The organism is Microvirga sp. CF3016 (assembly GCF_036314085.1).
GTDB lineage: Bacteria > Pseudomonadota > Alphaproteobacteria > Rhizobiales > Beijerinckiaceae > Microvirga.
Genome location: NZ_JAYGGM010000004.1, coordinates 280,171 through 387,458 on the forward strand (window position 1 = coordinate 280,171; position 107,288 = coordinate 387,458).

Consider the following 107,288-nt stretch of genomic DNA (forward strand, 5'->3'; position numbering starts at 1 on the left):
AGCGAACGATGGCGAAGGTTGCATTCCTCGGACTCGGCGTGATGGGCTATCCCATGGCGCGTCACCTCAGGGCGAAGGGTCACGAGGTGACGGTCTACAACCGCACGGCGGCCAAGGCCGAGCAGTGGGTGTCCGAGAACGGCGGCCGCGCCGCCAAGACGCCCCGCGAGGGCGCCGAGGGCCAGGAGATCGTGTTCGCCTGCGTCGGCAACGACGACGATCTGCGCCAGGTGACGCTCGGCCCCGACGGCGCCTTCCACGGCATGGGCAAAGGCACGATTTTCGTCGACCACACCACCGCATCGGCGGAAGTGGCGCGCGAGCTCTATGCCGCCGCCAAGGACAAGGGCTTTTCCTTCATCGACGCTCCCGTGTCGGGCGGTCAGGCGGGCGCGGAGAACGGCGTCCTCACGGTCATGTGCGGCGGCGATGCGGAGGTTTACGCCAAGGCCGAGCCGGTGATCATGAGCTTTGCCCGCGCCTGCCGCCTGTTGGGCGAAGCCGGGGCCGGCCAGCTCACCAAGATGATCAACCAGATCTGCATCGCGGGCCTCGTCCAGGGTCTCGCCGAGGGCATCCATTTCGGCAAGAAGGCCGGCCTCGACATCGAGGCGGTGCTCGACGTCATCTCGAAGGGCGCCGCCGGCTCCTGGCAGATGGAGAACCGGGGCAAGACCATGAACCAGGGCAAGTTCGATTTCGGCTTCGCGGTCGACTGGATGCGCAAGGACCTGTCGATCGTGCTGGGCGAGGCGCGCAAGAACGGCGCGAGCCTGCCGGTGACGGCCCTGGTCGACCAGTTCTATGCCGACGTCCAGAAGATGGGCGGCAAGCGCTGGGACACGTCGAGCCTGATCGCCCGGCTGGACAAGTAGGGATTCAGATCTTCATCGACGGCGAAGCGCCGGAGCCTCTCGGTTCCGGCGCTTTTGTTTCAACGGACTTCTTCCGCGCAGGGCCGCCCGGGCCGGCAACGCTCCGCATTGCCGCCACCCTGGCGCCCACCGGAGGGACCGGGAGCAGGACGCATCTGCGGCATCCGCTCCATGTCGCGGCCGGGACGAGGCTGAACCGAGGGGCGCGGCGGCTCGCGGAAGACGCGCTCCTCCCGCGGCAGATCCATGCGAGGGACAGGCCTCGGCTGGAAGACCGGCGTCTCCGGACGGTCGATCCGCGGCGCCATCCGTGGCGAGGGACGCTCACGGTCCGGCCGCTCCACCGCGGCGGGACGCTCGCGCTCGAGCCGGAAGCGCGGGCCATCATCGTCCCGGCGGGGACGGCGCTCTTCCGGTTGCGGCAGCACGACCGGCGGACGACCGGCAACAGGGGCTCCCCGCTCGGGCCTGATGCGCGGCTCCGGGCGATCGAAGTCGCTCCGTCCGGGCCGCTCGCGCTCGATCTCGATCCGGGGCCTCTCGGGCCGGGGCTGCCGCAGAAGGATCTCGTCCCTGTCGAGGCGCGGATCTCTCGGGCGGGCCGCATCGCGCACGGGAGCCTGTGGACGGATCGTCCGGGGATCCGGGCCGCGCTCGGCAGGACGCAGGCCGCGCGGCGGCTCCGGACGCAAAGCCGGCTCGCCGATATCGGACCGGCCCGGACGCGGGCGCTCCTGTGGCAGGTCCACGAGCGGGATCGGGCGCGGGGGAATGCGGACCGGACGGGCGCGCGGCGGTTCGCCCGGACGGGCTCCCCTGTCTTCGCGGGGCCCTCTCGGATCGACCGATACGGGAATCGGCCGGATCGGCGCCGCGAGCCCGGGCTGACGCGGAACGACCGGCTGCTCGGGGCGCAGGCCGCGGCGTGGGCGGGGTCCGCGTTCGTCACCCATGAGCGCGCCGAAGACGGGCGGGGCTGCAACCGGAATGGCCATCGGACCGCGCGGCGTGATCGGCGCGATGGGCTGGTAGAAGGAACGCGGCGGCCGGGCGCGCACCGGCACCGGGATGGCCATCGGGATCGGCAGCACCCCGGCCATGACGGGCGGCGGCGGCGGCTCGCGGACGATCGTGACGAACTCCTCGTCCTCCTCCCATCGCGGAAGGAGATAGGCCGGCGTCCGGGGCGGCGGCACGTCGCGGATGATGGTCACGACCTCCACCACCTCGACCCGCTCCACCTCCGGCAGGGGCGGCGGCAGATCCTCGTAGACCACCTCCTCGAAGGCGGCCGGCGGAGCATAGGGGGCCGACAGGCGCGCCAGCCGGCGCTGGCTGTCCGCCGCATGAGGCCCGTTAGGGTAGCGGCGCAGATAGGTCCAGTAGGCCTCCCGCGTGTTGCTCGCGAGGGTCCGGCGCCAGACGATGGCTTCGCGACGGGCAGCGAGCAGCGCCGTCACCCGACGGGCGAGGCGATGGTCGGGATAGCGGCGCAGGAAGGCCTGGTAATCCTGGATCGTGTCGCGTTCGACCGCGATGGCATAGGCCTCCTCGGCCGGCACCTCTTCGATCCGGCGCACCTCGCGCACCAGGGGCGCCGCGGCGGCCTCCGCCTGCTCGAAGAACGCGAAGGAGGCCTGGCCCAGATTGGCCGAATGCCAGGGGATCTGGAGGCCGTTGGTGGCCTCATGGGTCCGCAGACGCGCGCGGGCGAAGACCTCGTCGAGGGGCATTCCCGGCTGGCGGATCATCTCGGCGAGCGCCGTCGCATAGGCGCCGTAAGGACCTTGCCCGTCGGGCGCGGTGATGTTGGGAGCCGACGAGAAGGCCATCAGGAATCCCGCGGGCGGCTCCATGAGGGCGAGCCCTTTGGCCACGGGTTCGCCCGTGGAGCCCAGGGGATAATCCCGCGCCATGTCGGCGACGACCACCCGCACCTGCGCCGGACTGCGCTCGAGGGAGCGGACGAGATCGGACAGGCGGAAGCCCTCGATCGGCACGTCCACGTCGCGCTCGATGCGGGCATCGACCGGCAGCAGATAGTTCTCGCCCTCCAGCTGGATACCGTGACCGGCCAGATAGACCATCACGGCAGAGCCGGGCTCCAGATCCTGGGCCTTGTCGAGAAAGTCGCGGACGAGGCTGCGCAGATCGTGGGCGCCGAGATCCCGCCCCTGGATCACCTCGAACCCGGCGCTGGTCAGGGTCTGGGCGATCAGGCCGGCATCGTTGACGGTGGTCGGAAGTGGCCGCCCCTGATAGGCGCCCTGCCCGACCACGAGGGCGAGGCGGTCCTGGGCTGAGGCCAGAGAGGCCGGGCCGGCGACGGCAGCAACGGCGAGGCCGAGAAAAACGATAGCACGTTTCAGACGAGACACGGTTCAGGCACCCTTTCACCCGCTTTCTTACGGGTCTTGCGCACAGGAAAGGTCATAGCATTTGAATGGGCCGTGAACAAAGCGGGACAGCATGATCGAACCAAGCTCTCCCTAGGCCCTCATCCTGAGGAGCGAAGCGTCTCGAAGGGCGAGGGCGGATTCAGTGCACTCTGGACCCTCCTTCGAGACGCAGACTGCGTCTGCTCCTCAGGATGAGGCCGAGATCAATCGATCAGAAGAGTTGGGCGCCCAAGCGCTCACCGCCGCGTCATCGTCAGATAGACCACGAAGGCGCCGATCGCGATGGCGAGGCCCATGATTGCCATCTGGCGCGTCTCGCCCGTCAGGGCAGCGTCCCGGTACATCTGATTGAGCCGCTCGGCCCGTTCGGGATCGCGCGACATGAAGAGCCCGATCACGATGCTTAAGGTAGCCAGGCCGAGAATCCAGTAGGTGGGGCGCATCCGTTTGATCTCCTTACCGTCCCTCGAACCGGGGAGCGCGCTTCTCGCGGAAGGCCGCGACGCCCTCCATGAAATCCTCGCTCGATCCGGCCTCGCTCTGGAGCCTGGCTTCGAGGTTGAGCTGCGCCTCGAGGTCGTTGGTGAGGCTCTGGGCCACCGCCTGCTTGGTGAGGCGATAGGCCAGACCCGGCCCTTCGGCGAGTCTTGCGGCGAAAGCCGCCACGTCGACCGCGAAGGACGCGTCGTCGAACACCTTGTAGACGAGACCCATGCGCTGGGCCTCCTCGGCCGGAACGGCCTCGGCGCTGAGCATGAGGGCGAGAGCCTGCTTGGGACCGACGAGGCGCGGCAGGATCCAGGTGCCGCCGGCATCCGGGATCAGGCCGATCTTGGAGAACGCCTCCTGCAGATAGGCGGAGCGGGCCGCCACGACGATATCGCAGGCGAGCGCGATGTTCATGGAGGCGCCGACCGCCGGGCCGTTCAGGGCCGCGATGGTGGGCTTCGCGTAATTGGCGAGCCTGAGAACGAGCGGGTTGTAATCGCGGGCGAGCGCAGGCCCGAGGTCGATCCGGCCCTGCTCGTCGCGTTTCAGGTCCACCGTCAGATCCTGGCCCGAAGAGAAGGCCCGCCCCTCCCCGGTGAGCACCACCACGCGCACCGCCTCGTCCCGCTCGCATCGGTCGAGCGCCTCGCGCAGGTCCGCGTGCATGGCGGCGTTGAATGCGTTCATCCTCTCGGGCCGCGCGAGCGTGATGGTCGCGACCGATCCGTCGACGGTGCAGCGCAGGGTCGTCGGGCTCATGGTTCAAGCTCCTTATCGTCGAGCTCGAACATAGTACGGATCTGGGAGCGGAGAACCCGGAAAAGTCGGGCTCAGACTAAGGAAGGAGGCTGGCGCTGGCGGCCGACGCCTTGAACGGTTCGGGACCTCTTTTGAGATTCCCCATCAAAGATAGGTCGGCTGGACGATTTCGAAACGGGCGTTCAGCTCGCTCTCCAGAGCCGGGATGCGCGGCTTCTGCGGTCAGATCAGGATCATCGTGAAAACGCCGAAGCAGAAAATGACTGCAAGCCCTGCGAGGATCAGGGAAGTCCGCGCGTTCGCTGTCAGCGGGAGGCCGCGCTTGATCATGACTGCTGGTGGCTGAACGGGTAAGCCTGCTCGTTCTTGTGCTGGGCCCTGCGCGGCAGGCTCAGCCAGGGAACGAGGTTGAGATTGGCAGCCTCACCCGTGCCGGTGCCATCAAGGAATTCCGAAACATCCACATCGCGGAAGGCGCTCATCGGTGACGCATCCCGACTGAGTTCATCTTCGCCGGCCACGCAATCGTAGGGCCGGGAGGCGGATCGTATCTGATACTGCGGCTCGGGGCGTCCCGAATCGAGGCAGCCGACGATCGTGTAGGGCTGCTTACGGACGAGATGAGGGAAACGGTGCTCCGTATAAAGCACGTGTTCTCCAACAGCGAAATGGTGAGTTCTCATGGGGGCGTCTCCTTCATAATGTCCATGCAGACCGCCATGCATGAACGGACGTTCGCCCCTGCGGTCAGTGGTCCCGCGGCGCCGATCAGAAGCGCCGGCCGAAATTCCAGATTTCCACATCCTGGGCCGCCACCTCGTGGGGCAAACCATACTGCTCCTGCACTCTCTCAATCAGCTGCGCCTTCGTTTTGATCTGTACGAGATCGGACATCGACAGGCGATCCCATTTGGCCTGGACCTCCCGCATGTGGCGCCCGGCGAAAATATAGTGACCTTGATTTGCAGGAATATGAGACATGAAAATCCCTATTGATACTTCGACAACGGTCCACAAGGGTCATCGTTCCAAAATATTTCCTGGTTCTAATATTTACTTTCTGAGCTGAATATTATTAAAATGGGAAACTATATTTTATGATTATTATCTTTCCTTGAGGATGAAGCGAACTTCGGACTGGAGCACCGGCAACAGCTCGGCCTCGAACCAAGGATTCTTGCGGAGCCAGCCGTTGTTGCGCCAGGACGGATGCGGCAGCGGTAGGATGCGAGGCTTCTGAGGATTCTCGAGGATCTCCCGCCAGCGCCGGACCGTCGCGGTCAGGCCGTCCGTGAAGCCGTCGCCGAGATGCCAAGCCTGGGCGTACTGGCCGATCAGCAGGACGAGATCCAGGTTGGGGAGCGCCGCGAAGAGCGGCCTGCGCCAGGCCTCGGCGCATTCCCGGCGCGGACCGAGGTCGCCGCCCTTCGCATCCTGACCCGGAAAGCAGGAGCCCATGGGCACGATGGCGACCTTGGCGGCGGCGTAGAAGGTCGCCTTGTCGATGCCGAGCCATTCGCGCAGCCGCGTGCCCGACCGGTCGTTGAACGGGATGCCGCTCGCGTGCGCCCGGGTACCCGGCGCCTGGCTGGCGATGCACAGGCGCGCCGTCATGCTGCCCTGAATGATCGGCCGCGGCTCATGCGGCAGGGCGGCTCCGTAGCGTGGAGCGTCGCGGCAGATGCGGCAGGCTTTCAGTTGGGCGGCGAGGTCGTCGAAGCTGGGAGAGGGATTCATCCCTATCAGATGGCGGTTCGAAAGGGCATAATCGAGAGAGCCGCCTTTGGGCGAAACGTCTCAGCGGAGTCCCGAATTGCGGCTCCCGCTGCAGCCTCGGACGGAGATCACATGAAACCGCGAATTTCAGTGCTGACGCTTGGCGTGGACGATCTGGAAAGAGCCGTCGCGTTCTACCGCGACGGATTGGGGCTTTCGACCGAAGGCATCATCGGCAAGGAGCTCGAGCATGGCGCCGTCGCGTTCTTCGATCTGCAGTCCAATTTGAAGCTGGCGGTCTGGGCGCAGGACGACATCGCCCACGACACGGGCCTCGCGAAGACGGCACGCTGCCCGACGGGGTTCACGATCGGCCACAACGTCTCGAGCAAAGCCGAGGTCGATGAAGTCATGGAGCAGGCCCGCCGGGCCGGCGCCAGCGTTTTCAAGGAAGCCCAGGACACGTTCTACGGAGGCTATGCCGGCTATTTCCAGGATCCCGACGGGCATGTCTGGGAGATCGTCTGGAATCCAGCTTTTCTCCCCGCCGATTGACCAGGAGGCTTTCGTCGGCCTCAGCCGGCCTACATGTTCTCCCGCCGCCAGTCCTGCGGACGCTCGAAGTCGCCCTCCCACAGGCCGGCCGAGCGGCTGCGGGCGCGGGATTCCTCCGGGTCGTAATCGCGTCCGTAGGAGACGGCCCAACCGTCCTCCACCATGCGGGCGCCGATATCGCGGCCGTTCACGGTGCAGCGGGCGAGGATGCGCTGGTATCGGTCGCGGCCGGTGGCGCGGCAGCGGACCGTCTCGCCGGCAACGAGATCGATCAGAACCCGGCGGGAGGTCTCGCCGCAGGCATAGGAACGGCCGGCGCGGGAGCATCGCTGCTCCATCTCGGGAGCGTCGATGCCCTTGAGACGGATGCGCGTCTCGCCGATGCGGATCGTGTCCCCGTCGGTGACCTGGGCCCGGCCTTCGAGCGAGCGTCCGCTCGGTTTCAGCACGAACCCGGCCCCGCCGGCGAGCGCGAGCGCAACGATCAGAGATGTGAGTCCGCTCGACCCGGAGCGACGCCTACGGAATCTCACGACAGGCGCTCGGAAACTCCCGCCTGGCCGAAGGTGGCCATGTCGCGATGGACGGCCGCCGCCGCCTTCACCAGGCCGGCGGCCAGCGCCGCGCCCGATCCTTCGCCGAGCCGCATGCCGAGCGCCAGGAGCGGGACCTTGCCGAGGCGCGTGAGCACATCCTGATGCGCCCCCTCGGCGCTGAGATGGCCGGCGATGCAGTGGTCGATGGTGGAGGGATGGACGGCGTGGAGGATGGCGGCGGCGGACGTCGCCACATAGCCGTCGAGGATGACCGGGATGCGCTGCAGCCGCGCGGCGAGAATTGCCCCCGCCATGGCGGCGATCTCGCGCCCGCCGAGGCGGCGCAGCACGTCGAGCGGATCCTTCAGGTTCTCGCCGTGATGGGCGATGGCCGCCTCGACCGCCGCGACCTTGCGCCTGAGGCCCTCGTCGTCCACGCCCGTGCCGCGGCCGACCCAATGCTCGGCCGGTCCGCCATAGAGCGCCGTGTAGATCGCGGCCGCGACGGTGGTGTTGCCGATGCCCATCTCGCCGACGGCGAGAAGATCCGTGCCGCCGGCAATCGCCTCCATGCCGAACGCCATGGTGGCGACGCAAGCCTTCTCGTCCATGGCATCGGCTTCGGTGATGTCGCCGGTCGGCATGTCGATGGCGAGATCGAACACCTTGAAGCCCAGGCCGTAGGCCGCGCAGATCTGGTTGATCGCCGCCCCGCCCGCCGCGAAGTTCTCCAGCATCTGCCGGTTCACCTCGGAGGGAAAGGCCGACACGCCCTTGGCGGTCACCCCGTGGCTCGCCGCGAAGACGCAGACGAGCGGACGGTCGACGCTGGGATTGGGCTTGGCCTGCCAGGCGGCGAGCCACTCGGCGATCCGCTCCAGGCGCCCGAGGCTCCCGGCCGGCTTGGTGAGCTGCCGGTCGCGCTGCCGCACGGCCTCGACGGCCGCCTCGTCCGGACCCGGCATGGTCGTGATCAGGCGGCGGATATCGTCGAAAGGTGAGGACACGGCATCAGACATGGAGGGCTCCGGCCCGGGGGGCATTGCAGAACGCGAAGAGGCGTGACCTATAACGATCCATGCACGCGGGGTGAAGCATGTCGGAGCAATTTGAACAGGGTGAGGCCGCGCCGATCGGCGGCTGGCAGGCGGTCACGGCCGACCTGGCCCATTGCGTGCGCTTCTATTCCCGCCTTCCGGTGCCGGCCCTGCCCTGGGAGCAGGACGCCCATGCGCTTCCGAGCTTCCCGCGCCTGGTGCGGATGATCCCACTGGCGGGCCTGTTGATCGGGCTTCTGCCCGCGGCTTTGCTGGGTTTGGCCCTGCTGCTCGATCTCGGCCCCTGGCTCGCCGCCATCCTGGCGGTGGCCGCCATGGTGATGGCGACGGGAGCTCTCCACGAGGACGGGCTTGCGGACCTTGCCGACAGCTACGGCGGCCCGACCCGGGAGAAGCGCCTGGAGATCATGCGGGACAGCCGGATCGGCTCCTTCGGGGCTTCGGCCCTGTTCCTCTCCCTGGCGGTCCGAATCGCCGCCCTCGCCACCCTCGCCTCCCGCCTCGATGGCGCCGGCGTCATGGCGGCTTTTCTCGTCGCCGCGTCCCTGTCCCGCACGGCCGGCCTGATGCCCCTCGTCTTCCTCCCGCCGGCGCGCCAGGACGGCGTGTCCCGGGCGGTCGGGCAGCCGGCCCGGGACACCTTCTGGCTGGCAGCGGGCATCGCAGGCGCCATCGCGGTCGCCTTGGGCGCGATCGCCGGCCTGCCTCCTTTCGGCATCGCCCTGATGCTGGCGCTCTCCGGCCTCTCGGGCCTTGCCCTCACGGGCTTCGCGTCCCGGCATCTCGGCGGGCAAACGGGGGATGTTGCGGGCGCGGCCCAGCAGATGGCTGAGATCGCCGCGCTGGTCGGCCTCTTGACCGCCATCGGGCCGTAACGACATGAAGATGCAATGACCCGCGTTTCCAGCCCCTGCATCCGTGTCTGCACCCTCGATTCTGAGACGGGGCTCTGCGAAGGCTGCGGCCGCACGCGGGACGAAATCGCCAGCTGGTACCGCATCCCGGAGGAGGAGCGCCAGCGCATCATGGCCGAACTGCCGGAGCGGATGCGCGAGGCCTTTGCCCTCGAATCGCCCTTCGCGCCCGAACCGGACAAGGCAAAGTGATGCCAGGGATTCGCGGCGCGGGCCTCCTCCTTCTCCTGGCCGCCCTCCTGGTGGGGCTCTTCGCCGATGATCCCGTCGGCGAGTTCTCGGCCCTCGAAGCCGCGAGCCTGCTCGGTCTCGGCGGGCTTTCCTTCCTTATGGCCGGTTCCATCGTCGAGGGGTTTTCCCGCCACTGGACCTATGGCGTGCAGTCCATTGCCATCAGCGGCGGCATCCTGATCGCCCTCATCGTCACCTACGCCTCGCGCGGCGAACTGCAGACCGTGATCGATCGCGCCATCGGCGACATCTCCGTCGGCCGTACCGTCGTTACGGCGGAGGGCGAGGTGGTCGCGGCGCGCCGGACCGACGGCAGCTTCATGGTGCAGGGCGAGGTCAACGGCCACGAGACCCGCTTCATCTTCGATACCGGCGCCAGCACCGTGGTCCTGCGGGCGGAGAACGCCGCCGCTCTCGGCTTCAAGCCGGACAGCCTCGATTATTCCATTCCCGTCGCGACCGCCAACGGGGGCGCCCTCGCGGCTCCGGTGGTCATCGACCGCCTGACGGTCGGCTCGATCACCGAGCGCAACGTCCGCGCGCTGATCGCCCGCTCTGGCGTGCTGCACGCCAACCTGCTCGGCATGACGTTCCTGGAACGCCTCGGCTCCTACGAGGTGCGCGGCAACAGGCTGATCCTGCGGGCGAAGGACCAGGTCGGCGAGCCGGACTGACCTTCGCGGCTCCTCCTCACTTGGCGGGAGAATCGATCACGGCCGATTGGTTGAAGATGAGCGCGCGGGGATCCACCCGCATGGCGCTTTCGGTGCAGGCATCCGGTCCCAGGCGGCCCTTCAGGCGCGGGTAGCGCTCGGCCAACTGGTCGAGGGTGACGGTGTCGGTGATGCGTGGATGAGCGACGCAAACGGCCCCTTCCGGACCCCAGGCCGCCTCGAATGTCATGCCGGCCGCCTGACCGGGATCCTGGATCCCGAACCGATCGTAGAGATTGATCAGCGTGCCGTTTCTCGTGCTCGGGCGGTCATCCCCTCCGTAATCGGCCCGAAGCAGGTGGATGCAGGCTTGATGGAGGTCGCGCATCGGCATGCCCTCCGTGGCCTCCCAGGGGCGATATCCGAACAGGATGCACTTGCCCTCCGCGCCGCTGGTGCAGGTCAGGGAGAAACCTCCGGCGCCGTTCGGATAGGCGAAGGCCATGCGCTCGCCATCCGGGTCGGGCTGGCAGAGATCCTTGGAGGAGCCGTCGCGATCCTTGACCGACATGCGGAAGAAGGTGGCGGGACGCCCGCTAATTTCTTCCTCGTGGGCAACGCCGTCGATGCGGATCTCCGTGTCGCCGGTCGGCGTGCCGAGAATAAGGGTCATGCCGGTGAGAGTCTGCCCCCTGAAGACGCGCCCGTCGTCGAGCCTGAGAGCGAGATCCAGGCCGTCGACCTGGAACCGACCCTCCAGGGCGGCAGCGGGCTTGGGCAGCGTGGCAATGAACGACAGGAAGAGAGCAGCGAGCAGAAGGAGCCGCATGGAACCGTGCCCCCTCGCCTCGAGCGAGGGGGCCTTCATCGCTCGTGATCGCATCACTTCACGACGACGCGTGCGCCGTCGGGCAGAACGACGGCCTTTGGCGCGCCAACCTCGGACGCATCCCGGGTTGCAGGCAGCGTCTGGTCCGCCCGGCCCGTCACGCTGGAACCGTTCAGCCCGTTCGGCGGCGGCCGGTCGGCACTTCCTCTGAAAAGTGCGTTGGCCTGCGTGGCGTGGAGTGCTGGTCCGGCAAGCGCCAGGGCCAGGATGATCTTGCGAATGGTCATTGCTTCTCTCCTTCAAGAGATGTGCGACGATGCCTGCGGACAGGCACCAGGAGAGAGTAGATTCTGTAACGTTATAGTAAAGCAATCTGCGATTGATATGACGCCTTGTTGTGCGACTGCGCACGAAGAATAGCGCTGTCGAACTCGTTCCCTGAAGCCGTTGAGAGGAAGAATGGAAGGATGCGCCACCGTGCAGGAAGGCTGCTCGGCAAGAGCGTTTCCCCGCTTCCGGAGCGAAGCTCATCGCGAACCGACCCGGACGGCACTCGCAGAACCTGCAAGGTCATGCGGCGTTCCGGGCCTTCGATGATAGGCGCAACGTCGTGCTCAATGACGAGCACAATGTCAGCGTGAACGACGCAGAGGCTCGCGTGCGCCACATCAACAGGAGAACGCAACCCCCGCCTCCGCGGGAGTTGTGTTAGCCGTTAGCGGAGGTCGATCGTCGAGCCGTCCTGCAGGATCACGGCCCTAAGCCGGATCGTGGAGAGGGAGGCAACATGATGGCCGCCTTGGACATCTTTGCCGTTGATGGTGAGGCCGTTGATCGTGAGACCGTTGATCGTAAGACCGTTGATCGTAAGACCATTCGTGGCGAGGCCGTTTGCGATCTGGGCCGCCTGTGTGGCCGATGCCGCCATGGCTCCGGCAGTGACAGCCAGCACGACAGCGCAAGTACGAAGAAACATGGAGTTTTCCCTCTTGGTCGATGAGCGGGCGCCGCAGCCTGCCCGCCGGAGGGATGATAGAGTGAACATTGTTACAGTAAAGCGATCCGGCAGGTTTTTCCCCACAGCTCTAGAAGATCTCGTGCGAATTCGCACAAGAGATGAATGGATTTGACCATCGCAGCGACTAACGGTTGTACAGAGTTAAACTAAAAGATGCTGAATTTAGCTTCAGCAACTTCTGATGAGGACATTTTCCAAAGCCCTGATCCTGGAGAAGGACGTGAGGGGCGCCTTCTCCAGGATCAGGGCTTTGCTCCGCACCCTGGTGGCGGCACGCCAGGATGCAGAGCCGGCACGACCATGCTTTTCGTATTCAGGCCCTTCGCTCGGCTCGTCGGCATTCTCACAGTTCGGACCCGGCACCCACACTCGAACCGCTGCGGCTGTGACGGCTCAAGCACGGAGTCAGAAAGGCTGATTTGTTGCTTTACTTGATGAGCAGGATCTGTCCGTCCTGCAAAACAATCGCCCTCAATCCGGGTTCAGCGGATTGTTCAGTTCCGTTCACACTGAGACCGTTCACACTGAGACCGTTCACGCTCAAGCCGTTCACGCTAAGACCATTCACGCTCAAGCCATTGGCCGCGTCGAGGGCGCTTGCCCCTGTTGCGATCAAAAGTCCAAATGCGGCCGCAAGAACCGAAATATAGGTTCGATCAAACATGCTCTTTCCTCTCAATTAAGATTTTTGCGAACGGAATGGGCTGGCAGCCCGCAAGACACCTCGAACGGGATGACCCGCCACACCTCGCGAGGGCGTATCGGCAGGGAAAACAGCGCTGACGGTTGGAAGAACGATATAAAGAGGAGCTTCTCTCGAGCGAGAGAAGCTCCCTGCTCCGGTTAGTCATCCATAGATGACCGGAGCTTGATCATCACGCATGATGATCGTGTCTAGAGTAATTTAACGGGGAAGTTGTTCCGGGTAACGAGCGGAAGGATAGACGGAAGTAGGATAAATCTGCACCAGCATAATATTCCCCTTTGTCATTGCTTTACGAGAGCTTCCCTAGAGACCATCTCCAGAGTGTTTCAACTCTCGTAGAGGAGAATAAATGTGATAACGTTTTTGTAAAGCTGGAAAGTGGATTTCATATCATTTTGCAATCGTGGGTTAAGCGATGCAGCTTCGACTAAACATCAGGTTCAAGGAACTACAAACTGCCTGTTGAGTCATGCCGCGATTCCAACTTCAGATATGCCAGGCGAATCCAAAGCATTATTTAGGTAACATTATTACAAATATCGTTGGCTTTCGCCGATATCTTATATTTTTCAGGGGCTTATTGTTTATGCCTCTAGGGAATCACCGATTGCAGACACCAAACGTGTCCGAAGCGCAGGATCGGCCTCGCCGGGGGCTCAGGCTTTCGCTGGTGCAGGCCTTCAGCGTGCCCGCACGAGGCTCTCGGAATTCGCTTCGAGACCTGGGCCCTCACATCGCCGAAGCGAGCTGGACGGTTCGACCGAACGGTCAGGCCGCGTCCGCCGATGAGGCCATAGGCTCTGAAGCCCGCGAGACATGCCCCACTGCCTCGCGAAGCGTAGCGAGACCGGCTCCCGGCTTGACCGCTTCCGTCGCGAGATGACGGCGATAGGCGCGCGCGCCCGGCCGCCCCGTGAAGAGGCCCAGCATGTGTCGGGTCATGCTGCTCAGGCGCTCGCCCTTCTCGAGCTGGGCTGCGATGTAGGGCTCGTAAGCGTCCACGGCTTCAAAGCCGTCCGCCACCGGCGGCTCCTCGCCAGAGAGTTCGCGGTCGACGCCGAGCAGGATCTCGGGCTCGTGATAGGCCACGCGACCCAGCATGACGCCGTCCACGTGCTTCAGGTGCTCGTGGATCTCGGCCCAGGTCTTGATGCCGCCGTTGATGGCGACAGGCAGATCGGGCCGGGCGGCCTTGAGGCGATAGACCCTGGGATAATCCAGCGGCGGGATGTCCCGGTTCTCCTTCGGAGAAAGGCCCTTGAGCCAGGCCTTGCGGGCATGGACCGTAAGCTCGTCGCAGCCCGCCGCCACCACGCAGTCGGTGAGGCGGTTCAAGGCCTCTTCCGTATCCTGATCGTCGACGCCGATCCGGCACTTCACCGTCACGGGCAGGGACACGGCAGCCTTCATGGCGGCCACGCACTCCCCCACCAGCACCGGCTCCTGCATCAGGCAGGCGCCGAAGCGGCCGTTCTGCACCCGGTCGGACGGGCAGCCCACATTGAGGTTGATCTCGTCATAGCCGAAATCGGCGCAGATCCTGGCCGCCCGAGCCAGCTCCGCCGGGTTCGACCCGCCGAGCTGCACCGCCACCGGGTGCTCCGAGGGGTCGAAGCCCAGGAGCCGCTCCCGCGGCCCGTGGATAACCGCCCCCGTGGTGACCATCTCCGTATAGAGCCGCGCCCGGCGCGACAGGACGCGATGGAACGCCCGGCAATGCCGGTCAGTCCAGTCCATCATCGGCGCGACAGTGAGAAATTTATCGGTCATCTTCAGCAAAACTGGCGGTCGGGTCTCGGGAGAAGGCCCTTTCATATGGGGATGGCGCGCGCAAGGCAAATAGGCGCGAGCCGATGCCATATCGGTAATACGCTCCGACTTCGTCGGGTATTCATGAAGATGAACGAACGTTCATGGCTGTATTTTCGACCATAGATTATGCACGGAACATAATCATCAAGTATTCGTTCTTCCCGTCCAAGCCATACCTTCTGAAAAGGAGCATAACCGTGAAGAAGACACTTGGATTGTCCTGTGCCGCTGCTTTGTTCGTTGCCCTTCCGCTGGCCAGCTATGCGCAATCTTCGAACACCAACCCGAATTCGAACGGCGCCTCGCAATATGCTCCCGGCCAGCAGGACCGCAGCACAATGACGGGTCCCGGCGCTTCGAGCGCTGCGCCCGGCCAGAAGATGCAGAACGACACCACCGGCTCGGTGAGCGGCCAGGGCGCTTCCAGCTATGCTCCAGGCCAGCAGAAGAAGCTGCCGACGGATTCCACCGGCACGACGACGCAGCGCAAGTAAGCTGTTCCATGCGGAGAGGCCTCGCCTCTCCGCATCACAGGTTGATCCGAACGTCAGATCACCCCGGCCACCTTGGCATCCAGCACGGACGCCGCCGCGCGCGGATCGAGTTTCACCTGCAGGCCGCGCTGGCCGCCGTTGATGAACACCTGGGCATGTCCGAAAGCCGACTGCTCCAGCACGGTCGGGACGCGCTTCTTCTGGCCGAATGGGCTGATGCCGCCGACGTGGTAGCCCGTGATGCGCTCCGCATCCGCGGGCTTCATCATCTGGGCCGCCTTGCCGCCGAGAGCGGCCGCGAGCTTCTTCAGGTTCACTTCCTGGTCCGACGGCAGGATCACGCAGGCCGGCCTGTTGTCCACCAGCACCATCAGGGTCTTGAGCACGCTCGACGGGTCGGCCCCCATGGCCTCGGCCGCCTGCAGGCCGATGCGCTCCGCATTCGGATCGTACTCGTAAGAGTGAACCGTGAAGGCGATGCCGGCCTGCTGCAGCGCCTGGGTCGCGCGGGTGGTCCTGGACATGGTCGTGACGAGTGAGCGTCAGGCCCGATCAGTGATCGTGCTTGTGACCGTGGTGGTGACCGCAGCCGCAGCCGGGGCCATGCTCATGGTGATGGGCATGATCGTGGTGATGGTCGTGATCGTGCTCGTGCTCATGCGCATGATCGTGCCCATGGTCATGATGATCATGACTGTGCGCATGGGCGTGGCTATGGCTCTCGGCGTGGCTATGGCCGTGGCCATGATGGTGATGGCCATGATCGTGATCGCAGACATGGGCGCTGCGCTCCGGCCGGAAAGGTCGCTCCACCGGGGTCGCCGTGCAGCCCTGCCCGCGCACGAGTTCCGCCACGGCCGGATTGTTCTCCACGTAGAGAGCATCCGCCGTGACCTCGACCAGGCCATGGCTGCTGCCGAGATGCCAGGCGAGGCGCGTGAGGCGCAGGGGGTTCTCGGCCTTCACCTCCAAGAGCGGCTCCGCCGCCGCCCTGACCTGGACGAGGCGACCGTCCTCGAGCCGCAGGGCGTCGCCGTCGTTGACCGTCGTCTCCATGTCGAGATCGAGCAGGATCTCGGTCCCGCGCTCTCCCTTGAGCATCCCCTGGCGGCGGTTGCGGGCCTCGTGGTCGAGGGTGATCGTGTCGACGACGCGGTCGGCCTTCACGGCGGGCTTGCGGACGATGGTGGTGACGCGGGGCATGGGCTTGTCTCGGTGAATGTCGGTGAGGCTCAGATAGGAAGCGTGGCTGGATATTAATAGGCGATCTTGTCGTCCTTGTCCGCCCATGCGTCGAATACCGCCTTCGCCTCCAGGCTCGGCAGATGGTCCATGGGGAGGATGCGCTCGGCGATGGGCTTGGGGATCTCGTCGTAGATCAGGCTGTCGTCGAAGCCGATATCGGCGGCATCCTGCCGGGTGTTCGCGAACACGATCCGGCTCACCCTGGCCCAATAGGCCGAGGCGAGGCACATGGGGCACGGCTCGCAGCTCGTATAGAGCGTGGCGCCCTCGAGCGAGTAGTCGCCGATCGCCTCGCAGGCGCGGCGGATCGCCGTGACCTCCGCATGGGCCGTCGGGTCGTTGGCGGAGGTCACCTGGTTCCAGCCTTCGGCCAGAACCTGCCCGTCGCGCACGATCACGGCGCCGAACGGACCTCCGGCTCCCCGATCCATATGCTCGCGGGACAATTCGATGGCGCGCGCCAGATGGCGCTGGTCGTCCGTCTTCATGGTGCTCATGGAGGCTTATGTATCGTTTGAGGCGGCGGGAGGCGAGAGGTTTCGCGCAAACCCTCCCCCTTCGCGAACCTGCAGCAGCTGCGCCGTCACGGAGGCGGCGATGACCGCCGGATCCTTGTCGGCGATGCCCGCAAGCCCGATCGGGCAGACGAGCGAACGGATCTTCTCCTCCGGCAGGCCCAGCTCCCGGAACCGTTTCTCGAAGCGGGCGCGCTTCGTGGCGCTGCCGATCAGCCCCACATAGGGGAAGTCCCGCTTCAGGGCAGCCGCCGTGATCGCCATGTCGAGGGGGTGGTCGTGGGTCATGACGAGGACGAGGGATTGAGGATCAGCCTCGGCAACCTCGGCCTCGGGATCCTGCAGGCGCACCGCCTGGGCGTTCGCCGGAAGGTGAGCAGGAAAGGCGTCGTCGCGATCGTCGAGCCAGCGGACGGCAAAAGGCAGAGGCGCGAGCGACAGGACGAGGGCACGGCCCACATGACCGGAACCGAAAATGAGAACGGGCGTGCGGACCTCGCCATGGGTCTCGCGCCAGCCGGTCCAATGGTCGTCGCCAACAGCGGACGAGAATTCCCGCGTCACGCGCCCCTCCTCCATCCGGCACTCGACCTCGAACGGCCCGCCGGATCCCTCGGCCTTCACGAGGGGCGCAAGATCCTCCAGATCCCGTTTGTCGAAGGTTTCGATCAGGATCTTCACCCGCCCGCCGCAGCACTGGCCGAGATCGGGCCCGAGGGCCTGGTCGACGATCCTCGCCGCCCCACGGCCGGCCGCCAGCATCTCGCGGGCGATGTCGAGCATGCGGAATTCGAGCTGCCCGCCGCCGATGGTGCCGTGGAACGCGCCGTCGGGCCGCACGACCATATGGGCACCGGTCTCCCGTGGCGCGGAGCCTTTCACGTCATGCACGGTGATCAGGGCGGCCGATCCGTGCCGCATCACGAAATCAGTGAGCTGGCGCCAGACCCTCACCCCATCGGCCTCCCCCGGAGCGCTTCGCAGGCGCGCAGGATCGCCTCGGGCGTGGCGGGTGCGTTGAGCGGGACGGGTTGCGAGGGATCAAGCGCATGGATGGCGTCGGCCAGCGCGCAGAACACGCTGTTCGCCAGCATGATCGGCGGCTCGCCCACGGCCTTGGAGCGGTAGATCGTCTCCTCGCGATTCTCGTTGGGATAGAGCGCTACGTTGAAGTCGGCCGGCACGTCGGAGGCGACCGGGATCTTGTAGGTGGACGGCGCGTGGGTGAGCAGATGCCCTTCCCGGCTGAAGACCAGCTCCTCTGTGGTGAGCCAGCCCATGCCCTGCACGAAGCCGCCCTCGATCTGGCCGATATCGATGGCCGGATTGAGAGAGCGCCCGACGTCGTGGAGGATGTCCGCGCGCAACAGGCGGTTCTCCCCGGTGAGCGTGTCGACGATCACTTCCGAGCAGGCAGCCCCATAGGCGAAGTAGAAGAAGGGCCGTCCCGTGCCCTTCTCGCGGTTCCAGGTGATCTTCGGCGTCTTGTAATGCCCGGCTTCCGAGAGCTGCACGCGGGCCGCGATGCACTTCTTCGCCAGCTCGTCGAAGGACAGGCTCTGGTTGCCGACGAACACGCGGTCGTCGCGGAAATCGATCTGCTCCTCGGGAACGCCGTAGGCCTCCGACGCATAGGCCGTCATCCGCTTCTTGATCGCCCCTGCCGCGATGCGCGCCGCCATGCCGTTGAGATCGGACCCGGAGGAGGCCGCCGTCGGCGAGGTGTTCGGCACCTTCGCGGTGGTCGTCGCGGTGATGCGCACCCGCTCCATGGCGATGCCGAATTCCTCGGCCACCACCTGGGCCACCTTGATGTAGAGCCCCTGCCCCATCTCGGTGCCGCCGTGGTTCAGATGCACCGAGCCGTCCTGGTACACATGCACCAGGGCGCCGGCTTGGTTCATGTGGGTGAGCGTGAAGCTGATGCCGAATTTCACGGGCGTCAGCGCCAGCCCGCGCTTCATGATCGGCGAGGAGGCGTTGAAGGCCGCGATCTCCTCGCGGCGCACGCGGTAGTTCGCGGTCTGCTCGAGGGTGCGCACGAGGTTGAGGAGCGTATCCGTTTCCTCCACCTCCATGCCGTAGGGCGTAAGGTTTTCACCGGGCCGGTAGAAATTGGCGTAGCGCACGTCGAGCGGATCGCGATCCGTCGCCCAGGCGATCCGGTCCATCACATGCTCGATGGCGAGCATGCCCTGCGGGCCGCCGAAGCCGCGGAAGGCGGTGTTCGAGACCGTGTTGGTCTTCAGCCGTTTCGACGCGATGCGGACGGCGGGCATCCAATAGGCGTTGTCCGCATGGAACATGGCCCGATCGACGACGCCGCTGGACAGATCCGCCGAGTAGCCGCATCGGGCCAGCAGATCGACCGCATAGCCCTGGATACGACCCTCCTCGTCGAAGCCCACGGTCCAATCACAGCGGAAATCATGGCGCTTGCCGGTGAGGATGAAATCGTCGTCGCGATCGAGACGCAGCTTGCACGGCCGCCCCGTCACGCGGGCCGCGAGGGCCGCGGTGACGGCCCATTGCGTGGCCTGGCTTTCCTTGCCGCCGAAGCCGCCGCCCATGCGGCGCGTTTCGCAGGTCACATAGGCATCGGGAACGTCGAGCACGCGGGCGACCACGTGCTGCACCTCGGTCGGGTGCTGGGTCGAGGAATAGACATGGATGTCGCCGTCCTCGCCAGGAATCGCCAGAGCGATCTGCCCTTCGAGATAGAAATGCTCCTGCCCGCCGACGCGGAACTGGCCCTCCAGTTTCTTCGGCGCCCGGGCAATCGCCGCAGCGGGATCGCCGCGGCCATAGGCATAATCCGGCAGCACGGTCTCGCCGCGTTCCAGCGCGTCCTCGACGGTGATGCTGGGCGCCTCGGCGTCGATCTCCATCACGGCTTTCTTGACGGCACGGCGCGCCACGTCGCGGTTCGTCGCCACGACGGCGAACAGGGCCTGGCCCAGAAAGCTGATGTCCTCGTCGGCGAAGAGCGGATCGTCGCCGAAAGCGGGCGACACGTCGTTCTTGCCCGGAATGTCGGCGGCGGTGAGAACCGCCACGACGCCGGGCACGGACCGCAAGGCGGAGACGTCGAGGGAGATCAACCGGCCGCGGGCTTTCGGCGATTGTCCGATAGCGACATGCAAAGTGCCCTCGGGTTCGCGGATGTCGTCGATATATTGCGCGACGCCCTGTACGTGCTTGATGCCAGAATCGTGCGGGAGCGGCCGGCGGACATGGCGGAGCAACTCGACCTGCTCTCCTCCCCCTTGTGGGGAGGAGGTGGAGGTGAGGGTGTGAGCGTCTCTGTTGGACAGACCGGCGCTCACACCCCCCTCCTTGCCCTCCCTCACATGGGGGGAGGGAAATGGCGTGCGCATGTTTGGACGCTCGTTCATGGCGCTACTCCGCCGCCTGGAGCGCTTCGCGCCGGCCCGCGATGCGCGTCGCCCTCGTCTCGCCCGACGCCGTTTCGCTCAACGCCTTGAAGACGAGATTGCGGGCGACCGTCGAGCGGTACGCCGATGACGCCCGGTGATCGTCGAGGGGCTGATAATCGCGCGCGATGGCCGCCATGGCCTCGCCCCAGGACGCGGGCTCGTCCAGCGACACACCGACGAGCGCCCGCTCCGTTTCGAGGGCCCGCTTCGGCGTGCCGGCCATGCCGCCGAAAGCGATGCGGGCCGCGGCGATGCGCCGTCCATCGAGGGTGAACTTGAAGGCGCCGAGCGCCGAGGAGATGTCCTCGTCGAACCGCTTCGAGATCTTGTAGGCGCGAAAGGCCTCATCGCCTTTGAGCTTCGGCACGCTCACCCGGCGCACGAACTCGCCCGGCATCCGGTCCTGGCGGCGATAGGCGATGAAGAAGTTTTCGAGCGGCAGGTTGCGGACGGCATCGCCGTGGCGCAGCTCCAGTTCGGCGCCGAGCGCAATGAAGACCGGCGCGAGATCGCCGATGGGCGAACCGTTGGCGATGCTGCCGCCGACGGTTCCCGAGGCGCGCACCTGCACGGATCCGAAGCGGCGCATGATCTCGCCGAGATCGGGATCGATCCGCGCCAGCGACGGATGGATCTCCGCATGAGTCACGGTCGCGCCGATGCCGAGGGCATCGGAGGATTCCTCGATCGCATCGAGGCCGGCCACGCGCCCGAGCCAAATGATCTTCTCGATCTCCATCATGGCCTTGGTGATCCAGAGCCCGACATCCGTGCACCCGGCAACCAGCGTCGCATCCGGGTGCTGCGCATAGAGCGCCGCCAGGGATGCTTCGCTCGCCGGTGCGGCGAAGAAGCGGCTCTCGTTTCCGACGAAGACGTCGCGTCCATCGGCAAGGCGCATGAGACCCTGCGTGGTTCGTTCTCCGTTGGCGGAGAAACTGTCGTCGGCTTGGCCGCTGCAGGCTTCAAGAGCCGCATCCACGATCGGACGGTAGCCGGTGCAGCGGCAGAGATTGCCGGCCAGCGCATCGTTGACGTTGTCGCGGCTCAAGGGCCGCTCACCCTCGTGATAGAGCGTGAAGAGGCTCATCACGATCCCGGGGGTGCAGAAGCCGCATTGCGAGCCGTGATGCGCCACCATGGCGGACTGGACCGGGTGCAACTCGCCGCTTGCGGCCAGATCCTCGACCGTGACGAGTTCCGCGCCGTCGACTTGGCCGAGCAGCAGGATGCAGGCATTGATGGGCTCGTAATGGACACGCCCGCCCCTGATCCGCCCCAAGGCCACGGTGCAGGCGCCGCAATCGCCCTCCGCGCACCCCTCCTTGGTGCCGACGCGACGTTCCTGAAGCCTCAAGTAGTCCAGAAGCGTGGTGCGCGGGTGAAAACCTGAAACCTCGACTGCCTGTCCGTTCCGCCAGAAGCGGATTGTGTCTCGTACCACGATAATCCTCCGCCGGTTGCACCCGGCTTTGTTATGGTGAGCCGGGTAGAATGACGGAGCAAGGCCTTTTCGCCAAGGGGACGCGCGACCTGTTTTCTCGGAGGCTGGGCAGGGACACGGGTTGGGTGATCCCCTCCTGGTCATGGCCGGGCTTGTGCCGGTCATCCCGATGCGGAAAAGCGCGCCGCCTCAATCGAGCGGGATCACCGGCACAAGGCCGGTGATGACGTGAAAGTGGATGTTCGGACGGACACGCGGAACGAGATCTCGGACAATTAGGAGCCTGCTCCTGGTGGAGCGGACGTGTCCTCCCGCTCGCGTCGTCCGTCTTACCATGTCCCGGTATTGGGCATGGACGCCCAAGGCTCCTGCAAGGGCTTGGGCTCGCCGCGCTGGAGCAGCTCGATCGAGATGTTGTCGGGGGACTTGATGAAAGCCATGTAGCCGTCGCGGGGCGGACGGTTGATGGTCACGCCCGCCTCCATCAGCTTGCGGCAGGTCTCGTAGATATCGTCGACCCGATAGGCGAGATGGCCGAAGTTGCGGCCTCCGGCATATTCGTGCTCGTCCCAGTTGTAGGTGAGCTCCAGCAGCGGAGCCTTCGTGTCCCTGGACTTCTCCACATCGCCGGGAGCTGCCAGAAAGACGAGGGTGTAGCGACCCTTCTCGTTGTCCGTCCGGCGCACCTCGACCAGCCCGAACTTGTTGCAATAGAAATCGAGAGCTTCGTCGAGGTTCGAGACGCGAACCATCGTATGCAGATATTCCATGTTCAGTTTCCCTATGGCCGGGGATAGGTCATGGCGTATTTGCCCGGGAGATCAAGAGGTACCTTTTTCTTGCGCGGAAAATGCCTTGGATTTGCTCAAGATCAGGTGACCTTCTATGAATGCTGCCCCAAGCAGACTGGCGGTCCCTCCCCAAGGCCCTAGCTTCCATGCAACTCAGTTTCGAATGAGTCGTCGATGCGCACCGACACAAACCAGACCGTTCGCCTTGAGGATTACCGGCCCAGCGACTTTCTGATCGACCGCGTCGAGCTCGACGTCAAGCTTCGTCCCACCGAAACCCGGGTTATCGCCAACCTGGTCGTGAGGCCCAATCCGGAGGGACGCCCGGACGCTCCGCTTGTCCTCGATGGCGACGAACTGAACCTGAAGGCGCTGGCGCTCAACGGCCGCGCCCTGACCGCCGAGGAATTCGAAGCCACGCCGCAATCCCTCACGATCGCGCAGGCGCCCCGCCAGCCCTTCACGCTCACCATCGAGACCGAGATCAACCCGACAGCCAACACCAAGCTCATGGGTCTTTACCGGTCGAGCGGCAATTACTGCACGCAGTGCGAGGCCGAGGGCTTCAGGCGCATCACCTATTTCCTCGACCGGCCCGACGTCATGGCCGTCTACACCACCCGGATCGAAGCGGATCGCGACGATGTTCCGGTTCTCCTGGGCAACGGCAACCCGGTCGACAGCGGTGCCATCGAAGGCACCGACAGACATTATGCCGTCTGGCACGACCCGCACCCGAAGCCGTCCTATCTGTTCGCCCTGGTGGGCGGACGCCTCGGCCGGGTGTCGAAGACCTTCACGACCATGAGCGGACGCGAGGTGGAACTGGCCATCTACGTGGAGCCCGGCAAGGAAGACCGGGCGGGTTATGCCCTCGACGCGCTCGAACGTTCCATGCGCTGGGACGAGCGGGTTTTCGGCCGCGAATACGACCTCGACGTGTTCAACATCGTCGCCGTGTCCGACTTCAACATGGGCGCGATGGAGAACAAGGGCCTCAACATCTTCAACGACAAATACGTTCTGGCTTCACCCGAGACCGCAACGGATATGGACTACGCTCATATCGAGGCGATCATCGCGCACGAGTATTTCCACAACTGGACCGGCAACCGCGTGACCTGCCGCGACTGGTTCCAGCTCTGCCTGAAGGAAGGCCTGACGGTCTTTCGCGATCAGGAATTCTCGTCCGACGAGCGGTCTCGCCCCGTGCATCGCATTGCCGAGGTCAAGACCTTGAGGGCGCGGCAGTTCCTGGAGGATTCGAGCCCCCTCGCCCATCCGGTGCGCCCGACCCAATACCGGGAAATCAACAACTTCTACACGGCCACCGTCTATGAGAAAGGCGCTGAGATCGTCCGCATGCTCAAGACGATCATCGGCGACGACGATTTCCGGCGTGGCATGGATCTCTATTTCGAGCGTTGCGACGGCACGGCCGCCACGGTGGAGGACTTCCTGGGCGCCTTCGCGGATGTGGCGGGCCGGGATCTGTCCCACTTCGCCCGCTGGTACGAGCAATCGGGCACGCCGCGGGTCAAGGCGAAGGGGCATTACGACCCGGACGCAGGGACCTACCGTCTCGATTTCACTCAGAGCACTCCTCCGACCCCCGGTCAGCCGAAGAAGGACGCCCTTGCGATCCCGGTAGCGCTCGGCCTGGTGAACCATGACGGCGCGCCGACGACGGCCGCCGGCGAGCGCGTGGATTCCCGAGGGGTGTTCCTGTTCGACCAGCCGGAGGACAGCATCACCTTCACGGGCGTGACCTCCCTGCCCGTCCCGTCCCTCTTCCGGGGATTCTCCGCCCCGGTGAAGCTGTCGCTCGACCTGCCGAACGCGGAGCTGCTGGTTCTCCTGCGGCACGACACGGATGCCTTCAACCGCTGGCAGGCCGCGCAAACCGTCGCCATGCGCCTGCTCACCTCCCTGTCGAAGGGCCTCCCCGTCGACGACGAGGAGATCGATGCCCTGTCCGGGGCGCTCTGCTCCTTCATGGACAGGGATGCTCTCGCCGATCCGGCCTTCGCGGCGCTTGTCGTCACCCTTCCGAGCGAAGCGGATGTGGCGCAGGAGATCGGGCAGGATGTGGACCCTGACGCGATCCATCGCGCACGCACGCAGATGCGGCACCGGATCGGTCAGAGCTGCGCCGCGCATCTGCACCGCTTCTACAACGTCCTGACCGAGTCCGGTCCCTACAGTCCGGATGCGGCCAGCGCCGGGCGGCGGTCCCTGCGCAACGCATCCCTCGACCTTCTCGCCGCATCCGATCCGAGCACCGGCGAAGCGCTCGCCGTACGCCAACTCGAATCCGCGAGCAACATGACCGATCGCCTCGCGTCGCTGAGCGTTCTGACGACCCTGCCCGGCACGGTGCGCGAGGAAGCCATTGCCCGGTTCGGCGACAGGTATCGCAACGAGCCCCTCGTGCTCGACAAGTGGTTCACCCTGCAGGCAGCGATCCCGGAGGACGGCACGCTGGAGCGCGTCAAAGGCCTGATGCAGCATCCGGCCTTCTCCATCGCCAATCCCAATCGTGTCCGCTCGCTCATCGGCAGCTTCGCCATGCTGAACCAGGTTCAGTTCAATCGCGCCGACGGGGCGGGCTACCACTTCCTGGCTTCCATCGTTCTGCGCGTGGACGAGCTGAACCCGCAGCTCGCAGCCCGTCTTCTGACCGCTTTCAGCACGTGGCGGATGATGGAAAGCACCCGCCGATCGCACGCGGAACAGGCCCTGCAATCGATCGCGCAAAAGCCCAATCTTTCCCGCGATGTAGGCGATATCGCGAGCCGTTCCCTCGAAGACGGGCAGTCGAAATAAGACATTACGTATAAACACTTAGCGGGTTGTCCTAGATTTCCCCAAGGGAATGCGGAGTGGGAAGTTTTTTATTAACCTTCGGGTTCTACTAACTAGACAAATCACCCGCTCAAGATTCTATTGTTAGTGATTCGGAGAGATGCGGCACGTCCTCCGAAACAGGACGTAAACGGTTCCGGAGGAAGCATCGCATGGCGGGGGCGGTGACCGCATGCGTACCCGCACGCGCGGGTACGATTCTAGGGGTGACGCGATCAGACGCGAACCCGGCATATCGGCGGCTCGAGCAATATGAGCCTCTGCTGAGGCTGGCAGTCCCCGCCCTTCTGATCCTGTTTCTCGTCACGCTTGCAGGCAGCGCCTGGATCCAGATCCGCGACGGCCGCAAGGACACGCTTTTCGACGCCATCAACGACATCGATATCATCGCCTCGCTCTCCGCCGCGAAGCTCGGCACCGCCCGTGCGCCCGCCGACCGCGCGCAGGCGGTCGCTCAGCTCGAGCGCCTGGCGAAGGACATGCCGCCGAGCGCCCTGACGCAGAACCGGTCGCTCATGCTCGTCGATCAGGCCGGCGCGATCCTGGCGGTCTATCCGCCGATGGAAGAAGCTCCGGTCAAGCTGACGGATATCCTGGGCGAAGCGCAGCCCCTGATGCTGTTTGCGGATCGCGCCGGCGTCATGACGATCAAGCTTCCCGGCGGGACCGAGGGCATGGCGACGGTGCGCGCGCTGCACGCCTCCTCCGGCCAGATCGCGCTCGTGCAGCCGATGCCGCACATTCTGTCCGGCTGGTGGACGCGCACCATCGGCCACGTCTCGCTGCTCGGCGCCACGATCATGGTTCTGCTCGGCATCGGCGTGGCCTATGTGATGCAGGCGAACCGCGCCCGTGCGGCGGACGAGGTCTGCGAGAAGGTGCGCGACAGGATCGACTCGGCGCTCAACCGCGGGCGTTGCGGATTGTGGGACTGGGATATCGGCCGCGGCCGCATCTACTGGTCCGACTCCATGTACGAGCTCCTGGGCTACGAGCGCCAGGACGAGTTCCTCTCCTTCGGGGAAGTGAACGCCATGATCCATCCCGAGGATCAGGACCTCTTCACGCTCGCCGAGCAGCTCGCCTCCGCCAGCACCTCGCTGGTCGATTACGAGTTCCGCATCCGCAGCATCTCGGGCGACTGGGTGTGGCTGCGCGCCCGCGCCGAGCTGATGAACGATCCGGACGACGCGGCCAGCCATCTCGTCGGCATCGCGGTCGACGTGACCGAGCAGCGCGGGCTGGAAGAAAAGACCGCCAAGGCCGACGCCCGTCTGCACGACGCCATCGAGGCGATCTCCGAAGCCTTCGTGCTGTGGGATGCCAACAACAACCTCGTGCTCTGCAATTCGAAGTTCCAGAAGCTGCACGAGCTGCCGGCCGACGCCAATCTCCAGGGCAAGTCCTATGCCGAGGTGATGGCGCTCGGCCGTCCGCCCGAGGTGCAGCACCAGTTCCTGCGCCGCGAGCAGCAGGATGTGGGCGCGCGCACCTTCGAGGCGCGCCTGCAGGACGGTCGCTGGCTGCAGATCAACGAGCGGCGCACCAAGGACGGCGGCTACGTGTCGGTCGGCACGGACATCACCGCGCTCAAGCGTCACGAGCACCGTCTCGTCGAGTCCGAGAAGGAGCTCATCGCCACCGTTCTCGATCTGAAGCAGTCGCGCCAGAAGCTCGAGGCGCAGACGCATCAGCTCGCGGACCTCGCCGAACGCTATCTCGACCAGAAGGCGCAGGCGGAGAGCGCCAACCGGGCGAAATCGGAATTCCTGGCCAACATGAGCCACGAGCTGCGCACGCCGCTCAACGCCATCATCGGCTTTGCGGAAGTGATGCAGAGCGGCATCTTCGGCTCGCTCGGTTCCGACAAGTACGAGGAATACTGCTCCGACATCCGCTCGAGCGGCGAATACCTCCTGTCGGTGATCAACGACATCCTCGACATGTCGCGCATCGAGGCCGGCCGGACGACGCTCACCAAGCAGCCGATCGAGGTCCATGCCTCGATCCAGCGTGCCCTCAAGCTCGTGGGCGAGCAGACCAAGGCCAAGAACCTTGCCGTCACGGTCGACGTGAACCCCGAGGACATCATCGTGCCGGCGGACGAGCGCGCGCTGCACCAGATCCTCGTCAACCTGCTCCAGAACGCCACGAAGTTCACCAGCGACGGCGGCTGCATCACGGTGCGCACCCGTCAGGCGGGCAATGCGGTCAATATCTACGTGGAAGACAACGGCATCGGCATTCCCGATCACGCCCTGCACAAGCTCGGCCAGCCCTTCGAGCAGGTCGAGACCGAGTTCTCCAAGAGCTACAAGGGCTCGGGTCTCGGCCTCGCCATCGCCCGCTCCCTAGCGGAACTCCACGGCGGCAGCCTGCGGATCAGGAGCCAGGAAGGCGTCGGTACCATCGTGCTGGTCCACCTGCCGCTGACCGAGGCCACCAACGCGGATATCGCCCTCGCGGACGCTGCCGCTTAAGCAACGGCTGCCTCCGCGATCGGCGACAAGGCGACAGCCTCATTTCAACACGTCATCGTAGATCTCCCGCACCCGCCGATACATGTCGGCGAGGTGCGACAGCAGCACCGTCGCATTCGGCAATCCTGCCACCGTGGCCAGTCGCTTCAGGATGGGTTTGGGCACCGCCTCCGCATCGAAGCGCCCTTCGATCGTCAGCCTCTGCCATTGAAAGATGTCGTTGAAGAGCTTGTGCGCCTCAATGAGACTGCGTCCAACTTCCTTGTCCAGCAGGCCCTCGCTGTGTGCCGTCGCGAAGATTTCCTCGGTCGCGAGTCCGACCAGTGACGGATGCATATGCGCATGGGCAAGCACCAGCCCTTGGGCGATGAAGTCGAGATCGGTGAGGCCGCCTCGGGCCAGCTTCAGGTCCCAGGGGTCGCCCTCGCCCTTCTCCTGCGCGATCAGCTCGCGCATGGTCCTGACGTCCTTGAACACTGTTTTCGGATCGCGCTCGACCGTGAGGATGTTCTTGAGGGATTTCGACACCTCAGCCCCAAACCCGTCATCGCCGGCCAGGACGCGGGCACGGGTGAGCGCCATATGCTCCCAGAGATCGGCTTCGGTAGCCTGATAGGTCACGAAGCCCTTGAACTGCGAAGCGACGGGACCTTTGCCGCCCTGCGGACGCAGGCGCAGGTCGACCTCGTAGAGCAGACCGCGCCGCGTTGGCACGGAGAGCGCGGAGACCAGGCGCTGCGTGAGCCGCGTGTAATAGACGACAGCATCGAGGCTGCGTGCGCCCGTGCTCTCCCGGCTGTTCTCGTCGAAGTCGTAGATCACCACGAGATCCAGATCGGAGCCGGCCGTCAGCTCGCGGCTGCCCAATCGCCCGAGGCCGAGGACCGCGATGCGCGAGCCCGGCACGGTGCCGTGCTCGGCCTCGAAAGCGTGGCGTACCTCATCGAAGGACGCCCGGATGACAGCCCGCGCGATGGCCGCGTAGGCCTCGCCGGTCTGTGCGGGGGAAAGCACACCGGAGAGAAGCCGGGCGCCGGTGACGAAGCGCATCTGGCGCGCCGCATCGCGCACGCGGTCCAGGAAGTCCTCGAAATCGCGCGGCGGGCCGATCAGCTGCCTGACCTGGCCTTCGACGGACTCGTCGTCGATGACGGGCGTGCCGAAAGCAGGATCGATGAGCGCATCGAGCACATGGGGCGATTGCGCCACCGTATCAGCGAGACGAGGCGCCGTGCCGAGAAGGTCGGCGAAGAGAAGCCGCAGGCGATCATGCGATTGCAGGATGGTGAGCAGTTCGACGGCGGCCGGCATGCGGCCGAAGGCGCGGTCGAGGGCAGCAAGCGCGCCATCGGGCTCGGCGGTGCCGCCGAGGGCGGAGAGAAGCGCCGGCGTGAGTTCCGTGAGGACCTCGCGGGCGCGGGCGCTCTGGATCGCGGGGCGACGCCCGAAATGCCAGCCGCGGACCGTTTCGGCCACGCGCTCGGGCTCGCGAAAGCCGAGGCGCTGGAGCGTGGCGAGGGTCTCCGGATCGTCGCCCGTGCCGGTGAAGACGAGGCTGCCCGCATCGGAGGCGAGCTCGGGCCCCTCCTCGAAGAGCAGCGCGTAGTGGCTCTGCACGATCTTCGCCTGATCGGTGAGGGCTTTGGAGAAGGCCTTCAGGTTGGGATAGCCGCAGAACTTGGCAAAGCGCTTGAGCTGCTCCTCGTCGGACGGCAGGCGCTGGGTCTGCTCGTCCGCCACCATCTGCAGCCGGTGCTCGATGGTGCGCAGGAAGCGATAGGCGTCGGAGAGTTCGTCGCGCGCCTTGGCGGTGATCCAGCCCTCGTCGTGGAGGGTCTTGAGCATGTCGAGGGTCCGCCGCCCGCGCAGGGCCGGCCGGCGCCCGCCGAACACGAGCTGCTGCGTCTGCACGAAGAACTCGATCTCGCGGATGCCGCCGCGTCCGAGCTTGATGTCGTGGCCTGCGACCGCAATCTCGTCATGGCCCCGTACCGCATGGATCTGCCGCTTCATGGCGTGCACGTCGGCAATGGACGCGAAATCGAAATACTTGCGCCAGATGAAGGGGCGAAGCTCCTTCAGGAAGGTCTCGCCGAGCGTCAGGTCGCCCGCCACGGGCCTCGCCTTGATGAAGGCGGCGCGCTCCCAGTTCTGCCCGACGGTCTCATAGTAGACGTAAGCGGATGACAGCGACATGGCGGTCGGCGTCGAGCCCGGATCGGGGCGCAGACGATAGTCGACGCGGTGCACGTAACCGTCGGCGGTGCGCTCCTGCAGGAGCTTGGCGAGCTGCTGGGCGATGCGCGTATAGACCGTCGCCGCCTCGGATGCGTCCTTCAAGGCGCTCGTTTCCGGATCGAAGAAGATGACGAGGTCGATGTCGCTCGAATAATTGAGCTCGCCCGCCCCGTGCTTGCCGAGCGCCAGCACGGTGAAGCCGGAGCCTTCTCCAGGGGAATCGGGGTTCTTGAGCTGGACGCGACCGAGGTCGGCCGCCTCCGTCAGAACCAGGTTCACGCCCCCGGCCACGGAGGCATCCGCGAAGTCGGAAAGAGCCTGGATGACCTCCTCCGTGGTCCAGATCCCGCCGATATCGGCAAGGGCCACGAGAAGCGCATGGGCGTTGCGGTTCCGCCGGAACGCGCGCACGGCATCGTTGCGCGTCAAAGCGCCGGAACGCAGCTCGCGAAACAGACCGGACTGGCTCTGGATGATGGCGCGATGAGCTTCTTCCGGAGGCTCCGAGGCGAGTCTTGCCATCCGGGCCGGATCACTGACGACGAGCTGCCAGAGGAACGGGGAGTGATCGGCGAGCGCCAGCAGAAGATCGCGGAACAAGCCGCTGTCGAGAGCACCCGAGAGCGCGTCGGCTCCGGGCTCCTCACGGACACGCCTGACGAAGTCCGTCAGCTGCGCCTTCGCGCGTTTCGTATCCGCAACCAGCGGGGCTTTCGTCAGGCGGTCGAGAAGTGAATTCGTGTGATCCGGCACGGCCAATCCATCGGGTGTCTGCGGGCGCCTTGAGTGTTCACGCCGGTGGGCCGGAGGCAACCGGAAAATTCGGCCGTAGTTTCACGCCGCCGATTGCAGCGGAGGCTGGGGCAGTTCGACCGCTTTCAAGGGCAGGGCCAGGATCACCCGCAATCCGGGCTGGTTGTCCTCCAGGAGCAGGGTTCCGCCATGGAGCCGGGCCACGGCCGCGGCCAGGCTGAGGCCTAGGCCGAAGCCGGGGCGCGAACGGGCGGTCTCGAGGCGGACGAACCGCTCCAGCACGCGACCACGCTCGGATTCCGGGATGCCGGGGCCGCGATCGGCCACCACGATCCGCACCTCGCCGTCGCGGCGATGGGCCGACACGCTGATCGTCGCGGCCGCTGCAGCGGCCGAGGAGCCGTATTTCAGGGCGTTGTCGAGGAGGTTCGCCATGGCCTGCCCCAAAAGCTCGCGGCTGCCATGGATCGGCAGGTCGTCCTCCACGGAGACCTCGAGCGACACGCCGGCCTCGTCGGCAAGCGCGTCGTAGAGCTCCGCCACGTCGCGCACCGCTTCGGCGGCATCGAAATCCGCCAGCCCCTCGCGGGCGTTGCCGGCTTCCAGACGCGCGATCATGAGCAGCGCGTTGAAGATGCGGATGAGGTTGTCGCTTTCTTCGATGGTGGCCTCGAGAGCGGATTTCAGCTCGTCGGGGGTGCTCGCGGTGCGCAGGGCCTCGTCGGCCTTGTTGCGCAGGCGCGTGAGGGGCGTCTTCAGGTCGTGGGCGATGTTGTCCGAGACCTCCTGCATGCCGCGCATCAGCTCGCCGATGCGGTCAAGCATGTCGTTGAGGTTCTGCGCCAGGCGATCGAGCTCGTCGCCGGTCCCGGCGATCTTCAGCCGCCCGCCCAGGTCGCCCGTCATGATATGGCGCGTGATCTCGGTCATGTCGTCGACGCGCTTCAGGACGCGCCGCGTGATGAACCAGCCGCCGACGCAGCCGAGCACGACGATGAAGAGCAGCGAATAGCCGAAGGCGCGGTATATGACCTCCTGGAGGCGCCGACGCTCCTCGATGTCGCGCCCGACGAGGAGCCGGAACCCGCCGGGCAGGAGATAGACGCGCACGATGGCCATGTCGGGCCGCGCCTCGGTCTCGTCGGTGCGGTTGTAGAGGGTTTCGAACTGGCCCGTGCGGCCGATCACGCCCGTCGGCAGGGCGCCCACGTTGCCGGCGACCCGCTCCCCCGCCTCCGTGGTGACGAGATAGAGCATGGCGCCCGGCGCGCGCGAGCGACGCTCGACGATGTTCACGAGCCGGCGCAGGCCGCCGAACCGGTACTGGTCCGACAGGCTGTTGATTTCGCTCTCGATGGTCGACACGAACTGGTCGGTGAGCAGCCGCTGGGCGTTCCAGGCCACATAGCCCAAGCCCACGAAGGCGAAGATGGTGAAGATGAGGAGATACGCGAAGGACAGCTTGAACGCCGTCGTCCGGACGAGCTTGCCGAGGGCGCTCATGGAGGCGTTCATCGCTGCACGCTCATTCCTCGTCGCCCTCCTGGCCGACGCGCACCATGTAGCCGGCTCCGCGGATGGTGTGGATCAGGGGCTTGTCGAAGCCCTTGTCGATCTTGGCGCGAAGCCGCGAGACGTGAACGTCGATCACGTTGGTCTGGGGGTCGAAGTGGTAGTCCCACACATGCTCGAGCAGCATGGTGCGGGTGACCACCTGATTGGCGTTCTTCATCAGGTATTCGAGCAGACGGAACTCCCGCGGCTGCAGCATGATCTCCTGGCCGGAGCGCGTCACCCGATGGGACAGGCGATCGAGTTCGAGATCTGCAATGCGATAGACCGTGGGCTCCGCATTCGGTGCTGAGCTGCGGCGGCGCGAGAGCACCTCGACGCGGGCGAGCAACTCGGAGAAGGCGTAGGGTTTGGGCAGATAATCGTCGCCGCCGGCCCGCAGGCCCTTCACGCGGTCGTCGACCTGGCCCAGGGCGGAGAGGATGAGAACCGGCGTCTCGACCCGCTGCTCGCGCAGGGAACGGATCAGCGACAGGCCGTCGAGCTTGGGCAGCATGCGGTCGACCACGAGCACGTCGTAATCCCCCTCCTCGGCCATGGCATAGCCGTCGAGCCCGTCGGACGCGTGGTCCGCCACGTGTCCCGCTTCGCGAAACGCCTTGACCAGGTAGGAGGCCGCCTCTTTGTCGTCCTCGATGATGAGAATCCGCATAGGCCTACTTGCAACGCGATGAGATGCCCGACGGCAGGCCGGCCTTGGAGGGGAAGAGGCCAGCCTGCCGTGGGCAGAAGACACCAGGCATCGGGGGCAATCAACTATAAAGCCCGGTGTCCCTTACTCTTGATGTGGATCAGACGCCCTTGGGCTGGCTCGCGACCTCGAGGGTCACGGTGCGCTCCTTGCCCTCGCGCCACAGGGTGAGCGAGACGCTCTTGCCCGGCGCGACATTGGCCACCTTGCGCGACAGATCCTTGGCCTCGTTGATCGGCTGCCCGTCGACGGCGATGATCGTGTCGCCTGTCCGGACGCCGGCCTTGGCCGCAGGGCCGTCCTTGATGGCCTCGGCCACGAGGGCACCCTTGGGCTCCTTCAGGCCGATGGCCTCGGCGATTTCCTTGGTCACCGGCTGCATCTGCACGCCGATGAAGCCGCGGGTCACGGAGCCCTTGTCCTTCAGGGAGGCTACGACGGTCTCGACGGTGCTCGCCGGGATGGCAAACGCAATACCCACATTGCCGCCCGACGGCGAGAAGATCGCCGTGTTCACGCCCACGACCTCGCCGGAGAGGTTGAAGGTCGGGCCACCCGAGTTGCCCTTGTTCACCGAGGCGTCGATCTGGATGAAGTCGTCGTAGGGACCGGCGCCGATGTCGCGGTGCTGGGCCGACACGATGCCGGCCGTCACCGTGCCGCCGAGGCCGAACGGGTTGCCGATGGCGACGACCCAGTCGCCGATCCGGGCCTTCTGGCCGGCCAGGCGGACATAGGGAAAGTCGTTGCCCTCGACCTTCAGCAGGGCGAGGTCCGTCTTCGGATCGGTGCCGATGACCTTGGCATCGAGGGTCTTGCCGTCGTCCATGGTGATCTGCACCTCGGAGGCGTTGTCGACCACGTGGTTGTTGGTCACCACATAGCCGTCGGCCGAGATGAAGAAGCCCGAGCCCAGCGACTGGCCGAACTGGCGGGGACGCTCGCGGCGCGGTCCGCGGTCGCCGCGCTCACCGGGCATCTGGTCACGGAACTGGCGGAAGAAGCGCTCCATCGGATGGCCCGGGGGCAGATCGGGCGTCGAGAACTGCTGGCCGTCGTTGTCGTCGTCCCGGTCGGCGACGTTCTGCACCTTGACCTTCACGGCCACGACGGCGGGCTTCACCCGGTCGATGACGTCCGCGAAGGACGGGGCGCCCTGCACCGGCTGGGCCATGGAGCGCAGTTCGGCATGGGCAGGGCTGGGAGCAACCAGACCGCTCTCGACGGCGCCGCCCGCGATGATCGCGGCCACGGCCGCTGCGCCGAGCCATTTGGCGGTGCGCTTGCGGGCAGGAGTGGAAACCTTGTCCAACATGTCTTGTCTCTCCTCGAAGAACGCTCGTTGGTTCGTCATGAGAGCAAGATGGGGGCTGGCGCGTTACGGTACCCTCACCCCGAGATGAAATCTTGGTAAGGTTTCGGGGAAAGCCTTTTCGCGTCATGGCCGGCCTCGTGCCGGCCATCCCGATCGGAGAGACTCGGCGCTTCAATTGATCGGGATCACCGGCACAAGGCCGGTGATGACGAAGAAAGTGAATGTCCGGCCGGATTTCTCAGGAACCTCACTTGCTCCTGCGCGACGAGGCTCTGATCTTCTTGCCTCTGAGCTTCGTCACCTTGCCGGCCCTAACCCAAGCCGTCTTCGGCTTATATCGGTTCGCATGCCCCTCAATGCGGCGCGGCTTCCCCCGGGTCGACGCCACGACGCGCGGCCCATCGTCCATCGCGTCGTCGAGCACCCTTTTCGGTGGAAGCGGAGCGCTGCTGCGGGCCACGACCGTGCGGCTGATGCACTGCGTCACGTAGGCCGCGCGCCGCTCCACAATGCGGCGGTAATCCTCAACCTCGATCTTTCTCTTCGGTGCGATGCGGCTCCTGGCCTCCAGGCGACAGGTCTCGCGCTTGGCGACGAGATCCTCGCTCGCTCGAACCGCGGAAGGGAGTGCAAGAAGGATCAGACACAATCCATGGGCCGCAAGCTTCACGACCTTACCTTTCGCGGGAAATATCGGGAGATGTGAGAGCCCGATATCAGCCGGTCGTAAGCTTGGCACCGCGACACAATGGCAGGATCAACAGAAAGGATCGAAACTGCTTAACGGGACGAGTTCCATCGCGCTCCTGCTGCGGGCATTCAAGCGTTCTGATCGCGCTTGAGCAGTTCCTCGAGCGCCTTCTGCTCCTCCGCATCGAGCGCCACGGCGGGCCGTGGACGACGTCTCATCGCCATGTATGCGCCGATGCCACCGAGGACGAGAACGAGAGCGGGCGTGAGCCATAGCAGCAAGGTATGTGTGCCGAAGGTGGGTTTCAGCAGCACGAACTCGCCGTAACGCTGCACGAGGAAGGATTCCACCTCCCGGTTCGTATCGCCGGCCACGAGCCGCTCACGCACCAGGAGACGCAGATCCTTGGCGAGCTGCGCGTCGGAATCGTCGATGGACTGGTTCTGGCACACGAGGCAGCGCAGGCCTGCCGAGATCTCGCGCGCGCGCTTCTCCAGGGCAGGATCCTTCAGCACCTCGTCCGGCTGCACGGCCGATGCCGGACCGCCGAGCACGAGAGCCGCCACGAGAGCGAGAACGAAGCGCATAGCCTACTCCGCCGGGACGGCAGCGGGTGGTGCTGCCTTCGCACGGGCCGGCGCGCCGATGCGCAGCCGGCGGTCGGTGAGCGACAGGGCGCCGCCTGCCGCCATCACGAGGGAGCCGATCCAGATCAGGAGGACCAGCGGCTTGTGATAGAGCCGCATGCCGATGGACCCGTCCGCCTGCACCTCACCGATGCTGGCATAGACTTGGCCGAGGCCCGTCGTCAGGATGCCCGCTTCCGTCGTCGGCATGCCGCGGGTCACGTAGAGCCGCTTCATGGTCTCGAGCGTGCCGATTTCGCGCCCGTCGTCGAAGACCGTCAGGACGGCGACATCCTCCCGGTAATTGGCCTCGATGCGCGGGATGACGCGCTCGAGCCGCACCTCGTAATCGCCCGCCTTGAGACGCTCGCCGATCCTCAGGCTGCCGATGGTCTCGACGCCCCAGGCGGTCGCCGCGATGCCGATCACGGTGAGGCCCACGCCCGCATGGGCGATGGCCGTGCCCCAGGCCGAGCGCGGCAGGCCGCGCGCTTTCCGCCAGGCTGCGGAGAGCGGCGTGCCCTTGGTCCAGGAGCGGGTGACGATCTCGTTGAGGGAGCCGAGAACCAGATACACGCCGAGCCCGATGCCGAGAGGCGCGGCCACCGGCCCGCCGTATCGGAACGCCAACATGGCGACGGTGGCGAGGAGCGAGATGCCGAAGATGGCATAGAGGCGCTGGGCCGTGCCGAGGAGGTTGCCGCGCTTCCACGCAAGCGTCTGGCCGAGCGGCACAAGCAGCAGCAGCGGGACGATCAGCGGCAGGAAGGTGAAGTTGAAGAACGGCGCTCCGACGGAGATCTTCTCGCCCGTCAGCACCTCGAGCGCGAGCGGATAGAGCGTGCCGATGAACACGGTGGCGCAGGCGGTGGCGAGGAAGAGGTTGTTCAGAACGAGCGCGCCTTCGCGGGAAACGGGCGCGAACAGGCCGCCCTGCTTGAGCATCGGAGCGCGCCAGGCGAAGAGCGCCAGCGATCCTCCGATGAACAGGATCAGGATCCCGAGAATGAAGGTGCCGCGCTCCGGATCGACCGCGAAGGAATGCACCGAGGTGAGCACGCCGGAGCGGACCAGGAAGGTGCCGAGCAGCGACAGGGAGAAGGTCAGGACGGCGAGCAGGATCGTCCAGACTTTGAGTGCGTCTCGCTTTTCCATCACGACGGTGGAATGCACGAGCGCCGTGCCCGCAAGCCACGGCATGAGCGAGGCGTTCTCCACCGGATCCCAGAACCACCAGCCGCCCCAGCCGAGCTCGTAATAGGCCCAGTATGAACCCATGGCGATGCCGAGCGTCAGGAACGCCCAGGCGCCGAGCGTCCAGGGGCGCACGATCCTGGCCCAGACCGCATCGATGCGCCCGTCGATGAGGGCCGCACAGGCAAAGGCGAAGGAGATCGAGAAGCCCACATAACCGATGTAGAGAAGCGGCGGATGGATCGCGAGGCCGGGATCCTGCAGCAGCGGATTGAGATCCTGCCCCTCCGGGGCTGCCGGAATCACGCGGCTGAAGGGGTTCGACGTGGTGAGGATGAAGAGCAGGAACGCGATGGTGATCAGGGCCTGGACCGCAAGCGTGTTGGCCTGCAGCCGCATCGGGATGGTGTTCCGCGCAAGCGCCACCACGCCTCCGAACAGGGCGAGAATCAGCACCCAGAGCAGCATGGAGCCTTCGTGGTTCCCCCACACGCCGGAGATCTTGTAGATCAGCGGCTTTGCCGAATGGGAGTTCTGCACGACGTTGAGCACCGAGAAGTCCGAGTTCACGTAAGCGGCGGTCAGTGCAAGGAACGAGAACGCGATGCAGGCGAGCACCGCGAGCGCGCTCGTCGGCGCCACGGCCATCAGCACGGGATCGTTGGCGCGCGCGCCCCAGAGCGGAACGATGAACTGGATCAGGGACAACCCAAGCGCCAGCGCGAGTGCGAAATGTCCGGCCTCGACCAACACGAGGGATCTCCCTTGCTACTGCGTCACATCACTGGGTCTTGGGCGCGGCGTTGGCCTCACCCTGCCAGTGGCCCTGCTTCTTCAAGGTGTCGGCCACCTCGCGGGGCATGTAGTTCTCGTCGTGCTTGGCGAGAACGGAATCGGCTCTGAACATGCTCGGGCTGACGAGCACGCCTTCGGCCACCACCCCCTGCCCTTCGCGGAACAGGTCGGGCAGCAGGCCCTTGTAGCTCACCTGGATCGCAGCCTGCGCGTCCATGACCTCGAAGGTGATCTGCTGATCGGAACCGCGCTGGACAGTGCCTTCCTTGACGAGACCGCCGAGACGGATGCGCGTGCCGGGCGGCACGTTCTTCGCCTGGATGTCGGCCGGCGAGTTGAAGAACACGATCGTGTCGTTCATGGCATAGAGCACGAGACCGAGGGCGATCGCCAGGACGCATCCTGCGACACCGATCAGGGTCAAGCGGCGTTGTTTTCTCGTCATGGCTGAGCGTCGGTCAGTTTCAGTTCCTGCGCCATCGTGTCGATGGTCTTCAAGGCGGCGCTGTCCTGCGCCAGAGCCTCCCGGGCGCGCCGCGCTGCAGCCATGGCTTTATCACGCTGGCCCAGAACCGCATAGGAGCGCATCAGTCGCGCCCATTCTTCCGCCGTGCCTCCCTGAGCCTCCAGGCGGCTGGCGAGGCCCGCCACCATGCCGGCGATCGCCTCGGGGCCGATCCGGTTCTCGCCCCCTTGGCCTGCCGGCACGTCGAGGGCGGCGAGTTCCTGCTTCACGGCTTCGACCCAGGGCGCATCGGGAGGCGACGAAGCCAGAAGCTGCGCATAGGCCGCCTTGGCCTTGTCGACCTGCCCGTCCTGCACGGCCGCGCGGGCGAGATAGAAGCGGGCCTTCGGCGATGAGGCGTCGAGCTTGACGGCCTGTTCGAAGGCAGCCTGGGCCTCGGCCGAGACGAGCCCGTCCTTGGCCATGACCATGACCTCGCCGAGATTCGCGAAACGATCGGCGTCCGGGGGCTGATAGCGCACCGCGGCCTGATAGGCTCTCACGGCATCGTCCATGCGCCCCATGCGGATATAGACCGGGGCGATGACCTCCCAGCCGCGGCCGTCCTGGGGGTTCTTCGCCAGATGGCTCTCGATCTGGGCCACCGCCGTCATGAAATCGACGTTCCCGGCCTGCTGTGCGATCTGCGCGGCCGGCGCTTGGGTCAGGGCCTGCGGCGAGCCGTAGATTTCATAGGTGGCGAGCGCCAGAATCGGGATGATCGACAGGGCGAGAGTCGAGGCGGCCCGGCGGCGGCGCAGCGCCGGCTCTCCGACGGCCGCGTAAGCCTCGCCGTGCAGGCCCGTCGCCCGCAGCAGACGCCGCCCGGCCTCCGCCTTGGCGGCCTCGGCTTCGCTCGGCATCAGCACGCCGCGTGCCTGGTCCCGCTCGATCTCGGCGATCTGCTCCCGGTAGAACCGGGTGTCAGGATCCGCCTGCCTGGTCACGGCATAGTGGCGCGACAGCGGCCAAAGCACCGCCATCACGGCCGCCGCCGTCATCGCCAGGAGAATGATCCAGATCACCATAAAGTCCTATTTACTGCGTGTCCTCCTGAAGCACGACGGTGGCACGGTGTCACGCGTAAATGTCCTTAAGGCGCGCTCCTATCCCCGGGGAGTTCGAGGACGGCCCGCAGGCCCCCCATGGGCGAGGCATCGAGCCTCAGGGAGCCGCGATAGAGCGCCGCGAGATCGCTGACGATGGAAAGCCCCAGCCCGGAGCCGGGCTTGGTCTCGTCGAGGCGGCGACCGCGCTTGAGCACCTCCTCCCGGGCGGCCTCCGGCAGGCCCGGCCCGTCATCGTCGATGAGCAGGCGGAAGCGGGGCCGGTCGTCCTCGCGCACGATCTCGACCGACACTTCGACCTTGTGCGCGGCCCATTTGGCCGCGTTGTCGATGAGGTTGCCGGCCATCTCCTCCAGGTCCTGCTTCTCGCCGCGGAAGCGCAGGTCCGGCGGGATGGCCAGTTCCACCTCCAGGTCCTTGTCGCGATAGATCTTGGCGAAGGTGCGGGCGAGGCCTGCAATGACGGGCTCGGCTTCGGTGAGCGTTCCGAGCGTGCCCGCAAGCGCCGCAGCCCGGGCCCGGTCGAGATAGTAATTCACCTGGTCGCGCATGGTCGTCGCCTGCTCGCGGACCTTGGCGGCGACATCCTCGGGCGCGTTCTCGGCCTCGTTCATGATGATGCTGAGCGGCGTCTTGAGCGCGTGGGCGAGATTGCCGACCTGCGTGCGGGCGCGCTCCAGGATCTCGCGGTTGGTGTCGAGGAGGAGGTTCAGCTCGCTGGCGAGCGGCGAGATGTCCCGGGGATATTCGCCGGCGATCCGCTCCGCCTCGCCGCGCCGGATCGCCCCGAGCGCGCTGCGCAGGTTGGCGAGCGGCCGCAGGCCGAAGCGGATCTGCAGCAGCGTGGTGAATCCCAGTCCGATCCCGAGAAGCGCGAAGGTGACGGTGAGCGCGAAGATGAAATCCCGCACGGCCGCATCGATCTCGTCGGCGGGGCCCGCAACGCGGATGATGTAACGTCCGTCCTCGCCGAGATCGATGTCGCGTTCGATGATGCGCAGGGAGCGATCGTCGGGCGCCTTGCCGTAGCCGCGCCGGATCTGGCCGAAGCGGTCGTCCCCGGAGGCGAGGTTGGGCAATTGTCCGCCGAACAGAGATTTCGACGAGCGGATCTCGCCCAGAGCCGCATTGGGCCGGGCCACCTGCCAGTACCAGCCGGACAGGGGCAGCTCGAAGCGCGGGTCGCCGATGGGGCCGAGGTCCCGGTCCGGATCGCCCGGTCCGACGAGATTGGAGGCGAGCGTGTTGGCGTAGACGAGGAGGCGCTGGTCGAAGGCGCGCTCCGTGTTGTCGCGGTAGAGGGTCGAGAGGATGAGCCCCGCGATCAGCAGGATCACGAAGCTCCAGAAGACGGACGACACCGCAAGGCGGACCGCGATGGGGCGGCCGGCGAAACGTTTGACGAGCGGTGACAGGCCGGTCACGTCTTGGTCTGGCTCGCGTCGAGGAGGTAACCCAAGCCCCGAACAGTCTGGATGATGTCGACGCCGAGCTTCTTGCGCAAGCGCCCGATGAAGACCTCGATGGTGTTCGAATCCCGGTCGAAGTCCTGATCGTAGAGATGCTCGGTCAGCTCACCGCGCGAGACGATGCGGCCGGTATGGTGCATGAGGTAGGACAGGAGCCGGTACTCATGGGAGGTGAGCTTCACCGGGTGGCCGTCCACGGCCACGCGACCCGAGCGGGTGTCGAGCTTCACGGGCCCGCAGGCGATCTCGCTCGTGGCATGGCCGGCGGAGCGCCGCAGCAGCGCGCGGACGCGGGCGAGAAGCTCTTCCATGTGGAAGGGCTTCGTCACGTAATCGTCGGCACCGGCATCGAAGCCCTGGACCTTGTCGCTCCACCGGTCGCGCGCGGTCAGGATGATGACCGGGGTCTTGCGCCCCTCGCGGCGCCAGGCGGTCAGGACGGAAACGCCATCTACCTTCGGAAGTCCGAGGTCGAGGATGATGGCGTCGTAGGGTTCGGTCTCGCCGAGGAACTGCCCTTCCTCGCCGTCCATGGCGGCATCGACCGCGTAGCCCGCATGTTCAAGGGCGGTCACGATCTGCTTATTGAGGGTTCTGTCGTCCTCGACAACGAGTAGGCGCACGGTTCGAGCTTCCTCCAGAGCATCGGACCCAAAAGTGGAGTTGCACTTTTGGGATTGATCCGATGCTGAATCCCAAAAGTGGCGCATCGTTCGGAGCGGAAAACCGGGTCCACTTTTCCGCACGATGCGCTAGTGGACCGATTTCACGCGCCCGGAGGAGCCGTCGATCATCACTTGCACGATGCGACCATCCTTTTGCAGGACCGAGATCACATAGACAAGATCGTCGCTGTTGCGGCAGAGGCTGGCCCGGACCACGTCGGCCCCGGGCACCTGACGCCGCGCCGTCATCACGGCGGAGGCCGGCGCCACGACGCCTTTCGCCGCCACGGCTTCCTGCATCTCGCGCGGAGGGAGGCAGTTTTTCAGGGTGGCCGCCGCGCTTTGCGCGAACGCCGCACCCATCATCCCCCACACCGCTATGACGACCCAAACCAGACGCATGAGAAAACCATGCCTTTGCCGCACTGAACGAATTCTGAATGCAGTCGAGGCCGGTCTTCGTGCCTGACAACCGGCCCCATCTCTCTGAAAATGCTTCTAATTCAGAATCTGTTTCGTGGCCAGGATCCGGAAAATCGTCGAGGCGACGAAGCTCGCCGCCGCGACGAGCTGAACGAGGGCCTCCTCGAACGCGCCCGTGGCCAGAGCCGAGCCGTCGAAGCCGAACAGGCCGAGAACGAGGGCTGCAAGCCCGATCAGGTTGGCCCAGACGGTCCGGCTGGCCAGGATGGTCTTGGTATCGAACATGTCAAACACTCCTTGAAGACGAGGATGGAGGGGATGCGAGCCGGAGGGCCTCCTGCTCGACGGCGAGGACGCGCCGGCGCCAGCCCCGGCCGAAGACCGGCCAGGCGGCGAGGCGGCCGAGAAAGCCGAGACGGGCGTTCGTCAGGCGGCGGATGATCCGCGCCACGTCGGCCTTGCGGGCGGCATCCAGGGTGGCGGGCCCGACGACCCCGTCCGCCGCGACGCCGAGAGCCGCCTGCAGGGCCCTGACCGCCCGTGCTGGACCGGAATGGACCGCCAGATCGAAGACCGCGAGGTCGAGCCCCGGCGGCAGCTCGTCGGCGCGCACGACCGCCCAGAAGAGCCGCCGGTAGAGGGCGATTGCCTCCTTCCGGCCGAGGCGGCGGACATCGCTGACGGATGCCGGGCGCCCTTTCGCCCGGGAGAGGGTTTCGCGGGTGATGCCGAACTTGGTCGCCCCGCCCGGATCGCGGGGATCCCGGACGAAGCCGCCCTCGTGTGTCAGCACCTGTTCGACGGCATGGTCGAAGCGCGATGGAGAAACGGTCATGTGCGATCCTTACAGCTCCGCCTGCAGGGCGATGAAGGCCTGATTGCCCAGATAGAGATGACCGACACCGCCGGACGCGCCGCTGAAGGTGATGCTCGCCTGAAGCCGGAGAACGATGCCCGACGGACCGGGCGCCGCCAGCGTCGCCGCCGTCAGCGATCCTGACAGCGACACCCAGGCCGAGCCGGTGTTGTTGTAGAAGCCGACCTGATTTCCGGTCGGAGCCCCGCTCCACCAGCCGAACCCGCTGGTCGTCAGCACCGGATCGGCTCTCATCGGCACCGGCAGGGTGCAGGGGAAATCGATGCTGTTGGTCGCCACGCGCTGCCCGAGGGCCCCGAGGATCGCGGGCGTTCCACCGCTCGCGGCAAGGCGCTGGTAGTAGCGGCGGCAGCGCAACTCCTCGATCTCGACAGGTGTGCTCGTCCAGGGCGTCGCATGGGCGCCGACCTCCAGCTTCACGCGCTTGAAGGAACACGGGGTGGACGGCTGGAGCCGCACCGCGATGTGGCCCGTCTCGGATCCGTCGAGGGTCACGCCGGCCGAGCGACGGCCGGAACCGGCCGGGATCGTGGCGGCTTTCGATCCGATGAGGACGGGCAAGGGCGCTGAAGGATCCTCGACCGAGAGGGTCAGGGTCGCGCCGGCGAAACTCGCCGCACCGATCTCGGAGGCGGCCTGGCCCACGTCGATCACCTGCTCGAGTGCGCCGGACAGCGTGATCGTGCCGTCCGCCGCGAGGCTGAGCGTGCAGCCGCCCGGCCCGCCCTTCCAGCGGTCGAAACCGAAGATGCCGGCCCCCAGAGCCCCGCCGGCGAACCTGCGCTGGTTCACGAGAAAGCCGCCATTGATCAGGAGGTTCGGCTTCGCCACGTTGGCGAGCCCCGACGGAAAAGACGCAACGCCCGTATGGCGGTCAACCAGCAGCGCGTCGCGCCATTGACTGCCGTCGGCCGAGACGCGGATGCCGAAATCGTCGCTGCCGATCAGGCCCGTTTCCGCACGTCCGCTAAATCCGCTCTGATAGAGCTGCGACAAGACGGCGGATTCCGTGCCCTTGTTGAGCACGAAACGCAGATCGCCCGTACCGCCCTCCTCCGCGGAGAGAGCTGCAAACAGCGCCGCGTTGAGCCGCGCCGAGAGGCGGTTCAGATCGTCGGCCGTCGTGCCGAGCCCGAGCCGCTTCAGATTGTCGAGCGCGTCCGGAACCGCCCCGAAGGGCTTCCATTCGGCACCGTCGAACAGCACAAGCAGGTCTTCCGCCTCCACATAGGCCCGCCATCCGGGGCGGGGCGCGAAGAAGCGCCAAGCGCCGAGGTCGAACAGGGCGATGCAACCCTCCTGACCGGCGAAGGCGCCCGTGGCGCCGGCTCCGACGAGGAAACGGTCGCCTTCCGCGGGCGCGGCCGGCGCAGCGGAGCGGTTGCGTTCCTTGACCGCGAGCTGCACGAGCGCATCGAGGGAGGCGAGAGCCTCGTTGTGGGTGACGTGCTTCTGCGCCTGCGCTGCCGCGAGGAGCGGCAGGGCGAGATGAGGTGTGGACGACATCGAAGGATTGGCTCCGACAAGGCAATGAAAATAAGTGGCACCCTCACACGTCATCACCGGCCTTGTGCCGGTGATCTCGATCATGAAAAGCGCTGCGCTTCACAGGATCGGGATGGCCGGGACAAGCCCGGCCATGACGAGGAGGGTGTCACTCGCGATGAGTCACTTCCAAGATCGCGCGTTCGATCAGCGTACAACAACCGTCGCGTGCCGCCCGAAGCCCCGGCCGACCACGGCGCTCGTCTGCACGATGCGCAGACCGAGGGTGGATTGCGGTCCGCCGAAATCGGCCATCTCCTCCGCGTCGCCGTAGAGGGCGGACGGCTGCGTGCTCGCGAGCGTTCTCACGACCGCGTCGTTCTTGAGAATGTCGATCTCGTAGCGCTCCGCATCCTCGGCGAGAGGAACGTCGACGGGTTCCCAGCCGTCGCCGTTGCGGCGCGTGCGGCGTAGCCAAGTGAGGCGGATGCCGCCCGCGTCGCGGCGGGCCGCGACATGCACCGGGCTCATCGGCTTGAGCGCATCCGAACCGACCGTCGCGAGGACCTCCGCAACCGCCGGATCCGCATGGTCCCGGCCCGAGGGGCCGATCCTGTAGCGCCAGGTCTGGCCGAGATCCTGCAGGTTGGTCGCGAGAGGCGCGACGGCCTCGTCGAGTTTGACGATGAGCGCTCCCGCCGGCACCGTGCGGCCGGCCTCGGCCTCCGAACCGGCAAGGCCGCGCAGGAAACGCGAGAGGCGGTAGGTGCGCTCCCCGATCATCTCGGCGCGCGCGGCGGACATGATCTCCCACCGGCCGTTCGGGCCCTGCAGGGCGAACAGATTCCGGCCGGCAAGAGCAGCTTCGTCGTCGATGGCGCTCAAGGCGCCGGAGGAAATCTCCACGTCGAGCACGGCGCGCGGATCCCAGCGCCAGAGCGGACCCGGTGCGAGCGCCGATTTCGTGCGTCCGATCACGGCCGGCAGGTCGACGACGCGAACGGGCGCGAAGCTGGCAGCGTTGCCCGAACGCCAGATCGTCACCGCACCAGGCCAAGGATCCGCCGCGACGGCGATGAATTGAAGCGGCGTGGGATCGCCCAGGGCCGCGGGCAGATCGAGCACCACGACAAGAGGTTTGCCGGGCACCGGCGGCGGCCGCTTGACCGGTCTCGCCATAGACGAGCCCGGCCGTTCGAAGATAGCGGGCTCCACCGCTCGCGTGCCGATCTTGCGCGTCGCTCCGTGGGCGATGCGCGTGATGCGATGGAGCCTTTCGCCCGCGTCGGTCGGAACCGCGACCACGTCGCCCGGCTCCAGGTCCATGCGTCGCGGCGAGATCTCGAACTCGGCACTTTCGCGCCCGGCCCACAGGTCCTGCAGCCAGGTGTCCGCCAGCCGCTGCGCCTCGGCGCGACGGGTGACGACGGCGCTGTCCGCCCTCGCCTCGCGGCGGCTCGAACCGGACAGGCGCCGCGAGGCCACGGAGGCCCGGCGGTAATCCGTGTCGCCTTCCGTGAAACCGATCTCCACCTGTTGCGGCAGTTCGGTTTCCTGGGCGCGGGTGAGCTTGAGGGACGGCTCCTTGTCGCCGAGCACGAGGTCGTCCTTCGTCAGACGCACGACGGCCCGGCCGCCGCGCCCCTGCCACGCGATGGTGGCGCCGCGCGCGACGGCATCGATGCCGAAGAGGCGCAGCAGCGGCTCGAGCGCGCCCCGCACGGACATGGGCCGGTCGATCACGTAACCGTCCACGAAGCCGTCGACGGGAATCGCACCGGGATCGGCAAAGCCGTAATCCCGCAGGATGCGCGCAATCAGGCGATCGAGCGTCGCGCCCTCGATCCGACCGGTAACCCAGTGGCCGGTCTCCCAGTTGGGTCCGTCGGACCACACTTTGTCGAAATCGGGAAAGGCCGGAAAGGGCCTTGCATCCCAGGCCCAGACGAAGACGTTGTCCGGATCCACCATGCATCCGCCATAGGACGACGACACGGGATTGTACTCCGGGGCAAAGCCCCGCTGGGCCGGATCGAACCGCGAGAGAATGGCCTCCAGCGTGCGCGCCTGGACGAGATCGTCTCGCACGCCGCGGGAGAACGGCGGATAGGCCGATTCCGAGGATTTGGGATCGGGGAACACGTTCGGGCCGTTCGGCCCCTTGTCCACGGCGGGAACGCCGATCTCGGTGAGCCAGATCGGCTTCGATTGCGGCTGCCAGGCCGTGGGTCCGATCTCGGCGCCGTTCACGCGCTCCATGTGCCCGTTCGACCACCAGGAGACGAGATCCTTGGCGCGGAAGATCCACGGCTTGTTGTAGGCGCCATCGGTAATGGGCCGTCGCGCCTGTGCGGCGCGCTCGGCGGCGCTCGCGTAGTACCAGTCGAATGCCTCGCCGCTCCCCAGCCGCGCGCGCAGATAATCCACGTCGTAGACGCTGCGGGCAGCGGACAGATCCGCATGGTTCGGGCCGTCGCGCCAATCGGAGATCGGCGGGTAGTAATCGATGCCGACCGCATCGATGGCATCGCTGGCGAAGAGCGGATCGAGGGGAAAGCGCACCTCGCTGCCGCCATCGAGAACATGGGCGCCGTATTCCGTCCAGTCGGCGGCATAGACGATCGTCGTCGACGCGCGCAGGATGTCCCGCACTTGATCCGCGAGCGCCTTCAGCCTCGTGACGGCGGGATAAACGCCGGACGAGGAGCGCACGCGGGTGAGGCCGACGAGTTCGCTCCCCAGGATGAATCCGTGAACGCCGCCGGCCTCCTCGGCCAAATTGGCATAGTGGAGGACCATGCGGTTGAACCCGGCCGCGCGCGTGAACCAGGTCTCGACCTGCGTGGCGGCAGCAGTCGTGCCGTCGGGAGAACCGCTGCGGCCCGGCGCCGGATGGCAGGTGATGCGTCCGCGCCAGGGATAGGACGGCTGGCCCGTGCCGCCGTAAGGATCCGGCAAATCGTTGCCCTTGGGCACGTCCATCATCACGAAGGGATAGAGCACCACCTCGAGCCCACGCGCCTTCAGGTTCCTGATCAGGCGCTTCACGGACGCGTCGGACGGTGTGCCGCCATAGGCGGGCGACCCGTCGACGACGGACACCGCCTTCGCATCGTCGCGCGTGAGGCCCGCAACCGACCAGGTGGCGCCGTCGGTGGTCTTGGTCTTCACGTCCACGCGCGGCTCGACAAGGCAGGATCCGGCGCGCAGATCATCGCCGAACCAGCTCACCACGAGCGACACGCGCTTGAGGTTCGGACAGAGCGCCTGCAGGGCGTCGAGGGATGCGGCCACGTCGGTGTCGCGCTGCATCTGATGACGGTTCTCCGGCCGGGTCTTGCCGAGATCGAGCACCTGCATCACGGGCAGCGTGTCGTAGCCGAACTCGCTCGCCCCGGGGATGAGGCAGACGGCCCGGATCATGCGGTTGAGACCGTCGACGGGCCGCACCACCTCGAACGAGAATTGCGGCACGCGGTTGCCGAAATCCGCCAGCGGCAGGCGCTCGAACACCACATAGGCGAGCCCCCGATAGGCCGGCGCGACTTGAGCGCCCTCCTTGGCGACGATCAGTGGATCGGCGCTCTGCGTTTCGCTGCCCGCATGCACGCGCATGGTGATGGTGCTGAGATCGAGCTCGCGTCCATCGGCCCAGACCCGGCGGACATAGGCGATGCGCCCCTCGCACAGGCCGACCGCGAGATTGGCGAAATAGGAATAGGTGGTGGTGACGGTCTTCGGACCGCTCATGCCCTTGCCGCCTTGGGCTCCGCGATCGGTATCGGTGTTCACCACCTCCTCGAGCCGCGTCGCCCAGATGAGCTGCCCGCCGATGCGCGCGCGGCCGTAGACGCGCGGGATCGGCGCACCCTCCGTGGAGGTGAGGCCGTCGATGTCCTTGAGGCGCGGGCCCTCGACGTACTTGGTGTTGTCGCCGCCGAGCAGCGCGTTGTCGATGGCAGCCCCCGCAAGCCCGCCGAGCGCGCGGCCCGCCATGGCGCCGATCGGCCCGCCGATCATGCCGCCCACGGCGGCGCCGACGGTTTGTAGAACGATTGTGGCCATCAGTCTTTGTCCGGAAAGCGAAAGGCATGGGCGAGGTGGCGCCGCCACCAGGGATGGAATGCGACCTCGGCCACCGACGCGCCGTCATGGGCGTGGATCATGGTGTCCGGCGAGGCCGCGATCGCGCAGTGCTTGGCCGGCATGGCCGCACGCCAGCGGAAGAGCAGAACGTCGCCGGCGGAAAACGCATCGCAGGGGATCTCGACGAGATGTTTTCGCGCGGCGGCGAGGAGCGTGTCGGCTCCGGCCTCGGCCCAATCGGGAGAATATGGCGGCGGCAATTCCGGCTCCGCGCCCATGACGCCGCGCCAGACCCCGCGCAGCAGGCCGAGGCAATCGCAGCCGACCCCCTTGAGCGATGCCTGGTGGCGGTAGGGCGTGCCGATCCAGGAGCGGGCTTCGGCGAGGATGAGATGGGATGTGGGCATGATGATGCTCGAAGAGGCCCTTGAACGGATGAAGAAGGGCGCGCGGGTTGGCGCTGCAGCCCATGGCACCCTCTCGTCATCACCGGCCTTGTGCCGGTGATCCCGGTTAAGTGAGGCACAGCGCTCTTCCGATCGGGATGGCCGGGACAGGCCCGGCCATGACGGAAAGGTCTCATCCAGCCGCAGCGCCTCACCTGAAAAAGCTTCCCCCATCCAGCCCCGGCTCGCCCTGCTGCGGCATGCGGATGATGAAGTCGTTGCCGGGCATGTGCGGGAAGCCGCGGAAGTTCACGGCGTTCCTGAACTTCGCCCGGCAGATCGCATGGGTCTTGTCGCAGCCCGCCGTGACGCGGAAGGTGTCGCCGATCTTGATGAGATGAGGCGCGCGCTGCCACAGGTCGAACTCGTCCGTCCCGTCGATCGCGCGGTGCACCTTGATCTCGACCGAGAGCCCGGCATTGTCGCCGCTCGTCCAGGTGAGCTTTCCCGCCGTGCACCAGCCGTCCGAGAAGCCGATGCCGGAAGCCGCGATCGCCAGCGCTCCATCCGTCGCCGTCACGGTGCCCGTCCCGGTATAGGCGGACGAGGCGAGATTGATGCCGCATCGCCCGTCGCCGAGATCAGCCGCGCAGGTGGCGCGGAACAGGCGGCCGCGCTCCTCGTCGAAGCGGTGCATGAGCCCCCTCACCTCGGCGACGAAGCCGCCGTCGGCGCGACGGATCTCGCCGATGGAGCCCACGTCGAGGAGCAGCCGTTCGTCGACGTTGCTCCAGTTGACGAGCCAGGTTTCCACGCTCGCATCGTCGTAGAGGCCAGACGCGATGTCGTCCTCGGTGAGCCCGGCGGAGACGAGCGCGCCGGACACCTCGCCGCCACCGACGGCGAAGCCGAGTTCGGCGGTCGCCTCCGCGGCTTCGAGCCCGGTTCGCGCGGCATGGAGGATGCCGCCGACGACGAGATCGCGGTCGTGATCGGTGAAGCCGAAGGTCGTGCCGTCGCGCCGGACGAGCGTCCAGCAATGGCACAGGGTCGTGGCTCCGTCCGTCAGATGGGCGGCGAGGTTTTGCGGGATGATGCGCATGGGTTTCTTTCGCGGATGCCGGCATGGCAGTCACACCGCGCCGTCATGGCCGGCAGAAAGCCGGTGACGGCGGGAATGTCATGACGGTGTCATTCCCGGCCGGAGCGTAGCGGAGGGGCAGGGAAACCATGGAGCCGCTGTGCGTGTGGGTGGATCCCCTTCCCTCGCTGCGCTCGCCGGGGATGACAGGATTGCTAGGGAACGATCTCGATCAGCGGGATCTGCGGGATGGCCCCGGCGTCGAAGGCGGAGAGGTCGATGTCGAGCTCGTCCGTGTCGAAGCGCACCGGCACGTCGAAGGCGAAGCCGGCCGTGATCGCGGCGCCCGGAGGCGGCGCGGCCGTGAAGGTCACGAGGCCCGTGGTGGGATCGCAGTTGAAGCCGGAGCCGACGCTCTGCTCGACCCCGTTCACCGCCACCCGGACGGTGCCGCCGACCGGCTTGGCGATGGGGCGACTGTAGGGCGCGTGGGACGAGCCGTAGGCTTTCGCCAGCGGAAAGCTCACGCTCTGTCCGTTGCCGGTGCCGATCCGCTGATCGAGGGGCGTCGGCTCCCTGGACGGCGGGCCGGAGCGCCAATCCGTACGGTCGCGGAAGCGGAAGCCGTAGAGCCGGCCGCGCCGCTCCTCGAAGAAGGCGATCACCATGTGCAGCGCGTCGACGGTCCGGACCCCGAGCCCCGCATCGTAGCGGCGCCGGGATCCGGCCCAGCGGCTGTTGCGGTGCTCGCGGCCGGAGGAGAGCGTGACGATATCGGTCCGCCGCACCGGTCCGCCCCGGCTGCCGAGGCTGACGTCGAGCGGAAAGCGGACCTCGTGGAAATTGGAGGTCATGATCCGTCCTCTGGAAAGATGAAACGAAAAAAGCCGGGGTGGCGTTGACGTTGCGAACCCCGAACGACAAGGAGGCAGCAGGCGATGAGCAATGCTCCCAACGACCTCGCGGACGACTTTCCCGACAAGCGCGACCGGATCCATCAGCTCAAGACGAGCAACAACCGCTTCGCGCGGCTCTACGACGAGTACGACGAGCTGAACCGCACCATTCACCGGGTCGAGACCCGGGTGGAGCCCAAGCCCGAGGAGGTCGAGGAGGAGCTCAAGCGCCGCCGCCTGAAGATCAAGGACGAGATCATGGCAATGCTCGACGGCGCGGGCGGCTGATCTTTACTTACATCCCGCGCTGACCCCGCGCGACCGCCCGGGCGAGCGCGGCGGAGACCTGTGCCTCGGAGCGGCGGAAGCTCTCCGCATCGGGGGTCGAGACGTTCACCGTCACGGAGACCGGCCGCCCTCCCGCGCCGCCGCGCACGCCGAGCCGACCGTCGGGCCCCCGGGCCAGCGGCATCACCGCCTCGGCACCCTGCTCGCCCATGAGCCCGAGCCCGCGCCCCATCGGAAAATAGGTCGGCGCGCCGATCACCCCGCCTTTCGCGAACGGCACCACCATGCCGCGCGAGAACACGCCTCCTCGCGCGAAGGCGGAGCCTCCGCCGCCGAAGAGCGAGCCGAGGATCGAGCCCAGCCCCTTGGTGAGCCCGCCGAGAAGCCCGCCGCCGTCGAGCGGCAGCGAGCCCCCGAGCGAGCCCGTCGTCAGCCCCTTGACGCTCTGGCTCAGGGCCATCTGCAGGGGCGCCAGCGCCAGGCGCAGCCCCGTTTCCACAAGGGATTGGCGCACGGATTTGAGAACGTTATCAAATTTCTTGCCTTCCGCGACATTCTTGGCGAAAGCATTGGACAGGGAGTCACCGAACTTTTCGGAGAGGCCGATGAGGGTGTTGAGCTGGCGGTCCTTGTCGCCAAGAGCAATTTTCTGCTCAGCCGTAAGATCTTTCGGGTCGGGCATATGCAAGTCATCCGTGAAGCTATCGATAGGCCTGTCGCTCGGCCTTGCAGGTTGCGTTTCGAAGCCTCCCACTCCAGTTTTCGACCCCAGCGCACTGTCTGATGCAGAATGGGCTCGCGCAAAAAAAGAATGCGATTACGAAGCAGAAAAAGCGACTGGCTCTGCTCCGATCAATATTCGTTATTACCGGTGGGAAAGCCTTTATATCAGCTGCCTTGAACTCAAGGGCGTCAAGTATTTGGGAATGAGCAATTAGCTGCCCAAGACGCCGTGAGACTCGTCACTTCCTTCATCCGGAAATGCGTTCATCAACCGCCTGAGATCTCCGCTCAATGCGGGCTCGCTCTTTCGCGTGCCCTGCAATCCATCCCACGCCGCCACCAATTCGCGCGGCGTCGCGCGCCAGAAGGTCTCCGGGCTCCACCGCAGGATGCTTAAGGTCAGCGTCAGCGCGTCGTCCCAGGGGAAGGCGTGAGGCTCGTGCCCGCATCCTGCGGACGCGGAGGGTTTGGCGATGCGTCGCCTCCGCCGAACGTCATGACGAGAAGATCGGCCAGCGCCGCGGCGACCGGCGCGATGCCGTCGTCGAGCGGCAGATTCGCTACTTCCTGGTCACTCATCGCGTGTCCCCCGCCGCGCAGGGCGACACCGAGCAGGGTGAGCAGCTCGCGGCTCGACAGGCGGCCCGTGCCGAAGCGCTCGGCCAGCGCCGTGAGATCCTGCACGCCAAAGGCATCCTCGAGTTCGGCGAGCGCCCCGAGGGTGAGGCAGAGGGTGTAGCGCGCCTCGCCGAGCTGCAGCGCTACCTCGCCGCGTCTTCTGTTGGGCATGGATGCTCCTTGTGTTGAGAGGCAGTCGATGTCGTGCGAGCTGCCGGATGCGCGCTCACAGCGCCACGAACGTCAGCGCACCCGCCGATTCGAAGGCCATCTCGAAGGTCACCTCGCCGGCGTGGTCGCCGCGATATTCCAGGCTCGTGATCTGGAACGGACCTTCGATGCGGCCGAAATCGGGAATGATGATCTGATAGGTGAGAATGTCCCCGTCGAAGAAGACCTGGCGCATGCGCGCGTCGGAGGATTCATCCTTGAAGACGCCGGAGCCGGAGATCGACGCGCGGCGCACGCCGACGCCGGCGAGAAGCTCGCGCCAGCGCCCGGCGGATTCCGCGTGGGTGACGTCCACAGTCTCGGCGTTGAAGGCGATCTGGCGCGTGCGCAGGCCCGCCACGGTGACGAAGCCGTTGCCGCCGTCGCCGATCTTGATGAGCAGGTCCTTGCCCTTCTGAGCAGGCATGGGATGTCCTTTGTTGAGTGAAGTAAGAAGTTGCGAGAGTCAGGCGGCGAACGACGGGCCCGTGTCATCCCCGGCAGCCATAGGGCGGCCATAGGCCGGGAAGGGGATCCACTTGCACGCTCGATGCTAGGGATCCCTTTCCCTCGCTTCGCTCGCCGGGGATGACAGTGAGAGGCGGAACCACGCCCTATCCCACCACCTCGGTCACCGCGCGCAGGCGCAAGGTGACGCGGGTGAGACGGGTCTCCTTGTCGCGCTCGGACGCGAGTTCCGTGACGCGCAGGTTGACGAGGCGGTGTCCGTCGAGCGCCAGCGGCGCGTCGTCGAGAAGGGCGTCGAGCCGCTCGGCGACGGCGAGCGCCGTTCTGGCGCTGCCGGGCTCGGACCACACCACGATCCCGAGGCTCTGCTCGTGACCGCGGTCCTGGTCGGTGGACCAATCCGTCGCCCGCACGTCCGAGAACAGGGCATAGACCGGCTCGGCGCCCCGCGGCGGCTCGTCGTGGAGTCGCAAAGCGCCGCCCATGAGCGCACGCAGCTCCGCATCCGCGCTGGCCGCGTCGAGGATCGCGCGGCGCAGGGCGAGGATGGGGCTCGTCATGAGCGCATCTCCTCGACGAGGCACACGAGGTCGCGCTTCGATCCGTCCGGATCGGACGCTGCCCGGATGGCGAAGCGGCGCAGGCCCGCGCTCAGGCGCATGGCGCCGGTCACGCCGTCGCGATAGCGCAGGGTGATGCGGTGGGTGAGGCTCTGCTCGGGCCTGTCCGCGCGCACGCGCTCGGCTCCTGCGAGCATTTCGATGGCACCCCAGACCTGCGGGCCGGACGTGTAGGTGCGAACGACGCCGCCGAAGCCGTCGGGCCGCTCGAGCGGCATTTCAAGCACGAACCGGCGCGAACGCGCGCCGATGCGAATGGGTTTGGTTCTCATGGCAATGTCTTCGAGAGGGAATGCATGGGTGGATGAACGGCACGTCATGGCCGCTCCTATGGCGGGAATGACACCCGCGACGTCATGGCCGGGCTTGTCCCGGTGATGACGTGTGGAGATGGAACGTTGTATGCGTCAGGCGCGGCCCGGAACGACAGCGGAGCGATGTCACAGCCGCATCCTCTGAAACGGCGCCACGAGGGCGAGCGCTTCGGGGGGCAGGATCTGCTCGCCGATCACGTCGCCCCGGTTCTCGAACCAGTGGGCGACGAGGATGCGGATCGCGAGCTTCAACGGAGCGGGCACCACCTCGGGCGCGGTGCCGTGGCCGGCGCGCAGCGCGATGGAGATGCCATTTCTCGGCCGGCCCGGCTCGGGCGCGCCGACCACGACGATGCGCGGCGGATCGCTCAGGACGTCCGACTCGAAGGCGCTCGCCGGCACCTCGGTGGCGTTGCCCGCAGCGTCCGTCACGGTGATGCCGTCGACGGCGATCAGCGGCGAGAGCGGCAGCAGGATCGTGCCGCCGGCCGGCCACCGGTCCAGCACCACGCGCCAGCGCTGCTCGATGAGGATCCGCCGCGAGGCCGCCTCGATCATGAGGCGGGCCGCCTTGACGAGGCCCGCGATCAGATCATCCTGCGTGCCGTCATCGTCGTCGACGCGGAGATAGGCCTTCATCTCCGCGAGCGTGATGGGCTCGACGGCGGGGCCGCTGATGAATATGGGGATCATCGGAAACAGGAATCCTTTGAAGTGATGCAACGTCTGGTTACGCTCTGTCTTGCCCTGTCGCTGGCGGCGACGCAGGCGAAAGCCATCGTCGGCGGGGCCGAGGATGAAGGTCCCCTCGCCCGCCGGAGCGTGATGGTGCTGAGTTCGAACGGCGGGGTCTGCAGCGCCGTGGTGCTGGCGAAGGACGTGGTGCTCACCGCGGCCCATTGCGTGACGGGCGCGGCCAAGCACCGGGTCCACTTCCGCGACGAGACGGGCGAGCCGGTGCTGATCGTGCCCGCCGCGAAGGCGGTGCATCCGGGCTACAACGCGAAGGCCGTCGAGACCCGCCAGCGCTCCATCGACCTCGCCCTGGTGCGCATTCCCGAGGCCCTGCCCGCGCGCTTCGAGCGGGCGACGCTCTCGACGGCGAAGATCCCGGAGAACGATCCCGTCACCGTCGGCGGCTACGGGCTGTCCCGTGAAGGCGACGCGAAGACCTCCGGCACCTTCCGCACCGCGTCGCTCACGGCGGTCGAGCCCTACGGCCCGAGCCGGATCCTGCTCTGGGCTGAGGGTTCCGGCACGGCAAGCGCCTGCCAGGGCGATTCCGGCGGGCCGATGTCGTCGGGAACGACGGTGGCAGCCATCACGAGCTGGTCATCGCCGGCGAAGGGCCGAAGCTGCGGGGGAGTGACGCAAGGCATCCTCGTCGGCCCGCAGCGCGACTGGATCGACCGGATCCTGAAGGGCTGGAACCGCGCAGCGCTGTGGAGCGACAAATAGGACATCGGCAATGCGCTGCGCCTGATGAGGTCCAACAAGGTTCTCTCCCACGTCATCACCTCCCCGGACTCGATCCGGGGATCAGGGCCGGTGATCTCGATTCCACATTCTCTCACCTCATCCTGAGTGTCTGGCTCATAAGAGGGTCAAGGCTCGACAGACTCTCCTCCCCGACAAGCCTCGGGCTTGACCGAGACTTGTTTCTCGGTTGCCGCAAGCCTGAAACACAGAGCAAAGGCGAACTCTCCTCCCCCTTGTGGTGAGGAGTGGGAGGTGGGGGTGTCGGCGCCAGACCGCCATCGGCACTCGCTCACCCCCACCCTGGCCCTCCCCACAAGGGTGAGGGAAACACTCGCGACACTTTTAGGAGCCAGACTCCTCACGGATAAAGGCAAAGGCCTGGATGCAATTTCGACGCTCTAGAAATTCATAAAGCATCGGAACTATCCTGACGGCCAAGACCTTGCCTTTGAAAATTCACCCCCCTCACGGCATCATCACCCCATGCGCGCTTTGCCAACCCTCGCTCTTGCCGTCTTCACCCTCGTTGCGACTCCCGCATGGGCCATCCTGCAAGGCGCCACCACGCGCGATCCGAACGGGCTGCGCCGCTCGGTGGTGTCCATCGAGAGCTCCACGGGCGAGCTCTGCTCCGGGGTGATCGTCGGGCCCGATCTCGTGCTCACCGCCGCCCATTGCATGACGGATCGCGCCGCCTACCGGGTCACCGCGCTCAACCGCGCCTTCCGGCAGCAGCGCTTCAACGTCGCCGCGCTCGCCATCCACCCCACCTTCGTGGCCGGCACGACGCCGCGCACGCAACCGGGCATCGATCTCGCCCTTCTCAAGCTCGATCGCCCCGTCGGGCCGGACTTCCTGGCCCTCGATCCGGGCGGGGCCGGCCGGATCGACGTGGGCGACGGCGTGACCATCGCGGGCTTCGGCGTGCTGTCGGAACGGGCGCGGGGCACCGCCCGGACCCTGCGCCAGACCAACCTGGTCTCGCTCGGGCCCATCGAGGTGGCCAACCGCGTCCTGATCGTCGTCGACCGCAACCGGCTGGCGGAGACGGCCGGCGCCGGCGCCTGCCGGGGCGATTCCGGCGGGCCGATCCTGGCCGCGACATCCGCTGGCTATCAGCTCTACGGCATCACGAGCTGGTCGAGCGGCCCCTTGCGAAGCCGGCAGCCGAGCGCCTGCGGCGGCCTCACGGCCGTCACCCCGATCGTCGAGCATCTCGGCTGGATCGCCTCGACCATGCGCGGGCTCAACGGCATGGGCGGCGCTTGGACGGGGAACTGAGCCGGTCTGTATCCACATTGTCATTCCCGGCCGGAGATGGCGCAGCCATCGCAGGGGAAGGGAATCCATAGCAACAGCACGTGAGAGTGGATCCCCTTACCTCGCTTCGCTCGCCGGGGATGACACGGCGCGTCGAGCGAACCCTTATGCCGCAAACTTCAACAGCTTGATCGCCGCGTAGTCCTGCACGCCGCCGCCCACGCGCTTGGTGGTGTAGAACAGCACGTAAGGTTTCGCGGAATACGGATCGCGCAGCACGCGCATGCCGGCCCGGTCGACGATCAGGTAACCGCGCTTGAAGTCGCCGAAGGCGACGGCGCATTGGTTCGCCGCGATGTCCGGCATGTCCTCGGCCTCGACCACCGGAAAGCCCATCAGGGTCGCGGCCTGGCCGGCGCTCGCGGGCGGGGCCCAGAGATACTGGCCGTTATCGTCCTTGAACCGGCGGATCGCGCTCTGCGTCTTGCGGTTCATGACGAAGGAGGCGTTCTGGCGATAGCCGCTTTTAAGTGCGTAGATCAGATCGACCAGCACGTCGGACGGGTTGGCCGCCGGGAAGGTCGCGCCGCCGGTGCGCACCGTGCCGAGCTTGCCCCATTCCCAGATCTCCTCCTCGACCGTGTCGACGGAGAGAAACCCTTTCGGCTTGTTGACGCCGTCGCCCTCCACGAAGGCGGCGCTCTCCTGCTCGGCGAAGGCGGCCTCGACCTCTTCGGCGATCCAGCGGTCAATGTCGACAACCGCATCGTCGAGAAGGGTCTGGGTCGCGGCCGGCATGGCGTAGATCTCCATGGCCGGGAAGCTCATCTCGGACAGCGTCGGGCTCGCAGTCTGGGGACGGGCCGCCGTTTCGCCGACCCAGCCGGTCGCCGGGCCCGTGATGGAGAAGGCGCGCTTGTACTGGCCGCCGGAGATCACCCGCACCGACGAGATCGCACGGATCGGCGACACCGCGGAGAGGCGGCGCAGGACCTCGCTCTCGACCGCGTCCGGCACGAGATAGCCGCCGTCCGGACCGGAGCCGGCGGAGAGCGCCTTCTCCTCGAGCCGCTTCAACCCTGCAGCCTCGCCGGTGCGGATATAGGAATGGAACGCCGCCTTGTGCTCGGCCTGGGCCGGATCGCGCGCATGATCCTGGCCGGCCCCGAGGGGCGGGCGCGAGCGGTCGAGGGCGAGCCGGTCGAGACGGCGCTTGGCGTCGTCGAGGGCCGTGTCGATGCGGGTGAGCTTCTCGTCGGTCACCACGTCGCTCGAGAGCCTCGTCTCGATCTCGGACAGGCGCGTATCGTTCGCGTCCTTGAACGCCTCGAACGCGCGGGCGAAATCCTCGAAGGCCGAGGCGACATCGTCGGAAACGGTTTTGGTGTCTAGAACTGGGATCATATCAATCATTCGGTTTCAAAAGGCTTCAACGAAAAAGGCCCGCCGGAGGGCGGGCCCGCTTATTTCCCGATGAGGGGAAAGTGATCCTCTCACCTCATCCTGAGGAGCCGCTGCAAGCGGCGTCTCGAAGGAGGGTCCAGAGGGCACTGGAGACGCCCTGATCCTTCGAGACGCGAGCAAGCTCGCTCCTCAGGATGAGGGCTGATGTGCCGGCCTGAATTCCGAGCGATGCTCAGCGGCGGCGAGCCCGGCGGGTGTTGGCCTGCACCGTGTCGGACACGGCCGGTCCGGTCGCCGCGCCGATGGCGCCGCCCGCCACGGCGCCGACGGGTCCTGCCACCGCACCGACGCCGGCACCGACGGCCGCGCCGCCGACCCGTTCTTCCGTGGTGGTGCAGGCCGCGGCCGCAAGGCCGAGGAGCGCGACGAAAGCGAGCTTCTTCATGAAAACCTCCCGAGACAAACGGAACACAGACTCCTCTCGCATCCGGAGAGGGCCCGCCGCTTCCGCATTCGTGCGGGCGTTCATCTAACGCGCTCCCATGGACAAGGTTCAGGACAATAGTCGCACCGTCGCCCTGCGGATGCTGGCGGCGAGCGTCGGCGCGGCATTCTTCACGGTTTCGACCCGCGCGTCGGGCAGCATCGGGAAGGTCACGACCGAGATCTCCCACAGGTCGAGCTTCTCCAGCCGGCGCAGGCCCGTGGGGCGCTCGGCCCGGGCGCGCTCGACGCGAAAGCCGATGGAGAGCCCGTCGACCGCGCCCTCGCGCATGAGCGCATGGATCTCCCTGGCCCGCTCCACCGCGAGATTGAGCTTGCCGCGCACGCGCAGACCCCGCCGGTCCTCGGCGATGACGAGCCAGCGCCCGATGGGCTGGCCCGGATCGTGCTGCCAGAGCAGGCGCACATCCCGGACGCCGCGCTTGCGCAGACTGTCTGAGAACGCACCCGGCATGACCACGTCCTTGCCGAGATCGGCGGCGCCGAACAGGCTGGCATAGCCCTCGAACACGCCGTCCGCATCGACCGCGTTCAGCGGCTCGGGCAGGAACTTGCGCTCCTGGATCGTGGAAAGGCCGGGGCTCATCGCGCGGCTCCGCGCGCTTTCACCCTCGCTGGTTTGGCATCGAGCCTTTCGAGCTGGCGCACGAAGTCGCGGAAAACGAGGGCGGCGCGGTGCTGCCCGTCCCGCGCGGGTTTCGACCTGCGGGCGGTGAAGCGGGTCATGAGGGATCTCCCGAGTGACGGCGGTTGAAGAGGGACAGCTCGCGCACGAACGCGTCGAACCGGCGGTTGGCCGCGAACAGGTCGCGCAGGGTCATGGCAAGCAAAGCGGACGCCCCGCTCGCCCAGACGAACAGGGCGAGATGGGCAAGATCCCCGCGCCGGATGACGGCCTCGGTGATCTGATCGAACATGTTCATGATTTGTTCTCGCAAAGAAACTCCGTTGAAGAGTGGGTGTGAGACTAAGGGGGTTTGGATGTCATCCCGGTCGGAGCGCCAGCGGAGGAGAAGAGGGATCCACTCGCAAGTTCAGCGCTATGACCGCACTTCGCGCGCCGGGGAAGACATCCACCACGTCATGGCCGGCCTTGTGCCGGCCATCCCGATGCTGTGGAGCGCGGCGCCCTCCCGATCGAGATCACCGGCACAAGGCCGGTGATGACGTCGAGGATATGACATACCCAGCGGACGGAACGGGAGCAGTGCTTTTCAGCATCGCTCTCCCCACTGGCCTGCGGCCGCCGCAAACAACACCCTCTCACGTCATGGCTGGCCTCGTGCCGGCCATCCCGATCGTGTGAAGCACCGCGTCTTTCTTGATCGAGATCACCGGCACGAGGTCGGTGATGACGGGGATCCGGCGACAGTCGTTCGTTTCACCTTCACCTCCCCTTCCCGCCCCCAGCTCGCCCATACCCCACCGCCTCGCGCTTCTCGTCGTCGGTGAGGAACGCCGCCGCCGAGACGCGCCGCCACAGGCTTTCGCGCTCGTCGGCCAGCGCCTCGATGGCGTCGAGGTCCGGTTCGAGCCGCAGCGCCTCGCCGAAGGCCGGCGCCAGCCAATGCGACAGGGATTCCGCCGTGCGCTTCACGAGCGGGATCACCGTCTGGCGGTAGAAGGCGCGGTTGGCTTCGGCGTAGTTCGCGTGCGTGCTGTCGCCGGGAAGGCCGAGCAGCAGGGGCGGCACGCCGAAGGCGAGCGCGATCTCCCGGGCGGCCGCGGCCTTGGCCTCGACGAAGTCCATGTCCTTGGGCGAGAGCGACAGGGGTCGCCAATCGAGCCCGCCTTCGAGGAGCAGCGGGCGGCCGGCATTGCCGGCGCCCTGGTAGTTCGCCTCGAGCTCGCCCTTGAGCCTGTCGAACTGCGTGTCCGTGAGGCTCGCGCCGCCGACCACCAGCGCCCCCGAGGGCCTGGCCGCATTGTCGAGGAGCGCCTTGTTCCAGGCACCCGCCGCGTTGTGGATGTCGAGGGCGGTCGCGGCGGCTTCCATGGGCGAGAGGCCGTAATGGTCGTCCGCCGGATGGAACAGGGTGAGATGCAGGATCGGGGGCAGGGCCTCGTCCTCGCGGATTGCGAAGCGCACGGATTGCGCGCCGACCGCGTATTCGTACGCCGCCGGCCAGCCGTCGGCGTCGGGCACCACGCGCATCCGGTCGGGCCGCAGCGCATAGAGTTCATGGGGCACGCCGTCGAGGCTCACCGCCTCCACATAGGCGTTGCCGGACACCATGAGATGGCCGTAGAGGCTCTCCAGGAAACGCTGCCCGCCCTCGTGGGCATTGGGCCGCGCGAGCAGGGACAGAAGCGGATGGGTTGCCAGCTCCCGGCCCTCCCCCGTGAGCACCAGCGGCAGCGCCGCCGCCGCCTCCGAGACCAGACGCACGGCGCGATGCACCACGGCGTTCTTCTGGAAGCCCTCGCGGGAGAGCGCCGCGTAGTCTCGCGGCGTCCACACGGCGCGTCCGGCCACGTAGAGCGCGATGGCGCTCTGCACGCGCGAAGCCTTGGCCTCGGGCGGCGCCTGAAGCCAGCGGGTCAGTCGGTTGAACATGGGAAACTCCGGTATTCCGGGCAGGCGCGGCCAATGGCGCGCCGCAGACATACATTGTATAACATTGCCGACTCAGACTCCTGGGTCTCCCAAAGGGACTGAATCATGAACGACAAACAAATCCTGGCTGGAGAGCTGCTGCTGGTTGCCGTCTTCGTCTTCGCCGGCCCCTATAAGCTCCTGAATGTCGACTTCTTCGCAGCGTATTGGTCGAAGGCCGGCATCCCCGCCGCGTCCGCTGCTCTTGTGATCGTCCTCAGCCTTATCGAGCTTGCCTGCGCGGTTGCGATCGCGGTCGGCTTCAAGGTGCGTCTTGCGGCGTCCATTCTGCTGGTCTTTCTCGTTGTCGCCATCGCGGTCTTCGACGATTTCTGGAATGCCAGCGGCGATGCCTTTTTCGCGAAGCTCGAGATCTTCTTCCTGTACTTGAGCATTGTCGGCGGTCTTCTCATGCTGAGAGCCACCGGACCGGGCCGTTATGCGGTCGAGCGTGCCTGACGTTGGAACGTCATAGCCGGGCCTTGTGCCGGTGATGACGGGGTGGGTGTCATTCCCGGCCGAGATGGCGAAGCCATCGCAGGGGAAGGGAATCCATGCCGCCGAGCCTGTGACTGGATCCCCTTCCCGCACTTCGTGCGCCGGGGATGACACGCTTCTCAACGGCTCCAGCAGCAAAGCTGCCCGCCCAGGACTCACACTGGCGACAACTTCCGCACCCGGTGATGAAGAAGGCGGCAATTCCGGTGGCGTTGTCATTGGACGGTCACAGGCCGCGAGGTAGTCTTGAGACGTTGCAGGGGCAATCCGGCGACATTCACGCGCCAGCCGAGCTGGTTTTCCCACTCGGCTGGCGCGACCATCAGTTTCTCGAGCTCTGTCGTTCTTTCTCCTATTCGGGACGACATGAGGCAGATGGCGGGGCGGATCGGCACGGATGGACTGCCATCCGCCCCGGCCCTGCAGCGAAACCCCACCCCGTCGAAAATTCGTCCGTCGTGTCGCCATGCTCCTTTGGAGACAGGCGCCGCCCGAAAGGCTCACCCCATCAGGAGACGTTGCGGATCGCCCGCCGCCGCTTAGCTTAACGGCGGTGGCTCCTTCCTTTGCCCCTACGGGAGTCACGGCGCCCCGGCCGGAGATGTGCGTGAACACCGTCCTTCGGCTGGGGCGTTCTATTTCGACTCGAATTCGACAGGTGTCATTCCCGGCCGGAGCGTCAGCGGAGGGGAAGGGAATCCACGATGAAGCGCAACGCTATGGATCCCCTTCCCGGTCCAACGGACCGCCGGGCATGACACCGCTCGTATCTGATGTCGCCCTCACAGCATCCGCACCCGCGGCTGCCGCCGCTCCTGCAGCATCAGGTCGGTCAGCGCCCAGACGAGCGCGTCCAGGCGGTCGGGCGAGCGGCCCGAGGTGAGGCCGCCGGGACCGAAGTCGCAGAGTTCGTCCTCGAGCTCCGGCAGAGCGCCCACATGGCGCACGCGGTTCTGCGCGTAGAGCACGGAGACCGGCTCCGCGCGCAGATACTTGCCGCGCGTGGCGCGCACGCTGACCACGGGCACGGACGGATCGACCTCGCGGATCACGCCGGTCGCCATCTCGCCGCCCTGGTTCGTCTCGACGACGAGCGCATCGGCCTCGAGCCGTCGATAGAGCGCCACCGCCTTCGCGGCCCAGTCGGGCGGCCTCAGGCTCGATGCCGTCGCGTCCTCCAGCACGTAGGCCGTGCCGCCCTCGTCCACGCCCGCCGCGACGATCCCGCAGGCATCGGCGCGTTTCGACGACGAGGCCGGCGGATCGACCGCCACGACGATGCGCGTGAGCGGCGGCGCGGACGGCACGCGATTGTCCTCGATGATGTCGCGCGTCCACAATGCATCGGGACGATCCTCGATGATGTCGCCGTCGAGTTCCTGCCGGCCGAGGCGCGTGCCCGCATAGCGGCGCATGACGGTGTCGAGAAAGACGGGCGCCAGGTTGTCCGCGTTGTCGGAGGTGCGCACGCGCGACACGGCCACCGACGGGTCGGCGAGGAAGCGCTTGATGAGCGGGATCGGCCGTGGCGTCGTGGTCACCATCTGGCGCGGATGCGCGCCGAGGCGAAGGCCGTACTGCAGCATGTCCCAGGTCTCGTCCACGTGCCGCCACTTGGCGAGTTCGTCCGACCAGGCGGCGTCGAATTGCGGACCACGCAACGAGTCCGGATCCTCCGCCGAGAACACCTGCGCGACCGCGCCGTTCGCCCATTCGAGCTTGCGCAGGGACGGCGACCAGGCAGGCCGCTCGTGACGCCCATGGATGGCGAGAATGCCCGCAGGCCCCTCCACCATCACGTTGCGCGCGTCCGAAAAGGTCTCGCCGATCAGGGCGATGCGCCGTGAGGCCTGATGGGCGAAATCGGGAGCCCCGAGCGCGATGCCGCGCACCCATTCGGCACCGGTGCGGGTCTTGCCCGCCCCTCGCCCGCCGAGCATGAGCCAGACCGACCAAGGCTCGTGCACCCGCGCCAGGCCAGGCAGGCGCTGCTCGGGCCGGCAGCGGATCGGCCAGTGTCGCAGCACCTGTTCGAAATCGTCTTCAGACCAGGATGCCGTCGCATCCGCGAGCCTCCTCTTCCGCGATAACCCGGTCAAGATGGTGAGCAAGTTCGTCGCGCAGCGCGTGGAGGCTGCGTCGTGGTGTGTCGTGGTGCCCGTGTTCATCGAGCGGTGAGCCTTCCTGTTGCAGGAGGGTCCGGGCGGCCGCCAGCGTCTTGGCAAAGGAGGCGAGCCGGCGGGCCGTCTTGTCGTGATCCTTGGCGCGTCCGGTGCGCTGCTCGTCCATGAGCGCGTCGATCTGCGCCCGCGTCGCCTGGGCGAGCGCCCGCGCCGCGTCGTTCACCGATGCGGCGGCCGCCTTGTGGAGACCGGCCACGCCGCCTTGGTCCTTCACGCCTTTGCTCAAGGCGTTCTCGGCGAGCACGGCATGGCGCGGCGGCCAGCCCCAGAGCTGACGCTTCCGGGTGAAGCTGCTCGAACTGATGCCGAGGAATTTCTGGATGTCCGGCAGATGCTTCTCCGGCTCGCGGGCGTAGATCTCCCAGGCCTGCCGCTTCTGCTCGTCGCTGATTTCGATTCTCTGGGGCATGACGATAGCCAATAAAAAACCGCCCAGGCGGGGGCTCTGGGCGGTGGAGGTTGCACCGGAACGGGTGATGCGGGGCTGCATTCACACTTCGTCAGTGTTCACGTTTTGTACTCTAAGAGCGTCACGCTGTCAAGGCGAAAATTCCTGCCCGGTCCCATCAGGCCCAGTCCGCGCCGCGGATCTCCGTTCGCGAATGTTCCCGCAGCCCAGGAATTAAAGGATAATGTGACGCTTTTCCCGGACCGAAATCAGAACAAGCCGTCAATGAACGGGAAACCCGTTTTCCGTTCCATGCAGGGGAAGAATAGGCCACTTTCCAGGGGCGAATGCCCGTCACCCCACCAGCCGATTCGGCTCACCGCTGGAGCGGCGACGCGAGACTCATGATTCGGGACACGAGCTCGGCCTGGCGATTCGTCTGCGTCTTGCGGTAGATCGCTTCGAGATGCGTCTTCACCGTCGAGCGCGCGAGGCCCAGAATGTCGGCGGTGTCGGCCAGGGTATGGCCCTGAAGAACCTGGCCGAGCACCTGAATCTCTCCGGTCGTGAGCTGGTACAGGGCAGCGGCGCTCGACAGGGGCGTCGTGAGCGCCGCCTCGGGCTCGCGCAGCAGCAGGAGAATGGGACTGCCGATCTCGTCCCCGGCCTGCTCCAGCGCCGCCCCGGTGACATGGATCGTTCGGCCTGCGGCATCCGTCAGGAAGGCATCGATGCCTCCATGCATCTTCCTGACGCTGAAGGACACGAGCGTGCTCATGAACTTCACGGCCTCGGGCGTCATCCCCATCAGGCGGCCACCGTATTCGCGCAACAATTGCTGCGAGGCGAGCTCCGCATCGGCGGCTTGGTTGCAAAACAGAATCGTGCCGTCGGGCTCGACGATGAGTGCCGGCGTCGCCAGCGCATCGAGAGCTGCGCGCAGGGTCGCAGCCTCCACCAGCTGATGCCCGATGACACCCGAGATCTCGACGGCGCGCTTGATGTGCGGCGAGAGCAGCCGCGCCAGTTCGAGATCCTGATCCGTGAAGGGGCCTTTGGCTTCGCTGCCCACGACACCCCAGGAGGAAAAGCTTGTCACCGTCCGCGTCAGCGGCGCGAGGACATAATCGTACAGTCCACGGCCCGCCAGGCAGCTACGCCAATAGCGGCTCTGGTGAAGATCGGGGTAGTCTCGTGTGGTGCACAACGGCTCGCAAAGAGGGGCCGTGAGCCCGATGGAAAGAGTCGGGTTGATTCGGGAACTCGCTTTAACACTCTCAACGAGATCGTTCGGCCAATTGTAGACGGCCGCATTCGTCAACCTGGGCTCGAGCGGGTGGATCACGGTCAGATCGCCCATGTCACCGCCGAGCGCCTCCGTGATCTCCCCCAGGACAGCCGGCCACAGGCTCGCATCGAGGGCGCAGTCGTAGATGCGGCCGATCAGGTCGGAGAAGGCTTGGTCCGGCTTCATGGATTCCCCCGGAGGTGACATCGACGGCGACGTGCGCAGGAGCACATCCTCGCAGCCTAACCGAGATCGAATCGACCACCCTCCGCCAAATGGCGGAGGACGTTCCCTTTCGTCAGCCCCATCATCATCCGCGAGCGCTCTCCCTTGATTCGAACCCTCGAGGACGGAGCGGCCTTCGGGCCGGTTCACGCCCTCACGAACGGCACTGCGAAGGAGCAGCAGATGAGACATGCGCTACTGGCCGTCACCATCGGCCTCATCGTGACGACGTCGCAGCCGCAAGCGGGCGAGACGGTCCTCGACGTGGAGAGCGAATGCAGATCCATTGCGGAAAGGGACGAGACCGGCTGCGGCTGCCAGGGCCGCTTCTACGCAAGCAAGTTCGGTCCCGACGAAGGCGCGGTCGCGCTGCATCTCGTGAGCCGCAGCTACGTGAGCGAGCCGCGTTCCGCGGTGACCGCGCTCTACGAGCGCTTCGGGGCCGAGACCCTCAACAGGGTCTCGGCGAGAATCCTGGAGACACGGAACGAGGTCGTCGCCTTTTGTCCCACGAGCATGCACGTCGCGGACTGAGCATGCCGGTCACGCCAGCCGATGCGGCCCTGCTCGTGTTCACCGTCTGCAACACGGCCAGGATCCTGGCCTATCTGCCGCAGATCGTGAAGATCAGCCGCGACACGCAGGGCGCGGCGGCCATTTCCTACACGACCTGGGTGCTCTTCGGGGTATCCCATCTCTCCACGGTCGCCTATGCGGTGCTGGTGGTGGATGACTGGCGCATGGCGGCGGTCTTTGCCGCCAACACCCTGTGCTGCGTCGCGATCGTGAGCCTGACGGCCTGGAAGCGCCTGGACTACGGGCGACGCCGGGGACATGCCGGGCGGGTGAATGCGTATCCGAACGCCGAGGCGCTTCCGGAGCGTCGGTGAGACAGGCCCGCCCGGCGACATCAATGTCGCGACGATGGGAACTCAGTCATGATCCTGGGCTGGATCGACATCATCGGCTATGCCGCCTCGGGCCTGACCCTGGCGACCTTCGCCCAGCGGACGATGCTGCCCATGCGCATCATGGCGGTCGGCGCCAATATCTGCTTCATCGGCTACGGGGCGATGGGCCAGTTCATCCCGGTCCTGGCCCTGCACGTCATCCTTCCCCCGGTCAACGTCGTCAGGCTTCGGGCGCTCCTGAACCAAGCGCGGTGCAGCGTGATGGCGTCGGACCCGGGAGGAACCGATCAACGAACGCATGCAGGCCTCTCCAGCGGCCTTATGTGAGACGGCGTTGTTCGAGATCCCGTCCCCCTCAACCGATCCTCACGTCCACGGCGATCATCTCGTGGTCTGAAACCGCCCTGCCCTCCTCGTCCACGGCCGGGACGATCTGAGGATTGGTCGCCTCAAGGCCGCGCACGACGATCCAATCGAGCTTGCCGAAAGGCGGCTCGTGCTTGTTACTCGGACCCGGCGTCTGGGTCGGGAGCGGGAGATTGGCACCGGCCCAAGTAAATCCCGCCTGCGCGAGATCGGCGAAAAGCGGCTCGTAGCGCTCGGGCGCATCGAGCAGCAGATGCCGTTCGTCCTCGCCGCGCGGCAGGGCCTTGGTGTTGAAGTCGCCGCCGATCACGCAAGCCTCGCCCGGCGCGATCGCCTTGAGCGCCCGGAGCAGGTTTCGGATCTGCGCCTGCCGGTCGGCCGGATCGGTCTTGCTTTCGAGATGGGTGGCAACGACCCACAGGGGTTTGGCGGCACCGGCGACGCGCGCGGCGAGCGCCATGCGTCCGCCGATGCGCCTCTGCGCGCCCTTGAAGCCTGAGAACCACAACCCGGCCTCCTCCAGCGGGATCAGGTGCGGCGCCTCCAGGGCAAGGCCGGTCACGATGGCGTTGCCATGCAGGCTCGAAACGTTGCGCTCGCCCGCATGCGCGCGCATCTCGCTCCGGTCCCCGAGATCGAGTTCCACGAACTCGGCGCCCAAGAGATAGCCCTCGCCGGTGCCCGCGGTCAGGTCGCGCAGATTGTGCGTGTTGCCGGAGCGCGCCATGCCGCAATCGACCTCGCTCAGGAGCGCGATGTCGGCGCGGGCCTGCTGCAGGAGGCGGCGGGCGGCCGGGCGATTCTTGAGGCGTTCGGCGTTGAAGGCGGCGATCCTGATCGTGCCGGGACAGGGCCGGACCCGTTCGGGCGGCCCCTGCTCGACGGCCTGAAGGGCCTCGATCTCCTGCAGGAGGCGCGCGTGCCCGTCCTCTCCCCGCAGCGAGGCGCGACGCGCCTCGTCCAGGAGGGAGGCCTCCGGAACGGGGAGATTCGAGACGACGCGGTCGGTCACGGCGCGCATGGTGCGGGAGGTCCTCGAACAACAGTCTCGGCCCTTGCGAATTAGGGCGCCATGCCTTTCGCCAGGTCTTCGCCGTTCGGAAATTTTTTGCTCGACCTTCGGGAACTTTTTTAGCCAAGCTCCGTTATGTGTGCGCATCAAGCCTTGCCGGGAGGAAGCCCATGATCTTTTGGGCTGCTATCGTTGCGCTCGCCACGGGCGCATTCGTCTATGTCGGCGATCTCTCTTCGGCCCTCGTCAGCCTCGCTGAAATCGCCGGCGTCGTTGCCTTGTTCACCCTGATCTGCGCGGCGGAAGTCTTCAGCATCCCGAAGAACCCGACCTTCGAGAAGGGTCACGCCCAACCTGAAGCCTAAGGCTCTCGCAGCGCCAAACCGTTTGCTTGAGCCGGTCGGGAAGACGAAACATCGCGCCTGACGTCTGATTGCAAAGCAATTTTGCGAAACGCTGGATCATTGCCTTTGGCATGCTCGTTATTATGTTTCATTGCATGAGCATGCCCAGCCCCGCTTTGGATGTAGCCATAGAGATGGAGCCACCCGCCGGCGAGCACGCCGTGTCGGTCTCCGGTCATCCCCGGGGCGCCCTGGACGGCGCCTTGGAGCAAGCCCTTGTCCCCGGCATCGAAGCGGAGGTCCAGGCCCGCCTCTTGACGGTGCTGGAGGGTATCTCGGATGCGTTCTATTCCCTCGATTCCGATTGGCGCTTCAGCTACATCAACCGGGCGGCCGAGAGCTGTTTCGGCGCCTGCCGCGATACCATGCTGCGGAAGAGGATCTGGGACGTGTTCCCCGAAGCCGCCGGGAGCGACTTGCGGCGGCGCTACGAAGAGGTCTTTGTCTCGGGGAAACCCCTGTCCTTCGAGTCTGGCGCCCTAGGCCGCCAGGGACACTCCCTGGAATACCGCGTCTTTCCTTACGACGGCGGCCTCGGCGTCAGCTTCCGCGACTGGACGGAGCAGCGCCGGGCGGAGGAAATCCTGCGCGAGAGCCAGGCACAGATCAGCGCCCTGGCCGACAATCTGCCGCTCGGCATGGTCTATCAGATGGACAACGGCGTCGGTTACGAAGGCCGACGCTTCATCTACATCTCGGCCAGCTGCGAGCGACTGAACGGGATTCCAGCTGAGAAGATCCCGGACAATCCGCAGCTTCTCTTCGATCTCATCCTTCCGGAATTCCGCGAGCCCGTCGCCCGCGCGCAGATGGAAGCCCACGCGCAGTTCAAGCCTCTCGACATCGAGTTCGCCATCCGTCATGCCCGAACCGGCGAGATCCGCTGGCAGCGGATCGTCGACGCCCCCCGGACCCTGCCGGGCGGTGTGATCGTGTGGGACGGAATCCAGATCGACATCACCGATCAAAAGCGTGCCGAAGACCATCAGCGGCTTCTGATCAACGAGCTGAATCACCGGGTGAAGAACACGCTCGCCACCGTGCAATCCCTCGCGGCGCAGAGCTTTCGCGGCATGAAGACCTGGGACGCCCGGGATTTGCTCGCCGCCCATGCGTCCTTCGAGGCCCGCCTGTTCGCGCTGTCCCGCGGCCACGACATTCTCACCCGCGAGAACTGGGAGAGCGCCGGCATCGCCGAGATCGTCGGGCAGGCCTTCGCGCCCTATCGCGGCCTCTCGGACGACGGACGGCTGCATGTGGAGGGGCCGGATCTGCGCGTCGCGCCCCCCATGGCGCTGAGCCTGTCCATGGCCCTGCACGAACTGTGCACCAACGCGGTCAAGTACGGGGCCCTGAGCGTGCCCGGCGGCCGCGTCCGCATCGCCTGGGCGGTGCCGGAAACCGCAACGGGCCAGCGCCTCGCCCTGCACTGGGAGGAGCGTGGCGGTCCCCCGGTCGTCGCCCCGGTGCGCCAGGGCTTCGGAACGCGGCTGATCCAGGACGGCCTGGCCCGGGAGCTGAACGGCGAGGTGCGCCTGACCTACGGCCCCGACGGGGTCAGCTGCGCCATCGATGTGCCGCTTTCGTGAGCAGGATCAAGGTCTTTATCAAAAGGCGCGTAGATCATTAGTCGATAGTGGCGCCAGGCTTCTTGCGGACGCAACCGAATTTAGTGTCAATAGGGCCCAAGTGACACAGGTCACGATCCAGAGAGGAACACCAGCAATGAAACGTCGTCAGTTTTTGCAGGCCGCAACGCTCGGCGCCGCCGCGACCACGGTGGCCGCCCCGGCCATCGCCCAGTCGATGCCCGAGATCAAGTGGCGCCTGCAATCGGGCTTCCCCAAGTCCCTCGACACGATCTACGGCGGCGCTGAGGTGATCGCGAAATTCGTCTCCGAGGCGACGGACGGCAAATTCCAGATCCAGCCCTTCGCGGCCGGTGAAATCGTCGGCCAGCCCCAGATCGCCGACGCGGTGGGCAACGGGACCATCGAGCTCGGCCATACCTGCTCGTACTATTATTTCGGCAAGGATCCGACCTTCGCCCTCGGCACGGCGGCGCCTTTCGGCCTGAATGCCCGCCAGATGAATGCCTGGCTCTATCAGGGCGGCGGCAACGACCTGCTGAACGAGTTCTACGCCAAGCACAACCTCTATGGCATGCCCGCGGGCAATACCGGCGTGCAGATGGGCGGCTGGTTCCGCAAGGAGATCAAGACCGTTCAGGACCTGCAGGGCCTGAAGATGCGCATCGCCGGCATCGCCGGTCTGGTGATGCAGAAGCTCGGCGCCGTGCCGCAGCAGATCCCCGGCGGCGACATCTACCCGGCTCTCGAGCGCGGCACCATCGACGCGGCCGAGTGGGTCGGCCCCTACGACGACGAGAAGCTCGGCTTCTCGAAAGTCGCGCCGTACTACTACTATCCGGGCTTCTGGGAGGGCGGCCCCGCCATTCATCTGTTCGTCAATCAGGCCAAATGGCGTGAACTGCCCAAGGCGTATCAGGCCATCCTGACGACGGCTGCCGGCTATGCCAACAACGACATGCTGGCCAAGTACGACGCCCGCAACCCGGCCGCCCTGCGCCGCCTCCTCGGCGCCGGCACTCAGCTGCGCCCGTACTCGCAGGAGATCCTGGAGGCTGCCTACAAGGCGACCAACGAGGTGTTCGACGAGACCTCGGCCAAGAACGCCGACTTCAAGAAGATCGTCGATGCGGTCAAGGCCTTCCGGAACGAGGAATATCTCTGGTTCCAAGTGGCCGAATACGCCTACGACACCTTCATGATCCGCGCCCGCGCCCGCGGCTGATCGATCCTGAAGCCACGGTTTCGAAGAAGGGCGGCCGTTCGGCCGCCCTTTTTTGCTGACCGTCGCGTGCCCACATAAGGCCCCTCGCCGCAATGGTGTCGCGGGCTCGCGCCTCGCCGGGCGTAAAGCCGTCCCGCGACCGTCTAAGGATCATCGACAGACGATGCGCTGGACTTTCCGGATCAGTTTCCTCCTCTTCCTGGCCTGGGCCATCTTCATGGTCTCGCCCTTCGTGGCGCTCTACGACCTGTCCAAGGCCGTCGAGGCCAGGGACCTGGACCGGATCACCGAACGGGTGAACTTCAATGCGCTTCGCGTCTCCCTGGCGCGTCAGATCCTGGGCGAATACCTGAAGACGCAGGATCTCGACGGACTGGGCCGGCAGGCCGCGGCGCAAGCGGGAACAGCCGTCCTCAACCCGGTCCTGGAGGAACTCATCACCCCCCAGGCCGTCATGGACCTTCTCGAGGACGGACAGCTGCAGCAGGCCGCAGGGCCAAAGGGCGGCACCGGGCTTTTCTTTCCGGTCGGCTTCGATGGCCCCTCGCTCGGGCAAGCCTGGCGGACGTTCATCATGTCGGAATCGCAGGGCTTCCGGTCCATCACGATCCCGGCCCCGGTGGATGAGCCGAAGGACCGGCAGTTCAAGATCACCCTGCGCCTGAGATACGCGACCTGGCGCCTGACCGGGATCGAGCTTCCGGAGCCACTCAAGGAAGAATTGATCAAGCGAGCCTCGGCGGCGACAAAGTAGAGATCCGGCCTTACAGGCAATTATCGGAACCTGGAGCATAACAGGAGCGTTCCCGATCAGACGATTATCTGACGAAGGATCAAGTTATGCGTAAACTTGCTTTGGGCATCGCCGCAGCATCCCTTTTGATCATGCCTCAACTTGCGTCGGCCCAGGAAGGCACGGCGGCCGGGGTTGCAACCGGCGCCGTGACGGGCGCCATCGTCGGCGGCCCCGTGGGCGCCGTTGTCGGTGCGGGCGTCGGCGGCATTGCGGGCGGGCTGGCCGAGCAGAACGCGAAGGTGCAGGCTGCCCCCGGGGTCGTCGTGGTTCCCGATGCGGCAACAACCGGTTCGATCAGGCAGCGGACCTGCACGGTCGATACTTACGGCAATCAGGCCTGTACGGAAGTCGTGCGGTAGAGGCGAAGCAAAACCATGAAATCGAAAAGCCCGCCTGATGATGTCAGGCGGGCTTTTCGGTACGCGGCACTGAAGCTATTCCGGCACATTCCACTTCCATAGAGAAGAACGCCTGCGACATTCGTCAGTGGGTGAATAACCACCCGATCGTGGCAAGCGGAAACACAGTGCCAAGAATAAAATAGATGACTTGCGAGGTCATATGAACTTCCTCCATGGCACAACAACCAGGAACATCAAAATCCGTTCCGCTGTTTTACGAAACTGTGCAAACAGGCATGAAGTCGATCCATACGATGTAATCTCAAATAACTTGGATCTACATCCGGATCGATGGAGGGAACCGAGCCTCTTCCGCTTCGATTGTCAGAGCGGAGAAGGTGAGGCGTAAACGATGAACAATCAGGACCGTTCCGCGCGAGGTTTCATGAACGATGCGGAGTTCGTGCGTAAGGTCCTCATCGTTCTCGGGATCACCCTGCTCGCGCTCCTCCTCTGGAAATTGTCGGACGTTCTTCTTCTCGCCTTCGGGGCCGTTCTCGTGGCCATCCTGCTCCATGCGGCCTCGGACGCGCTGGTGCGCTTTCTCAAGGTGCCCAGCCGCTGGAGCTTGACCGCCGCCAGCCTGCTCATCTTCATCCTGTTCCTGGCCATCATCGCCCTCTTCGGAACGCAGGTCCGGGCCCAATTCTCCAACGTGGTCGAACGGCTCCCCTTCGCGGTCGACAACTTCAGCAAGCAACTCGGCCTCGGACCGGTGAGCGACGATCTGTCGGAGATCGTCAGCAATGCGCCGACCGGCGGAATGGCGGCCCGTCTTGCGGGGATCGGCGGCGCCATCCTCAACGGCTTGGCTGATTTCATCCTCGTGGTGATCGCGGGCCTCTACATCGCCGCCGCGCCGCGGCTTTACCGGGAGGGGTTCGTCAAGCTTTTCCCGATGCACCACCATCCACGGGTCCACAGCTCCCTGCAGGCGTCCGGAGAGGCCCTGAAGCTGTGGCTGACCTCGCAGCTGATCGCGATGGCCTGCGTCGCAGTGCTCTCCACCATCGCCTTCTGGCTGATCGGCCTGCCCTCGGCCCTGGCGCTCGGCCTCATCGCGGGCATCGCCGATTTCATCCCATTCCTCGGGCCGATCCTGGGAGCGCTGCCGGCCATCCTGATCGCGTTCAGCGTGAGCGGCGAGGCCGCTCTCTGGACCGTGCTCGCGGTCATGGCGATCCAGCAGATCGAGGGCAATGTCATCTTCCCTCTGGTGGCGCGACACGTGATCAGCGTTCCTCCCGCCCTGGCGCTGTTTGCCATCTTGATCGGCAGCGTCCTGTTCGGCACCCTCGGCCTGATCTTCGGCTTTCCCCTCGCGGTGGTCACCTACGTGCTGGTGAAGAAGCTCTACGTGCGCGAGACCCTCGGGGAGCAGACCGACGTTCCCGGCGAGCCCGGCAGCGGCAGCCGGCAAGAGGCCGGCTCCTGATCGCGGATTTGGCGGGAGGGCGATATCCGGCCGTTCACGAACCGAGTCCCAACCCTTGCGCCCTTGCGGGCTGGAGCACATGCCTTACACTGTGATGAGCTTCTATTGGGCGGAATGAGATCCTGCGCGTCTTGCAGTGGGCCAACCACGCAGGTCTCAGGTGTTACGGCATTCCGGACTTGCCAGGTGAGGTCGAGGTCACACGAATTCGACACGTGAAGGAGGCTGCCATGAGGGCCTGTACGCTCGGTTTGACGGTGTTGGTCGGAAGCCTTTGGGGCTCGACCGTCATGGCCCAGGAGCCCCCGCGCTTCAATGTCGAGGCGACCTGCAAAGAGGCGCGTGCCCTGACGCCGCAGGATACGAACCCGTACGAAAGCTGCATGCGCGACGAGACGGCGGCGGAACGCCAGCTTCGCGCGATGTGGAGCAGCGCGCCTGCCGGCCAACGGGACATGTGCGGGCAGGAGGCGCAAATCGGCGGGACGCCGAGCTATGTGGACATGCTCACCTGCCTGCAGATCGCCCAGGGAACGAGCCCGACGCTGGTGTCGCGGCGCCGGAAGCCTGCACAATAAGGCCCAATGACAGGACCATCGCGGAGGCAGCGGCGCTGAGCGTATCAGATCTGCGGCTTCGGAATGGGATTCGAGCGGCGCGGCTTCGGCGCCTCGACCAGACGGAAACGCACCGGAGGCGACGTCCAGTCGAACGGCAGCGGGAGCGGAACCGTGCAGGTGGTCAGGAGGCTGCGCCCCTCGTTGTTCCTCACCTCGAACACGAAGCCGGGCCGCTCCATCCGTGCGCAGTTCGGCCAGTGGCCGAAGTCGATCCAGTCGCTCATCGGTGCATCCCCAAAGCCTCCCATCAGAGATAGAAGTCGGTGGCGCCCATGGTCGAGATGCCCGTGACGTTGATGCGGAAATCGGCGGTCCTGTCGCCGTTCACGTCGCCGGAGAGCACCCCGCCAGCGAAGGCCAACTGGCCGCTCTGACCCGTGAAGGACGTGTTTCCGATGAAGAAAAAGGCCTGATCTCCGCCGGCGGCCGCATTGGCATCGATGGTGCGCAGATCGATCCGGTCGGAGCCCCGAAGGAAATCCTGGATCGTGTCGCGGGCGCTCGACAGCGAATCCCGGACGGAGTTGAAATCGAAGATGTCCGCTCCGGCGCCTCCAGCGAGCGTGTCGGCTCCAGCACCGCCGTCGAGCGAATCTCCTGCGCCGAGCCCGTACAGCTTGTCCGTTCCGGCACTGCCTCTGAGCAGGTTGGCACCCTCGTTGCCGGTCAAGGAATCGTTGCCCGATCCGCCTACGGCATTCTCGATGAGCGAACGCGTGTCACCTTGGTACAGCAACGCATTGGCGATGTTGCCGACAGCAACCTTCGAGCCGTCCCAGTTCAGCTTGGCAAGCTGAGCGGTGGACGTCTTGGTCCATTCTCCGGGACGGAGATCGACCTTGAGATTGGTGGCATAGTTGGAAAGGTCGTACGTGTCGCTTCCGCCGCCGTCCCAGACGGTCAGGAAGATCTTGTTGCCGCCGGGCCTTCCCTGACCGATGCCGTTGATCGCCATCTCGCCGGTCGTCGCATTCCAGGTATAGGTCGAGTTGCCGCCGTTCGTGGCGTAGTTCGCCCCATACATGTGCTGCACGGCCGCGATGTCGTACATCATCAGCGACTGCGCATAGCCCCAGGTCTCGTTGGTGTAGCCTGCCGTCGTCGAGCCGCCGGCATAGGAACGGTAGCTCATGACCGTATATTCCAGCGTGTCCCGATCCTGCGGCATGGCATTTTCGTGCGGATGCTCGAGGCCAAGCGCGTGACCGAGCTCATGCAGGAAGACCATGAAGGCATAATTGCCCTTCACCGGGTTGGTGAAATAGCCATTGGAACTGTTGAACCAGACATCCCCGCCTTCCGCCGCCGTGCTCGGAAGGTAGGCCCAGGCCGAGCCGGTCTTGTCCGACATCGCAAGGCGGACATCGGCATGCTGCGTGTCAGTTTCTGCGATCTCCGTGAAGGTCAGATTCGCCACCGAGGCATAGGTCTTGAGGGCATTGCGAGCGGTCGTCTGCTGAACGGCACCGAGGCTCCCGAAATTCGTAATGTTCTCAGCCGTTCCGTATGAATTCCCGAAATGTGAGCCACTGGTAGGAAAACTGTAAGTTATGCTGTTGATCGCCCATTTATATCCGCCGAGAACACCATCGATATACGCATTACCAGTCAGGCCATAAGTAGCAATAGCAGGCATAAAACCACCCTGTTCGGAAATTATTCTGAAGAATACGGGATCAGAACTGATGCGGGGTCGAGAATGGTCGCTTCTCAAGGCCGCGGTGGCAATTACTCGAAAGAGATGGCGACTACTCGAAAGGGGTAGGATTCAGGCCGGCCACTGGTCTTACTGCAGCGGCCCATGCATCATGCAGCCTGGTCACTGCGCCTTTCTGAGGCGAGCGCGGTCGTTCGATCGTCGCGACGCGCGGATCTGCGACGGTTTGCCCGGCGAGAAGGCACGGCATCAGCCCTACCGGTCGGACGAACGCAGCCTCGACGGCGGATCAGCAAAACGCGTCTGCGCCCGCCACAGGAGCGCTCACGCCTCCCGGACGCCGGGATCCTCCATCGGCCAGTCGGTGATGCGCTCCAGGAGTTCGGCGATCGTGAAGTCTTCCTCCGGCCCGGCGACCCGGTCACGGACGGAGATTCCGGCGGCGTGCACCGTCTCCGGATCGCCCGAGACGAGCGGGTGCCACCAATAGAGGTCGTGCCCCTCGGCCACCAGCCGGTACGCGCAGGTGTGGGGCAGCCAGGAGAGGCCGCGCACGGCCTGCGGCGTCAGGCGCACGCAATCGGCCACCTTGGCCTGCCGGTTCGGATAGTCGCGGCAGCGGCAGGTCTGGTCGTCGAGAAGGGTGCAGCCCACATTCGTGTACATCACCTCGGCCGTATCCTCGTCCTCGAGCTTGACGAGGCAGCAGCGCCCGCAGCCGTCGCACAGGCTCTCCCACTCGTCGAGGTCCATGGCCTCGAGCGGCTTCACGCGCCAGAAGGGCTGCTCCTCGGGCTGAGGGCGGATGACAGGTGCGGCATTTGGCATGTGGGCGCTTTGACGTCTCTTTGAGGCGGTTTGAAGGACGGTGCTAAACCGAATAGCGGGCCGCCGATACTTCTGAAGAGGTAAATCGCCCTGAACCTCCAAACAAGGTTTTGAGTTATATATATCAGCATCGCCACGCTTCGGCGTTGCCGACAACGAATTCAAGGATCATAACGAGGCAGGTCAGACCCTGACTGCCCCAAAGGACCATCGTGAGCCAGCAGCCTCCCATCCCCTTTACGACGCGGATCAAGCGCGCGGCGCTGTGGTTCGATGCTTGGCTCAACTCTGCGCTGTTCCAGAGCGGACGTGGGCTGGCCGCCGGATGGGGCTGGTACTCGGAAAAGATGCGGTGCCTGCGGTTCCGCGGGCCCCTTCGCGGGATCCTGGATCTGACCAGCGAGGCGACGACCCTGGGCGTCGTTGGCGGCATCGTCATGCTGGCCCTCGCCCTCCCGGCGTTCCGGGAGACGGAGGACGACTGGCTGAAGACCCAGGATCTCGCGGTCACCTTCCTCGACCGTTACGGCCAGGAGGTCGGGCGCCGCGGTCTCCACCTCGACGATTCCTACAAGCTCGAGGATTTCCCGGACTACATGATCAAGGCCGCCCTGGCGACGGAAGACCGGCGCTTCTATGACCACTGGGGCATCGACCCGATCGGCACCTTCCGGGCTCTCGTGGTGAACGCCCAGGGCGGCGGCGTCGTCCAGGGCGGCTCCTCCATCACCCAGCAGCTGGCCAAGAACCTCTTCCTCACCAACGAGCGATCCCTGGAACGCAAGATCAAGGAAGCCTTCCTGGCCATCTGGCTCGAGTTCCACCTGACCAAGGACGAGATCCTCAAACTCTATCTCGACCGCGCCTATATGGGCGGCGGCGCCCACGGCGTCGTGGCGGCGGCGGACTACTATTTCGGCAAGCCCGCCAAGGAGCTGACCCTGGCGGAATCCGCCATGCTGGCCGGCCTGTTCAAGGCCCCGACCAAATATGCCCCGCACGTGAACCTGCCGGCAGCCCGCGCCCGAGCGAACGAGGTCCTGCGCAACATGGTCGAGGCTGGCTTCCTGACGGAAGGCCAGATCCAGACGGCGCGGCGCAATCCGGCGACCCCGATCAACCGCGAGCGCGAGACGACCCCCGACTTCTACCTCGACTGGGCGTTCGAGCAGGTGAAGGCCCTCGCGTCCCAGAAGAAGTTCGGCAACGAGCGCGTGCTGATCGTGAAGACGCCTCTCGACACGGCGCTGCAGCGCCACACGGAAGAGACGCTGGAAAACATGCTCCGCCAGCATGGACGCCAGTACAAGGCCGGCCAGGGCGCGATCGTCGTCATGGACGTGGACGGCGCCGTGCGCACCATCGTCGGCGGGCGGGACTACGGTCAGAGCCAGTTCAACCGCGCCACCGGGGGCCTCCGGCAGCCCGGCTCGTCCTTCAAGCCGTTCGTCTATGTGGCGGCCATGACCACCAACCCCAAGCTGCGGCCCAATTCGAACGTGGTCGATCAGCCGATCTGCCTGGGCAACTGGTGTCCGCAGAACTATGGCCGATCCTTCTCCGGCTCCATGTCCCTCACCTCGGCACTCGCCCGCTCGATCAACTCGATCCCCGTTCGGATGTCGCTGGAGATCGGCAAGGGCAATGCCAAGGCAGGCCGGGCGGTGATCATCGATACGGCCAAGCGCATGGGTCTCACCCACCCGCTGACGGATTCGAGCTCGCTGCCCATCGGCGCCGCCGAGGTCACCCCCATCGACATGGCGGCCTCCTACGCGGTCTTCGCCAATGGCGGCAAGCGCGCCGATCCCTATGCCGCCTGGGAGGTTCGTAACTCCTCCGGGGAGATCATCTACCGTCACGATCGGGATACCCCGCCCAAGCAGGTGCTCGACACCCGCGTCGTCCACGACATGAACTTCATGCTCAACAAGGTGGTCGAGGAAGGAACCGGCAAGCGTGCCGCGCTCGAAGGCATTCCTGTCGCGGGCAAGACCGGCACCACCAACGGCTACAAGGATGCCTGGTTCGTGGGCTTTACCGGCAACCTCGTCGCCAGCGTCTGGTACGGCAACGACGATTCGAGCCCCATGAACGACATGACCGGCGGCACCCTTCCCGCCATGACCTGGCACGAGGTGATGAATCTCGCCCACCAGAACCTGGAGATCCGCCCCATTCCCGGCGCGAGCCCGGCGAATGCCTCCCGCGTGGCGTCGGCGAAAGGTCCCACGGCCGATCAGGCTCAGGCGCCCGCCCAGGCCTTCCTGGCCGGCACGCTCTCGCGCAAGTCATATGAGGTTCTCGGGGGCATCGGCACCCTGTTCCAGTCGGTCGACCGCTCCGTCACGACGGGCAAGGCTCCCGAGGCGCCGCGCAGCTCTGCGGCCGTGGACAGCCGCCGCCAAGTTGCCATGCCCTAACGAATGCAGACAGAGGCTCCCTTGACGAACGCCCCTGCGGCCGCTTCCATGCGCGCGCCATCCGCCCCGTTGTCGCCCGTGACCGTCAGACGCGTCCCAACAGCCTTCCTCGTGGTCTACACGCTGCTTCTGGCGCTGGGACTGGGGCTTGGCTCCGCCTATTGGGCGATGAACGGGGATCCGCCCTTCGGAAGCCTGCGTCTCGGCCCCTGGCAGGCTTGGCCGAAGCTCGGCTCGCCCGAGGCCGATCCCTACATGCGTGCGATCATCGCCCGGCACGGCGACGTGCCTTTGGCCACCGGCGAAGGACTGGGTTTCACGGCCCGGTCGGACAGCGAAGGCAGGCCGCTCGATTCCGCCTGCACGTATTCCGTCGGGGTCGTCGCGCCCGCCGCGCGGCTCTGGACGCTGACGCTCTACGATGGAGACGGACGCCTGCCTGCGACCGCGCTCGGGCGCCGAAGCTTCACCTCGGCGGAAGTGCTCCGGGACTACCAGGATCGGTTCAGCATCGCCCTGTCCCGCGCCTTGCAGCCGGGCAACTGGCTCCAGCTTCCCGCGTCCGGCCCCTTCACGCTGGCGCTGCGTCTCTACGATCCTCCCGGGGCTGCCGGCGCCAACCTCGAGGAAGCCGATTTCCCCATCATCCAGCGCCTGGGATGCGGAGCATGAGAGGGTTCGGTCGTTTCCTCATCGCCACCCTCTGCGGCATCGTGATCGCCGCGGGTGTTCATATCGCGGCCATTCTCGCCAGTCCCTATCTTGCCGAGCAGGACGCCTTCGCCAAGGTCCAGGCCACTCTGACCGCCGACAAGGCCCAGATCGTCAGCGCGCCGGGCGGCGAGAACACCTGGTTGCCGAGGCCGGATCCGGCCGTCGCCGTGGCGACGTGCGCCTTCGATCTGCGCAACGGCCCCATGCGCATCGCCGCCCGCACCGGATCCCTTCCTTTGTCCTTCTCCTTTCACAAGGAATCGGGCGGGGTCTTCTTCGCCGTCACGGACCGCGCCGCCGTGCGGGGCGAGCTCGAGATCGTCGCCATGACTGCCCGCCAGCTCGACGAGGCCCGGGCCGCGGAGGACGAGAACGATCCCTCGCGCGACGTGCGCATCGTCGCGCCGGAACAGCAGGGCTTCGTCATCGTGCGCGTGGCCGCTCCGAGTCCCAGCCTGCGGCCTCAGGCGGAGGACGCCGCCAAGGCGGTGTCATGCACCGCCGAGCAGGATACCTGAGGGCCATGCCCTGGCGGCCCATGATGGCCGAGGATCTGGCCGAGGTGCAGGTTCTTGCCGATACGATCCACCTCGGCCATCCGGAAGACCGTGAGGTCCTGGCGGAGCGTCGTCACCTCTATCCGCCAGGTTGCCTCATGCTGACCGAGGGCGAGAAGGCCGTCGGCTACGCGCTCACCCATCCCTGGCGCCTGGGAGAGCCGCCGCGCCTGAACGGGCTGCTGGGCGAGCTTCCTGCGGCTCCTACGACCTATTACATCCACGACGTTGCCATGCTGCCGGCAGCCCGCGGCAAAGGATATGCCGCGCAGGCGGTGGACAGGCTGACGGCCCATGCGCGCGCGGCGGGCTTCGACAATCTGTCGCTCGTCGCCGTCAACAGGTCACAGGCGTTTTGGGAGAAGGCCGGCTTTCGCGTCCTGACCCGACCGGGCCTGGCGGCGAAACTTGCGAGCTATGGGCCGGATGCGGTGCTCATGGTGCACGATCTGGCAAGCCCGATACGTGGCGCCTAACGGCGCCTCATCGTCATTGAAATCAGGATGAATTAAGAGCGGCGGCGTCCAGGGCTGTTGGAGGCCAGCGGGCGGGAAGGACCGGGATTGGGAGAAGGCCGCTCGTAGCGAACGCCGGTGAAGAGCAGGATCTCGCCTCGAGGCTCATCGGCGGACAGGGTCGGGCGCCGCGGACGTTCCATATGATCCGGAAAGGCGATCACCACTCCCGGTGATCTGGTCCAGACGTCTCGCATTGTGTCCTCCTCTATCGTGCCACTGGCTGCCTCTACGACTGACTCACAAAAAGTGACCTATGGTTAACAGTTGGTTTCCACGGGGCTTCGCACTGAAGAAAAATGCCTACCCTGACATGAAAACAACAATCACTGCCGCGCTTATGTTCCCCGGGCGGAATGCTTAAATTCCAAGTCCTTCGCGCCTGTTAAAGGTGCGCTAAGAAAGGCCCCCTAGCCTTCGACCGGTTGCGTTGAAGCGAGTGCGAGCATGGCGTCCTCTGCCAATCCGGATCTCTGGTCGGACCTGTCGGGTTTCGGGTCACCGGACGGCACATCCGATGCGCGCGCTGCTCTCCTGAAGGTGAACGCGGACATGTTCGTCGCCGCACCGGCGCGCGACCGCGAGAGCATCGAGACCTTCGAGACTCTCGTTCTGGGCTTCCTGCCGAAAACCGATCCTGCGACCCTGCTCGATCTCGCCCGCATCCTGGCGCCCTGCCCGGACACGCCGGCCTCCGTGCTCGAGTACCTGGCCCGGCATTCACCCGCCGCGCGCGAGATCGTGCAGCATCGCGTGACGCGGCTGCAGCCTAATTTCGGCACCAGGCAGCTTGCAACGCCGGAGGGGCGGCTCTCCCTCGCCTCGCAACCCGACCTCGATCCGGCCACCATCCACAAACTGCTGGCCCTGCGCGAGTGCGCGGTCGAGAACGCGCTTGCCAAAAATCCGGCCTTCGCTCCGGACACCGGACTGTTTACGGATCTGCTGCGGCGCGCCCGTCAGCGCCCCATCCTCGCCCGCATTCTTCTCGACCGCACCGATCTCCCGACGGCCGTTCAGGCGTCCCTCTATCTTGCTGCGGATCCCGAGCGCCGCAAAGCCATCCGCGAGCGCGTCGAAACGGCCCTCGCCCATCGGCGGGTCACCCTGTCGTTCGCGGTGACCGAGCAGGATCTCGCCGAACTTCTCGCCGCAGGGCTCAAGGGCGACGACCGCCGGCTGGAGGCTCTTCTCACCACACTTTTCGGCTTTCCCGCTTCGACGGAGTGGCGCATCCTCGAAACCGGACGCCACCGCCTGCTCGCTCTGGCCCTGAAGGTCTTGGGGCTGACACAGCAGGATGCGATCAGGATCTTCCTCAGCCTGCACCCGGCCCTGTCCTACCCGCTTTCCGCCATCAGGGAGCTGGTGCGGGAGATGCGGGACGTTCCCGGCCCCATCGCCCTCGCCCTCACCGAGGCCATCCTGGACGTCAGGACCCTGTCCGGAGAGGCGCTCGCATAGACGGCGAAGCGATCGTTCAAAGCCGCCGTTCGAACGTGGCGAAGGACGAATGCCGGCGCGACCGAGTTTCTGCTAGATTGCGTGTGCTGGCGATCGCACCGGAGGCTCGCATGTACCTGCACACGATCGAGGAAGAGCAAGCCACCGGCAGGGTCGCCGAGATCTACGAGCGGCAGAGGGCGCAAATCGGCTTCGTCATGGACGCCGCGAAATGCTTCACCGCCCGGCCGGACCTGCTGCCGATCTACACGGATTTTTCCGACCGGGTCCGCGCCGGCTTCTCGCTCGGCCTTCGGGAGTGGCGCCTGATCACGCTGATCGCCGCGAAGCACATCCCGTCCACCTACTGCTCCCATGTCTACAGCAGGCAGCTCATCGACGATCTCGGGTCGAAGGAGGCCGTGCTCGCGGTTCAACGGGATTTCCGGACCGCCGGCCTGCCCGACAAGGATGTGGAGATGCTGGCCTATGCGGAGACAATCGCGCAGGACGCATCCCGGATCTCCCAGGCCGACATCGACCGGCTGCGGGCGGTCGGGTTCTCCGACACGCAGATCTGCGACATCGCGCTCTGCGCGGCCTTCCGCTGTTTCGTGAGCCGTTTCTTCGACGCCGTCGGGGCGGGAACGGAGGCAGCCTTCATCAATGAAGACGCAGAGTTCCGGGCAACGATGAGTGTGGGTCGAGCCGTGTAAGCCGCAGGCTCCACAGGCCGGGCTTCCCGCTGCAGGGCGACCGCCCGATCAATCTTCGGATGCGAGGTCGAGGAAATGGCGTCCCGCCCTGTCGTCGACCTCCACCAACCAGAGGTCCGGATCGAAGCGGAGTTCGCGCGTCATGCGCTCCTCCACGTCGAGGGGCATCACGCCCTGCAGGATCGGCGAGAACAGGCGCTCGCCGCTTTCATCGAGGAAGAGCTGCGGCGCGGGACCATAGAGGCTCGCGGTGCCGTCGAGCCGATCCACCTTCACGAAGATGGCACCGGCCTCCGCGGCGCCGCGCTTGCGCAGAGCGGCATCGATGCCCTCCACCGAACAGCGGCGCAGATAGGCGGACACCCAGAAATCCGAGCGAAGCCTGGACACTAGGGGACCGCGATGCCGGAAGCGGCGGAGAGTTCGCGGACCGTCCTGGCGTTCAGCTCGCCCGTCACGGGCAGCCGGCGGTCCTGCTCGAAGCGCTCGATGGCCTGCCGCGTGCCGGAGCCCATCTGGCCGTCCACCTTCACGCTGTAACCCAGCCGGGCCAAGGCCCGCTGGCCTGCCAGAACCACGTCGCCCTGGTCGGGCCGCCCCACGTTGCCGGGCGGAACCGGCACCGGGCCGCCCAGGCGGATCATGTCCGCGATGGGATCGCGCGCGGCGCTCCGCGCCGGTGCCGGCGCAGCCGCCGGCGTGGTGGGAGCGGCAGCCTGCGGGGCGCGCGCCGGCGGGGCCGGAGCCGCTATGGGCTGGCCGCCGTTGCGGATCATGTCGGCAATCGGGCTCCGGGCAGGCGCCTTAGGCGCAGTGACCGGCGAGGGCGGCGCTGCCTCCGTTGCGGGATGAGCGACGGCCTCCTGAGGCGCCGCCGGATCATCGGCCGGCTTTGCTCCAGGACGGACGGGCGGCAGAGGCTGGGAGATCTCGGCCTCGGGCTCCGGCGCCAGCACGATCTCCCGCGTGTTGAAGAGCGGCGCCGGATGGCGGTTGCTTTGCAGCGCCAGCGCGTTCCAGGCGATCGCGCCGCCGCATCCGGTCAGGAACAGGGCGGCCAGGATCTGGCGCGGATGGCTGAAGACGAAGGCGGCCGCCCGCTCGCCCACCCCGGGCTTGCGTGGCGGCTTGGCGGCCCGCTTCTGCGCAGGGCGAGCCGGAGCCTTCCGGCGCACGACGGCAGGAAGGTCGAGATCGTCATCGGGATGATCGACAAAAGCTTCACGCAAGGGAGTCGTATCCGTCTTCGAAGATTGATGTCGTTTTGGTCCGCGCATCCTGCAAGACAAGGCGGCAAGGCACCGCTTCTTGTCATTCTCACGGCAAAGCCTGACAGAGACGGTTTAAGCGAAACCTAATTGCCTTCCATCGCCTGTGAAAACGAGCCGGCGCAGGCGGCGAGAACGGAGGCATGGCGCAGAGCGGCCAGAAATTCAGCTTTTTCTTCAATAACTTGTCGAATCCTGAGCTCGGCAAGGTTTTGTTCATCCTGTTTCCAGATTCCCCGCGCGCCTCCTACGCGGCACAGCCCCGGTACGTTATGGTGCTGCATCGTTCTTCGTTTTCGCGCAACCGACCGCCCCATGTTTTCGATCCTCCGTTTCATCCTCATCGTCGGCGCCATCTTCTATTACTCGCCCGTGCGCCAGCAGGGCGAGGCCGGGGCTGCCGTCGGGGCTCTTCTGGCGCCGAACAAGACGGAACCGGCCGCCGACCGAGCGCCCGCCACAAGCGCTCCCGGTCACCTCGAAACCGTGTGGAAGGCCCTCCCCGACAGCGCCAAACAGGCCGTCGTCGACAGGATCCTCACCAGCTCCGGCTTGCCCATGGCGGGCTCCGCCAAGCCCGCGGACACCCTGCGTCCCGAGGACCGCGAGCCTGCTGCGTCCAAGCCTCGCACGTAAATCCGGGCCCGTCGGTCGCCAAAAGGCCCGGCGATGATTATATGTCCGGCAGAGAATCCGGATTCGCCATGCTGCCGACAATCGACGAGATCGTCTCCAATTTCGAACTGCTCGACGAGTGGGAGGAGCGCTATCGCTACCTCATCGAGCTCGGACGTCTGATGGAGCCGCTGCCGGACGAGGCGCATAACGACGTCAACAAGGTTCAAGGCTGCGCCAGCCAGGTCTGGCTCCAGACCGATCTGGATTCCGCAAACGGCAAGCCTGTCCTGCATCTGCGCGGCGACAGCGACGCCCACATCGTGCGCGGCCTCGTGGCGCTCCTGATCTCCCTCTACAGCGGCAAGACGGCCTCGGAAGCCCTCTCGACCGACGCTCTGGGGCTGTTCAAGGGGCTCGGCCTGTCGGAGCATCTGACGCCGCAACGGTCGAACGGCGTCAGATCCATGGTCGAACGCATCCGCCGGGACGCGCAGATGGCCCTGGCCGCCACCTAGACCCGCCCGCCCTCGATCACCACCGCCTGCCAGACCCGGATGCCGCGCGAAGCGGCGGGACCGCGGGCGGACGCTTCGATGCCGTAGTGCTCCGCGAGCCGCGCCAGGGCGAGGCGCACGACGATCTTGGCGGAGCGCGCGGGCCATTGCCGCTCGCGCTCGATCTGCTCCAGCCCTTTCAGGAAACCGCACAGATCAAGCAGCAGGTCGCTGAAGTCGCCGCCGATGGCATCGAAGGCGTCGCGCAGCCGCTGGCGGGCCGCGACCATCCGCTCCGTGGCCTCGCCGGGCGAGGCCGGGCCGCCGCTCCTGGGCATGCCGTCCCATCGCGCCGTCACGCCGGGCAGGAGCCCTGCCAGCATGATGTCGGTCCGCAGGCGCTCGCCCGCTTGGTAGGAGGCCTCGTCGATCATCGGCTGCCCGTCGCGACCTTTCCGGCGGCGCAGCCAGTCGAGCGGGCTCTCCTCGGCATCGACGCGCACGCGCGCGGGTCCCGCCTCCGTCTCGACGGTGGCGGGATTCGTGTCGTGATGCTGATGGAAGAAGGCCAGATCGGCCTCCGGCGCCGATACCCGTCGCAGATGGGCTTCGCCCGCCTCGGTCAGCAGCAGGCTTTTCCGGCCGGAGGCAGGCTGCTCCCAGCGACCGAGATCCCGGTGCACGAGCAGCTCCGCAACCGCCATGGCAAAGCGCCCCGCCCCCACCGAGATTCCCGACCGGCGCCTGTGGACAAGCACGCTGGTCGGGTCGGTGGGATCCACCATGGCGCAGGTCTGCGGCCGACCGAGCGCCGTCAGAAGCCGCCATGCGTCCCTGGGCAGGGGCTCGCCTACAAGTTGTCCGCCTGCGATTCCCTGTTGCCTGCCTGCCTTCCGCGAACGCCGCTTCGACTGCGCCTTCTTCGAGCCTGAAATCCTTGCTGCGGCAATACTTTGATGAACCGCATCGCCGTCCTTAATGTTCATGTTTTGTTCCCATAAATAAAGTAAGGAAGGGTCACCCCTTCCATCCTCGATAGTGGGGGCATATTCCTAGTTGTCAACGAAGATTCAATTCTGTTGATAACAGTGAGGATAAGTCGGACAGCGGGCGCCTCATCCACATTGAGGCCGCAATGGTCCTCCCCCTGTGATCGGGAAGGACCATGCCTGTATCAGGCGGCTGTGGACACCGCTGGCGATCCGGGTGCAGAGCCCTGTGCGAAGGCGAATCCCTCGTCGGCCCAACCGGTCATGCCGCCGAGCATCAGCTTCACCGGCCGTCCGAGCCGGGACAGCTTCAAGGCCGCCCGGTCGGCACCGTTGCAATGGGGACCGGCGCAATAGACCACGAACAGCGTGCTCTCGGGCCAGGCGGCCAGACGCTCCGCCGTCATCTCCCGATGCGGAAGATTGAGCGCACCCGGCACGTGGCTGCGCGCATAGGCGTTGGGCCCGCGCACATCGAGGAGAACGAAGTCGACGGTGCCGCCCGACAGGGATTCGTGCACGTCGGCACAATCCGTCTCGAGCGAGAGGCGGGCTGCGAAATGCTCCGCAGCCTTGGACGGAGCAGCGGCCGGGATGGCCGCGACGGAACTCGTTGGCATGACAACCTCCTTGTGGAAAAGCCGTGGCCAGATTTCCGCAGAGGCGTCATGGTGGAAAGTGGCACTTCTGCCAACAGTCGTAAACATCATGCCAAACCGCCTCGTCGTCGCCCTCGCCTATGACCGGTTGAGTACCTTTGAGTTCGGCATCGCGGTCGAGATCTTCGGCCTGCCGAGACCGGAAATGGGATCGGACTGGTACCGCTTCGCGGTCTGCGCCGTCGAGCCCGGACCCCTGCGGGCCATCGGCGGCTTCCAGATCATGGCGGATGGCGGGCTGGAGTTGCTGGACCAGGCCGACACCATCGTCATCCCCGGCTGGCGCGGCGCCCACGCCGAGCCCGTCCCTCCAGGACTCATCGAAGCGCTGAGGAGAGCCTACGAGCGGGGCGCACGCCTGATGTCCATCTGTTCCGGCGTCTTCGCGCTTGCCGCGACCGGGCTCTTATCAGGCAAGCGCGCGACCACGCACTGGCACCATGTCGAAAACCTCTCGTTCCTCTACCCGGACATCAGGGTCGAGCCGGATGTTCTCTACGTGGATGAAGGCCGGGTGCTGACCTCCGCCGGGAGCGCCGCCGGCATCGATCTCTGCCTGCATGTGGTGCGGGCCGATTTCGGCCCCGAGATCGCCAACCGTCTGGCCCGCCGCCTCGTGGTGCCGCCCCATCGCGAGGGCGGGCAGGCGCAGTTCATCGAGCGCCCCGTGCCGCCGGCCCGCGAGGGTCTCCGGTTCGCGCCCGTCTTCGACCGGATGCGGGCACGGTTGGCCGAAGAGCAGCCGGTGGCGGAACTGGCCGCAGAGGCCGGGATGAGCGTGCGCACCTTCCTGCGGCGCTTCAAGGCCGCCACCGGCCTGCCGCCGGGGGAATGGCTGCTCACGGAGCGCCTGGCCCGTGCCCGAGAATTGCTGGAAACGACCGGCCATTCCATCGAAAGCATCGCCGGCGCGACCGGCTTCGGCTCCGCCGCGACGCTCCGGCATCATTTCCGAATACGGCTCGGCACGAGCCCGGCAGCCTACCGCAACCGGTTCGCTCCCGAATGGAAGCGAAGTGCGGGATCCTCAGGCGGCCAAAGCAAAAAGCCGCCCCTCGGGGCGGCTGATTTCAGCGCGGAAGGCTGACCTTAGCTGCTGCTGCGCGAGGAACGGCGCTTGCGGCGCTGCTGGCCGAGGCCCATTTCCTTGGCGAGTTCCGAGCGAGCCTTGGCGTAGTTGGGGGCCACCATCGGGTAATCGACAGGCAGGGCCCACTTCTCGCGATACTGCTCGGGCGTCATGTTGTACTGCGTGCGCAGATGGCGCTTCAGCGACTTGAACTTCTTGCCGTCCTCGAGGCACACGATGTAATCGGGCGTCACGGACTTCTTCACGGGAATTGCCGGCTTCGGCGCCTCGACCGGCGCTTCCACGGTGCCGCCCCCGACACGAAGAAGAGCCGAATGAACGTCGTTGATCAGCGTCGGCAGATCGCCCGAAGGAACAGAATTATTGCTCACATAGGCCGAAACGATATCCGCAGCCAACTCAATGTAGTTCGAAGCAGCGATGTTGTCGCTCATTTTGATTTTCTTCCTTTCCGGCTCTTTAGAATGACTCAAAAAAGCATTTCAACCTAAATTTGAGCATTCTCGTCTGAAGCAATGCTTGCTTCTTGCTTGAGCCGCACCGTACTTGCACAGAAATCGTGCTCGCTCGTCCAAGTATGTCAAATTGAGCCTCTTTGCAAGATGTGCAAAAGGAAAACTTTGGAAAACTTCGTATCAACTTTCACTTTGCAATAGACCTATGCTGAACAGTTAATGCCTCCTGCCATAGGTTAAGGCTTTCCTCACACAAATTTCATCGCTCTAATCCGAAGAAGTAACTAGAAAGGCACTTGCTTGCACACCGGCCGGCCCGCCTCGCCCGATCGGGACCCGGCATGGGAAATCCTCGTTATCTGTGCATAATCCTGCCTCCTGATGATTTGCCGGACATTTCCATGAATATTGAGCGCCTTCCCTCTCATCCCTTGCCTGCGGCCCCATCGACCCCGGCGAAGTCGCATATCGTCGATGTGCATGGAATCCAGGTTCGGGACGATTACGCCTGGTTGAAGGCGGAGAACTGGAGGGACGTGCTCAAGGATCCGTCGGCCCTCGATTCGTCGATCCGCACCGCCCTGGAGCAGGAAAACGCCTACGCAGCGGCGATCTTTGCCGGAACGGAGGAGTTTCAGGCCCGTCTCGTGGCCGAGATGCGCGGGCGCATCAAGGAGGACGACTCGTCCGTTCCCGAGCCGGACGGAGCCTTCGCGTATTTCACCCGCTACCGCGAGGGCGGACAGCATCCCCTCGTCTGCAGGCAGCCCCGGGACGGCGGGGCTGAGACGATCATGCTGGACGGCGACAAGGAGGCTCAGGGACATCCCTTCTTCGATCTGGGCGGAGCGGATCATTCGCCCGACCATCGGCTCATGGCCTGGGGAGCGGACATCAAGGGCTCTGAATACTTCACGATCCGCGTGCGGGATCTCGAGACCGGCAGCGACCTTCGGGACGAGGTGCTGCAAACCTCAGGCGGCGCCGTCTGGCTCAACGATTCCTCCGGCTTCTATTATGTCGAACTGGACGAAAACCACCGCCCCGTGCGGGTGAAGCGCCATCTCCTCGGGACCGGCACCGAACAGGACCAGGTGATCTATGAAGAAAAGGATCCCGGCTTCTTCGTGAAGCTCGGGGTCACGCAATCGGATGCCTTCGTGCTCATCGAGGCGAGCGACCACGAAACCTCGGAAGTCTGGCTGCTCGACCGGACGGACGCAGCGGCGGCGCCACGGCTCGTCGAGCCGCGCACGCCGCAATTGAAGTACGACGTGGAGCACCACGGCGACAGCCTGATCATCCTCACCAATGCGGACGGGTCCGAAGACTTCAAGATCGTCACGGCGCCCGTCGCGACGCCGGGACGCACCCATTGGACGGATCTCGTGCCCTATCGACCCGGCACGATGATTCTTTCCGTCGTCGCGCTTGCGCGTTACCTCGTGCGGCTCGAGCGGGAAAACGCAAACCCGCGCATCGTGCTGCGCGAATTCGCAACGGGGCGCGAAGAGATCGTCGCGTTCGAGGAGGAAGCGTATTCGCTCGGCTTCTCGGCCGGCTACGAGTTCGACACCGATGTCATCCGCTATCACTACTCGTCGATGACGACGCCGAGCGAGGTGATCGATTACAATCTGCGCACGGGAGAGCGCACGCTTCGCAAGCGACAGGAAGTGCCGAGCGGGCACAACCCGGCCGATTACGTGACGCGCCGGCTGTTTGCGACGCCCCCCGACGGCGAGCAGGTTCCCATCTCGCTCGTGCACCGGCGCGGGGTCGCGCTCGACGGCTCGGCCCCATGCCTGCTTTACGGATACGGCTCCTACGGCATGTCCATGCCCGCGAGCTTCCGCACCGGAATTTTGTCCCTCGTGGACAGGGGCTTCGTCTATGCCATCGCCCATATCCGCGGCGGCACGGAGAAGGGCTGGCGCTGGTACACGGACGGCAAGCGCGAGAAGAAGACGAATACGTTCACGGATTTCATCGCCTGCGGCGAGGCTCTCATCGAGGCCGGGTACACGTCCCGTGGACGCATCGTCGCCCATGGCGGCAGTGCGGGCGGCATGCTCATGGGGGCGGTGGCCAACCTGGCGCCGGACCTGTTCGCGGGAATCATCGCCGAGGTGCCCTTCGTCGACGTGCTCAACACCATGCTCGACAGCGAGCTGCCCCTGACCCCGCCGGAATGGCCGGAATGGGGAAATCCGGCTGCGGACGAGGCGGCGTTCCGCACGATCCTGTCCTACTCGCCCTACGACAACATAAAGCCCCAGGCCTACCCGGCGATCCTGGCCCTCGCCGGGCTCACGGACCCTCGGGTCACCTATTGGGAGCCCGCCAAATGGGTGGCGCGGCTCAGGGCCACCATGACGGGCGGGGGCCCGGTCGTGCTCAAGCTCAACATGGAGGCGGGACATGCCGGCGCCGCCGGCCGTTTCGACCGCCTTGAGGAAGTGGCCCTTGCCTATGTCTTTGCCATTCGATGCATCGAAGGGTTCCAGAACTGATACAATGCGCTATGTGAAAACGTAACACCCTGTAGGAAGCACCGTGCCAAGCCGCAGAGCGTAACAGTGACTTCGAGAGTACAGACCCATGACCGAGCGCGGCAGTTTGACGGTTGAGAACGAGGCCCCCTCTCGAAGGGGCGAAGAGGGACGGGTCGCGGAGCTGGAATCGCGACTGGCTCAGGCCGAAGAAGCGCTCCGCGCCAGCAACTTGAAGTTGAGAGTGGCGCTCGAGATCGGCCGGCTCGGGGCATGGGAGCGGAACCTGGACACCGGCGAGATTACAGGGACGGCGGCCTTCAAGTCCTATCTTGGGCTTCAGCCGGACGCAAAGCTCACCTTTGCCGAACTGCAGGCCATGTTCCATCCGGCAGACCTCGACCGCATCAACCAGGCGATTTCCTATGCGCTGCGCACCAGGACGGATTTCAACATCGAGCATCGCATCCTGAAGGCCGACGGCAGCATCGGCCATGTCCACGTGCGTGGCGGAATCATTCATGAAGGCAATAAGCCTGTGCGCTTCGTCGGCGTGCTGCAGGATATCAGAGAGCGGCAGAGGATCCGGGAGGAAATGGATCAGGCGCAACGGCGCCAGGAGTTCCTCCTCAAGCTCAACGACCAGATCAGCAGCATCGACGATCAGTACGAGATCATGGAGATCGCTGCTCGCAACGTGAGCAAGCTTCTGAAGGTCGACACGGCGGGCTACGGCGAAGTCTACGAGGATCGCGGCGTCATCATCGTCGAACGCGAATGGTCGTGGGGGCTCATCACCAACGAAGGCAAGGTGGAGAAGATAGACCAGCATGCCGGGCCGATCATCGAGGCTCTGAGGCGCGGTCAACCTGCCATCATCAACGATGTGAGAGCCGATCCGCGCCTCGGCGACCCTCGAATCCAAGCCTTCTACAGCACCATCAATGCGCGCTCGGGCTTCATTGTCCCGATCCTCAAGAACGGACGCTTCATCGCAGAATTCTACGTCTATTCATCGGTGCCGCGCGACTGGACGAGCGACGAGATCGCTCTGGTCGAAGACGTGGCGGAGCGCACGTGGCTCGCCATCGAGAAGGTCCGTGCCGAGACGAAACTGCGCGAGACGGAAGCGCGGTTCAAGCTCATCGCGGAATCGCTCCCCGCGCTCGTGTGGATCGTCAAGCCCAACCTGGAACTGACCTACACGAATGATCGGTGGGTCACCTATTCCGGCCTGCCTCCGGAAGAGGCTCTGGGCCATAGCTGGCAAGCGGCCATTCACCCGGACGACTGGGTCAGGATGACCGAGGAACTCAAGCCCGTCATGGCCCATGAGATCCCCTATACGACGGAGGTCCGCTACCGTTCCGCGGAAGGGGAGTATCGCTGGCACATCATCCGGGCGGCCCCGGTGCACAATGCCGCCACGGGAGAGTTCAAGGGATGGGTCGGCACGAGCGTCGACATCCATGACCTGAAGATGACGGAAGCGGCGTTGCGCATCAGCGAGGAACGTCTGGCGCTCGCGCAGCGTGCCGCCGGAATCGGTGTGTTCGACTGGGACGTCCCGTCAGGCAAGGTGACGTGGACGGAGGAGCAGGAGCGCCTGTTCGGCCTGGAGAAGGGTACGTTCGGGGAAGATTTCTCCAGTTGGGAAGCGGCGGTGCTGCCGGAGGATCTGGAGCCCTCCAACAGGGCCATCGCGGAGGCGCTGGCCCGCCACGACCCCGAGATCAACCTGGCCTATCGGATCCGGCGTCCCGACGGGACCGTTCGCACCATCGATACGATCGCGCTCTTCTTCTATGACGAGAAGGGCGCTCCCTTGCGCATGGTCGGCGTCAACATCGACATCACGCGCTACAAGGAGGCGGAGCACCGCCAGAACCTTCTCATCCGCGAACTCCATCACCGAGTGAAGAACACCCTGGCGACCGTCCAAGCCATCGTCGGATCCACCGCCCGCACCGCCACCAGCATCGACGAGTTCTACCAGGGCTTCGTCGGCCGCATCGTCTCGCTGGCCCGCACGCACAATCTGCTGACCGAGGACCTGTGGCAGAAGGCAGCCCTGGAAGAGTTGGTCCAGACCGAGCTCGGCCCCTACGAGGACGAGGCGCGAAACCGCATCACCATCGAGGGGCCGCACCTCGAACTGCCCTCGGAGGCGGCCGTACCCATCGGCATGGCGATCCACGAGCTGACCACGAATGCGGCCAAGCACGGCGCCTTGTCCACCTTCGGCGGGCAGGTCGAGGTGCGATGGGAGATCGTCGGCCAGGAGCATCCGATGCTGAACTTCTCATGGATCGAGCATGGCGGCCCCCGCGTAAGCACGCCCACCCGCCAGGGTTTCGGCACGCGCCTGCTCCAGCGCGTGCTGGCCACGCAGCTGCAGGCCGAGGTCTCCATGGAGTTTCCCGAGGAAGGGTTGCGCTTCTCGATGCAGATGCCGATCCCGACCGAGCATCCGACCTTCAATCCGGACATGTAGGATTCCCATGCTGCTCGACGCCAAACGCTCCCAGCTTCTCGTCGTCGATCTCCAGGCCCGGCTCATGCCTGCCATCCATGACGGCGAGGCTGTGCTCCGCAACGTGAGAACCCTGCTGGAAGCGGCCAAGCGCCTGGGCATCCCGGTCACCGTGACGGAGCAATACCCCCAGGGGCTTGGCGCGACGGTGCCTCCCATGCAGGAGGCGCTGCCGACGGACGCGGTCACTCTGGCCAAAACCAGCTTCTCGGCCGTGCGCGCCCCGGCGATTGCCGAGCGGGTCGCAGCCTTGCGCGGCAGCGGCCTCCATCAGCTCGTGGTCTGCGGGACCGAGGCCCATATCTGCGTGCTGCAAAGCGCCCTGGAGTTCCGCAACACGGGCTTGGACGTCTATGTGGTGGCGGATGCGGTCTCGAGCCGCTCGCAGCACAGCGTCGCCGCCGCCTGCGCGCGGCTCCTCCATGCAGGCTGCCACTGGGTCACGACGGAGATGGCCGTCTTCGAGTGGATGGGAGAAGCGGCCACGGACGATTTCCGCGCGCTGGCGCCCCTGTTCAGGTAGAGGACGACGAGCTCCCCTCGCCTCCTGCGGCGATGAACTCCTTCAGCTCATCCAGGGACTTGAAGCGGAACACACCGCTCGGGGTCTGCGCCTCGATGGAACCGTCCGAGAACATCACGTATCGGTTGTCGCCCGAATTGTAGGTGCCGACGACCACGGGAGGATGGGATGCATCGGAAGCAGCCTCGTCTTCCGGTCCCTCGTACCGACCGAGATCCGTGGCGCCGGCAGGCTCGTGATCCGGCTCAGGCTCACGATCCACTACGGTCTCGACAGCCTCCTCCTGCCGCTCGTCGGACTTGTCGCGCTCGCGCGGCTCGGGCCCCGGCTCGTCCAGGTCACGATGATAGATGTCGGAACCGTCGATCACGCGCGGCTCCTCGTCCGCGTCGCGCCTCCGTTCGGCCAGAAGGAAGTCGGGCACCTTCATGTCCGGTTCGTCCTCTTCGCGGGAGGGCGCAGGAGACAGGGTCGTCGACGGGCTTGTTCTGGGCGGGAACGGAACGACAGGGTCGTAGACGCGCGGCTCTTCCGGCCATTCGGCGGTCTTCACCTCGTCCTCGGCCGGCTCGCGCTTGTCGTCGTCCTCGAAGAGCGGAAGGGTGGGCTGCTGCGCATCCTCAGCCTGCTTGTCGTCGCCGGCCTCGGCGGATGCCGCTCCCGCCGCGACGCCGCCGGAGAGAGCTGCCAGGGAAAGGTCGGGCGAAGCCTTCGTTCCGGGAAGGGCGTCCTCGCCGAAGCCGGTCCGGAGCTGCGACAACCGGGTCTCGATCTTCGCCAGCTTGACGACGGCGGCCGCGATCCCGAGCAGGAGCGCGCCGCTCGCAGCCGTGATGCTGCCGGCGATCACCATCGTCCAGCCGCGCTCGACCAGAACGATATCCCATCCGAAGAAAGCAGCGAGCAGGCCACCAACGATCATCGCAAGAGCGAGGGCCAGAAGAGCGATGATCATGCCGTCTCCATCATACGCAAACCAAAGACAATCAAGGCAAAGCTATGCTTCTATAGGCAAAAGACAACGGCGTGGGAAGCTTGAGCAGAAAAAAGTCCGGAGCTTGGCCGTTGCTCTCCGGCAGGTGGCGCTTTAACTAACGCCTCAGGCGCATCGCGTGGCCATCCCGGTCCGCGTCGGGCGATGCGCAGCTAAACGAGGCATCGGATCCGACCAGAGGCTTCCGCTTCTGGGTCCGATGCTCCGGGTCGTTCAATCCAAAGGAGACGCTGATGTCGTTCACCCTGCCCGAACTGCCTTATGCTTATGATGCCCTGCAGCCCTACATGTCGAAGGAAACCTTGGAGTTTCACCACGACAAGCACCATGCGGCCTATGTCAACACCGGCAACAACCTGCTGAAAGGCACGGAATTCGAGGGCAAGAGCGTCGAGGAGGTCGTGAAGGGCTCCTACGGCAAGAACCAAGCCCTCTTCAACAATGCCGGCCAGCATTACAACCACATCCATTTCTGGCTGTGGATGAAGCCCAATGGCGGCGGCGCCCTCCCGGGCAAGCTCGAGAAGAAGATCGTCGAGGACCTCGGCTCGGTGGATAAGTTCAAGGAAGACTTCATCCAGGCCGGCGTCGGCCAGTTCGGATCCGGCTGGGCCTGGCTCGCCGTCAAGGACGGCAAGATCACCATCATGAAGACCCCGAACGGCGAGAACCCGCTCGTGCATGGCGCCCAGCCGATCCTCGGCTGCGACGTGTGGGAGCATTCCTACTACATCGATTACCGCAACCGCCGTCCCGACTACCTCAAGGCTTTCCTCGACAATCTCGTCAACTGGGAGCATGTCGAGGAAATGTACGAGAACGCGACCAAGTAAGCGCAACAACGATACGTCAGACGGGCCTCTTCGGAGGCCCGTTTCATGTCGTCCCGTGGAGACGAACCCGTGATCGACTTCCTGTACCGCTCCCTGCTGCTCGGGATCGGCGCCACCGCCATCTTCGACCTGTGGGGGCTGCTGCTGAAGCACGCCTTCGGCCTTCCCGGCGCGAATTGGGGCTTGGTCGGGCGCTGGTTCTGCCATCTGGCCGGCGGGACGGTGTATCACGCGGACATCGCTCAGGCCCGTCCCGTCGCCTATGAGCGGGCGGCAGGCTGGATCGGCCATTATGCGGTCGGCATCCTGTTCGCGGCGATCCTGCTCGCGGTCACACCGCCCGACTGGCCCCGGCAGCCGACCCTCATGCCGGCCCTCATCGTCGGTCTGGTGACCGTGGGTGCCGGCTGGTTCCTGCTTCAGCCCGGCATGGGCGCAGGCATCGCCGCCTCGAAGCGGCCCAACGCCAACCAGATCAGGGCTCTCAACATCGCCGGCCACATCGTGTTCGGACTGGGGCTTTACGCGAGCGCACTCCTCATCCGTTGAGACGGTCAGGCGAGTTCAAGACCGGGGCGAACCGACTTGAGGGCCGGTGGTGACGTTGTGAACGGGCCTGTCAGGCCACAGAGCTTGTAAGCCTCAACCTGCGCTGCTCCAGCAGCTCGCGAAAAGCATCCGACTTCAGATAATTCAGCTCGTCCACCCGGCTTTCCAGCGCCGGATCGAGCGAGCGCAGCTCGTCATCCACATAGCCCGGATGGCACATGACGAGGGGGCTCTCCCCCAGTTTCGAAAAAGCCTCTTCGAAGACGCGAGCCGCCGGCACCGAGAGATCGAGGGGAGCGAATCCTGAAAAACCCTTGTTCGTCCGGAAACCCGCCGCATGGGCGCTGCGGGCAAAGCCGCGGGCCAGGGATTTGACGACGAGCGCCTTGCTGCGCCCGATGGGCCGGCGCAGGATCGACGCGGCCTTGTCGGAGGGATCGCGCAGCCATACGCGTCCGGCCAAGCCCCTCGCCTTCAGAGCCCCGATCAGGGCCGGCCTGACCACCGGCAGGACATGGACATGCTGGTGGCCGTCGACGAAGGCCGGTGCCTCGCCGAACGCCGCCTCGAAAGCGTCGATCTGGCGGCCGATTTCGCCGGCGACCTCGATCGCATCGAGCTGCCGCTTCAAGGCCATCGGCAGCAGCTCCTTCAGGGCCGGAAACAGTCCCGAGGGTGCGAGCTTCGGCATGGGTCCCAAGGGCGAACCTACCGTGAGGTTGAGGTGCAGCCCGACGGCGATTCGCCCTCGAAGGGGCATCAGATCCGGCGCCGCCCGGCGCCATCCCGGCATGTTGGTCATGGCGCCGGTGGCCGACAGACGGCCCATCTCCGCCAGCTCCACGATCCCTCGGCTGACCCCGTAGGCGATGCCGAAGTCGTCGGCGCAAAGGATTACGGTACGAGAGCGGCTCATGAATATCCCTAAAATCGGCTTTGCCGCACCCTAATCCCCTTGAGCAAAGGCGCAAACTCGGCTCTTGATGCAGCCCGGTTATCAAAGGTTCGATCAGTGGCGTCGCCTCAGCTCAGCGTCATCATCCCCGTGCACAACGAGAGCGCGAACGTCGTGCCCTTGTGCGAGCGCCTGCTCCCCATCCTGAACCGGATCACGTCGGCCTGGGAGGTGATCTTCGTCGATGACGGCAGCCGGGACGATACCCTGGACAAGATCAAGGCGATCAGCCGCGCCGAGCCCCGCGTCGGCGCCGTCTCCTTCAGCCGCAATTTCGGCAAGGAGATCGCGATCGCGGCGGGGCTCGACCATGCCAAGGGCGACGCCGTGGTGATCATGGACGCCGACTTGCAGCACCCGCCGGAGATGATCGAGACCTTCGTGGAGCGCTGGCGCGAGGGCTACCTCATGGTCTACGGCCAGCGCACGGACCGCTCCGACGAAACCCGGGTCAAGCGCGGTTTCGCCCACCTGTTCTATCAGCTCTTCGCCCGCTTCGGCGAAATCGCCTTGCCCGAGGGCGCGGGCGATTTCCGGCTCATCGACCGCAAGGGCGTCGAGGTGTTGCGGACCTTGGGCGAGAAGGCCCGCTTCTCGAAAGGCCTCTATGCCTGGATCGGCTTCAAGGCGACGGGCGTGCCTTTCGTGGTGGAGGAGCGCCAACACGGCACCTCGAAGTGGAGCTTCAGGACGCTCTTCCGCTTCGCCTTCGACGGCATTGCCGCCTTCTCGACGGTACCTCTCAGGATCTGGACCTATATCGGGTTCCTGATCTCGATCCTGTCGATCGCCACCGCGCTCTTCTTCATGATCCGCACGCTCCTGTTCGGCACCGATCTCCCGGGCTTTCCGAGCCTGATCGTTTCGATCATGTTCTTCTCCGGCATCCAGCTCATGTCTCTCGGCGTCGTCGGCGAATATGTTGGCCGCATCTTCGCCGAGGTGAAGCGGCGGCCCCTCTACGTGGTGGCCGAGCGGATCGGCGGCGCGGCGGAAGTCTCGAGCGACCTCGTCCCCGACAGCTACCGCATGCGCCGGGCCTGACAGCGATGTTCAGAAAGATCCTCTCCGTCGGCGGCTGGACGCTCGTTTCGCGTCTCACCGGCTTCATCCGCGACGTGGTGCTCGCAGCCGTCATGGGCGTGGGGCCGATCGCCGACGCCTTCGTGGTGGCCTCCCGTATCCCCAACCATTTCCGCGCCATCTTCAGCGAAGGCGCCTTCAACAGCGCCTTCCTGCCCACCTATGCGGGCGTGCTTGAGCGCGAGGGCGCCACCCCCGCGCGTTCCTTCGCCAGCCGCATCAGCACCCTGATGCTGATCGTGCAGGTCGCATTCCTCGTCCTTGCGCTTTTCGCCATGCCCGTGGTGGTGACCCTCCTCGCCCCCGGCTTCTCGGAGGATCCGGCGAAGTTCGACCTCGCGGTGACGCTCACCCGCATCACCTTCCCGTATCTCCTCTTCGTCACGCTCGTGACGATCCTCTCGGCGATCCTCAACGCCCATGAGCGGTTCGCGGCGGCCGCCGCCGCCCCCGTCCTGCTCAACGTTTCCATCGTGGCGGCTTTGGCGGTCGCCTTCCTGTTCCCCAATGCCGGCTATGCGGCCGCCTGGGGCGTCACGGTCGCGGGCGTTCTCGAACTGCTGCTGGTCTGGATCGCGGCCAGGCGGCTCGGCGTGGCGCCGGGTCTCGAAGCGCCGCGCCTCGATCCGGCCATGAAGCATTTCTTCAAGGTTCTCGGCCCGGCCGTGATCGGCTCGGCCGGCGTGCAGCTCGCCATGTTCGCCGACACGATCATCGCGTCCTTCCTGCCCACGGGCGCGGTGGCCTCGCTCTATTACGCGGACCGCATCTACCAGCTGCCGCTCGGCGTGATCGGCATTGCGGCCGGCACCGTGCTCCTGCCGGAGATGAGCCGGCGGATCGCCGCCGGCGACGCGGCGGGTGCCCATGGCGCCCAGAACCGGGCCGTGGGCCTGACGCTGGCCCTCGCGGCCCCCTTCGTGGTGGCCTTCGTCACGATGCCAGATCTCATCATGTCGGCCCTGTTCCAGCGCGGCGCTTTCGATGCCGCCGCTGCGGAGCGCTCGGGTGCGGTGCTCGCCGCCTATGCGGTCGGCCTGCCCGCCGCCGTGCTGATCCGGTCGGCCGTGGCGAGCTTCTATTCCCGCTCCGATACGGTGACGCCGCTCATCGCCTCGCTCACGGCCGTGGCGGTCAACGTGGCCCTGAAGCTCGTTCTGACCGGCCCCTACGGGGTGGTCGGACTGTCGCTCGCCACTGCCATCGGGATCTGGGTCAATCTCGGCCTCCTCGTGATCCTCGCCATGCGCCGGGGCTGGATGGATCCGAGCGCCGCCCTCGGCCGCACCTCCGCGGCGGTCGCGGCCGCGAGCCTGCTGCTCGCAGCCTTCGCCTGGTCGGCGCCGGTGCCGCTCGCGGAATGGACCGCCCTCCTCCCAGCCTGGCGCAACGAAATCCTGCTGGCGGTTCTCGGCGCCGCCGGCGCCCTGATCTATGGCGGCGTGCTTCTCGCCGGCCTCAAGGTGCTGGGCGTCAGGCTGTCCAGACGCTGACCGGCTGCCAGATCGAGACTTCTTCGGGAACCTTCCTGTGGCGGATCCATCCAATGGGATGTGCCGGGCATAGCATAGCTCGGCCCTGAGAAAGGATGACATCATGATCTTTCGCTTCGCCGCCGCGATTGGAATCCTGACGCTTGCCGTGCCGGCCTTCGCCGCCGACCAGGTCGAGAAGGCTCCGCCGACGGGAGCCTACAAGAAGGTGAGCGAACTCGTGAAGCTGCCCGACTTCCTGCCGGGACTCGGTCAGCTCTACGTCGATCCCAAGGCCCTGCCGGCCGGTCCGTTCCTCGCCTATGACCGCGAGGGACGGCTCGTCAGCACGGTCTACATGCTTCCCATCGACGACCTCGCCAACAAGGACAAGCGCTTCGACGATCTCGCCGCGCCGGGCGGCAAGGTCGACCACGTGGACGTCTATTTCAACGCCGGGCATCCCGGCGTGGAGAAGCCCCATGCGCATGTCGTCCTGTGGCATGTGCCGAAGGCGGACGAGACGCGGGTGGCGGCCAAGTGAGGCCGTCGCGCCGGCATGTCCTTCAGATCGGCGGGGGCGTCCTCGCCGGTCTCGTGTGGCCCCGCCCGGCCTTTGCCGCCGAGCCGGTCGAGATCCTGATGGGGGGCAAGGCCGACGGCTCGCATGTGTGGTTCGATCCTGTCGGCCTCCATGTCGAGCCGGGCCGGACGATCCGCTGGATCAACCTGGATCCGGGGAACTCGCATACGGCCACGGCCTATCATCCAAAGAACTTCGAGCGCCCGCTCCGCATCCCCGAGCGCGCGGAACCCTGGAACTCGGACTATCTCCTGCCGGACGAGAGCTTCTCGGTCACGCTCCCGGTCGAGGGTGTGTACGATTTCTTCTGCGTCCCGCACGAGCATGCCGGGATGGTCGGGCGGATCATCGTGGGACGCCCGAACGCCCCTTCAGGCGGACCGGCGGCGCAGGCGCTCCCGGACCTGGCCTTGCGGGCCTTCCCATCGATTGACGAGATCATGCAGCGGGGCATCATTCGCAGAACGTGAAGGCCATCCACATTGCCCGGGAACCTTTGAGGCGCCCGACCATCTAACGGCAAGACACGGGAGACCGCCCATGCAACCGGGGACCGCCTCAGCGCCGACGTTCGACAACCTGGAGGACTGGGCTCTGATCGAGAGGGCTCGGCGTCGGGACGGGGCGGCCCTTCGCCTGATCATGGAGCGCCACAACCGGCGGCTCTACCGGATCGCGCGCAGTGTCCTCGGCGACGACACGGAGGCCGAAGACGTGGTCCAGGAAGCCTATCTTAGGGCCTTTACCCACCTGGATGGCTTCCGCGGCGAGTCACGTCTGACGACGTGGCTCACCCGGATCGCACTCAACGAGGCCCTGGAGCGCCTCCGGAAGCGGCGCCCTTCCGTCGACCTGAAGCAGATCGATGCCCTCAACGAGCAAGGAGAGGCTCGTGTGATCTACCTGCCCCCTGCCCGTCAGGACGGCGATCCTGAAGCCGCCGCAGCCCGCGCCGAAGTCCGCCGCCTGATCGAACGGGCCGTCGACCAGCTGCCGGATGCGTTCCGTGTGGTATTCGTTCTCCGCGATATCGAGGAGATGAGCATCGAGGCAACCGCGTCCCAGCTCGGCCTGCGCCCCGAGACGGTGAAGACGAGGCTTCACCGCGCCCGGCGTCTCCTGCGGCAAAGTCTCGATCAGACGCTGTCGAGCGCCCTCACCGACGCGTTTCCTTTCGCAGGAGCCCGCTGCGCGCGGATAACCCAAACCGTTCTGGAACGGCTGGGCGAACGAAACTCTGATTAGCGTTCCGACAGATGGGCCGGCGATTCAGGCTGTCCAGACGCTGACGGGATCGAATGTGAAGAGTTCCCGTTCCGTCGCAATGCCCCGCAGCCGATGCGGGCCGAGGGATCGGACGGGAGCCGGGCTCGCCGAGGCCACGCTCTCGGAGAGAATGACGGAGCAGTCGAGGCTGTTGCAGAGGGCTTCCATGCGGCTGACCTCGTTCACCGCAGGGCCGATCACCGTGAAATCCAGGCGGCCGGCCGCCCCGATATTGCCGTAGAACACGTCGCCGCAATGGAGCGCGATGTCGAGACTGAGGGGCCTTTCGCCGGCATGGAGACGGTTGACGGCGACGTTGCGCTCGAGCGCGGTTTGCGCGGCACGGACAGCCGCCGCACAGGCCTGCTCCCGGGAGCGCTCCTCCGTGATCGGGAAGGCCGCCAGGAGCCCATCACCCATGAACTTGAGCACCTCGCCGCCCTGCTCGGCCACGGGATCCGCCATGGCTTCGAGATGCCGGTCGAGACGGGCGATCAGGTCGATGCCGGCCGTATCGGCCAGAGCGGTGAAGCCGCGCAGATCCGCGAACAGGAGCGCGGCCGTGATGGTCGTGCCGAACCCGCGCCGGATCTCGCCGCTCAGGACCCGTCGGCCGGCCGAGAGCCCCACATAGGTGTCCAGCATCGCCACCGTGAGGTCGAAGAGCGTCATGCGGTAGGCGGCCAGACCCAAGAGCGGCAGAAGCGCATCGATCCTGGCGATCTCCTCCGGCCGGAGCCCCTCGGGACGGGAGCTGGAGAAGGAGATCCCGATGCCTCGAAGGTCGGGCGCGCTCGTGTTGTCGAAGCTGAAGAGGCGCGCCAGATAATCCGTTCCGCCCTCACGTCTGATATCCTCGAAGACGGCGAACTGCCGGGCCTCCGGGTCGTCGACCAGCCAGTGGCAGCGCGTCTGGTCAGTCTGCATCATGTAGGCGAAGGGGCTCTGCTCGAAAGCCAGGGCGTTGCGCTCATGCGAGACGCCCTCGACCACCATCCCGGTCGAACGGGTCCAGACATGGGTGTAGACGCGGATCGTCGGATTGACAGTCGGCAGGGCGAGATAGGTTCGGACGAGAGGCATGCCCTCGGCCAACAGCTCCTCGGTGAAGCCTGCGAGCAGGGAGCCGACACTCGTTCCCGTCAGGCCCTGTGCGATGATCCAGTCTTCGAGATTCGCCATGGGCTCACCATACCATTCCGTTCAGGAATGTCTTCAAGGGCCGGGCGCCGGTTCACCGCGTGGCGTGGCGGGTCGCTCCGCCCGTTCCGGCGATTTCCGTCAGGAGCTTGCGGCGGGCGGCCACCGCGAAGGGACGCGTCTCGTCGGCGATCTCCACGAAGGAGCCGGGGCCGCCGATGACGCTCTGGCCATAGTAATCCTCCAGCGACATGCCGCCGGGTCCTCCCGGCCGCCCGCTGCCGGGACGGCGGATGGCGAGCGCGTTGATGGTGAAACCCTTCGCCAACGCGTCTCCCCTCGCCTGCTCGAGCGACCGGCCGTTCATGTTCGGACCGTCGCCCGATACGTCGATGACCTTGCGCGTGCCCTCATGGGCGTTCGTTTCCACCAGGCGGACGGAGAAATCGATGGCATTGGAGATGGAATTGTAGCCATAGGCGCCTCGCGGCGCGCTCATGAGCTTGTCGGCGAAGACCCGGGCGCTCGCCTCGTCGCGGATCACATGCCAGTCGACGATGAGGACCTGGGAATTCGGCCCGCCCCATTCCATGAAGGCCACGGCGATCGCCCCGACGGGGCCGTCCTTGATGCCGGTGAGCACATCGGGGCTCGTGAGCGCCTCGGCCCAGCCCCGGCGCTGCAGGCGCAACTCCTCATCGTCGATGGAGCCGGACCCATCCGCTGCAAAGACCAGCTCGAGATCGACCGATTCGGCCAGGGCCGGAGCGGTCAGCAGGCTAAGAGCCACAAGGCTTTTCAGGACAAGGCGCATGGAAGGCTCCGGCGTTGAGCACAATGCTGGAGCCATTTAGGGCATTCTCAAGGAGGGCTGACCTTCAAGGCGATCACAAGTTTGTTGGGGGCCGTCCTGTCATTCCGGGGCGAGAGACGGTGAATGACATGAGCCCCTCGACGTCATGGCCGGCCTTGTGCCGGCCATCCCAATCAGGAAAAGCGCCGTGCTTCTCAAAGCCTAGCCCATCAATCTCCGCCCTCATCCTGAGGAGGTGCGAAGCACCGTCTCGAAGGAGGATTCAGTTCGCTCTGGAGACGCCCTGATCCTTCGAGACACCGCCTGCGGCGGTCCTCAGGATGAGGGCTCAGGGAGCAACCGGGATGATGAGCTAAACTCTCAGAATCGGAATCACCGGGACAAGCCCGGTGATGACGTGGAAGGTGTCATTCCCTGCTGGATGGAGGGAATGACACGGCAAGATCACCGCGCCTTCAGCAAATCCGCGACGTCGAGCAGGACGAATTCGTTGTCGTCCTGCCTGGTGGGCTCGCGGCTGGAGGAGAACGGCAGATTGTTGTCGTTGCCGACGACGATGTGACGCTCGTCGACCACGTCCACGTTCTCGATGGTGAAGAACGGGAAGGTCAGCACAGAGTCGTTGAGGGGCTTCTTCGCCTTCTTGTTCGGATCGGCGATCTGCATGAGGTCGACAGAGCCGATCTTGCGGACTGAATTGCTCACATTGGCGTCCGACAGCTCGATCTTCACGATGCGCTTGAACTTGGCGACGTCGTGGAAGCAGTCGGGGCGCTTCTCGCCCTGCGAGCAGGCCCTGTCGGCCGTGCCTTCGCCGTTGTCGCGCTCGATGACGAGGCCCGTGGTGCCGTCGATCATGTTGAAGTCGCCGATGGCAAGGCCGTTCTGGTCGAGCACGTATTTCCAATGGCGGCCGGTCCACTTCTCGCCCGCCACATCGAATTCGAGGATGCGCAGATACTCGCGCCCGTCGACATTCTCCCACTGCTTCTTCTCGGCATCCCACACGGGCCCTTCGAGAAGCGCGTAGAGGAACTTGCCGTCCTTCGAGGCGGCCATGCCCTCGTAGCCCTTGGAGCGGCGCACGTTGAAGTTGACGGCCCCGTTCGGAGCCGCAGGCGTCGTCACCGCAGAATGATCGGGCGAGCGCGCCGGCTTGCCGTCGACGAGCGTCTCGTAAACGGCCTCGATCCTGCCGGAGCGATCCGCCTTGATCAGGTAGGGACCGAACTCGTCGGCGATCCAAATCTTGTCGCCGATGGGCTGGAAGCTCTCGATGTCGAAATCGGAACCCGTGAGGTAGCGCTTTTCGGTCGCCTCGTTGGTGATGCGGAACGGCACCTTCTTGTCCGGATCGTGCAGGAACACCGTCTCGAGACGCTCGACCGATCCCGCATTCCAGTCGATGCGATGGCGGTTGAGGTAGAGCATGGAATCCGGCGAGGTGGCCTTGGACCCGAAGCCGTTATCCGTGATCACCCAGAACGTGCCGTCACCCACCGACTTGATGCCGGAATGGCCCTGGAGCGGCTGGCCGCGGAACGGCAGCTTCACGCCGGTCGGACGATCGCCGGACGTTCCCTCGACGGTGCCCAGCGCCTCGACGCGCTTGCCGGTCGTGAACTTGCCGGAAACCTTCAGATCGGCCGGGGCATCCGCAGGAGCATCGACGAAGGTGAGCGCAGGCAGAACGGCATGGCCTGCAAGAACGGCCGGGAATTGCTGCTGCGCCAGAGCGCTGGTGCCAAGCAGCACGGTCAGCGGCAGGGCCGCGAGAAGACGGACGGACATCGTGAGAACCTCGTTGGCTTGTTCGAGCGAGGCTGCTCTTGCAGGAGCCGGATGTCCGTCCGTTAACAGATCGACGACAGCTTCATGACGGCAGGGGATCGTTGTCGCAGCCTCCTGCCGGAAAGGAATGCCAGAGATCGCCGTTCAAAGACTGCAATCCAGTTGCATCAGTCCGTTCAAAGCTCCGTCGTAAAAAGATCGAATACGGTTAACCGGATGTTTCACAATTCATGAAATACTTTCCTACCAGGGCTAAGTACTCTCATGGGGCAATACGGTGTCATTCTCGCTGCAATCCTGGTCCATTCGGACAAAGCTGTTTCTCAACTTCGGTCTTCTGGCGCTGCTGATCATTGCCGCTGTCGGTGGAGGCTGGTTCGGCACCCAATCGATGCATGCTTCCATCGACAGGATCTATGCGGACCGCGTCGTCCCGCTGCGGGATCTGAAGGTGGTTGCCGATCTCTACGCCGTGAACATCGTCGACACCTCCCATAAGGTGCGCAACGACAATATCGGATGGGCCGACGCCCTGAAAGGTGTCGAGGTCGCAAGGGCGGATATCGCCAAGCACTGGGCTGCCTACAAGGCGATGGTCAGTGACCCGGGCGAACTCAAATCCGTCCAAGAGGCTCAGGAGCTGATGAAGAAGGCCGACGCTGCCGTCGAGAAGCTCGTCGAGTTTCTCAAGGCGGAGGACAAGGTCAGCCTGACGTTCTTCACGATGACGGACCTCTACGCCGCCATCGACCCCGTGTCCGAAGCCATCGGGAAGCTCGTGAACATTCAGCTCGAATCGGCCAGGACGCGCGCCGATGCGGCGAATGGCCTGTTCTCGACGATCAGCATCGGATTCATGGTGGTCGTCGCCCTGAGCGTGATCGCTCTCGTCTTTGCCGGATGGTCGGTCGTTGCAGGCGTGTCCCGCCCGCTCACCCGCATCACCGAACAGATGCAGGATCTCGCCGGCGGCAATCTGGCGATCCAGGTGACGGATGCTCACAAGTCCGATGAGATCGGCACGCTCGCCAGGGTGCTGCAGGTGTTCAAGGATGCGCTGATCGCCAAGAAGCAGGCCGATGCGGCCGCATCCCACGAAGCGGATGCCCGCATGCGCCGGGCGGAGCTGCTCGACCAGCTGACGAAGCGGTTCGACGCCACCGTGTCGGCGCTGACGCAAGGATTGTCCTCGGCGGCCACCGAAATGGAGGCCACCGCGCAGAGCATGTCGACGGGCGTCGAGCAGGCTGCCGATCAGCTGGTGACCGTCTCGTCGGCGGCCCAGCAGACCTCGTCGAACGTGCAGACGGTGGCGGCCGCCACCGAGGAGCTCTCGATCTCGATCCGCGAGATCGCCAGCCAGGTGAGCCAGT

113 protein-coding genes (1 of these 113 running past the window's edge) are annotated in these 107,288 nt (G+C 65.8%); 42 read left to right on the forward strand and 71 right to left on the reverse strand.

The window, feature by feature from the left end:
* Positions 1-875 carry the 3' portion of an NAD(P)-dependent oxidoreductase gene (locus VB672_RS07835; protein WP_329783733.1) on the forward strand. Its footprint begins 58 nt before the window's first position, so the window shows 875 of its 933 coding nt (coding positions 59-933); its start codon lies off the left edge, out of view; the stop codon is at positions 873-875.
* Positions 876-934: 59 nt separating this feature from the next.
* Here VB672_RS07835 and VB672_RS07840 read toward each other — a convergent pair whose 3' ends face one another.
* The 6 genes from VB672_RS07840 to VB672_RS07865 form a co-directional block, all read right to left on the reverse strand.
* On the reverse strand, positions 935-3,253 hold the full coding sequence (locus tag VB672_RS07840) for a caspase family protein (protein ID WP_329783616.1): 2,319 nt from the start codon (positions 3,251-3,253) through the stop codon (positions 935-937).
* Between the two features lie 257 nt (positions 3,254-3,510).
* Complete coding sequence (locus VB672_RS07845; protein ID WP_329783617.1) at positions 3,511-3,717, reverse strand: hypothetical protein; 207 nt, start codon at positions 3,715-3,717, stop codon at positions 3,511-3,513.
* Positions 3,718-3,730: 13 nt separating this feature from the next.
* On the reverse strand, positions 3,731-4,522 hold the full coding sequence (locus tag VB672_RS07850) for an enoyl-CoA hydratase-related protein (RefSeq protein ID WP_329783618.1): 792 nt from the start codon (positions 4,520-4,522) through the stop codon (positions 3,731-3,733).
* Positions 4,523-4,848: 326 nt separating this feature from the next.
* A complete protein-coding gene (locus tag VB672_RS07855) occupies positions 4,849-5,205 on the reverse strand; it encodes a hypothetical protein (RefSeq protein WP_329783619.1) in 357 nt (118 codons plus the stop codon).
* Between the two features lie 85 nt (positions 5,206-5,290).
* Entirely contained in the window at positions 5,291-5,503 is a 213-nt protein-coding gene (locus tag VB672_RS07860) for a hypothetical protein (RefSeq protein WP_329783620.1), read from the reverse strand.
* 123 nt (positions 5,504-5,626) lie between these two features.
* Positions 5,627-6,259 (reverse strand): uracil-DNA glycosylase family protein, encoded by a 633-nt coding sequence (locus VB672_RS07865; protein ID WP_329783621.1) that lies wholly within the window; start codon positions 6,257-6,259, stop codon positions 5,627-5,629.
* A 111-nt stretch (positions 6,260-6,370) separates the two neighbouring features.
* Here VB672_RS07865 and VB672_RS07870 point away from each other — a divergent pair, with 111 nt between their 5' ends.
* Positions 6,371-6,793, forward strand: a complete 423-nt coding sequence (locus VB672_RS07870; protein WP_329783622.1) for a VOC family protein — start codon at positions 6,371-6,373, stop codon at positions 6,791-6,793.
* 29 nt (positions 6,794-6,822) lie between these two features.
* Here VB672_RS07870 and VB672_RS07875 read toward each other — a convergent pair whose 3' ends face one another.
* Both VB672_RS07875 and cobT read right to left on the reverse strand, forming a co-directional pair.
* Entirely contained in the window at positions 6,823-7,326 is a 504-nt protein-coding gene (locus VB672_RS07875; RefSeq protein WP_329783623.1) for a thermonuclease family protein, read from the reverse strand.
* Positions 7,323-8,348, reverse strand: a complete 1,026-nt coding sequence (gene cobT / locus VB672_RS07880) for a nicotinate-nucleotide--dimethylbenzimidazole phosphoribosyltransferase (protein WP_329783624.1) — start codon at positions 8,346-8,348, stop codon at positions 7,323-7,325. Before cobT ends, VB672_RS07875 begins: the two co-directional genes overlap by 4 nt.
* 77 nt (positions 8,349-8,425) lie before the next feature.
* Between cobT and cobS the strand changes: the two genes are divergently transcribed.
* The 3 genes from cobS to VB672_RS07895 are packed head-to-tail and all read left to right on the forward strand — an operon-like array spanning position 8,426 to position 10,206.
* Positions 8,426-9,262, forward strand: coding sequence for an adenosylcobinamide-GDP ribazoletransferase (gene cobS / locus VB672_RS07885; protein WP_329783625.1), 837 nt, complete (start codon positions 8,426-8,428; stop codon positions 9,260-9,262).
* 15 nt (positions 9,263-9,277) lie between these two features.
* Positions 9,278-9,493, forward strand: a complete 216-nt coding sequence (locus VB672_RS07890) for a DUF1289 domain-containing protein (protein WP_329783626.1) — start codon at positions 9,278-9,280, stop codon at positions 9,491-9,493.
* Positions 9,493-10,206 (forward strand): retropepsin-like aspartic protease family protein, encoded by a 714-nt coding sequence (locus VB672_RS07895; protein ID WP_329783627.1) that lies wholly within the window; start codon positions 9,493-9,495, stop codon positions 10,204-10,206. The genes VB672_RS07890 and VB672_RS07895 overlap by 1 nt, the downstream gene beginning before the upstream one ends.
* A gap of 16 nt (positions 10,207-10,222) precedes the next feature.
* Here the strand turns inward: VB672_RS07895 and VB672_RS07900 are convergent, their stop codons facing one another.
* From VB672_RS07900 to dusA, 5 genes are all read right to left on the reverse strand, one after another.
* Entirely contained in the window at positions 10,223-11,014 is a 792-nt protein-coding gene (locus VB672_RS07900; RefSeq protein WP_329783628.1) for an ADYC domain-containing protein, read from the reverse strand.
* Between the two features lie 53 nt (positions 11,015-11,067).
* The gene (locus VB672_RS07905; RefSeq protein ID WP_329783629.1) at positions 11,068-11,301 is read right to left on the reverse strand and encodes a hypothetical protein; all 234 of its coding nucleotides are present in this window, start codon (positions 11,299-11,301) and stop codon (positions 11,068-11,070) included.
* A gap of 428 nt (positions 11,302-11,729) precedes the next feature.
* Positions 11,730-11,990, reverse strand: a complete 261-nt coding sequence (locus VB672_RS07910) for a hypothetical protein (protein WP_329783630.1) — start codon at positions 11,988-11,990, stop codon at positions 11,730-11,732.
* Between the two features lie 469 nt (positions 11,991-12,459).
* A complete protein-coding gene (locus VB672_RS07915; RefSeq protein ID WP_329783631.1) occupies positions 12,460-12,696 on the reverse strand; it encodes a hypothetical protein in 237 nt (78 codons plus the stop codon).
* 810 nt (positions 12,697-13,506) lie between these two features.
* Positions 13,507-14,508, reverse strand: a complete 1,002-nt coding sequence (gene dusA / locus VB672_RS07920) for a tRNA dihydrouridine(20/20a) synthase DusA (RefSeq protein ID WP_329783632.1) — start codon at positions 14,506-14,508, stop codon at positions 13,507-13,509.
* 239 nt (positions 14,509-14,747) lie between these two features.
* Between dusA and VB672_RS07925 the strand changes: the two genes are divergently transcribed.
* Positions 14,748-15,044: a hypothetical protein gene (locus VB672_RS07925; protein ID WP_329783633.1), complete on the forward strand. Its 297-nt coding sequence runs from the start codon at positions 14,748-14,750 to the stop codon at positions 15,042-15,044.
* A gap of 53 nt (positions 15,045-15,097) precedes the next feature.
* Here the strand turns inward: VB672_RS07925 and ybaK are convergent, their stop codons facing one another.
* The 7 genes from ybaK to VB672_RS07960 all read right to left on the reverse strand — a co-directional run bounded on the left by ybaK (position 15,098) and on the right by VB672_RS07960 (position 22,455).
* A complete protein-coding gene (gene ybaK / locus VB672_RS07930) occupies positions 15,098-15,568 on the reverse strand; it encodes a Cys-tRNA(Pro) deacylase (protein WP_329783634.1) in 471 nt (156 codons plus the stop codon).
* Between the two features lie 28 nt (positions 15,569-15,596).
* A complete protein-coding gene (locus tag VB672_RS07935) occupies positions 15,597-16,247 on the reverse strand; it encodes an urease accessory protein UreE (protein ID WP_329783635.1) in 651 nt (216 codons plus the stop codon).
* A 53-nt stretch (positions 16,248-16,300) separates the two neighbouring features.
* Entirely contained in the window at positions 16,301-16,786 is a 486-nt protein-coding gene (locus tag VB672_RS07940) for a nucleoside deaminase (RefSeq protein ID WP_329783636.1), read from the reverse strand.
* A 6-nt stretch (positions 16,787-16,792) separates the two neighbouring features.
* Positions 16,793-17,758 (reverse strand): xanthine dehydrogenase accessory protein XdhC, encoded by a 966-nt coding sequence (gene xdhC / locus VB672_RS07945; RefSeq protein ID WP_329783637.1) that lies wholly within the window; start codon positions 17,756-17,758, stop codon positions 16,793-16,795.
* The gene (xdhB, locus tag VB672_RS07950; RefSeq protein ID WP_329783638.1) at positions 17,755-20,199 is read right to left on the reverse strand and encodes a xanthine dehydrogenase molybdopterin binding subunit; all 2,445 of its coding nucleotides are present in this window, start codon (positions 20,197-20,199) and stop codon (positions 17,755-17,757) included. Before xdhB ends, xdhC begins: the two co-directional genes overlap by 4 nt.
* A 4-nt stretch (positions 20,200-20,203) precedes the next feature.
* The gene (gene xdhA, locus VB672_RS07955; protein WP_329783639.1) at positions 20,204-21,685 is read right to left on the reverse strand and encodes a xanthine dehydrogenase small subunit; all 1,482 of its coding nucleotides are present in this window, start codon (positions 21,683-21,685) and stop codon (positions 20,204-20,206) included.
* Positions 21,686-22,014: 329 nt separating this feature from the next.
* A complete protein-coding gene (locus tag VB672_RS07960; protein WP_329783640.1) occupies positions 22,015-22,455 on the reverse strand; it encodes a VOC family protein in 441 nt (146 codons plus the stop codon).
* A gap of 195 nt (positions 22,456-22,650) precedes the next feature.
* Between VB672_RS07960 and pepN the strand changes: the two genes are divergently transcribed.
* Both pepN and VB672_RS07970 read left to right on the forward strand, forming a co-directional pair.
* Positions 22,651-25,302: an aminopeptidase N gene (gene pepN, locus VB672_RS07965; RefSeq protein ID WP_329783641.1), complete on the forward strand. Its 2,652-nt coding sequence runs from the start codon at positions 22,651-22,653 to the stop codon at positions 25,300-25,302.
* A 245-nt stretch (positions 25,303-25,547) separates the two neighbouring features.
* Positions 25,548-27,821, forward strand: coding sequence for a PAS domain-containing sensor histidine kinase (locus VB672_RS07970; protein ID WP_329783642.1), 2,274 nt, complete (start codon positions 25,548-25,550; stop codon positions 27,819-27,821).
* Positions 27,822-27,860: 39 nt separating this feature from the next.
* Here VB672_RS07970 and VB672_RS07975 read toward each other — a convergent pair whose 3' ends face one another.
* The 19 genes from VB672_RS07975 to VB672_RS08065 all read right to left on the reverse strand — a co-directional run bounded on the left by VB672_RS07975 (position 27,861) and on the right by VB672_RS08065 (position 50,594).
* Positions 27,861-30,812, reverse strand: a complete 2,952-nt coding sequence (locus VB672_RS07975) for a bifunctional [glutamine synthetase] adenylyltransferase/[glutamine synthetase]-adenylyl-L-tyrosine phosphorylase (RefSeq protein ID WP_329783643.1) — start codon at positions 30,810-30,812, stop codon at positions 27,861-27,863.
* Positions 30,813-30,893: 81 nt separating this feature from the next.
* Positions 30,894-32,327, reverse strand: coding sequence for a HAMP domain-containing sensor histidine kinase (locus tag VB672_RS07980; RefSeq protein WP_329783644.1), 1,434 nt, complete (start codon positions 32,325-32,327; stop codon positions 30,894-30,896).
* Between the two features lie 10 nt (positions 32,328-32,337).
* Positions 32,338-33,036 (reverse strand): response regulator transcription factor, encoded by a 699-nt coding sequence (locus VB672_RS07985; RefSeq protein ID WP_329783645.1) that lies wholly within the window; start codon positions 33,034-33,036, stop codon positions 32,338-32,340.
* A 139-nt stretch (positions 33,037-33,175) separates the two neighbouring features.
* Positions 33,176-34,390 (reverse strand): S1C family serine protease, encoded by a 1,215-nt coding sequence (locus VB672_RS07990; protein ID WP_442931945.1) that lies wholly within the window; start codon positions 34,388-34,390, stop codon positions 33,176-33,178.
* Positions 34,391-34,637: 247 nt separating this feature from the next.
* Positions 34,638-35,060, reverse strand: a complete 423-nt coding sequence (locus tag VB672_RS07995) for a hypothetical protein (RefSeq protein WP_329783646.1) — start codon at positions 35,058-35,060, stop codon at positions 34,638-34,640.
* Between the two features lie 149 nt (positions 35,061-35,209).
* On the reverse strand, positions 35,210-35,668 hold the full coding sequence (locus VB672_RS08000; protein ID WP_329783647.1) for a cytochrome c-type biogenesis protein: 459 nt from the start codon (positions 35,666-35,668) through the stop codon (positions 35,210-35,212).
* Positions 35,669-35,671: 3 nt separating this feature from the next.
* Positions 35,672-37,654: a heme lyase CcmF/NrfE family subunit gene (locus VB672_RS08005; RefSeq protein WP_329783648.1), complete on the reverse strand. Its 1,983-nt coding sequence runs from the start codon at positions 37,652-37,654 to the stop codon at positions 35,672-35,674.
* 28 nt (positions 37,655-37,682) lie between these two features.
* Positions 37,683-38,141: a cytochrome c maturation protein CcmE gene (ccmE, locus tag VB672_RS08010; protein WP_329783649.1), complete on the reverse strand. Its 459-nt coding sequence runs from the start codon at positions 38,139-38,141 to the stop codon at positions 37,683-37,685.
* Positions 38,138-39,229 carry a c-type cytochrome biogenesis protein CcmI gene (gene ccmI, locus VB672_RS08015; RefSeq protein ID WP_442931946.1) on the reverse strand — a complete coding sequence of 364 codons (1,092 nt, stop codon included), beginning with the start codon at positions 39,227-39,229 and terminating at the stop codon, positions 38,138-38,140. The genes ccmE and ccmI overlap by 4 nt, the downstream gene beginning before the upstream one ends.
* 65 nt (positions 39,230-39,294) lie before the next feature.
* The gene (locus VB672_RS08020) at positions 39,295-40,692 is read right to left on the reverse strand and encodes a sensor histidine kinase (protein ID WP_442931947.1); all 1,398 of its coding nucleotides are present in this window, start codon (positions 40,690-40,692) and stop codon (positions 39,295-39,297) included.
* A complete protein-coding gene (locus VB672_RS08025; protein ID WP_329783651.1) occupies positions 40,689-41,360 on the reverse strand; it encodes a response regulator transcription factor in 672 nt (223 codons plus the stop codon). Before VB672_RS08025 ends, VB672_RS08020 begins: the two co-directional genes overlap by 4 nt.
* A 129-nt stretch (positions 41,361-41,489) precedes the next feature.
* Positions 41,490-41,804: a PepSY domain-containing protein gene (locus tag VB672_RS08030; protein WP_329783652.1), complete on the reverse strand. Its 315-nt coding sequence runs from the start codon at positions 41,802-41,804 to the stop codon at positions 41,490-41,492.
* A 96-nt stretch (positions 41,805-41,900) separates the two neighbouring features.
* Positions 41,901-42,110, reverse strand: a complete 210-nt coding sequence (locus tag VB672_RS08035; protein ID WP_329783653.1) for a hypothetical protein — start codon at positions 42,108-42,110, stop codon at positions 41,901-41,903.
* 1 nt (position 42,111) lies between these two features.
* On the reverse strand, positions 42,112-42,660 hold the full coding sequence (locus VB672_RS08040; protein ID WP_329783654.1) for a glycoside hydrolase family 108 protein: 549 nt from the start codon (positions 42,658-42,660) through the stop codon (positions 42,112-42,114).
* Between the two features lie 9 nt (positions 42,661-42,669).
* The gene (locus VB672_RS08045) at positions 42,670-44,208 is read right to left on the reverse strand and encodes a DUF2793 domain-containing protein (RefSeq protein ID WP_329783655.1); all 1,539 of its coding nucleotides are present in this window, start codon (positions 44,206-44,208) and stop codon (positions 42,670-42,672) included.
* Positions 44,209-44,394: 186 nt separating this feature from the next.
* Positions 44,395-48,252, reverse strand: a complete 3,858-nt coding sequence (locus VB672_RS08050; protein ID WP_329783656.1) for a baseplate multidomain protein megatron — start codon at positions 48,250-48,252, stop codon at positions 44,395-44,397.
* Positions 48,252-48,680 carry an NlpC/P60 family protein gene (locus tag VB672_RS08055; protein WP_329783657.1) on the reverse strand — a complete coding sequence of 143 codons (429 nt, stop codon included), beginning with the start codon at positions 48,678-48,680 and terminating at the stop codon, positions 48,252-48,254. Before VB672_RS08055 ends, VB672_RS08050 begins: the two co-directional genes overlap by 1 nt.
* Positions 48,681-48,870: 190 nt before the next feature.
* Positions 48,871-49,761: a DUF2163 domain-containing protein gene (locus tag VB672_RS08060; RefSeq protein WP_329783658.1), complete on the reverse strand. Its 891-nt coding sequence runs from the start codon at positions 49,759-49,761 to the stop codon at positions 48,871-48,873.
* 194 nt (positions 49,762-49,955) lie between these two features.
* Positions 49,956-50,594 carry a DUF2460 domain-containing protein gene (locus VB672_RS08065; RefSeq protein WP_329783659.1) on the reverse strand — a complete coding sequence of 213 codons (639 nt, stop codon included), beginning with the start codon at positions 50,592-50,594 and terminating at the stop codon, positions 49,956-49,958.
* Between the two features lie 84 nt (positions 50,595-50,678).
* Here VB672_RS08065 and VB672_RS08070 point away from each other — a divergent pair, with 84 nt between their 5' ends.
* Positions 50,679-50,924 carry a YdcH family protein gene (locus tag VB672_RS08070; protein WP_329783660.1) on the forward strand — a complete coding sequence of 82 codons (246 nt, stop codon included), beginning with the start codon at positions 50,679-50,681 and terminating at the stop codon, positions 50,922-50,924.
* Positions 50,925-50,931: 7 nt separating this feature from the next.
* Here VB672_RS08070 and VB672_RS08075 read toward each other — a convergent pair whose 3' ends face one another.
* The 7 genes from VB672_RS08075 to VB672_RS08105 form a co-directional block, all read right to left on the reverse strand.
* On the reverse strand, positions 50,932-51,606 hold the full coding sequence (locus VB672_RS08075; RefSeq protein WP_329783661.1) for a phage tail tape measure protein: 675 nt from the start codon (positions 51,604-51,606) through the stop codon (positions 50,932-50,934).
* A 252-nt stretch (positions 51,607-51,858) separates the two neighbouring features.
* On the reverse strand, positions 51,859-52,122 hold the full coding sequence (locus VB672_RS08080) for a phage tail assembly chaperone (RefSeq protein ID WP_329783735.1): 264 nt from the start codon (positions 52,120-52,122) through the stop codon (positions 51,859-51,861).
* Entirely contained in the window at positions 52,053-52,436 is a 384-nt protein-coding gene (locus tag VB672_RS08085) for a gene transfer agent family protein (RefSeq protein ID WP_329783662.1), read from the reverse strand. Before VB672_RS08085 ends, VB672_RS08080 begins: the two co-directional genes overlap by 70 nt.
* A gap of 55 nt (positions 52,437-52,491) precedes the next feature.
* Positions 52,492-52,902 carry a phage major tail protein, TP901-1 family gene (locus VB672_RS08090; protein ID WP_329783663.1) on the reverse strand — a complete coding sequence of 137 codons (411 nt, stop codon included), beginning with the start codon at positions 52,900-52,902 and terminating at the stop codon, positions 52,492-52,494.
* 187 nt (positions 52,903-53,089) lie between these two features.
* The gene (locus tag VB672_RS08095; RefSeq protein ID WP_329783664.1) at positions 53,090-53,503 is read right to left on the reverse strand and encodes a DUF3168 domain-containing protein; all 414 of its coding nucleotides are present in this window, start codon (positions 53,501-53,503) and stop codon (positions 53,090-53,092) included.
* Positions 53,500-53,835 carry a phage head closure protein gene (locus VB672_RS08100; protein ID WP_329783665.1) on the reverse strand — a complete coding sequence of 112 codons (336 nt, stop codon included), beginning with the start codon at positions 53,833-53,835 and terminating at the stop codon, positions 53,500-53,502. Before VB672_RS08100 ends, VB672_RS08095 begins: the two co-directional genes overlap by 4 nt.
* Before the next feature lie 168 nt (positions 53,836-54,003).
* A complete protein-coding gene (locus tag VB672_RS08105; protein ID WP_329783666.1) occupies positions 54,004-54,570 on the reverse strand; it encodes a head-tail connector protein in 567 nt (188 codons plus the stop codon).
* Positions 54,571-54,594: 24 nt separating this feature from the next.
* Here VB672_RS08105 and VB672_RS08110 point away from each other — a divergent pair, with 24 nt between their 5' ends.
* Together VB672_RS08110 and VB672_RS08115 are read left to right on the forward strand one after the other, a co-directional pair.
* The gene (locus VB672_RS08110; RefSeq protein ID WP_329783667.1) at positions 54,595-55,335 is read left to right on the forward strand and encodes a S1 family peptidase; all 741 of its coding nucleotides are present in this window, start codon (positions 54,595-54,597) and stop codon (positions 55,333-55,335) included.
* Between the two features lie 504 nt (positions 55,336-55,839).
* Positions 55,840-56,637 carry a S1 family peptidase gene (locus VB672_RS08115; protein ID WP_329783668.1) on the forward strand — a complete coding sequence of 266 codons (798 nt, stop codon included), beginning with the start codon at positions 55,840-55,842 and terminating at the stop codon, positions 56,635-56,637.
* A 144-nt stretch (positions 56,638-56,781) separates the two neighbouring features.
* Here VB672_RS08115 and VB672_RS08120 read toward each other — a convergent pair whose 3' ends face one another.
* The 6 genes from VB672_RS08120 to VB672_RS08145 form a co-directional block, all read right to left on the reverse strand.
* Positions 56,782-58,020, reverse strand: a complete 1,239-nt coding sequence (locus VB672_RS08120; RefSeq protein WP_442931949.1) for a phage major capsid protein — start codon at positions 58,018-58,020, stop codon at positions 56,782-56,784.
* Positions 58,021-58,252: 232 nt separating this feature from the next.
* Complete coding sequence (locus VB672_RS08125) at positions 58,253-58,465, reverse strand: hypothetical protein (RefSeq protein WP_329783670.1); 213 nt, start codon at positions 58,463-58,465, stop codon at positions 58,253-58,255.
* 108 nt (positions 58,466-58,573) lie between these two features.
* Positions 58,574-59,110 carry an HK97 family phage prohead protease gene (locus tag VB672_RS08130; RefSeq protein WP_329783671.1) on the reverse strand — a complete coding sequence of 179 codons (537 nt, stop codon included), beginning with the start codon at positions 59,108-59,110 and terminating at the stop codon, positions 58,574-58,576.
* Positions 59,107-59,250 (reverse strand): hypothetical protein, encoded by a 144-nt coding sequence (locus tag VB672_RS08135; RefSeq protein ID WP_329783672.1) that lies wholly within the window; start codon positions 59,248-59,250, stop codon positions 59,107-59,109. Before VB672_RS08135 ends, VB672_RS08130 begins: the two co-directional genes overlap by 4 nt.
* Positions 59,247-59,447, reverse strand: a complete 201-nt coding sequence (locus VB672_RS08140; RefSeq protein ID WP_114945504.1) for a hypothetical protein — start codon at positions 59,445-59,447, stop codon at positions 59,247-59,249. The genes VB672_RS08135 and VB672_RS08140 overlap by 4 nt, the downstream gene beginning before the upstream one ends.
* 464 nt (positions 59,448-59,911) lie before the next feature.
* Entirely contained in the window at positions 59,912-61,081 is a 1,170-nt protein-coding gene (locus VB672_RS08145) for a phage portal protein (RefSeq protein WP_329783673.1), read from the reverse strand.
* 105 nt (positions 61,082-61,186) lie between these two features.
* On the opposite strand from VB672_RS08145, the gene VB672_RS08150 reads away from it, so the two are divergent.
* Positions 61,187-61,579, forward strand: a complete 393-nt coding sequence (locus VB672_RS08150) for a DoxX family protein (protein WP_329783674.1) — start codon at positions 61,187-61,189, stop codon at positions 61,577-61,579.
* An 821-nt stretch (positions 61,580-62,400) separates the two neighbouring features.
* On the opposite strand, the gene VB672_RS08155 is transcribed toward VB672_RS08150, so the two are convergent.
* The 3 genes from VB672_RS08155 to VB672_RS08165 form a co-directional block, all read right to left on the reverse strand.
* Entirely contained in the window at positions 62,401-63,645 is a 1,245-nt protein-coding gene (locus tag VB672_RS08155; protein ID WP_442931950.1) for a DNA-packaging protein, read from the reverse strand.
* A gap of 16 nt (positions 63,646-63,661) precedes the next feature.
* Positions 63,662-64,210 (reverse strand): hypothetical protein, encoded by a 549-nt coding sequence (locus VB672_RS08160; RefSeq protein WP_329783675.1) that lies wholly within the window; start codon positions 64,208-64,210, stop codon positions 63,662-63,664.
* Between the two features lie 355 nt (positions 64,211-64,565).
* Positions 64,566-65,663, reverse strand: a complete 1,098-nt coding sequence (locus tag VB672_RS08165) for a helix-turn-helix transcriptional regulator (protein ID WP_329783676.1) — start codon at positions 65,661-65,663, stop codon at positions 64,566-64,568.
* A gap of 222 nt (positions 65,664-65,885) precedes the next feature.
* Here VB672_RS08165 and VB672_RS08170 point away from each other — a divergent pair, with 222 nt between their 5' ends.
* The 3 genes from VB672_RS08170 to VB672_RS08180 are packed head-to-tail and all read left to right on the forward strand — an operon-like array spanning position 65,886 to position 66,940.
* Entirely contained in the window at positions 65,886-66,236 is a 351-nt protein-coding gene (locus tag VB672_RS08170; RefSeq protein ID WP_329783677.1) for a hypothetical protein, read from the forward strand.
* Positions 66,237-66,238: 2 nt separating this feature from the next.
* Positions 66,239-66,592: a hypothetical protein gene (locus tag VB672_RS08175; RefSeq protein WP_329783678.1), complete on the forward strand. Its 354-nt coding sequence runs from the start codon at positions 66,239-66,241 to the stop codon at positions 66,590-66,592.
* 48 nt (positions 66,593-66,640) lie between these two features.
* Complete coding sequence (locus VB672_RS08180) at positions 66,641-66,940, forward strand: hypothetical protein (protein ID WP_329783679.1); 300 nt, start codon at positions 66,641-66,643, stop codon at positions 66,938-66,940.
* 28 nt (positions 66,941-66,968) lie between these two features.
* Here the strand turns inward: VB672_RS08180 and VB672_RS08185 are convergent, their stop codons facing one another.
* Positions 66,969-68,000 (reverse strand): endonuclease/exonuclease/phosphatase family protein, encoded by a 1,032-nt coding sequence (locus tag VB672_RS08185; protein ID WP_329783680.1) that lies wholly within the window; start codon positions 67,998-68,000, stop codon positions 66,969-66,971.
* Positions 68,001-68,161: 161 nt separating this feature from the next.
* On the opposite strand from VB672_RS08185, the gene VB672_RS08190 reads away from it, so the two are divergent.
* The 7 genes from VB672_RS08190 (at position 68,162) to VB672_RS08220 (ending at position 74,419) form a co-directional block, all read left to right on the forward strand.
* Positions 68,162-68,356: a hypothetical protein gene (locus tag VB672_RS08190; RefSeq protein ID WP_329783681.1), complete on the forward strand. Its 195-nt coding sequence runs from the start codon at positions 68,162-68,164 to the stop codon at positions 68,354-68,356.
* A 173-nt stretch (positions 68,357-68,529) separates the two neighbouring features.
* Entirely contained in the window at positions 68,530-69,984 is a 1,455-nt protein-coding gene (locus VB672_RS08195; RefSeq protein ID WP_329783682.1) for a sensor histidine kinase, read from the forward strand.
* Positions 69,985-70,120: 136 nt separating this feature from the next.
* Entirely contained in the window at positions 70,121-71,209 is a 1,089-nt protein-coding gene (locus VB672_RS08200) for a TRAP transporter substrate-binding protein (protein ID WP_329783683.1), read from the forward strand.
* A gap of 163 nt (positions 71,210-71,372) precedes the next feature.
* A complete protein-coding gene (locus VB672_RS08205; protein ID WP_329783684.1) occupies positions 71,373-71,963 on the forward strand; it encodes a DUF2939 domain-containing protein in 591 nt (196 codons plus the stop codon).
* An 86-nt stretch (positions 71,964-72,049) separates the two neighbouring features.
* Positions 72,050-72,364 carry a YMGG-like glycine zipper-containing protein gene (locus VB672_RS08210; RefSeq protein ID WP_329783685.1) on the forward strand — a complete coding sequence of 105 codons (315 nt, stop codon included), beginning with the start codon at positions 72,050-72,052 and terminating at the stop codon, positions 72,362-72,364.
* A 394-nt stretch (positions 72,365-72,758) separates the two neighbouring features.
* Positions 72,759-73,841, forward strand: a complete 1,083-nt coding sequence (locus tag VB672_RS08215; protein ID WP_329783686.1) for an AI-2E family transporter — start codon at positions 72,759-72,761, stop codon at positions 73,839-73,841.
* Between the two features lie 230 nt (positions 73,842-74,071).
* Complete coding sequence (locus tag VB672_RS08220) at positions 74,072-74,419, forward strand: hypothetical protein (RefSeq protein WP_329783687.1); 348 nt, start codon at positions 74,072-74,074, stop codon at positions 74,417-74,419.
* Positions 74,420-74,463: 44 nt separating this feature from the next.
* Here the strand turns inward: VB672_RS08220 and VB672_RS08225 are convergent, their stop codons facing one another.
* The 3 genes from VB672_RS08225 to VB672_RS08235 all read right to left on the reverse strand — a co-directional run bounded on the left by VB672_RS08225 (position 74,464) and on the right by VB672_RS08235 (position 76,946).
* Positions 74,464-74,685: a hypothetical protein gene (locus VB672_RS08225; protein WP_329783688.1), complete on the reverse strand. Its 222-nt coding sequence runs from the start codon at positions 74,683-74,685 to the stop codon at positions 74,464-74,466.
* A 23-nt stretch (positions 74,686-74,708) separates the two neighbouring features.
* On the reverse strand, positions 74,709-76,097 hold the full coding sequence (locus VB672_RS08230) for a M10 family metallopeptidase (protein WP_329783689.1): 1,389 nt from the start codon (positions 76,095-76,097) through the stop codon (positions 74,709-74,711).
* A gap of 345 nt (positions 76,098-76,442) precedes the next feature.
* Entirely contained in the window at positions 76,443-76,946 is a 504-nt protein-coding gene (locus VB672_RS08235) for a YcgN family cysteine cluster protein (RefSeq protein ID WP_329783690.1), read from the reverse strand.
* 212 nt (positions 76,947-77,158) lie between these two features.
* Here VB672_RS08235 and VB672_RS08240 point away from each other — a divergent pair, with 212 nt between their 5' ends.
* The 4 genes from VB672_RS08240 to VB672_RS08255 are packed head-to-tail and all read left to right on the forward strand — an operon-like array spanning position 77,159 to position 81,116.
* Positions 77,159-79,369, forward strand: a complete 2,211-nt coding sequence (locus VB672_RS08240; RefSeq protein WP_329783691.1) for a transglycosylase domain-containing protein — start codon at positions 77,159-77,161, stop codon at positions 79,367-79,369.
* 21 nt (positions 79,370-79,390) lie between these two features.
* A complete protein-coding gene (locus VB672_RS08245; RefSeq protein WP_329783692.1) occupies positions 79,391-80,041 on the forward strand; it encodes a DUF1214 domain-containing protein in 651 nt (216 codons plus the stop codon).
* A complete protein-coding gene (locus VB672_RS08250; RefSeq protein ID WP_329783693.1) occupies positions 80,038-80,601 on the forward strand; it encodes a DUF1254 domain-containing protein in 564 nt (187 codons plus the stop codon). Before VB672_RS08245 ends, VB672_RS08250 begins: the two co-directional genes overlap by 4 nt.
* Before the next feature lie 5 nt (positions 80,602-80,606).
* Positions 80,607-81,116, forward strand: a complete 510-nt coding sequence (locus tag VB672_RS08255; RefSeq protein WP_329783694.1) for a GNAT family N-acetyltransferase — start codon at positions 80,607-80,609, stop codon at positions 81,114-81,116.
* 32 nt (positions 81,117-81,148) lie between these two features.
* Here the strand turns inward: VB672_RS08255 and VB672_RS08260 are convergent, their stop codons facing one another.
* On the reverse strand, positions 81,149-81,352 hold the full coding sequence (locus tag VB672_RS08260; RefSeq protein ID WP_329783695.1) for a hypothetical protein: 204 nt from the start codon (positions 81,350-81,352) through the stop codon (positions 81,149-81,151).
* 250 nt (positions 81,353-81,602) lie between these two features.
* On the opposite strand from VB672_RS08260, the gene VB672_RS08265 reads away from it, so the two are divergent.
* Both VB672_RS08265 and VB672_RS08270 read left to right on the forward strand, forming a co-directional pair.
* Positions 81,603-82,619: a hypothetical protein gene (locus tag VB672_RS08265; RefSeq protein WP_329783696.1), complete on the forward strand. Its 1,017-nt coding sequence runs from the start codon at positions 81,603-81,605 to the stop codon at positions 82,617-82,619.
* A 110-nt stretch (positions 82,620-82,729) separates the two neighbouring features.
* Positions 82,730-83,314, forward strand: a complete 585-nt coding sequence (locus tag VB672_RS08270) for a carboxymuconolactone decarboxylase family protein (RefSeq protein WP_329783697.1) — start codon at positions 82,730-82,732, stop codon at positions 83,312-83,314.
* Between the two features lie 48 nt (positions 83,315-83,362).
* On the opposite strand, the gene VB672_RS08275 is transcribed toward VB672_RS08270, so the two are convergent.
* The 3 genes from VB672_RS08275 to VB672_RS08285 form a co-directional block, all read right to left on the reverse strand.
* On the reverse strand, positions 83,363-83,704 hold the full coding sequence (locus VB672_RS08275) for a DUF1491 family protein (protein WP_329783698.1): 342 nt from the start codon (positions 83,702-83,704) through the stop codon (positions 83,363-83,365).
* Positions 83,704-84,543 (reverse strand): peptidoglycan-binding domain-containing protein, encoded by an 840-nt coding sequence (locus VB672_RS08280; protein ID WP_329783699.1) that lies wholly within the window; start codon positions 84,541-84,543, stop codon positions 83,704-83,706. The genes VB672_RS08275 and VB672_RS08280 overlap by 1 nt, the downstream gene beginning before the upstream one ends.
* A 125-nt stretch (positions 84,544-84,668) precedes the next feature.
* Entirely contained in the window at positions 84,669-84,866 is a 198-nt protein-coding gene (locus VB672_RS08285) for a hypothetical protein (RefSeq protein ID WP_329783700.1), read from the reverse strand.
* 31 nt (positions 84,867-84,897) lie between these two features.
* Between VB672_RS08285 and VB672_RS08290 the strand changes: the two genes are divergently transcribed.
* Complete coding sequence (locus tag VB672_RS08290; protein ID WP_329783701.1) at positions 84,898-85,218, forward strand: hypothetical protein; 321 nt, start codon at positions 84,898-84,900, stop codon at positions 85,216-85,218.
* Between the two features lie 68 nt (positions 85,219-85,286).
* Positions 85,287-85,715 (forward strand): SufE family protein, encoded by a 429-nt coding sequence (locus VB672_RS08295; protein WP_329783702.1) that lies wholly within the window; start codon positions 85,287-85,289, stop codon positions 85,713-85,715.
* Here VB672_RS08295 and VB672_RS08300 read toward each other — a convergent pair.
* Together VB672_RS08300 and VB672_RS08305 are read right to left on the reverse strand one after the other, a co-directional pair.
* Positions 85,712-86,680 (reverse strand): DUF6456 domain-containing protein, encoded by a 969-nt coding sequence (locus VB672_RS08300; RefSeq protein WP_329783703.1) that lies wholly within the window; start codon positions 86,678-86,680, stop codon positions 85,712-85,714. The two genes, VB672_RS08295 and VB672_RS08300, sit on opposite strands and share 4 nt — an antisense overlap.
* Positions 86,681-86,868: 188 nt before the next feature.
* Complete coding sequence (locus tag VB672_RS08305) at positions 86,869-87,303, reverse strand: rhodanese-like domain-containing protein (RefSeq protein ID WP_329783704.1); 435 nt, start codon at positions 87,301-87,303, stop codon at positions 86,869-86,871.
* Positions 87,304-87,391: 88 nt separating this feature from the next.
* Here VB672_RS08305 and ftrA point away from each other — a divergent pair, with 88 nt between their 5' ends.
* Positions 87,392-88,429 (forward strand): transcriptional regulator FtrA, encoded by a 1,038-nt coding sequence (ftrA, locus tag VB672_RS08310; protein WP_329783705.1) that lies wholly within the window; start codon positions 87,392-87,394, stop codon positions 88,427-88,429.
* 2 nt (positions 88,430-88,431) lie between these two features.
* On the opposite strand, the gene VB672_RS08315 is transcribed toward ftrA, so the two are convergent.
* The gene (locus VB672_RS08315) at positions 88,432-88,866 is read right to left on the reverse strand and encodes a MucR family transcriptional regulator (protein ID WP_036352441.1); all 435 of its coding nucleotides are present in this window, start codon (positions 88,864-88,866) and stop codon (positions 88,432-88,434) included.
* A 422-nt stretch (positions 88,867-89,288) separates the two neighbouring features.
* Here VB672_RS08315 and VB672_RS08320 point away from each other — a divergent pair, with 422 nt between their 5' ends.
* The 3 genes from VB672_RS08320 (at position 89,289) to VB672_RS08330 (ending at position 94,435) form a co-directional block, all read left to right on the forward strand.
* Entirely contained in the window at positions 89,289-91,400 is a 2,112-nt protein-coding gene (locus VB672_RS08320) for a S9 family peptidase (RefSeq protein WP_329783706.1), read from the forward strand.
* An 88-nt stretch (positions 91,401-91,488) separates the two neighbouring features.
* Positions 91,489-93,873, forward strand: coding sequence for a PAS domain-containing protein (locus VB672_RS08325; RefSeq protein ID WP_329783707.1), 2,385 nt, complete (start codon positions 91,489-91,491; stop codon positions 93,871-93,873).
* A 7-nt stretch (positions 93,874-93,880) separates the two neighbouring features.
* Entirely contained in the window at positions 93,881-94,435 is a 555-nt protein-coding gene (locus tag VB672_RS08330; protein ID WP_329783708.1) for a hydrolase, read from the forward strand.
* On the opposite strand, the gene VB672_RS08335 is transcribed toward VB672_RS08330, so the two are convergent.
* The gene (locus tag VB672_RS08335) at positions 94,428-95,390 is read right to left on the reverse strand and encodes a hypothetical protein (RefSeq protein ID WP_329783709.1); all 963 of its coding nucleotides are present in this window, start codon (positions 95,388-95,390) and stop codon (positions 94,428-94,430) included. The two genes, VB672_RS08330 and VB672_RS08335, sit on opposite strands and share 8 nt — an antisense overlap.
* A gap of 272 nt (positions 95,391-95,662) precedes the next feature.
* Here VB672_RS08335 and VB672_RS08340 point away from each other — a divergent pair, with 272 nt between their 5' ends.
* Both VB672_RS08340 and VB672_RS08345 read left to right on the forward strand, forming a co-directional pair.
* On the forward strand, positions 95,663-96,262 hold the full coding sequence (locus VB672_RS08340; protein ID WP_329783710.1) for a superoxide dismutase: 600 nt from the start codon (positions 95,663-95,665) through the stop codon (positions 96,260-96,262).
* A 45-nt stretch (positions 96,263-96,307) separates the two neighbouring features.
* A complete protein-coding gene (locus tag VB672_RS08345) occupies positions 96,308-96,811 on the forward strand; it encodes a DUF2938 domain-containing protein (protein ID WP_329783711.1) in 504 nt (167 codons plus the stop codon).
* Between the two features lie 70 nt (positions 96,812-96,881).
* On the opposite strand, the gene VB672_RS08350 is transcribed toward VB672_RS08345, so the two are convergent.
* The gene (locus VB672_RS08350; protein WP_329783712.1) at positions 96,882-97,727 is read right to left on the reverse strand and encodes a ChbG/HpnK family deacetylase; all 846 of its coding nucleotides are present in this window, start codon (positions 97,725-97,727) and stop codon (positions 96,882-96,884) included.
* Positions 97,728-97,823: 96 nt separating this feature from the next.
* On the opposite strand from VB672_RS08350, the gene VB672_RS08355 reads away from it, so the two are divergent.
* The 5 genes from VB672_RS08355 to VB672_RS08375 all read left to right on the forward strand — a co-directional run bounded on the left by VB672_RS08355 (position 97,824) and on the right by VB672_RS08375 (position 102,149).
* Complete coding sequence (locus tag VB672_RS08355; RefSeq protein WP_329783713.1) at positions 97,824-98,810, forward strand: glycosyltransferase family 2 protein; 987 nt, start codon at positions 97,824-97,826, stop codon at positions 98,808-98,810.
* 5 nt (positions 98,811-98,815) lie between these two features.
* A complete protein-coding gene (gene murJ, locus VB672_RS08360) occupies positions 98,816-100,342 on the forward strand; it encodes a murein biosynthesis integral membrane protein MurJ (RefSeq protein ID WP_329783714.1) in 1,527 nt (508 codons plus the stop codon).
* A gap of 103 nt (positions 100,343-100,445) precedes the next feature.
* A complete protein-coding gene (locus VB672_RS08365) occupies positions 100,446-100,865 on the forward strand; it encodes a DUF5602 domain-containing protein (RefSeq protein ID WP_329783715.1) in 420 nt (139 codons plus the stop codon).
* Positions 100,862-101,374 carry a plastocyanin/azurin family copper-binding protein gene (locus tag VB672_RS08370; protein WP_329783716.1) on the forward strand — a complete coding sequence of 171 codons (513 nt, stop codon included), beginning with the start codon at positions 100,862-100,864 and terminating at the stop codon, positions 101,372-101,374. Before VB672_RS08365 ends, VB672_RS08370 begins: the two co-directional genes overlap by 4 nt.
* Before the next feature lie 70 nt (positions 101,375-101,444).
* Positions 101,445-102,149, forward strand: a complete 705-nt coding sequence (locus VB672_RS08375) for an RNA polymerase sigma factor (RefSeq protein WP_329783717.1) — start codon at positions 101,445-101,447, stop codon at positions 102,147-102,149.
* A 24-nt stretch (positions 102,150-102,173) separates the two neighbouring features.
* Here the strand turns inward: VB672_RS08375 and VB672_RS08380 are convergent, their stop codons facing one another.
* The 3 genes from VB672_RS08380 to VB672_RS08390 form a co-directional block, all read right to left on the reverse strand.
* Positions 102,174-103,352, reverse strand: coding sequence for an adenylate/guanylate cyclase domain-containing protein (locus VB672_RS08380; protein WP_329783718.1), 1,179 nt, complete (start codon positions 103,350-103,352; stop codon positions 102,174-102,176).
* Between the two features lie 52 nt (positions 103,353-103,404).
* Complete coding sequence (locus VB672_RS08385) at positions 103,405-104,124, reverse strand: DUF1194 domain-containing protein (protein WP_329783719.1); 720 nt, start codon at positions 104,122-104,124, stop codon at positions 103,405-103,407.
* A 444-nt stretch (positions 104,125-104,568) separates the two neighbouring features.
* A complete protein-coding gene (locus VB672_RS08390) occupies positions 104,569-105,915 on the reverse strand; it encodes an esterase-like activity of phytase family protein (RefSeq protein WP_329783720.1) in 1,347 nt (448 codons plus the stop codon).
* Positions 105,916-106,192: 277 nt separating this feature from the next.
* Between VB672_RS08390 and VB672_RS08395 the strand changes: the two genes are divergently transcribed.
* Positions 106,193-107,288: methyl-accepting chemotaxis protein (locus VB672_RS08395; RefSeq protein WP_329783721.1), on the forward strand; the 1,096-nt coding region annotated here is incomplete at its 3' end.

Bases quoted from the DNA above. Each gene is read 5' to 3' on its own strand.
- VB672_RS07845 (WP_329783617.1), bottom strand. From the start codon at position 3,717: ATGCGCCCCACCTACTGGATTCTCGGCCTGGCTACCTTAAGCATCGTG.
- VB672_RS07850 (WP_329783618.1), bottom strand. From the start codon at position 4,522: ATGAGCCCGACGACCCTGCGCTGCACCGTCGACGGATCGGTCGCGACC.
- VB672_RS07855 (WP_329783619.1), bottom strand. From the start codon at position 5,205: ATGAGAACTCACCATTTCGCTGTTGGAGAACACGTGCTTTATACGGAG.
- VB672_RS07860 (WP_329783620.1), bottom strand. From the start codon at position 5,503: ATGTCTCATATTCCTGCAAATCAAGGTCACTATATTTTCGCCGGGCGC.
- VB672_RS07865 (WP_329783621.1), bottom strand. From the start codon at position 6,259: ATGAATCCCTCTCCCAGCTTCGACGACCTCGCCGCCCAACTGAAAGCC.
- VB672_RS07870 (WP_329783622.1), top strand. From the start codon at position 6,371: ATGAAACCGCGAATTTCAGTGCTGACGCTTGGCGTGGACGATCTGGAA.
- cobT (WP_329783624.1), bottom strand. From the start codon at position 8,348: ATGTCTGATGCCGTGTCCTCACCTTTCGACGATATCCGCCGCCTGATC.
- cobS (WP_329783625.1), top strand. From the start codon at position 8,426: ATGTCGGAGCAATTTGAACAGGGTGAGGCCGCGCCGATCGGCGGCTGG.
- VB672_RS07890 (WP_329783626.1), top strand. From the start codon at position 9,278: ATGACCCGCGTTTCCAGCCCCTGCATCCGTGTCTGCACCCTCGATTCT.
- VB672_RS07895 (WP_329783627.1), top strand. From the start codon at position 9,493: ATGCCAGGGATTCGCGGCGCGGGCCTCCTCCTTCTCCTGGCCGCCCTC.
- VB672_RS07900 (WP_329783628.1), bottom strand. From the start codon at position 11,014: ATGCGGCTCCTTCTGCTCGCTGCTCTCTTCCTGTCGTTCATTGCCACG.
- VB672_RS07905 (WP_329783629.1), bottom strand. From the start codon at position 11,301: ATGACCATTCGCAAGATCATCCTGGCCCTGGCGCTTGCCGGACCAGCA.
- VB672_RS07910 (WP_329783630.1), bottom strand. From the start codon at position 11,990: ATGTTTCTTCGTACTTGCGCTGTCGTGCTGGCTGTCACTGCCGGAGCC.
- VB672_RS07915 (WP_329783631.1), bottom strand. From the start codon at position 12,696: ATGTTTGATCGAACCTATATTTCGGTTCTTGCGGCCGCATTTGGACTT.
- dusA (WP_329783632.1), bottom strand. From the start codon at position 14,508: ATGACCGATAAATTTCTCACTGTCGCGCCGATGATGGACTGGACTGAC.
- ybaK (WP_329783634.1), bottom strand. From the start codon at position 15,568: ATGTCCAGGACCACCCGCGCGACCCAGGCGCTGCAGCAGGCCGGCATC.
- VB672_RS07935 (WP_329783635.1), bottom strand. From the start codon at position 16,247: ATGCCCCGCGTCACCACCATCGTCCGCAAGCCCGCCGTGAAGGCCGAC.
- VB672_RS07940 (WP_329783636.1), bottom strand. From the start codon at position 16,786: ATGAGCACCATGAAGACGGACGACCAGCGCCATCTGGCGCGCGCCATC.
- xdhB (WP_329783638.1), bottom strand. From the start codon at position 20,199: ATGAACGAGCGTCCAAACATGCGCACGCCATTTCCCTCCCCCCATGTG.
- VB672_RS07960 (WP_329783640.1), bottom strand. From the start codon at position 22,455: ATGGAATATCTGCATACGATGGTTCGCGTCTCGAACCTCGACGAAGCT.
- pepN (WP_329783641.1), top strand. From the start codon at position 22,651: ATGCGCACCGACACAAACCAGACCGTTCGCCTTGAGGATTACCGGCCC.
- VB672_RS07980 (WP_329783644.1), bottom strand. From the start codon at position 32,327: ATGAACGCCTCCATGAGCGCCCTCGGCAAGCTCGTCCGGACGACGGCG.
- VB672_RS07985 (WP_329783645.1), bottom strand. From the start codon at position 33,036: ATGCGGATTCTCATCATCGAGGACGACAAAGAGGCGGCCTCCTACCTG.
- VB672_RS07990 (WP_442931945.1), bottom strand. From the start codon at position 34,390: ATGTTGGACAAGGTTTCCACTCCTGCCCGCAAGCGCACCGCCAAATGG.
- VB672_RS08000 (WP_329783647.1), bottom strand. From the start codon at position 35,668: ATGCGCTTCGTTCTCGCTCTCGTGGCGGCTCTCGTGCTCGGCGGTCCG.
- ccmE (WP_329783649.1), bottom strand. From the start codon at position 38,141: ATGACGAGAAAACAACGCCGCTTGACCCTGATCGGTGTCGCAGGATGC.
- ccmI (WP_442931946.1), bottom strand. From the start codon at position 39,229: ATGGTGATCTGGATCATTCTCCTGGCGATGACGGCGGCGGCCGTGATG.
- VB672_RS08030 (WP_329783652.1), bottom strand. From the start codon at position 41,804: ATGCGTCTGGTTTGGGTCGTCATAGCGGTGTGGGGGATGATGGGTGCG.
- VB672_RS08035 (WP_329783653.1), bottom strand. From the start codon at position 42,110: ATGTTCGATACCAAGACCATCCTGGCCAGCCGGACCGTCTGGGCCAAC.
- VB672_RS08040 (WP_329783654.1), bottom strand. From the start codon at position 42,660: ATGACCGTTTCTCCATCGCGCTTCGACCATGCCGTCGAACAGGTGCTG.
- VB672_RS08045 (WP_329783655.1), bottom strand. From the start codon at position 44,208: ATGTCGTCCACACCTCATCTCGCCCTGCCGCTCCTCGCGGCAGCGCAG.
- VB672_RS08050 (WP_329783656.1), bottom strand. From the start codon at position 48,252: ATGGCCACAATCGTTCTACAAACCGTCGGCGCCGCCGTGGGCGGCATG.
- VB672_RS08055 (WP_329783657.1), bottom strand. From the start codon at position 48,680: ATGCCCACATCCCATCTCATCCTCGCCGAAGCCCGCTCCTGGATCGGC.
- VB672_RS08060 (WP_329783658.1), bottom strand. From the start codon at position 49,761: ATGCGCATCATCCCGCAAAACCTCGCCGCCCATCTGACGGACGGAGCC.
- VB672_RS08065 (WP_329783659.1), bottom strand. From the start codon at position 50,594: ATGACCTCCAATTTCCACGAGGTCCGCTTTCCGCTCGACGTCAGCCTC.
- VB672_RS08070 (WP_329783660.1), top strand. From the start codon at position 50,679: ATGAGCAATGCTCCCAACGACCTCGCGGACGACTTTCCCGACAAGCGC.
- VB672_RS08075 (WP_329783661.1), bottom strand. From the start codon at position 51,606: ATGCCCGACCCGAAAGATCTTACGGCTGAGCAGAAAATTGCTCTTGGC.
- VB672_RS08085 (WP_329783662.1), bottom strand. From the start codon at position 52,436: ATGCCCAACAGAAGACGCGGCGAGGTAGCGCTGCAGCTCGGCGAGGCG.
- VB672_RS08090 (WP_329783663.1), bottom strand. From the start codon at position 52,902: ATGCCTGCTCAGAAGGGCAAGGACCTGCTCATCAAGATCGGCGACGGC.
- VB672_RS08095 (WP_329783664.1), bottom strand. From the start codon at position 53,503: ATGACGAGCCCCATCCTCGCCCTGCGCCGCGCGATCCTCGACGCGGCC.
- VB672_RS08100 (WP_329783665.1), bottom strand. From the start codon at position 53,835: ATGAGAACCAAACCCATTCGCATCGGCGCGCGTTCGCGCCGGTTCGTG.
- VB672_RS08105 (WP_329783666.1), bottom strand. From the start codon at position 54,570: ATGATCCCCATATTCATCAGCGGCCCCGCCGTCGAGCCCATCACGCTC.
- VB672_RS08110 (WP_329783667.1), top strand. From the start codon at position 54,595: ATGCAACGTCTGGTTACGCTCTGTCTTGCCCTGTCGCTGGCGGCGACG.
- VB672_RS08115 (WP_329783668.1), top strand. From the start codon at position 55,840: ATGCGCGCTTTGCCAACCCTCGCTCTTGCCGTCTTCACCCTCGTTGCG.
- VB672_RS08120 (WP_442931949.1), bottom strand. From the start codon at position 58,020: ATGATCCCAGTTCTAGACACCAAAACCGTTTCCGACGATGTCGCCTCG.
- VB672_RS08125 (WP_329783670.1), bottom strand. From the start codon at position 58,465: ATGAAGAAGCTCGCTTTCGTCGCGCTCCTCGGCCTTGCGGCCGCGGCC.
- VB672_RS08130 (WP_329783671.1), bottom strand. From the start codon at position 59,110: ATGAGCCCCGGCCTTTCCACGATCCAGGAGCGCAAGTTCCTGCCCGAG.
- VB672_RS08135 (WP_329783672.1), bottom strand. From the start codon at position 59,250: ATGACCCGCTTCACCGCCCGCAGGTCGAAACCCGCGCGGGACGGGCAG.
- VB672_RS08140 (WP_114945504.1), bottom strand. From the start codon at position 59,447: ATGAACATGTTCGATCAGATCACCGAGGCCGTCATCCGGCGCGGGGAT.
- VB672_RS08145 (WP_329783673.1), bottom strand. From the start codon at position 61,081: ATGTTCAACCGACTGACCCGCTGGCTTCAGGCGCCGCCCGAGGCCAAG.
- VB672_RS08150 (WP_329783674.1), top strand. From the start codon at position 61,187: ATGAACGACAAACAAATCCTGGCTGGAGAGCTGCTGCTGGTTGCCGTC.
- VB672_RS08160 (WP_329783675.1), bottom strand. From the start codon at position 64,210: ATGCCCCAGAGAATCGAAATCAGCGACGAGCAGAAGCGGCAGGCCTGG.
- VB672_RS08165 (WP_329783676.1), bottom strand. From the start codon at position 65,663: ATGAAGCCGGACCAAGCCTTCTCCGACCTGATCGGCCGCATCTACGAC.
- VB672_RS08170 (WP_329783677.1), top strand. From the start codon at position 65,886: ATGAGACATGCGCTACTGGCCGTCACCATCGGCCTCATCGTGACGACG.
- VB672_RS08175 (WP_329783678.1), top strand. From the start codon at position 66,239: ATGCCGGTCACGCCAGCCGATGCGGCCCTGCTCGTGTTCACCGTCTGC.
- VB672_RS08180 (WP_329783679.1), top strand. From the start codon at position 66,641: ATGATCCTGGGCTGGATCGACATCATCGGCTATGCCGCCTCGGGCCTG.
- VB672_RS08185 (WP_329783680.1), bottom strand. From the start codon at position 68,000: ATGCGCGCCGTGACCGACCGCGTCGTCTCGAATCTCCCCGTTCCGGAG.
- VB672_RS08190 (WP_329783681.1), top strand. From the start codon at position 68,162: ATGATCTTTTGGGCTGCTATCGTTGCGCTCGCCACGGGCGCATTCGTC.
- VB672_RS08195 (WP_329783682.1), top strand. From the start codon at position 68,530: ATGGAGCCACCCGCCGGCGAGCACGCCGTGTCGGTCTCCGGTCATCCC.
- VB672_RS08200 (WP_329783683.1), top strand. From the start codon at position 70,121: ATGAAACGTCGTCAGTTTTTGCAGGCCGCAACGCTCGGCGCCGCCGCG.
- VB672_RS08205 (WP_329783684.1), top strand. From the start codon at position 71,373: ATGCGCTGGACTTTCCGGATCAGTTTCCTCCTCTTCCTGGCCTGGGCC.
- VB672_RS08210 (WP_329783685.1), top strand. From the start codon at position 72,050: ATGCGTAAACTTGCTTTGGGCATCGCCGCAGCATCCCTTTTGATCATG.
- VB672_RS08215 (WP_329783686.1), top strand. From the start codon at position 72,759: ATGAACAATCAGGACCGTTCCGCGCGAGGTTTCATGAACGATGCGGAG.
- VB672_RS08220 (WP_329783687.1), top strand. From the start codon at position 74,072: ATGAGGGCCTGTACGCTCGGTTTGACGGTGTTGGTCGGAAGCCTTTGG.
- VB672_RS08225 (WP_329783688.1), bottom strand. From the start codon at position 74,685: ATGAGCGACTGGATCGACTTCGGCCACTGGCCGAACTGCGCACGGATG.
- VB672_RS08230 (WP_329783689.1), bottom strand. From the start codon at position 76,097: ATGCCTGCTATTGCTACTTATGGCCTGACTGGTAATGCGTATATCGAT.
- VB672_RS08235 (WP_329783690.1), bottom strand. From the start codon at position 76,946: ATGCCAAATGCCGCACCTGTCATCCGCCCTCAGCCCGAGGAGCAGCCC.
- VB672_RS08250 (WP_329783693.1), top strand. From the start codon at position 80,038: ATGAGAGGGTTCGGTCGTTTCCTCATCGCCACCCTCTGCGGCATCGTG.
- VB672_RS08255 (WP_329783694.1), top strand. From the start codon at position 80,607: ATGCCCTGGCGGCCCATGATGGCCGAGGATCTGGCCGAGGTGCAGGTT.
- VB672_RS08260 (WP_329783695.1), bottom strand. From the start codon at position 81,352: ATGCGAGACGTCTGGACCAGATCACCGGGAGTGGTGATCGCCTTTCCG.
- VB672_RS08265 (WP_329783696.1), top strand. From the start codon at position 81,603: ATGGCGTCCTCTGCCAATCCGGATCTCTGGTCGGACCTGTCGGGTTTC.
- VB672_RS08270 (WP_329783697.1), top strand. From the start codon at position 82,730: ATGTACCTGCACACGATCGAGGAAGAGCAAGCCACCGGCAGGGTCGCC.
- VB672_RS08285 (WP_329783700.1), bottom strand. From the start codon at position 84,866: ATGCAGCACCATAACGTACCGGGGCTGTGCCGCGTAGGAGGCGCGCGG.
- VB672_RS08290 (WP_329783701.1), top strand. From the start codon at position 84,898: ATGTTTTCGATCCTCCGTTTCATCCTCATCGTCGGCGCCATCTTCTAT.
- VB672_RS08295 (WP_329783702.1), top strand. From the start codon at position 85,287: ATGCTGCCGACAATCGACGAGATCGTCTCCAATTTCGAACTGCTCGAC.
- VB672_RS08300 (WP_329783703.1), bottom strand. From the start codon at position 86,680: ATGAACATTAAGGACGGCGATGCGGTTCATCAAAGTATTGCCGCAGCA.
- VB672_RS08305 (WP_329783704.1), bottom strand. From the start codon at position 87,303: ATGCCAACGAGTTCCGTCGCGGCCATCCCGGCCGCTGCTCCGTCCAAG.
- ftrA (WP_329783705.1), top strand. From the start codon at position 87,392: ATGCCAAACCGCCTCGTCGTCGCCCTCGCCTATGACCGGTTGAGTACC.
- VB672_RS08315 (WP_036352441.1), bottom strand. From the start codon at position 88,866: ATGAGCGACAACATCGCTGCTTCGAACTACATTGAGTTGGCTGCGGAT.
- VB672_RS08320 (WP_329783706.1), top strand. From the start codon at position 89,289: ATGAATATTGAGCGCCTTCCCTCTCATCCCTTGCCTGCGGCCCCATCG.
- VB672_RS08325 (WP_329783707.1), top strand. From the start codon at position 91,489: ATGACCGAGCGCGGCAGTTTGACGGTTGAGAACGAGGCCCCCTCTCGA.
- VB672_RS08330 (WP_329783708.1), top strand. From the start codon at position 93,881: ATGCTGCTCGACGCCAAACGCTCCCAGCTTCTCGTCGTCGATCTCCAG.
- VB672_RS08335 (WP_329783709.1), bottom strand. From the start codon at position 95,390: ATGATCATCGCTCTTCTGGCCCTCGCTCTTGCGATGATCGTTGGTGGC.
- VB672_RS08340 (WP_329783710.1), top strand. From the start codon at position 95,663: ATGTCGTTCACCCTGCCCGAACTGCCTTATGCTTATGATGCCCTGCAG.
- VB672_RS08345 (WP_329783711.1), top strand. From the start codon at position 96,308: ATGTCGTCCCGTGGAGACGAACCCGTGATCGACTTCCTGTACCGCTCC.
- VB672_RS08350 (WP_329783712.1), bottom strand. From the start codon at position 97,727: ATGAGCCGCTCTCGTACCGTAATCCTTTGCGCCGACGACTTCGGCATC.
- murJ (WP_329783714.1), top strand. From the start codon at position 98,816: ATGTTCAGAAAGATCCTCTCCGTCGGCGGCTGGACGCTCGTTTCGCGT.
- VB672_RS08365 (WP_329783715.1), top strand. From the start codon at position 100,446: ATGATCTTTCGCTTCGCCGCCGCGATTGGAATCCTGACGCTTGCCGTG.
- VB672_RS08375 (WP_329783717.1), top strand. From the start codon at position 101,445: ATGCAACCGGGGACCGCCTCAGCGCCGACGTTCGACAACCTGGAGGAC.
- VB672_RS08380 (WP_329783718.1), bottom strand. From the start codon at position 103,352: ATGGCGAATCTCGAAGACTGGATCATCGCACAGGGCCTGACGGGAACG.
- VB672_RS08385 (WP_329783719.1), bottom strand. From the start codon at position 104,124: ATGCGCCTTGTCCTGAAAAGCCTTGTGGCTCTTAGCCTGCTGACCGCT.
- VB672_RS08390 (WP_329783720.1), bottom strand. From the start codon at position 105,915: ATGTCCGTCCGTCTTCTCGCGGCCCTGCCGCTGACCGTGCTGCTTGGC.